The 111,385-nt window shown below is 56.3% G+C and carries 116 protein-coding genes and 1 riboswitch (2 of these 117 running past the window's edge); of the genes, 40 read left to right on the plus strand and 76 right to left on the minus strand.

Translation table 11 applies throughout. The annotated features are described in order from the left end of the window. Together sodB and C2U54_RS15065 are read right to left on the minus strand one after the other, a co-directional pair. On the minus strand, positions 1-425 hold the 5' portion of the coding sequence (gene sodB / locus C2U54_RS15060; protein ID WP_103179359.1) for a superoxide dismutase [Fe]. Its footprint begins 157 nt before the window's first position; only the first 425 of its 582 coding nucleotides appear in the window; its start codon is at positions 423-425; its stop codon lies off the left edge, out of view. Positions 426-547: 122 nt separating this feature from the next. Further along, positions 548-1,372 (minus strand): C40 family peptidase, encoded by an 825-nt coding sequence (locus tag C2U54_RS15065; RefSeq protein WP_103179360.1) that lies wholly within the window; start codon positions 1,370-1,372, stop codon positions 548-550. A 336-nt stretch (positions 1,373-1,708) separates the two neighbouring features. Between C2U54_RS15065 and grxD the strand changes: the two genes are divergently transcribed. Next, entirely contained in the window at positions 1,709-2,056 is a 348-nt protein-coding gene (gene grxD / locus C2U54_RS15070) for a monothiol glutaredoxin 4 (protein ID WP_032617810.1), read from the plus strand. 44 nt (positions 2,057-2,100) lie between these two features. On the opposite strand, the gene rnt is transcribed toward grxD, so the two are convergent. The 5 genes from rnt to eptA all read right to left on the minus strand — a co-directional run bounded on the left by rnt (position 2,101) and on the right by eptA (position 6,756). After that, positions 2,101-2,751 carry a ribonuclease T gene (gene rnt, locus C2U54_RS15075; RefSeq protein ID WP_103179361.1) on the minus strand — a complete coding sequence of 217 codons (651 nt, stop codon included), beginning with the start codon at positions 2,749-2,751 and terminating at the stop codon, positions 2,101-2,103. Between the two features lie 96 nt (positions 2,752-2,847). Then, the gene (gloA, locus tag C2U54_RS15080) at positions 2,848-3,255 is read right to left on the minus strand and encodes a lactoylglutathione lyase (protein ID WP_103179362.1); all 408 of its coding nucleotides are present in this window, start codon (positions 3,253-3,255) and stop codon (positions 2,848-2,850) included. Positions 3,256-3,338: 83 nt separating this feature from the next. Continuing rightward, complete coding sequence (locus tag C2U54_RS15085) at positions 3,339-4,436, minus strand: alkene reductase (protein WP_103179363.1); 1,098 nt, start codon at positions 4,434-4,436, stop codon at positions 3,339-3,341. Positions 4,437-4,489: 53 nt separating this feature from the next. Further along, positions 4,490-5,089: a TetR/AcrR family transcriptional regulator gene (locus C2U54_RS15090; protein ID WP_103179364.1), complete on the minus strand. Its 600-nt coding sequence runs from the start codon at positions 5,087-5,089 to the stop codon at positions 4,490-4,492. A gap of 38 nt (positions 5,090-5,127) precedes the next feature. After that, positions 5,128-6,756 carry a phosphoethanolamine transferase EptA gene (eptA, locus tag C2U54_RS15095; RefSeq protein ID WP_103179365.1) on the minus strand — a complete coding sequence of 543 codons (1,629 nt, stop codon included), beginning with the start codon at positions 6,754-6,756 and terminating at the stop codon, positions 5,128-5,130. 147 nt (positions 6,757-6,903) lie between these two features. Here eptA and C2U54_RS15100 point away from each other — a divergent pair, with 147 nt between their 5' ends. From C2U54_RS15100 to sodC, 3 genes are all read left to right on the plus strand, one after another. Continuing rightward, positions 6,904-7,143 (plus strand): DUF1289 domain-containing protein, encoded by a 240-nt coding sequence (locus C2U54_RS15100; protein ID WP_103179366.1) that lies wholly within the window; start codon positions 6,904-6,906, stop codon positions 7,141-7,143. A gap of 49 nt (positions 7,144-7,192) precedes the next feature. Continuing rightward, positions 7,193-8,089 (plus strand): aldo/keto reductase, encoded by an 897-nt coding sequence (locus tag C2U54_RS15105; RefSeq protein ID WP_103179367.1) that lies wholly within the window; start codon positions 7,193-7,195, stop codon positions 8,087-8,089. A gap of 80 nt (positions 8,090-8,169) precedes the next feature. Then, on the plus strand, positions 8,170-8,688 hold the full coding sequence (gene sodC / locus C2U54_RS15110) for a superoxide dismutase [Cu-Zn] SodC (protein ID WP_103179368.1): 519 nt from the start codon (positions 8,170-8,172) through the stop codon (positions 8,686-8,688). Here sodC and C2U54_RS15115 read toward each other — a convergent pair. From C2U54_RS15115 to C2U54_RS15125, 3 genes are read right to left on the minus strand one after another with little or no spacing between them, the layout of a single operon-like run. After that, positions 8,667-10,700: an FUSC family protein gene (locus C2U54_RS15115; protein WP_103179369.1), complete on the minus strand. Its 2,034-nt coding sequence runs from the start codon at positions 10,698-10,700 to the stop codon at positions 8,667-8,669. The two genes, sodC and C2U54_RS15115, sit on opposite strands and share 22 nt — an antisense overlap. Next, positions 10,697-11,560: an efflux RND transporter periplasmic adaptor subunit gene (locus C2U54_RS15120; protein ID WP_103179370.1), complete on the minus strand. Its 864-nt coding sequence runs from the start codon at positions 11,558-11,560 to the stop codon at positions 10,697-10,699. The genes C2U54_RS15115 and C2U54_RS15120 overlap by 4 nt, the downstream gene beginning before the upstream one ends. Positions 11,561-11,562: 2 nt before the next feature. Further along, on the minus strand, positions 11,563-11,799 hold the full coding sequence (locus C2U54_RS15125; protein ID WP_168192015.1) for a DUF1656 domain-containing protein: 237 nt from the start codon (positions 11,797-11,799) through the stop codon (positions 11,563-11,565). A 187-nt stretch (positions 11,800-11,986) separates the two neighbouring features. On the opposite strand from C2U54_RS15125, the gene slyA reads away from it, so the two are divergent. After that, on the plus strand, positions 11,987-12,427 hold the full coding sequence (gene slyA / locus C2U54_RS15130; protein WP_103179372.1) for a transcriptional regulator SlyA: 441 nt from the start codon (positions 11,987-11,989) through the stop codon (positions 12,425-12,427). Between the two features lie 36 nt (positions 12,428-12,463). Here slyA and C2U54_RS15135 read toward each other — a convergent pair whose 3' ends face one another. Beyond that, positions 12,464-13,822: a sensor domain-containing diguanylate cyclase gene (locus C2U54_RS15135; protein ID WP_103179373.1), complete on the minus strand. Its 1,359-nt coding sequence runs from the start codon at positions 13,820-13,822 to the stop codon at positions 12,464-12,466. Between the two features lie 184 nt (positions 13,823-14,006). Continuing rightward, entirely contained in the window at positions 14,007-14,474 is a 468-nt protein-coding gene (gene slyB / locus C2U54_RS15140; protein ID WP_103179374.1) for an outer membrane lipoprotein SlyB, read from the minus strand. Positions 14,475-14,759: 285 nt separating this feature from the next. On the opposite strand from slyB, the gene anmK reads away from it, so the two are divergent. The 5 genes from anmK to pdxY all read left to right on the plus strand — a co-directional run bounded on the left by anmK (position 14,760) and on the right by pdxY (position 19,343). Beyond that, positions 14,760-15,884, plus strand: coding sequence for an anhydro-N-acetylmuramic acid kinase (gene anmK / locus C2U54_RS15145; protein WP_103179375.1), 1,125 nt, complete (start codon positions 14,760-14,762; stop codon positions 15,882-15,884). Between the two features lie 96 nt (positions 15,885-15,980). Then, complete coding sequence (gene mliC / locus C2U54_RS15150; protein WP_103179376.1) at positions 15,981-16,304, plus strand: C-type lysozyme inhibitor; 324 nt, start codon at positions 15,981-15,983, stop codon at positions 16,302-16,304. Positions 16,305-16,361: 57 nt separating this feature from the next. Next, complete coding sequence (gene pdxH / locus C2U54_RS15155) at positions 16,362-17,018, plus strand: pyridoxamine 5'-phosphate oxidase (protein ID WP_103179377.1); 657 nt, start codon at positions 16,362-16,364, stop codon at positions 17,016-17,018. Positions 17,019-17,144: 126 nt separating this feature from the next. Beyond that, positions 17,145-18,419: a tyrosine--tRNA ligase gene (gene tyrS / locus C2U54_RS15160; RefSeq protein WP_103179378.1), complete on the plus strand. Its 1,275-nt coding sequence runs from the start codon at positions 17,145-17,147 to the stop codon at positions 18,417-18,419. Positions 18,420-18,482: 63 nt separating this feature from the next. Beyond that, positions 18,483-19,343 (plus strand): pyridoxal kinase PdxY, encoded by an 861-nt coding sequence (gene pdxY, locus C2U54_RS15165; RefSeq protein ID WP_103179379.1) that lies wholly within the window; start codon positions 18,483-18,485, stop codon positions 19,341-19,343. 89 nt (positions 19,344-19,432) lie between these two features. On the opposite strand, the gene gstA is transcribed toward pdxY, so the two are convergent. From gstA to blr, 12 genes are all read right to left on the minus strand, one after another. Beyond that, positions 19,433-20,038, minus strand: a complete 606-nt coding sequence (gene gstA / locus C2U54_RS15170) for a glutathione transferase GstA (RefSeq protein WP_103179380.1) — start codon at positions 20,036-20,038, stop codon at positions 19,433-19,435. 108 nt (positions 20,039-20,146) lie between these two features. Next, positions 20,147-21,655: a dipeptide/tripeptide permease DtpA gene (gene dtpA / locus C2U54_RS15175; protein WP_103179381.1), complete on the minus strand. Its 1,509-nt coding sequence runs from the start codon at positions 21,653-21,655 to the stop codon at positions 20,147-20,149. Between the two features lie 615 nt (positions 21,656-22,270). Continuing rightward, the gene (gene nth / locus C2U54_RS15180; RefSeq protein ID WP_103179382.1) at positions 22,271-22,906 is read right to left on the minus strand and encodes an endonuclease III; all 636 of its coding nucleotides are present in this window, start codon (positions 22,904-22,906) and stop codon (positions 22,271-22,273) included. After that, complete coding sequence (locus tag C2U54_RS15185; protein WP_103179383.1) at positions 22,903-23,589, minus strand: electron transport complex subunit E; 687 nt, start codon at positions 23,587-23,589, stop codon at positions 22,903-22,905. The genes nth and C2U54_RS15185 overlap by 4 nt, the downstream gene beginning before the upstream one ends. Next, complete coding sequence (gene rsxG / locus C2U54_RS15190) at positions 23,586-24,212, minus strand: electron transport complex subunit RsxG (protein WP_103179384.1); 627 nt, start codon at positions 24,210-24,212, stop codon at positions 23,586-23,588. The genes C2U54_RS15185 and rsxG overlap by 4 nt, the downstream gene beginning before the upstream one ends. Before the next feature lie 9 nt (positions 24,213-24,221). Then, positions 24,222-25,274 (minus strand): electron transport complex subunit RsxD, encoded by a 1,053-nt coding sequence (gene rsxD / locus C2U54_RS15195; protein WP_103179385.1) that lies wholly within the window; start codon positions 25,272-25,274, stop codon positions 24,222-24,224. Then, positions 25,275-27,488: an electron transport complex subunit RsxC gene (rsxC, locus tag C2U54_RS15200; protein WP_103179386.1), complete on the minus strand. Its 2,214-nt coding sequence runs from the start codon at positions 27,486-27,488 to the stop codon at positions 25,275-25,277. Next, on the minus strand, positions 27,481-28,059 hold the full coding sequence (gene rsxB, locus C2U54_RS15205; RefSeq protein ID WP_103179387.1) for an electron transport complex subunit RsxB: 579 nt from the start codon (positions 28,057-28,059) through the stop codon (positions 27,481-27,483). Before rsxB ends, rsxC begins: the two co-directional genes overlap by 8 nt. Continuing rightward, on the minus strand, positions 28,059-28,640 hold the full coding sequence (gene rsxA, locus C2U54_RS15210; RefSeq protein WP_039029166.1) for an electron transport complex subunit RsxA: 582 nt from the start codon (positions 28,638-28,640) through the stop codon (positions 28,059-28,061). The genes rsxB and rsxA overlap by 1 nt, the downstream gene beginning before the upstream one ends. Before the next feature lie 76 nt (positions 28,641-28,716). Beyond that, on the minus strand, positions 28,717-29,157 hold the full coding sequence (locus tag C2U54_RS15215) for a DUF2569 domain-containing protein (RefSeq protein WP_103179388.1): 441 nt from the start codon (positions 29,155-29,157) through the stop codon (positions 28,717-28,719). An 86-nt stretch (positions 29,158-29,243) separates the two neighbouring features. Then, the gene (gene ydgT, locus C2U54_RS15220) at positions 29,244-29,459 is read right to left on the minus strand and encodes a transcription modulator YdgT (RefSeq protein WP_103179389.1); all 216 of its coding nucleotides are present in this window, start codon (positions 29,457-29,459) and stop codon (positions 29,244-29,246) included. A 202-nt stretch (positions 29,460-29,661) separates the two neighbouring features. Continuing rightward, positions 29,662-29,832, minus strand: a complete 171-nt coding sequence (gene blr / locus C2U54_RS15225; RefSeq protein WP_168192053.1) for a division septum protein Blr — start codon at positions 29,830-29,832, stop codon at positions 29,662-29,664. A 233-nt stretch (positions 29,833-30,065) separates the two neighbouring features. On the opposite strand from blr, the gene C2U54_RS15230 reads away from it, so the two are divergent. Next, on the plus strand, positions 30,066-31,106 hold the full coding sequence (locus tag C2U54_RS15230; RefSeq protein ID WP_103179391.1) for an oxidoreductase: 1,041 nt from the start codon (positions 30,066-30,068) through the stop codon (positions 31,104-31,106). Positions 31,107-31,136: 30 nt separating this feature from the next. Here C2U54_RS15230 and add read toward each other — a convergent pair whose 3' ends face one another. From add to malX, 3 genes are all read right to left on the minus strand, one after another. Then, positions 31,137-32,138: an adenosine deaminase gene (gene add, locus C2U54_RS15235; protein WP_103179392.1), complete on the minus strand. Its 1,002-nt coding sequence runs from the start codon at positions 32,136-32,138 to the stop codon at positions 31,137-31,139. 96 nt (positions 32,139-32,234) lie between these two features. Beyond that, complete coding sequence (locus C2U54_RS15240) at positions 32,235-33,407, minus strand: MalY/PatB family protein (protein WP_103179393.1); 1,173 nt, start codon at positions 33,405-33,407, stop codon at positions 32,235-32,237. Positions 33,408-33,454: 47 nt separating this feature from the next. Then, a complete protein-coding gene (gene malX, locus C2U54_RS15245; protein WP_103179394.1) occupies positions 33,455-35,047 on the minus strand; it encodes a maltose/glucose-specific PTS transporter subunit IIBC in 1,593 nt (530 codons plus the stop codon). A gap of 177 nt (positions 35,048-35,224) precedes the next feature. Between malX and C2U54_RS15250 the strand changes: the two genes are divergently transcribed. Continuing rightward, positions 35,225-36,253 (plus strand): Mal regulon transcriptional regulator MalI, encoded by a 1,029-nt coding sequence (locus tag C2U54_RS15250; protein WP_103179395.1) that lies wholly within the window; start codon positions 35,225-35,227, stop codon positions 36,251-36,253. 2 nt (positions 36,254-36,255) lie between these two features. Here the strand turns inward: C2U54_RS15250 and C2U54_RS15255 are convergent, their stop codons facing one another. Then, positions 36,256-37,152: a LysR family transcriptional regulator gene (locus C2U54_RS15255; RefSeq protein ID WP_103179396.1), complete on the minus strand. Its 897-nt coding sequence runs from the start codon at positions 37,150-37,152 to the stop codon at positions 36,256-36,258. A 150-nt stretch (positions 37,153-37,302) separates the two neighbouring features. Here C2U54_RS15255 and C2U54_RS15260 point away from each other — a divergent pair, with 150 nt between their 5' ends. Beyond that, positions 37,303-38,241 carry an MBL fold metallo-hydrolase gene (locus C2U54_RS15260; protein WP_231736615.1) on the plus strand — a complete coding sequence of 313 codons (939 nt, stop codon included), beginning with the start codon at positions 37,303-37,305 and terminating at the stop codon, positions 38,239-38,241. A gap of 15 nt (positions 38,242-38,256) precedes the next feature. After that, on the plus strand, positions 38,257-39,111 hold the full coding sequence (locus C2U54_RS15265; RefSeq protein ID WP_103179398.1) for an alpha/beta fold hydrolase: 855 nt from the start codon (positions 38,257-38,259) through the stop codon (positions 39,109-39,111). 39 nt (positions 39,112-39,150) lie between these two features. Here C2U54_RS15265 and C2U54_RS15270 read toward each other — a convergent pair whose 3' ends face one another. Beyond that, positions 39,151-40,704, minus strand: a complete 1,554-nt coding sequence (locus C2U54_RS15270) for a YdgA family protein (RefSeq protein WP_103179399.1) — start codon at positions 40,702-40,704, stop codon at positions 39,151-39,153. Positions 40,705-40,802: 98 nt separating this feature from the next. After that, entirely contained in the window at positions 40,803-41,978 is a 1,176-nt protein-coding gene (gene manA, locus C2U54_RS15275) for a mannose-6-phosphate isomerase (protein WP_103179400.1), read from the minus strand. Positions 41,979-42,177: 199 nt separating this feature from the next. Here manA and fumA point away from each other — a divergent pair, with 199 nt between their 5' ends. Together fumA and fumC are read left to right on the plus strand one after the other, a co-directional pair. Next, a complete protein-coding gene (gene fumA / locus C2U54_RS15280) occupies positions 42,178-43,824 on the plus strand; it encodes a class I fumarate hydratase FumA (protein WP_103179401.1) in 1,647 nt (548 codons plus the stop codon). Positions 43,825-43,969: 145 nt separating this feature from the next. Beyond that, positions 43,970-45,364 (plus strand): class II fumarate hydratase, encoded by a 1,395-nt coding sequence (gene fumC / locus C2U54_RS15285; protein WP_103179402.1) that lies wholly within the window; start codon positions 43,970-43,972, stop codon positions 45,362-45,364. Here fumC and tus read toward each other — a convergent pair whose 3' ends face one another. The 6 genes from tus to rstA all read right to left on the minus strand — a co-directional run bounded on the left by tus (position 45,365) and on the right by rstA (position 51,397). After that, the gene (gene tus, locus C2U54_RS15290; RefSeq protein WP_103179403.1) at positions 45,365-46,294 is read right to left on the minus strand and encodes a DNA replication terminus site-binding protein; all 930 of its coding nucleotides are present in this window, start codon (positions 46,292-46,294) and stop codon (positions 45,365-45,367) included. It lies immediately after the preceding gene. Between the two features lie 73 nt (positions 46,295-46,367). Beyond that, positions 46,368-47,666 (minus strand): two-component system sensor histidine kinase RstB, encoded by a 1,299-nt coding sequence (gene rstB / locus C2U54_RS15295; protein ID WP_103179404.1) that lies wholly within the window; start codon positions 47,664-47,666, stop codon positions 46,368-46,370. Positions 47,667-47,745: 79 nt separating this feature from the next. Next, on the minus strand, positions 47,746-48,516 hold the full coding sequence (locus C2U54_RS15300; RefSeq protein ID WP_103179405.1) for an ABC transporter ATP-binding protein: 771 nt from the start codon (positions 48,514-48,516) through the stop codon (positions 47,746-47,748). Continuing rightward, positions 48,513-49,556 carry a FecCD family ABC transporter permease gene (locus C2U54_RS15305; RefSeq protein ID WP_233210489.1) on the minus strand — a complete coding sequence of 348 codons (1,044 nt, stop codon included), beginning with the start codon at positions 49,554-49,556 and terminating at the stop codon, positions 48,513-48,515. Before C2U54_RS15305 ends, C2U54_RS15300 begins: the two co-directional genes overlap by 4 nt. A gap of 5 nt (positions 49,557-49,561) precedes the next feature. Next, complete coding sequence (locus C2U54_RS15310) at positions 49,562-50,578, minus strand: ABC transporter substrate-binding protein (protein ID WP_103179406.1); 1,017 nt, start codon at positions 50,576-50,578, stop codon at positions 49,562-49,564. Positions 50,579-50,680: 102 nt separating this feature from the next. Beyond that, on the minus strand, positions 50,681-51,397 hold the full coding sequence (rstA, locus tag C2U54_RS15315; RefSeq protein WP_103179407.1) for a two-component system response regulator RstA: 717 nt from the start codon (positions 51,395-51,397) through the stop codon (positions 50,681-50,683). Positions 51,398-51,525: 128 nt separating this feature from the next. Between rstA and C2U54_RS15320 the strand changes: the two genes are divergently transcribed. After that, positions 51,526-51,861 carry a GlpM family protein gene (locus tag C2U54_RS15320; protein WP_103179408.1) on the plus strand — a complete coding sequence of 112 codons (336 nt, stop codon included), beginning with the start codon at positions 51,526-51,528 and terminating at the stop codon, positions 51,859-51,861. Here the strand turns inward: C2U54_RS15320 and folM are convergent. From folM to ydgH, 3 genes are all read right to left on the minus strand, one after another. Further along, positions 51,858-52,580, minus strand: coding sequence for a dihydromonapterin reductase (folM, locus tag C2U54_RS15325; RefSeq protein WP_103179409.1), 723 nt, complete (start codon positions 52,578-52,580; stop codon positions 51,858-51,860). The two genes, C2U54_RS15320 and folM, sit on opposite strands and share 4 nt — an antisense overlap. 39 nt (positions 52,581-52,619) lie before the next feature. Next, complete coding sequence (locus tag C2U54_RS15330) at positions 52,620-54,002, minus strand: amino acid permease (RefSeq protein ID WP_103179410.1); 1,383 nt, start codon at positions 54,000-54,002, stop codon at positions 52,620-52,622. Between the two features lie 187 nt (positions 54,003-54,189). Next, positions 54,190-55,143: a DUF1471 family protein YdgH gene (ydgH, locus tag C2U54_RS15335; protein WP_103179411.1), complete on the minus strand. Its 954-nt coding sequence runs from the start codon at positions 55,141-55,143 to the stop codon at positions 54,190-54,192. A gap of 536 nt (positions 55,144-55,679) precedes the next feature. Here ydgH and pntA point away from each other — a divergent pair. The 3 genes from pntA (at position 55,680) to C2U54_RS15355 (ending at position 59,836) form a co-directional block, all read left to right on the plus strand. Beyond that, positions 55,680-57,209 carry a Re/Si-specific NAD(P)(+) transhydrogenase subunit alpha gene (gene pntA, locus C2U54_RS15345; protein ID WP_103179413.1) on the plus strand — a complete coding sequence of 510 codons (1,530 nt, stop codon included), beginning with the start codon at positions 55,680-55,682 and terminating at the stop codon, positions 57,207-57,209. Between the two features lie 10 nt (positions 57,210-57,219). Then, the gene (gene pntB / locus C2U54_RS15350) at positions 57,220-58,608 is read left to right on the plus strand and encodes a Re/Si-specific NAD(P)(+) transhydrogenase subunit beta (RefSeq protein ID WP_103179414.1); all 1,389 of its coding nucleotides are present in this window, start codon (positions 57,220-57,222) and stop codon (positions 58,606-58,608) included. 112 nt (positions 58,609-58,720) lie between these two features. Beyond that, positions 58,721-59,836 (plus strand): mechanosensitive ion channel family protein, encoded by a 1,116-nt coding sequence (locus C2U54_RS15355; RefSeq protein WP_103179415.1) that lies wholly within the window; start codon positions 58,721-58,723, stop codon positions 59,834-59,836. 35 nt (positions 59,837-59,871) lie between these two features. Here the strand turns inward: C2U54_RS15355 and uspE are convergent, their stop codons facing one another. From uspE to C2U54_RS15385, 6 genes are all read right to left on the minus strand, one after another. Beyond that, complete coding sequence (gene uspE / locus C2U54_RS15360; protein ID WP_103179416.1) at positions 59,872-60,822, minus strand: universal stress protein UspE; 951 nt, start codon at positions 60,820-60,822, stop codon at positions 59,872-59,874. 137 nt (positions 60,823-60,959) lie between these two features. After that, positions 60,960-61,712 carry a fumarate/nitrate reduction transcriptional regulator Fnr gene (gene fnr / locus C2U54_RS15365; protein WP_032617879.1) on the minus strand — a complete coding sequence of 251 codons (753 nt, stop codon included), beginning with the start codon at positions 61,710-61,712 and terminating at the stop codon, positions 60,960-60,962. A gap of 182 nt (positions 61,713-61,894) precedes the next feature. Further along, a complete protein-coding gene (gene ogt, locus C2U54_RS15370; RefSeq protein ID WP_103179417.1) occupies positions 61,895-62,410 on the minus strand; it encodes a methylated-DNA--[protein]-cysteine S-methyltransferase in 516 nt (171 codons plus the stop codon). 12 nt (positions 62,411-62,422) lie between these two features. Beyond that, positions 62,423-63,949 (minus strand): p-aminobenzoyl-glutamate transporter, encoded by a 1,527-nt coding sequence (gene abgT, locus C2U54_RS15375; protein ID WP_103179418.1) that lies wholly within the window; start codon positions 63,947-63,949, stop codon positions 62,423-62,425. Positions 63,950-63,985: 36 nt separating this feature from the next. Next, complete coding sequence (locus tag C2U54_RS15380; protein ID WP_103179419.1) at positions 63,986-65,431, minus strand: M20 family metallopeptidase; 1,446 nt, start codon at positions 65,429-65,431, stop codon at positions 63,986-63,988. Beyond that, a complete protein-coding gene (locus C2U54_RS15385; protein WP_103179420.1) occupies positions 65,431-66,741 on the minus strand; it encodes a M20 family metallo-hydrolase in 1,311 nt (436 codons plus the stop codon). The genes C2U54_RS15380 and C2U54_RS15385 overlap by 1 nt, the downstream gene beginning before the upstream one ends. A 174-nt stretch (positions 66,742-66,915) precedes the next feature. On the opposite strand from C2U54_RS15385, the gene C2U54_RS15390 reads away from it, so the two are divergent. From C2U54_RS15390 to C2U54_RS15400, 3 genes are all read left to right on the plus strand, one after another. After that, entirely contained in the window at positions 66,916-67,824 is a 909-nt protein-coding gene (locus C2U54_RS15390) for a LysR family transcriptional regulator (protein ID WP_103179421.1), read from the plus strand. A 358-nt stretch (positions 67,825-68,182) separates the two neighbouring features. Then, the gene (smrA, locus tag C2U54_RS15395; RefSeq protein ID WP_103179422.1) at positions 68,183-68,746 is read left to right on the plus strand and encodes a DNA endonuclease SmrA; all 564 of its coding nucleotides are present in this window, start codon (positions 68,183-68,185) and stop codon (positions 68,744-68,746) included. A gap of 3 nt (positions 68,747-68,749) precedes the next feature. After that, a complete protein-coding gene (locus C2U54_RS15400; protein ID WP_103179423.1) occupies positions 68,750-69,694 on the plus strand; it encodes a zinc-dependent alcohol dehydrogenase family protein in 945 nt (314 codons plus the stop codon). Between the two features lie 3 nt (positions 69,695-69,697). Here C2U54_RS15400 and C2U54_RS15405 read toward each other — a convergent pair whose 3' ends face one another. Continuing rightward, a complete protein-coding gene (locus tag C2U54_RS15405; RefSeq protein WP_103179424.1) occupies positions 69,698-70,735 on the minus strand; it encodes an AI-2E family transporter in 1,038 nt (345 codons plus the stop codon). Positions 70,736-70,869: 134 nt separating this feature from the next. Between C2U54_RS15405 and C2U54_RS28115 the strand changes: the two genes are divergently transcribed. The 4 genes from C2U54_RS28115 to C2U54_RS15420 all read left to right on the plus strand — a co-directional run bounded on the left by C2U54_RS28115 (position 70,870) and on the right by C2U54_RS15420 (position 74,083). Continuing rightward, complete coding sequence (locus tag C2U54_RS28115; protein ID WP_418936628.1) at positions 70,870-71,040, plus strand: protein YdgV; 171 nt, start codon at positions 70,870-70,872, stop codon at positions 71,038-71,040. Between the two features lie 115 nt (positions 71,041-71,155). After that, positions 71,156-71,518, plus strand: coding sequence for a multidrug/spermidine efflux SMR transporter subunit MdtJ (gene mdtJ, locus C2U54_RS15410; RefSeq protein WP_103179425.1), 363 nt, complete (start codon positions 71,156-71,158; stop codon positions 71,516-71,518). Next, on the plus strand, positions 71,505-71,834 hold the full coding sequence (gene mdtI / locus C2U54_RS15415; RefSeq protein WP_103179426.1) for a multidrug/spermidine efflux SMR transporter subunit MdtI: 330 nt from the start codon (positions 71,505-71,507) through the stop codon (positions 71,832-71,834). The genes mdtJ and mdtI overlap by 14 nt, the downstream gene beginning before the upstream one ends. An 86-nt stretch (positions 71,835-71,920) precedes the next feature. Further along, positions 71,921-74,083, plus strand: coding sequence for a bifunctional diguanylate cyclase/phosphodiesterase (locus C2U54_RS15420; RefSeq protein ID WP_103179427.1), 2,163 nt, complete (start codon positions 71,921-71,923; stop codon positions 74,081-74,083). A gap of 1 nt (position 74,084) precedes the next feature. Here C2U54_RS15420 and C2U54_RS15425 read toward each other — a convergent pair whose 3' ends face one another. The 7 genes from C2U54_RS15425 to C2U54_RS15455 all read right to left on the minus strand — a co-directional run bounded on the left by C2U54_RS15425 (position 74,085) and on the right by C2U54_RS15455 (position 80,025). Continuing rightward, positions 74,085-74,906 (minus strand): trypsin-like serine peptidase, encoded by an 822-nt coding sequence (locus tag C2U54_RS15425; RefSeq protein WP_103179428.1) that lies wholly within the window; start codon positions 74,904-74,906, stop codon positions 74,085-74,087. A gap of 279 nt (positions 74,907-75,185) precedes the next feature. Next, positions 75,186-75,500 carry an acid resistance repetitive basic protein Asr gene (gene asr / locus C2U54_RS15430; RefSeq protein ID WP_103179429.1) on the minus strand — a complete coding sequence of 105 codons (315 nt, stop codon included), beginning with the start codon at positions 75,498-75,500 and terminating at the stop codon, positions 75,186-75,188. Positions 75,501-75,649: 149 nt separating this feature from the next. Further along, positions 75,650-77,137 (minus strand): carboxypeptidase M32, encoded by a 1,488-nt coding sequence (locus C2U54_RS15435; RefSeq protein ID WP_103179430.1) that lies wholly within the window; start codon positions 77,135-77,137, stop codon positions 75,650-75,652. A 151-nt stretch (positions 77,138-77,288) separates the two neighbouring features. Continuing rightward, a complete protein-coding gene (locus tag C2U54_RS15440) occupies positions 77,289-77,621 on the minus strand; it encodes a DUF1493 family protein (protein WP_103179431.1) in 333 nt (110 codons plus the stop codon). Continuing rightward, entirely contained in the window at positions 77,615-78,058 is a 444-nt protein-coding gene (locus C2U54_RS15445) for an STM2901 family protein (protein ID WP_103179432.1), read from the minus strand. Before C2U54_RS15445 ends, C2U54_RS15440 begins: the two co-directional genes overlap by 7 nt. A 6-nt stretch (positions 78,059-78,064) precedes the next feature. Further along, positions 78,065-78,550 carry an Hcp family type VI secretion system effector gene (locus C2U54_RS15450; RefSeq protein ID WP_103179433.1) on the minus strand — a complete coding sequence of 162 codons (486 nt, stop codon included), beginning with the start codon at positions 78,548-78,550 and terminating at the stop codon, positions 78,065-78,067. Between the two features lie 221 nt (positions 78,551-78,771). Next, positions 78,772-80,025: an MFS transporter gene (locus C2U54_RS15455; protein ID WP_103179434.1), complete on the minus strand. Its 1,254-nt coding sequence runs from the start codon at positions 80,023-80,025 to the stop codon at positions 78,772-78,774. Between the two features lie 122 nt (positions 80,026-80,147). On the opposite strand from C2U54_RS15455, the gene C2U54_RS15460 reads away from it, so the two are divergent. From C2U54_RS15460 to bioD, 3 genes are all read left to right on the plus strand, one after another. Beyond that, entirely contained in the window at positions 80,148-81,047 is a 900-nt protein-coding gene (locus tag C2U54_RS15460) for a LysR family transcriptional regulator (RefSeq protein ID WP_103179435.1), read from the plus strand. A 127-nt stretch (positions 81,048-81,174) separates the two neighbouring features. Further along, a complete protein-coding gene (mlc, locus tag C2U54_RS15465) occupies positions 81,175-82,395 on the plus strand; it encodes a sugar metabolism global transcriptional regulator Mlc (RefSeq protein ID WP_103179436.1) in 1,221 nt (406 codons plus the stop codon). 125 nt (positions 82,396-82,520) lie between these two features. After that, the gene (bioD, locus tag C2U54_RS15470; RefSeq protein WP_103179437.1) at positions 82,521-83,216 is read left to right on the plus strand and encodes a dethiobiotin synthase; all 696 of its coding nucleotides are present in this window, start codon (positions 82,521-82,523) and stop codon (positions 83,214-83,216) included. Here the strand turns inward: bioD and clcB are convergent. The 8 genes from clcB to C2U54_RS15510 all read right to left on the minus strand — a co-directional run bounded on the left by clcB (position 83,151) and on the right by C2U54_RS15510 (position 90,830). Then, entirely contained in the window at positions 83,151-84,461 is a 1,311-nt protein-coding gene (gene clcB / locus C2U54_RS15475) for a voltage-gated ClC-type chloride channel ClcB (RefSeq protein ID WP_103179438.1), read from the minus strand. The two genes, bioD and clcB, sit on opposite strands and share 66 nt — an antisense overlap. 91 nt (positions 84,462-84,552) lie before the next feature. Then, the gene (gene osmV, locus C2U54_RS15480) at positions 84,553-85,701 is read right to left on the minus strand and encodes an osmoprotectant ABC transporter ATP-binding protein OsmV (RefSeq protein WP_103179439.1); all 1,149 of its coding nucleotides are present in this window, start codon (positions 85,699-85,701) and stop codon (positions 84,553-84,555) included. Next, positions 85,701-86,348 (minus strand): osmoprotectant ABC transporter permease OsmW, encoded by a 648-nt coding sequence (gene osmW, locus C2U54_RS15485; protein ID WP_103179440.1) that lies wholly within the window; start codon positions 86,346-86,348, stop codon positions 85,701-85,703. Before osmW ends, osmV begins: the two co-directional genes overlap by 1 nt. A 9-nt stretch (positions 86,349-86,357) precedes the next feature. Beyond that, complete coding sequence (gene osmX / locus C2U54_RS15490; protein WP_103179441.1) at positions 86,358-87,257, minus strand: osmoprotectant ABC transporter substrate-binding protein OsmX; 900 nt, start codon at positions 87,255-87,257, stop codon at positions 86,358-86,360. A gap of 18 nt (positions 87,258-87,275) precedes the next feature. Next, entirely contained in the window at positions 87,276-87,986 is a 711-nt protein-coding gene (osmY, locus tag C2U54_RS15495; RefSeq protein WP_103179442.1) for an osmoprotectant ABC transporter permease OsmY, read from the minus strand. A gap of 262 nt (positions 87,987-88,248) precedes the next feature. Next, the gene (locus tag C2U54_RS15500) at positions 88,249-88,992 is read right to left on the minus strand and encodes a YoaK family protein (protein ID WP_103179443.1); all 744 of its coding nucleotides are present in this window, start codon (positions 88,990-88,992) and stop codon (positions 88,249-88,251) included. A gap of 168 nt (positions 88,993-89,160) precedes the next feature. Beyond that, complete coding sequence (locus tag C2U54_RS15505) at positions 89,161-89,784, minus strand: glutathione S-transferase family protein (protein WP_103179444.1); 624 nt, start codon at positions 89,782-89,784, stop codon at positions 89,161-89,163. Positions 89,785-89,828: 44 nt separating this feature from the next. Continuing rightward, positions 89,829-90,830, minus strand: coding sequence for a GlxA family transcriptional regulator (locus C2U54_RS15510; protein WP_103179445.1), 1,002 nt, complete (start codon positions 90,828-90,830; stop codon positions 89,829-89,831). A 119-nt stretch (positions 90,831-90,949) separates the two neighbouring features. Here C2U54_RS15510 and C2U54_RS15515 point away from each other — a divergent pair, with 119 nt between their 5' ends. Next, a complete protein-coding gene (locus tag C2U54_RS15515) occupies positions 90,950-91,591 on the plus strand; it encodes an HD domain-containing protein (RefSeq protein WP_103179446.1) in 642 nt (213 codons plus the stop codon). 60 nt (positions 91,592-91,651) lie between these two features. Here the strand turns inward: C2U54_RS15515 and C2U54_RS27255 are convergent, their stop codons facing one another. Beyond that, positions 91,652-91,924, minus strand: a complete 273-nt coding sequence (locus tag C2U54_RS27255) for a hypothetical protein (RefSeq protein WP_139156336.1) — start codon at positions 91,922-91,924, stop codon at positions 91,652-91,654. 18 nt (positions 91,925-91,942) lie between these two features. On the opposite strand from C2U54_RS27255, the gene C2U54_RS15520 reads away from it, so the two are divergent. The 3 genes from C2U54_RS15520 (at position 91,943) to C2U54_RS15530 (ending at position 92,962) form a co-directional block, all read left to right on the plus strand. Then, positions 91,943-92,146 (plus strand): hypothetical protein, encoded by a 204-nt coding sequence (locus C2U54_RS15520; protein WP_231736617.1) that lies wholly within the window; start codon positions 91,943-91,945, stop codon positions 92,144-92,146. 27 nt (positions 92,147-92,173) lie between these two features. Then, positions 92,174-92,470 carry a nitroreductase gene (locus C2U54_RS15525; RefSeq protein WP_103179448.1) on the plus strand — a complete coding sequence of 99 codons (297 nt, stop codon included), beginning with the start codon at positions 92,174-92,176 and terminating at the stop codon, positions 92,468-92,470. A 270-nt stretch (positions 92,471-92,740) separates the two neighbouring features. Beyond that, a complete protein-coding gene (locus C2U54_RS15530; protein WP_103179449.1) occupies positions 92,741-92,962 on the plus strand; it encodes a hypothetical protein in 222 nt (73 codons plus the stop codon). A gap of 119 nt (positions 92,963-93,081) precedes the next feature. Here the strand turns inward: C2U54_RS15530 and C2U54_RS15535 are convergent, their stop codons facing one another. Both C2U54_RS15535 and C2U54_RS15540 read right to left on the minus strand, forming a co-directional pair. Beyond that, positions 93,082-93,276: a hypothetical protein gene (locus C2U54_RS15535; RefSeq protein ID WP_103179450.1), complete on the minus strand. Its 195-nt coding sequence runs from the start codon at positions 93,274-93,276 to the stop codon at positions 93,082-93,084. A 115-nt stretch (positions 93,277-93,391) separates the two neighbouring features. Beyond that, on the minus strand, positions 93,392-94,279 hold the full coding sequence (locus C2U54_RS15540) for a LysR family transcriptional regulator (protein WP_103179451.1): 888 nt from the start codon (positions 94,277-94,279) through the stop codon (positions 93,392-93,394). Between the two features lie 153 nt (positions 94,280-94,432). Between C2U54_RS15540 and C2U54_RS15545 the strand changes: the two genes are divergently transcribed. Beyond that, positions 94,433-95,530 (plus strand): NADH:flavin oxidoreductase, encoded by a 1,098-nt coding sequence (locus C2U54_RS15545; RefSeq protein WP_103179452.1) that lies wholly within the window; start codon positions 94,433-94,435, stop codon positions 95,528-95,530. Positions 95,531-95,571: 41 nt separating this feature from the next. Here C2U54_RS15545 and C2U54_RS15550 read toward each other — a convergent pair whose 3' ends face one another. Together C2U54_RS15550 and C2U54_RS15555 are read right to left on the minus strand one after the other, a co-directional pair. Then, positions 95,572-96,747 carry an MFS transporter gene (locus C2U54_RS15550; RefSeq protein WP_103179453.1) on the minus strand — a complete coding sequence of 392 codons (1,176 nt, stop codon included), beginning with the start codon at positions 96,745-96,747 and terminating at the stop codon, positions 95,572-95,574. Positions 96,748-96,807: 60 nt separating this feature from the next. Continuing rightward, complete coding sequence (locus C2U54_RS15555) at positions 96,808-97,941, minus strand: alpha/beta hydrolase (protein ID WP_103179454.1); 1,134 nt, start codon at positions 97,939-97,941, stop codon at positions 96,808-96,810. Between the two features lie 115 nt (positions 97,942-98,056). On the opposite strand from C2U54_RS15555, the gene C2U54_RS15560 reads away from it, so the two are divergent. Both C2U54_RS15560 and C2U54_RS15565 read left to right on the plus strand, forming a co-directional pair. After that, complete coding sequence (locus tag C2U54_RS15560; protein ID WP_103179455.1) at positions 98,057-98,941, plus strand: LysR family transcriptional regulator; 885 nt, start codon at positions 98,057-98,059, stop codon at positions 98,939-98,941. Between the two features lie 472 nt (positions 98,942-99,413). Then, the gene (locus C2U54_RS15565) at positions 99,414-99,887 is read left to right on the plus strand and encodes a hypothetical protein (RefSeq protein ID WP_103179456.1); all 474 of its coding nucleotides are present in this window, start codon (positions 99,414-99,416) and stop codon (positions 99,885-99,887) included. A 114-nt stretch (positions 99,888-100,001) separates the two neighbouring features. Here the strand turns inward: C2U54_RS15565 and C2U54_RS15570 are convergent, their stop codons facing one another. The 7 genes from C2U54_RS15570 to C2U54_RS15600 all read right to left on the minus strand — a co-directional run bounded on the left by C2U54_RS15570 (position 100,002) and on the right by C2U54_RS15600 (position 107,021). Then, positions 100,002-100,241 (minus strand): DinI family protein, encoded by a 240-nt coding sequence (locus tag C2U54_RS15570; RefSeq protein ID WP_103179457.1) that lies wholly within the window; start codon positions 100,239-100,241, stop codon positions 100,002-100,004. Between the two features lie 85 nt (positions 100,242-100,326). After that, a complete protein-coding gene (locus C2U54_RS15575) occupies positions 100,327-101,115 on the minus strand; it encodes a phosphotransferase family protein (RefSeq protein ID WP_103179458.1) in 789 nt (262 codons plus the stop codon). Between the two features lie 110 nt (positions 101,116-101,225). Beyond that, a complete protein-coding gene (locus tag C2U54_RS15580) occupies positions 101,226-103,415 on the minus strand; it encodes a TonB-dependent siderophore receptor (RefSeq protein WP_103179459.1) in 2,190 nt (729 codons plus the stop codon). Positions 103,416-103,726: 311 nt separating this feature from the next. Next, positions 103,727-104,929, minus strand: a complete 1,203-nt coding sequence (locus tag C2U54_RS15585; protein ID WP_103179460.1) for an MFS transporter — start codon at positions 104,927-104,929, stop codon at positions 103,727-103,729. 44 nt (positions 104,930-104,973) lie between these two features. Then, a complete protein-coding gene (locus C2U54_RS15590; RefSeq protein ID WP_103179461.1) occupies positions 104,974-105,735 on the minus strand; it encodes an SDR family oxidoreductase in 762 nt (253 codons plus the stop codon). 4 nt (positions 105,736-105,739) lie between these two features. After that, complete coding sequence (locus tag C2U54_RS15595) at positions 105,740-105,928, minus strand: hypothetical protein (protein WP_103179462.1); 189 nt, start codon at positions 105,926-105,928, stop codon at positions 105,740-105,742. A gap of 154 nt (positions 105,929-106,082) precedes the next feature. Then, positions 106,083-107,021, minus strand: coding sequence for a GlxA family transcriptional regulator (locus C2U54_RS15600; RefSeq protein WP_103179463.1), 939 nt, complete (start codon positions 107,019-107,021; stop codon positions 106,083-106,085). A 61-nt stretch (positions 107,022-107,082) separates the two neighbouring features. Between C2U54_RS15600 and C2U54_RS27260 the strand changes: the two genes are divergently transcribed. Then, positions 107,083-107,226: a DUF1471 domain-containing protein gene (locus C2U54_RS27260; RefSeq protein ID WP_139156337.1), complete on the plus strand. Its 144-nt coding sequence runs from the start codon at positions 107,083-107,085 to the stop codon at positions 107,224-107,226. Positions 107,227-107,261: 35 nt separating this feature from the next. On the opposite strand, the gene C2U54_RS15605 is transcribed toward C2U54_RS27260, so the two are convergent. From C2U54_RS15605 to C2U54_RS15615, 3 genes are all read right to left on the minus strand, one after another. Next, positions 107,262-108,224 carry a LysR family transcriptional regulator gene (locus C2U54_RS15605; protein WP_103179464.1) on the minus strand — a complete coding sequence of 321 codons (963 nt, stop codon included), beginning with the start codon at positions 108,222-108,224 and terminating at the stop codon, positions 107,262-107,264. A 31-nt stretch (positions 108,225-108,255) separates the two neighbouring features. Further along, a complete protein-coding gene (locus C2U54_RS15610; RefSeq protein ID WP_139156338.1) occupies positions 108,256-108,519 on the minus strand; it encodes a hypothetical protein in 264 nt (87 codons plus the stop codon). A gap of 276 nt (positions 108,520-108,795) precedes the next feature. Continuing rightward, the gene (locus C2U54_RS15615) at positions 108,796-109,332 is read right to left on the minus strand and encodes a carboxymuconolactone decarboxylase family protein (protein ID WP_103179466.1); all 537 of its coding nucleotides are present in this window, start codon (positions 109,330-109,332) and stop codon (positions 108,796-108,798) included. A 396-nt stretch (positions 109,333-109,728) separates the two neighbouring features. Between C2U54_RS15615 and C2U54_RS15620 the strand changes: the two genes are divergently transcribed. Then, positions 109,729-110,310 (plus strand): DUF4142 domain-containing protein, encoded by a 582-nt coding sequence (locus tag C2U54_RS15620; RefSeq protein WP_103179467.1) that lies wholly within the window; start codon positions 109,729-109,731, stop codon positions 110,308-110,310. A gap of 203 nt (positions 110,311-110,513) precedes the next feature. Next, positions 110,514-110,612: riboswitch (guanidine-I (ykkC/yxkD leader) on the plus strand. Positions 110,613-110,668: 56 nt separating this feature from the next. Further along, positions 110,669-111,385, plus strand: the 5' portion of a protein-coding gene (locus C2U54_RS15625; RefSeq protein WP_103179468.1) for a putative urea ABC transporter substrate-binding protein. 342 nt of this gene lie beyond the right edge of the window; the window shows 717 of its 1,059 coding nt (coding positions 1-717); its start codon is at positions 110,669-110,671; its stop codon lies beyond the right edge, outside the window.

Genomic DNA, 111,385 nt, shown 5'->3' on the forward strand with positions numbered 1-111,385 from the left:
GCATTGGACGTGGAAACGATGGCCAGTTTCCCGTCCGCCTCTTTCACCAGCCAGGTCCAGCCCGCGCCAAAGTTTTTCACCGCGGCGTCGGTAAACTTCGCTTTAAATTCCGCAAAGCTACCAAAGGTGGCGATGATGGCGTCAGCCAGATCACCCGTCGGTTCACCACCGGCCTGAGGCGCCAGGCAGTGCCAGTAGAAGGTGTGGTTCCACACCTGCGCGGCGTTATTGAAGATACCGCCCTCAGAACTACGCACGATCTCTTCCAGGGTTTTCCCTTCAAATGGGGTGCCGGCGATCAGGTTATTCAGGTTGGTGACATAGGTCTGGTGATGTTTGCCGTAGTGGTACTCCAGGGTTTCCGCAGAAATATGCGGGGCCAGAGCGTCTTTTGCATACGGTAATGCAGGTAATTCAAACGACATTGCTTCTCTCCTTATTATAGTGAACCATCCAATAACCATATTGAATGTAAGGATAGAGTAGCAAATTGAAAGACCCTACAAAAGAGGAACTTACCCCGCAGGCTTACCCGCGGGGCAGGGGGTTAACGCAGCGTGCTGGGCTTCATCACGCGGCGAGCGCCAACGTAATGGCGCTGCCAGTACTCTTCGCTCAGGGAGGTGAGCTGAATATCCTGGCCGGTACGCGGCGACTGAATAAATTTGCCGTTGCCAACGTAGACACCAACGTGATCGGCGGTGCCGCGACCCTGGGTGCGGAAGAACACCAGATCGCCGCTTTCGAGCTCACCGCGATCCACCGGGGAGGCGTCACGCAGATGGTACATTTCGTTGGCGGTACGCGGAATGCGGAACTTAACCAGATCTTTATAGGCGTAATAGACCAGGCCGCTGCAGTCGAAACCGGTACGCGGTGAGCTGCCGCCCCAGCGATACGGTTTACCAATCTGGCCCATTAGCTTATTTAGCGCCGTTTTCTGCGCTTTTTGCACCCGGACTTTATGCGCTTCGGCAAGGGTCGTGGTCTTGCTGGTTTTCACGCACTGCGCTTTATGGCCTTTACGGGAAGTACATTTTTCTGTCACAACGCGCGAAGCGGTTTGAGTTGTACGGGGCGCGCTGCGGGAGGAATTTTTGCTTTTCTTACTGGAGGTGGCTGGCTGTGTTTTAGCGAGGCTGCTTTTTTTGCTGCTGCTCTTTTTACTGGCGGTGCTTTTTTTGCTGGTGCTCTCTTTCTTCGTGGTTTTGCCGCTGCTGCTTTTTTTCTTCGGTTCGGTGGCTTTTGCCAGATGCGTTTTGTGGGCGGCAGAAGGCCGCGCCTGCTCTGAGGCGTTTGCCACCGGCGTGAAGGTGAGAGATGAAAACAGCAAAGCACAGAGCGTGATCGAGAATTTATTTATTCGCGCCACTGGGCATTCCCCTGGTAATAGCTGGATATAAATTATCCTGCGTCTGATTTACAAAACTTGTCGATTCTAATCTATAAAAAGCCCCTGCGTTAATAAACTTTTTGCATCTAAAACTGCGTTTCGTTAGCAAGTGCAAAAAAACAGAATTTCAACCGGTTGATTTGTACATTCGCTGAGCAAAGACGCAGGGGGGAACGGGATAAGGTAGTTTTATAATGCAACTTTACGTCACGCGCGGTAAAATCCTGTACGTGACGAAAATGTTATTTTCCGTAGTCGGCCTGAAACGCTACAATGTCAGACTATTGCCGTAACAGAAGTAAAAGGAAGCAAGACATGAGCACTACTATTGAAAAAATTCAGCAGCAGATTGCTGAAAACCCGATCCTGCTATACATGAAAGGTTCTCCGAAACTGCCTAGCTGTGGTTTCTCCGCTCAGGCGGTGCAGGCGCTCTCTGCCTGTGGCGAACGTTTTGCTTACGTTGATATTCTGCAGAACCCGGATATCCGCGCTGAGCTGCCAAAATACGCTAACTGGCCGACCTTCCCGCAGCTGTGGGTTGACGGTGAACTGGTTGGCGGTTGCGACATCCTGATTGAGATGTATCAGCGCGGCGAACTGCAGCAGCTGATCAAAGAGACGGCTGCGAAGTACAAATCTGAAGAGCCAGGCGCCGAGTAATCTCGCGCACGGTAAATAAAAAAGCGACCTTCCGGTCGCTTTTTTTATGCGTTGTTGCCAACATCTGGCAGCGGCCAGCCGCCGAGACGCTTCCAGCGGTTAACGATTTCGCAAAACAGTTCCGCCGTGCGTTCGGTATCGTACAGGGCGGAGTGCGCCTGTGTGCCGTCAAAATCGATACCGGCGGTAATACAGGCTTTCGACAGCACGGTTTGCCCCAGCGCCAGCCCGCTTAAGGCCGCGGTATCGAAGGTCACAAACGGGTGGAACGGATTACGTTTCAGCGACGCGCGCTCGGCGGCAGCCATCATAAAGCTGTGATCGAAGGTAGCATTGTGCGCCACCATGATCGCGCGATTACAGTTCTGCTCTTTCATGCCCTTGCGCACCATTTTAAAGATGGCATGCAGCGCGTCATATTCACTCACTGCCCCACGCAGCGGGTTATGCGGATCAATGCCATTAAATGCCAGCGCCTCAGGCTGCAGGTTCGCCCCTTCAAAGGGTTCAACGTGAAAATGCAGCGTGGTATCCGGCAGCAAATTGCCCTGTTCATCCATCTTCAACGTGATGGCGGCAATTTCCAACAGCGCATCGGTTTTGGCGTTAAATCCAGCGGTTTCGACATCAATCACGACAGGATAAAAACCACGAAAACGGTCGCACAGACCGGTAAGTTGAGCGTTATCGGACATCTGGATCTCTTACAAGGGGAAAAAAGCAGTGCGTATTATGGCAAATTTTGAGGCGAGATGCAGTAAAACAACGGGCGCATGGCGCGCCCGTCAGGATCAGTTGCCCAGACCGCGACCGGCGTCTTTGGCTTCGATCAGTTCGATTTTATAACCGTCCGGATCTTCAACGAAGGCGATCACGGTGGTGCCGCCCTTAACCGGACCCGCTTCACGGGTCACGTTGCCGCCGTTGCTGCGGATCCGCTCGCAGGCTTCTGCCGCGTTATCCACCTCCAGGGCGATATGACCATAGGCTGTACCCAGCTCGTAGCTATCCACACCCCAGTTATAGGTGAGTTCGATAACCGCTTCGTCGCTCTCCGGGCCATAACCGACAAAGGCCAGGGAGTATTTGTATTCCGGGTTTTCGCTGGTGCGCAGCAGGGTCATGCCCAGCACGTTAGTGTAAAACTCGATGGAACGTTGCAGATCGCCAACGCGCAGCATGGTGTGAAGTAGGCGCATATTATCCTCTTAGCTTTTATCATCTTGAACAGAAACGATGTTTTAGTATAGCGGCGAAGTGTCGCCGCTATCAATGCGGGGGCTTATAAAGAGGGATAATCGGTGTAACCTTCCGCGCCGCCGCCGTAGAAGCTCTCCGGACGCTGTGGGTTCAGCTCGGCTTTGCGCTGCAGGCGAGCCACCAGGTCCGGGTTGGCGATATAGGCGCGGCCAAAGGCCACGGCATCGATCAGCCCTTTGTTAATCAGATCTTCGGCTTTCTCCGGTGTATAAGCCCCGGCGCCGATGATCACGCCCGGGAAGCGGTCGCGCACTTTCTGACGGAAGGCATCGGTGTATGGCTCGCCGCCAGCCCAGTCTGGCTCGGACATGTGCAGATAAGCGATGCCGCGTTTTGCCAGCTCTTCGATCAGGTACAGCGCGTCGGCTTCTTCGTTCGGGCCGTTATCCACGTTCTGGAAAGAACCGATTGGCGAGACGCGAATACCAATACGATCGGCGCTCCACTCTGCAGAAACCGCATCAATCACCTCAAGCACCAGACGGGCGCGATTCTCAACGCTGCCGCCATACTGGTCAGTACGCTGGTTAGAGGAAGGCGACAGGAACTGGTGCAGCAGATAGCCGTGGGCCCCGTGCAGTTCAACCAGATCGAAACCGGCTTCGCGGGCATTGGCGACGGCCTGGCGGAAATCGTTCACGATCCCCGGGATCTCGTCCAGCTCCAGCGCACGTGGCGTGGTGGTGTCAACGCGAATGGCGTTGCCATTCTCATCGCGCAGTGAGGTGCGGGTCCCCGCATTGATCGCAGAGGCAGATACCGGCGCCTGACCGCCAGGCTGGATGCTGCTGTGGGAGATACGGCCAGTGTGCCACAGCTGAACCGCGATGCGGCCATCTTCAGCATGCACGCCGTCGGTGATTTTCTTCCACGCCGCGATCTGCTCCGGGCTGTGCAGGCCAGGGGCGCCGGCATAACCTTTTGCCTGAGCAGAAATTTGCGTGGCTTCGGAGATGATCAGTCCCGCGCTGACGCGCTGGCGATAGTATTCGCCCATCAGCGGCGTTGGGATATCGCCCGGCTCAATGCTGCGCAGGCGGGTGAGGGGCGCCATAAAGACACGGTTTGGTGCTTCGATTGCGCCCACCTTAAGCGGGGTAAACAATTTTTCAGTTGACATAAAGGCTCCTGAGTAGACCGGTCGTCTAGTAATTTGCGAAATAAAAACGCCTGTTAACTGCCAGGCGTAGCAATGATGGTTTTGACATGATCCAGCGCGCTCTCAAGCGGCAGCGCGCTGCGGGACATTTTGGCCTGCAGATTGGCCCCCAGCCACAGGGAGTAGAGCACCTGCGCCTGGGTGAGCGGTTCCCCGACGAAGGCCAGGGATTTCTCCTCCCGCCCCTTCGCCAGCGCCTGCGCCAGCAGGGTGATAACACCCGTGGCCCCTTTATCCATTGCCGTGCGCATATCTTCCGAGAGATCGCACACTTCAGCAGAGAGTTTTACCGTCAGACAGCCGCTGATAATGCCCTGGGCGCAGAACTGGGCCAGCGTCTCCTGATAATAAGCCAGAACACGATCGCGATAATTGCCCTGACCGCTGGCGAAATGGCTGGCCAGACGCTGATGGTAATCCGCGTAATGCCGCTCCAGCAGCGCCACGCCAAACGCCTCTTTTGAGCGGAAGTAGTGATAAAACGACCCCTTCGGCACATCGGCGGTTTTCAGCAGCTCGCTCAGACCCATCCCGGTGAACCCGCGGTGCATGCAAAGACGCTCGCCGGTCGCAAGGAGATGTTCGCGTGTATCGTGTTCAGTGTGCTTATTCATGTCGACAATGTAATAGACCAATCGGTCTATTGCAAGCCTTACGTTCGACGACAGGCGGTAAGCAGATCCATCTGCGGCTGATAGACGGAGGTGCGAATGTTCATCATCCCCAGCACCGTGGAGAAAAGATTATCCTGCGACACCGCCTCTTTCGCGGCCTGATTACGCAGGCACTGCGCATCCACGCCAAAATTCTTTTTATAGTCCTGCGAGAGCCAGAACATGAACGGAATGTGCGTCTGCTGCGACGGTGCCAGCATGTACGGCGTACCGTGCAGGTAAAGACCGTTTTCCCCCAGCGATTCGCCATGATCGGAGAGATAAACCAGCGCCGTGTGCATCGTCGCCTGACGCGCCTTCAGGGCGTCGATGGTTTTACTCACCACGCTGTCGGTATAGAGGATGGTATTGTCATAAGTGTTCATCAGCGCCTGGTGATCGCAATCCTGGATCTGGTTGGTGTCACAGGTCGGCGTAAATTTGCGGTACTGCTCCGGATAGCGCTGATAGTAGGCCGGGCCGTGACTGCCCATCAGGTGGATCACCAGCACCGTATCCTGTTTAAGCCCATCAAGGGTCTCATTCAGACGATAGAGGTTAACGTCATCAATACAGGATTTATCCTTACAGAACTGATCCAGCTTCCACTGGGTCATGTCGGTATGCGGGATGCGATTACAGGCCCCTTTGCAGCCGCCATCGTTATCACGCCACAGCAGGTTTACCCCGGCGTGGGCCAGCACATCGAGCAACCCTTCCTGATGATGGGCCAGATCGGCATCATATTTTTTGCGCGGCATTCCTGAGAACATGCACGGCACGGAGACGGCAGTTTCAGTGCCGCAGGAGGAGGCCTGCGGGAAGTTAATCATCTCCTGCTTTTCCAGTTCAGGGTTAGTGTCACGCCCGTAACCGTTGAGGGAGTAGTTTTCAGCCCGGGACGCCTCGCCAATCACCAGCACCAGCACGGTTTTTTTCTGCTGCGCCAGCAGCACCGGGCCTTTACGCGCGTCTTCCCCGAGATGGATGAGAGTCTGGTCGCCGGCAAACCAGCGCGCCTTGCTGTACTTAACGATGGCGCTGACGTAGTTCGCTGGCGTCACCATTTTGACGATGCCTTTGTTGTTGCGAAACAGCGAGGCGTAGTCCTTATAAAAGAGTGCGGCCACCAGAAGGATCACCACCAGGCTCGCGAGGATGGCCGCCACGCGCATCAACAGCGTCTGCCACCACTTACCCGGACGAATACGAATCAGCGCCAGCACGGCGGCTGGCACCAGCCCGGCGATCGCCAGCCACAGCACCAGCTGCGGAGTGATAAGCGCCGTGGCCTCCTGAGAGTTGGTCTCGAAGACGTTAACCATCATATTCTGGTCAATCACCGCCCCGTAGGTAAACATGAACCAGGTCGCCGCCGCGCATCCCAGGGTGAGCAACACCAGCAGCGGTTTGCGGATGAGTGGAATATTCAGAATGCTGAAGACGATGACCCAGCCGCAGAAGAGTACCAGCGGCACGGTCAGGGCAAAGACAAAATCATGCAGCCGGGCGGGGGCGATCACCTGCCAGCTGCGGTGAATAAAGAGGGCGTTTAACAGGGTAAACAGGAGCGCGCAGCCCAGCGTAAATTTTGTATCGTTACACTGTAACTTTTTTAACATCTGCATCATCGTCAACCAGCAAGAATAGTGATGAGGCGAGTATAGGGAGCGAAGATTAGTGAAACCTTAATGCCACAATTCTGTGGTTGACCTCTTGCGTAACCCCGGCTTAAGGTCTTCACTTTACTGAATCTTGGGTTTCGGGAGGTGCGTGTGGCTGAACAACTGGAGTTCTTTCCTGTCCAGAGCCCGTGCCGCGGTATTTGCCAGTCGGATGAGCGAGGGTTTTGTCGCGGCTGTATGCGCAGCCGGGAAGAGCGTTTTAACTGGCAGTCGATGAGCGATGCCCAGAAACAGGAGATCCTGCGCCTGTGCCGCCAGCGTCTTTTGCGTAAATTGCGCGCAAACAAGCCCCCTGAAGCTGAAGAACCTCAGCAGCCCTCACTTTTTTAGCGTCACAAACGCGTATACTCTCCCCAGACTTTTTTTAAAGGAAATTGGTATGGTTCAGCGTATTACCCTTGCCCCGCAGGGCCCGGAGTTTTCTCGTTTTGTGATGGGCTACTGGCGTCTGATGGACTGGAACATGTCCGCCCAGGAGCTGGCCAGTTTTATTGAAGAGCATCTGGATCTGGGGATCACCACTGTCGATCACGCCGATATTTATGGCGGCTACGAGTGTGAAGCGGCCTTTGGTGAGGCGATGAAGCTCTCTCCCGCGCTGCGTGAGCGTATGGAGATCGTCACCAAATGCGGTATCGCCACCACGGCGAAAGCGGAGCATGCCCTCGGCCACTACATTACCGACCGCGACCATATTATTCGTAGTGCAGAACAGTCCCTCACGAATCTGGCGACCGATCGCCTTGACCTGCTGCTGATCCACCGTCCCGATCCGCTGATGGACGCCGATGAGGTTGCCGAAGCCCTCCTCGCCCTGCACCAGAGCGGCAAGGTGCGCCATTTTGGCGTCTCTAACTTTACGCCAGCCCAGTTTGCCCTGCTGCAGTCGCGTCTGCCGTTCACCCTGGCGACTAACCAGGTTGAAATTTCGCCGGTTTATCAGCCGCTGCTGCTGGACGGTACCCTCGATCAGCTCCAGCAGCTGCGTATTCGCCCGATGGCCTGGTCCTGCCTCGGCGGTGGTCGCCTGTTTAATGATGATGCCTTCCAGCCGCTGCGCGATGAGCTGGCGAAGGTGGCCCAGGAGCTGAATGCCGAAACTATCGAGCAGGTGGTCTATGCGTGGATTTTACGTCTGCCATCCCAGCCGCTGCCGATCATCGGTTCCGGCAAAATTGAACGTGTACGTTCAGCGCTGGCAGCAGAGCAGCTGAACATGACCCGCCAGCAGTGGTTCCGCATCCGCAAAGCCGCGCTGGGTTACGACGTGCCGTAATTCTCTATTTGTCTGACTTTCCGGTTAAAACGTTGCCCCTGGTATAAACTTAAGGGGCAAAAAATAACCAAGGAGGTCATATGAAGCGATTTACTCTGGCAGCGTTAACGCTGGTGGTTTGTGCAGGTGCGCAGGCTGCCAGCGAAGAAGTAAAGATGAACCTCGTCACCTCTCAGGGGATCGGCCAGTCCATCGGGACAGTCACCATCACTGAAACCGATAAAGGCCTGGAGTTTTCCCCGGATCTCAAAGCCCTCCCTCCGGGCGAACACGGTTATCACGTCCATGCCAAAGGCTCCTGCGAACCGGCCATGAAAGATGGCAAACCGTCCGCCGCTGAGGCCGCGGGTGGACACCTCGATCCCCATAACACCGGCAAACATGAAGGGCCGGAGGGGATGGGCCACTTAGGCGATCTGCCAGCGCTGGTGGTCAACAATGACGGTAAAGCGACCGACCCGGTCGTTGCCCCGCGCCTCAAAAAGCTGGATGAGGTAAAAGGCAAAGCGCTGATGATCCATGTCGGTGGGGATAATATGTCGGATCACCCTAAACCTCTTGGCGGTGGCGGGGAGCGCTACGCCTGCGGGGTGATTTGATCGCTGAGGGTGCCCGGTGCGGGTGCCTGTTCCAGCTGGGATAGCGAGCAGTGCAGTCGCCAGATCAGGGCCGCAAGCTCTTGTCCGGCGGGCTGCGGATGATGCGACAGAGTGTCACAGATACGCTGAAGCTCATCCAGCGTGGCGGCCAGGGGACGCTGCTGTACGCCGCGTTCGCTCATGATGTCACGCAGCAGTGAGACGGCGACGTCGCGCACCCGGGCCAGCGGATCCGAGCGCGTCTCCCAGTCCCGTAACTGCCAGACCACATGGCTGCAGTTCAGCAGCACCACTCCCCAACGCAGCAGCCAGCGTCGCGCCAGCGCATCCTGACTGTTATTGAGCTGGTTAACATGGTGATAGACCAGCGATTCATAGCCATTCTCGCTGAGCCGCGGCCTGCGGCTCAGCTGATCGACAAATCCGCGCCGCAATTCGCGAATGTGACGACGGCTCTTACGCGCATCGGAGCCCGGACGCAGCACCGCAAAGGCCAGCCACGTCAGCCCCACGCCAAGTATTTTTGCCAGGTTGTCATTGAGAAAATCGGCAAAGTCATACACCGGCGGGTTGGTCACTGAAATAAATGAACCCATAAAGACAATAAGCTGCCCCCACAGACCGGCGAGGGCGGGCATCTGCTGCTTCATAAGTTGCATGGTGGTCAGCAGCGGGAAGAGAAACAGCAGGAACAGCCAGAGGTCCGAGATCTGCACCATCAGACCAAACTTGACCACAAAGCTGAAGAGCGAGAGCAGGATCAGGGTGCGCAGCAGCAGCGTGAGCGAATTAAAGGGCGAGGCCGCCACCGAATAGAGCACGCTGCTGATCGCGGCCAGGGTCAGGGCCGCCCCCCCTGCATCCCACTGGGCGGCAATGGTCCAGGCGCCTACCAGGCTAAGGGCGCAAAAGGTGCGAAAGCCGCTCCAGAGCGCTTCCAGATTATCAGTATGCCGGGCCAGCGCCGGGCTGCGGGGAACGATAAATTCTGTTATCGGCGTCGCGGTTTCAACGGCTTTTATCCAGCGGCTGCTCTGTAGATACAGACGGCAGAAATAGCGTAGTCGCAGCCAGAAGGCACGATGGCGGTAATCCGCGTCGGTGCCTGGCCTCAGTGGAGCAAGGATCCGCGCCACGGTATAAAAATCGGCGTCAGGACGGGCAAGGGCGGCGAGGAGTTGATCGATAACCTCCCGGGTGTGGGCGGGCGGATTAGGCCAGTTCAGCAGCATGCGGCGCAGACTGGAGATGGCGCTGGTCATCCGAAGCTGCTGGTGGAGGAGATAATTAAGCAGGGCATTCTGGCGGCGAAAACGGTAGTGGCTCCAGAAAGCCTGGATACGCAGCAGGTTCATGGTCAGGATTTGGGCGATAACCTTCTCGTGGGCCAGGCGAATAGCATCGTTACTGTCGGGCTGCCACAGCAGGCTGGCGTGCTCCAGCAGCCGGGTGTGCATGGTTTTCAGCGCGGTGATGAGGGCTTTGCCGTCGGAGGTGCTGGGCAGGATCATCATCATCACCCCGCCGCTAAGGATGCCAATAATAACTTCGCACACGCGGGCCTGGGCGATATCCCACAACTGGGTGGTGTCGAGAATATCAATGACCGGGAACGCGATGATCGCCGCGGTGTATCCAGCCAGCTGGAAGGCATAGGCGACGTTATTGGTGAAATGGGCGCAGGCCCAGGTGCAAAGCGCCAGCCAGGCCGCCATGCTGAACAGAAATAGCCACGGGTCGTTGAGCGTATGACCGGCAATAATCAGCGCAGCGGTGGCACCGAGCAGGCTGCCCGCCACGCGGCCAAGGCTTGTACTGATCACACCGCCAACGGTCGGGAAGCTGACCACCGCCGCCGAGGTCATCGCCCAGTAGGGTTCGTCGAGGTTAAGACAGTAGGCGACAGTGAGAGCCAGGCACATCGCTATCCCGTTGCGCAGGGCGTAGCGCCACTGCGCCGGGGTCGCCTTTATCCACGGCAGGTTGCGCCATGAAAAAGCGGGGAGGTTCACCGGGCGGTTCCCACAGAGACGGTACAGGTGGTGCCGGAGACCAGCGTCAGGTCAGGCGGTAGCTTGTCGAAACTGATGCGCACCGGGATGCGCTGCGCCAGCCTCACCCAGGGAATATTGGGTTTCACGTCGGGCACCAGCCCTGAATCGGTCTCCACGCTCTGATCGTAGATAGCCCGACCAATACTCGATACGCGACCCTGTAACGTTTGCGCACTGCTGTAGAGTACGATCTGCACCGGCGCACCCTCACGGATATGCCGGAGCTTGGTCTCTTCAAAATAGCCCACCACGTAAAAGGAGTGGCTGTCGACCAGGGCGAACACCGGCTGGCCCGTGGAGGCGTAATCACCCACCCGGGTTGAAAGATTGGTGACCCAGCCGTCCACCGGTGCTTTAACCACCGTCTGGGTCAATTGCCACTGCGCCTGTTTTAGCGTCGCTTCAGCCACCGCTACGTTGGCCTGCATCGCCTTTACGTTAATATTGGCGGTATCCAGATCTTCGGCGGAGATATATTTTTGCGACAGGTGGCGGCGCCGGTTCGCTTCATTATTGGCTTTTGAGAGATCGGACTGAGCTTTTGCCAGCTGCGCCTCGGCGTTAAGCACTGCAATATGGAACGGGGTCTGATCAATTCTGAAGAGCACCTCTCCCGCATGGACAAACTGGTTATCTTTAATGTGCAGGGTGGTAATCGTGCCGGAAACCTGGGGCGTCACGCTGACCTGCTCGGCGCGCACCTTTCCGTCCCGGGTCCAGGGGGACTGCATATAATAATTCCATAGCCACCATCCGGCGATAAGCGCCACGGCCAGAACCAGTAATGATGAAAAATATTTAATTGTTTTCATAAGCATAGTCACCACACAATGAGCAGAACCAGGCCCAGGCAGACTGCAAGGACGAATAACGAAAGATCCATCAGCATGGGGTGCCAGATTTCACCGGAATAGATCCAGTCGCGCAGCAAGCGGTGGGTGACCAGCCAGAGAATAAAACCCAGCATCACCGCTTTGAACAGAGGGGGAAAGTAAACCGAGGCACCTACTATCAGATCCTGAAGCGGTAACCCCGAGGCGTTAAGCGTGAGCGTCACGTGCCGGTTCCTTTGCAAATGGGTCGTGGCCAAAAAGCGCGGCCGCATAACGCGCTGGGGCGTCACAACAAAGTGTAAATCAGACTCTCATCAAGGATGTATGCAGTATTGCATTTGTTTTGGCAATATAAATGCTGCACACTATTCTAAAATCAGTATAATAACTTAGCAAGCTAATTATAAGGAGATGAAATTGGAATCGCCACTAGGTTCTGATCTGGCAAGGTTAGTACGCATCTGGCGTGCTCTGATTGACCATCGCCTGAAACCTCTGGAATTGACACAGACGCATTGGGTCACGCTGCATAACATCCATCAGCTGCCACCCGACCAGTCACAGATCCAACTGGCAAAAGCGATTGGCATCGAGCAGCCATCACTGGTACGAACGCTCGATCAACTGGAAGAGAAGGGGCTGATTTCACGCCAGACCTGCGCCAGCGATCGTCGTGCCAAGCGGATTAAACTCACTGAGAAAGCCACCCCCATCATCACAGAGATGGAGGCGGTGATCAGCAAAACGCGCGGTGAGATCCTCTCCGGGATCACGCCTGCCGAACTGGAACTGCTGATCTCGCTGGTAGCCCGGCTTGAGCACAATATCAATGAGTTACAGTCCCGCGACTAACCTTTAAAAAAGCCTTGCGAACGCAAGGCTTTTTCTTTACTGGAACACGACCACCCGGTTACGTCCGCTCTCTTTTGCCTCGTACATCGCTTTATCTGCACGCCCGACGCACTCTTCCGCGCTGATGTTCTCTATGGCGGTAAACACGCCCATGCTGATGGTGATGGGCTCGGGAAGTTGTCCGTCGGAGCTGGCTTTATCGAAGCTGCTCAGTTTTAAGCGTATCCGCTCCGCAACCTGGCGCGCCGCTTCAGGGGGGGTATGGGTTAACAGCAGAACAAATTCTTCTCCCCCGATACGCGCCGCAACGTCATTTGGCCGGACGGAATCCATCAGCAACTGGGCGACAAACTGCAAAACCTTATCTCCTTGCAGGTGTCCATAGCAGTCGTTGATGCGCTTAAAACGATCGAGATCGCTGACGATAACCGAGACCGGCTCCGTCGGTTTTACCGTATGAAGGGCGTGGTTCAGGGCATCATAGAAATAGCTACGGTTGTAGAGCCGGGTCAGCGGATCGCGAATCGAGTTCTGGTAAGACTGTTGATACTTCAGATGCGATTCGCGATAAAGATTAAATACGTCATACAGCAGGACAAACATAATCAGCAGCGTGGCAACGGCTTCAAATAACCGTGCGCGATACCATGAGATATCTTCTGCGTGTCCGCCTGACAACAGCATGGCAAGCGTGGCGATATAACAGAGGCATAAGAAATTCCCGCCCACCCAGAACAGATTGCGCACCCGCGTCGTACGCAACAATATCGCCAATGCAATAATCCAGAACGCGATGAGCGTAATGTTAATCGGCCGTTTCCACAGCAACAGATATTGCCGGGTGTCGTTGTCGACCAAATCTAATGATAATAAAGCCACGTTGCTGGAGTAGAGCCAGGCGAGGATCACAATCAGGGCCGTAAATATAAACATGCCTGAAATTATCGAAAGATGGAAAATTCGCGACAGTGGTCGGCTGCGGATAGCGTACAGCACAGCCGCAACGATAAAAAGCACGGCCATCAGCAGATGACGGAACGCGAAGTAGATCATGGCGTCGTTATAGTTAACAACGTTGAACTGATACAGATCCAGCCACGCCGGGAAGCTGGATAGCGTTCCCACCATCAACAAAGCCGAACCGACGAAGGCAAAGGCAAAGGACATCAGATATAAACGCATTCTGTCGCACCAGTATTTCATCACCATGAAACAGGCGATAAACAGGTGAAATACCAGTAAAAAAATGGTGAGCATAGGAAAGAGAAACGGGGAAAATGACGCCGTCTTTCCGACCAGGCCAAAAAAAAGAGAGTGTAAAATTCCGATGACAATAAAGCAGCCCACAAAGAACTGCGCATACTTGTTCTTAATATAATGATTTATCGCAAGCATAAATATTTCAAATAAAGAAAAAAGGATTTGCGAATCATCTCATAAGCGCAGGGGGAATACTTTGCGCAGGAACAAGCGGTACGAGAATTAAATATAAATAATGTGAATGTATTAAATTAATATATTTATATTAGTAATGCTTAATGGTGCGGGGCGTGATCGGATGACCACGCCCATAACGTTATTAACGTGGGGAGACGGTGACCTGGCTGCCGTTGCTGGCCAGTACCACACGTTGACCAGCAGCAAACCGCGTATTGCCCTGTTTCTGGACCACCATAATGGTGCTGCCGTCATCCTTGCGGATCTCTAACTCAACGCCCTGGGATTTGTTCATCGCACCCTGGACGCCCTGACCCGCAACGCCACCGGCTACGGCACCTGCCGCGGTTGCCAGTGAACGGCCTGTGCCGCCACCCACGGTGTTACCGAGGAAGCCACCCAGTACCGCACCGCCAAGTGCGCCGATCACGTTGTTCTCATCACCACCCTGAATCTGTACCGGGCGCGCGTTCACGATGGTGCCGTAAGTGACATTCTGAACCTGTTTCGCCTCAGAGGCACTGTAAACGTCCCCGGACAGGGAGTTGTCATTAACACAGCCAGCCAGAGTGAATCCAACCAGCGAAACGGCCAGTACACGTAAAATCATTTGAATCTCCTGTTCACCAAAAACGCTCGTTGAGCATCCGTTATGGCTAAATTATATGGCATCGGGTGCCATAAATCCTATCTTTGCTCAAACACAATCAGAATGGTACTCGATTCTCACTCAACCATAGCTATACAAGCGACGATGTCACCCTGCAGGAGATACGGATTATTCCTGGAATGACGCCCAGCGCCAGCTATTGTTAAAAAGTATGAGTCCATCGTAGCATTGATAATCGGTTTATGGTGGAGTGAGTCATCAGCCCAAACGGATTAAGGAAAACGGATGAAATCGGGTCGCTACATTGGCGTAATGTCAGGAACCAGTCTGGATGGTGTGGATGTCGTCCTGGCGGCAATAGACGAGAATATGGTTGCCCAGCAGGCAAGCCTTAGCTGGCCTATTCCCCAGGAGACGAAACAGGCGATCCTGAATATCTGTCAGGGCCAACAGCTGACGCTGTCGCAGCTGGGGCAGCTTGATACGCAGCTCGGACGCCTGTTTGGTGATGCGGTGCTGGCGCTGATGAACCAGGAGAATCTTCGTCCGCAGGATGTGGTGGCGATCGGCTGTCACGGGCAAACGGTCTGGCATGAGCCGGGCGGCGACGCGCCGCATACGTTGCAGATAGGCGATAACAACCAGATCGTCGCCAAAACCGGCGTGACGGTGGTGGGGGATTTCCGCCGCCGCGACATGGCCCTCGGCGGGCAGGGCGCACCGCTGGTCCCCGCGTTCCACCACGCCCTGCTGGCGCATCCGACGGAGCGCCGCATGGTGCTCAACATCGGCGGCATCGCCAATCTTTCTTTATTGATCCCAGGCCAGCCGGTACGCGGCTTCGACACCGGGCCGGGAAATATGCTGATGGACGCCTGGATCTGGCGTCAGGCGGGTAAAGCCTACGATAAAGACGCCCAGTGGGCATGCAGCGGTAAAGTTATTATCCCGCTGCTGCAAAGCATGCTCAGCGATCCCTATTTTGCCGCACCGGCGCCGAAAAGCACTGGCCGCGAATACTTCAACTACGGCTGGCTTGAGCGTCAGCTGGCGAACTTCCCGGGCCTGGCGCCTGAGGATGTACAGGCCACGCTGGCAGAGCTTACTGCCGTTTCGGTCTCGGAACAGGTGCTGCTGAGCGGGGGCTGCGAGCGTCTGCTGGTGTGCGGCGGCGGCAGCCGTAACCCACTGGTGATGACCCGTCTCGCCGGTCTGCTGCCGGGCACGGAGGTAACCACCACCGACAAAGCAGGGATCAGCGGCGATGACATGGAGGCGCTGGCCTTTGCCTGGCTGGCGTGGCGCACGGTGGCTGGTCTGCCGGGGAACTTACCCTCGGTAACCGGAGCCCGTGAAGCGAGCGTGTTAGGTGCTGTTTTTCCAGCGAATCCGCGGCAAAATCAGAGTTAACCGAATTTCACTTAAGCCTGCTGTGGGTAAGAATAGCCGAAAAAACGGGAGGGCCTACGCGCCCTCCGGGACCAGGAAAGTCATCGGAATTTACCCATGAAAAAACTGCTTCTTGCTTTTACTCCCTTTCTGCTGGCGAGCTGTAGCGTTTACAACCAGTTCGTCGAGCGCATGCAAACCGACACGCTGGCCTATCAGTGCGACGAAAAGCCCCTGACCGTTAAGCTCAATAATCCCCGTCAGGAAGTCAGTTTCGTGTACGACAATAAGCTGCTGACGCTGAAACAGGGGATCTCCGCTTCCGGGACCCGATATAGCGACGGGGTGTATGTCTTCTGGTCGAAAGGCGACAGTGCAACGGTCTACAAGCGCGATCGCATTGTGCTGAACAATTGTCAGATCGAAAATCCGAAGCGTTGAGATTTTGCAGGGGGCGGCGCACAATAGCGTCACCCATTGTCAACGTCAGTTAACGCCATGTCAGATAACGACGAATTGCAGAAAATTGCGCACCTGCGGCGCGAATACACCAAAGGCGGCCTGCGTCGCCAGGATCTCCCCGCCGAGCCGCTGGTGCTGTTTGAGCACTGGCTAAAACAGGCCTGTGAAGCACAACTTGCCGATCCCACCGCGATGGTGGTTGCCACCGTCGATGAAAATGGCCAACCCTGGCAGCGCATCGTGCTGCTCAAACATTACGATGACAAAGGACTGGTGTTCTACACCAACCTTGGCAGCCGTAAGGCGCAGCATCTGGAAAACAACCCGCGTATCAGTTTGCTCTTCCCGTGGCATATGCTGGAGCGCCAGGTGATGGTCACCGGCTCCGTTGAACGTCTCTCAACCCTTGAAGTGGTGAAGTATTTCCACAGCCGTCCGCGGGACAGTCAGATTGGCGCCTGGGTCTCTAAACAGTCAAGCCGTATCTCTGCCCGCGGCGTGCTGGAGAGCAAGTTCCTTGAGCTGAAACAGAAATTCCAGCAGGGCGAAGTGCCGCTGCCGAGTTTCTGGGGCGGCTTCCGCGTCTCCGTTCAGCAGATGGAATTCTGGCAGGGCGGTGAACATCGCCTTCACGACAGGTTTATCTATCAGCGCGATAACGGCGCGTGGAAAATCGATCGGCTGGCACCCTAATCCCCGAAATTTGTTCTCTTAAGCGCTGGCGCTACGTTGGTCAGCGCTTTATTCTATGTACCTTTCGCGTCTGGCGAAAAGTCGTGTACCGGCAAAGGTGCAGTCGTTTTATACATGGAGAATTTGATGGCAAGCAGTAACTTGATTAAACAATTGCAAGAGCGGGGGCTGGTAGCCCAGGTGACGGACGAGGAAGCGTTAGCAGAGCGACTGGCGCAAGGCCCGATCGCGCTCTATTGCGGCTTCGATCCTACCGCTGACAGCTTGCATTTGGGGCATCTGGTTCCTTTGTTATGCCTGAAACGCTTCCAGCTGGCTGGCCATAAGCCTGTGGCTCTGGTCGGTGGCGCAACGGGTCTGATTGGTGACCCAAGCTTCAAAGCCGCTGAGCGTAAACTGAATACGGCGGATACCGTAGAGGAGTGGGTGGCGAAAATCCGCAAACAGGTCGCGCCATTCCTCGACTTTGACTGTGGTGAAAACTCCGCGATCGCTGCGAACAACTACGACTGGTTTGGCAGCATGAACGTGCTGACCTTCCTGCGGGATATCGGTAAACACTTCTCCGTTAACCAGATGATCAACAAAGAAGCGGTGAAGCAGCGTCTGAACCGTGACGATCAGGGCATCTCCTTTACCGAGTTCTCCTACAACCTGCTGCAGGGGTATGACTTTGCCTGTCTGAACAAGCTGCACGGCGTTGCGCTGCAGATTGGCGGCTCCGATCAGTGGGGTAACATCACCTCCGGTATCGATCTGACCCGTCGTCTGCACCAGAATCAGGTCTTCGGTCTGACCGTTCCGCTGATCACCAAAGCGGACGGCACCAAGTTCGGTAAAACTGAAGGCGGCGCGGTATGGCTCGATCCGAAGAAAACCAGCCCGTACAAGTTCTACCAGTTCTGGATCAACACCGCAGATGCTGACGTTTATCGCTTCCTGAAGTTCTTCACCTTTATGGACATTGAAGAGATCAATGCTCTTGAAGAAGAAGACAAAAACAGCGGTAAAGCGCCACGCGCCCAGTACGTGCTGGCCGATGAGGTCACTAAGCTGGTTCACGGCGAAGAGGGCTTAGCGGCGGCCAAGCGCATTACCGCCAGCCTGTTTAACGGTACCCTGAGCGATCTGAGCGAAGCAGACTTCGAACAGCTGGCGCAGGATGGCGTGCCAATGGTGGAGATGGAAAAAGGCGCCGATCTGATGCAGGCCCTGGTCGACTCTGAGCTTCAGCCGTCCCGTGGCCAGGCGCGTAAAACCATCGCCTCTAACGCCATCACCATTAACGGTGAAAAACAGTCTGACGCGGAGTACGTCTTCGCTGACAGCGATCGCCTGTTTGGTCGTTATACCTTGCTGCGTCGCGGTAAAAAGAATTACTGTCTGGTTTGCTGGAAATAATCATAAAAGCACAGGGGCGTGGGAAACCACGCCCCTTTATTTTTTCAGGGTTGTGGTAAGAAAATGAAGAATATCCTCGCCATCCAGTCCCACGTCGTTTTTGGGCATGCTGGCAACAGCGCCGCAGAATTTCCGATGCGCCGTCTCGGGGCCAATGTCTGGCCGTTAAATACCGTTCAGTTTTCCAACCATACGCAATACGGCAAATGGACCGGTTGCGTGATGCCGCCCGCTCATCTTACAGAGATTGTTCAGGGCATCGCTGATATCGACAAACTCAAAACCTGCGATGCCGTGCTGAGCGGTTATCTTGGATCAGCCGAGCAGGGCGAGCATATTCTCGGTATTGTTCGCCAGGTGAAGGCGGCGAACCCGGCGGCGAAATATTTCTGCGATCCGGTGATGGGCCATCCGGAAAAAGGCTGTATCGTGGCGCCAGGCGTGGCGGAGTTTCACGTGCGTCACGCTCTCCCGGCCAGCGACATCATCGCCCCAAACCTCATTGAACTGGAGATCCTCTGTGAACATCCGGTGAACAGCGTGGAGGAGGCCGTTGCGGCGTCCCGTGAACTGATTGCGATGGGGCCGGAAATCGTGCTGGTGAAACATCTGGCCCGCGCCGGAATCAGCCCGGATCGCTTTGAGATGCTGCTGGTGACCAAAGATGAAGCCTGGCACATCAGCCGTCCGCTGGTGGATTTTGGCAGCCGTCAGCCGGTGGGCGTGGGCGATGTGACCAGCGGTCTGCTGCTGGTGAAACTGCTGCAGGGGGCAACGGTGCGTGATGCGCTTGAGCACGTCACGGCGGCGGTGTATGAGATTATGATCGCCACCAAAGCCCTGCAGGAGTACGAGTTGCAGGTGGTGGCCGCACAGGACCGGATTGCGAAGCCGGAACACGTTTTTAGCGCGACCCAGCTTTGACCTCATTGCCCGGCGGCGCTGCGCTTGCCGGGCCTACAGAGCTCGTAGGCCGGGTAAGCGTCAGCGCCACCCGGCAATAAACCGCTCTCTTACTTTAACCCTTCCGCTTCCAGTGCTGCCGCCACGGCAGGCCGCTCCGCCATACGCGCCATATAGGCGTCAATGTGGCTTAATCCTTCCATGTTCAGCTTCACGGCCCGTGCCCAGCGCAGGACGGTAAACAGATACGCATCGGCAATGGTAAAGCGCTGCCCGCAGATCCACTGATCCTCTTTCAGCGACGCGTTCACATACTGCAGTTTCTTCTCCAGCAGGGCGCGAACGATCGGCTTGTACTCTTCCGGGGTGTCCGGGCGGAACAGCGGGGTAAAACCTTTATGCAGTTCGGTGGCGATGTAGTTCATCCATTCAATGGTTTTATAGCGGGCGATAGTGCCGGCTGGCGCCAGTAGCTGGCGATCCGCGACGCTGTCCGCGAGGTACTGCATAATGGCAACACCCTCGGTGAGCAGGGTGCCATCTTCCAGCAGCAGGGCCGGAACCTGGCCTTTAGGATTCACCGCGAAAAAATCATCGCCGTTTTCCAGACGCTTTTGCATCAGATCAACACCGTTGAGGGTGAAGTCTTTACCGCTCTCGCGCAGCGTAATATGGGAGGCAAGAGAGCAGGCGCCTGGTTTATAGAACAGTTTCATCGGTCACTCCTGTTTACGTAGGTTTACCCTATGTTAGTGCGCCCCATAATAAAAAAAAAGCCGCTAACGCACAGTTAGCGGCTTGTAGTCAGTCGTTTCCCGATGACATTACACGGCGGCGGTGTTGCTCGCTTTAGCGGTATTGTCGTCGTCCTGAGTCATGCGGTTCAGTTTTGGTGCAGTCAGCATCATCAGCACAGCGATAACCGCAGTGGCGATACCAATCTGCAGGAACACGTCACCATAGACATGCAGCGACTGCAGCGGATCGGTCACATCAGAAGGCACAGCCATCAGGTTGGCGATCTTACCGGCGATGATGGCAGCACCGGCAGTGGTCAGGAACCAGCTACCCATGATGAAGCCCATCAGACGCTGTGGAACCAGCTGTGCAACCATCGCCAGGCCCAGACCGGAGATCATCAGCTCACCGATAGACTGCAGGGCGTAGCTCAGGATCAGCCAGTTCACGGAAACGATACCCGCGTCGCTGGCGAATTCCGCGCCCAGCGGCAGTACCAGGAAGGCACCCGAGCAGAGCACCATGCCCACCGCGAACTTGTGCGGCATTGGCAGGCGGTCGCCCATCTTGTTGTAGATGGCAGCCAGGATCGGGCTACCTACCATGATCCAGAACGGGTTCAGGGCCTGGAACTGCTCAGGCTCGAACGCGATACCCAGGATAGAGTGCTCAACGTTACGGATCGCGAAGAAGTTCAGAGACGTTGGCATCTGGCTGTACAGCACGAAGAAGACAATCGCTTCAACCATCAGGATAAAGGCAACAATCATCTTACGACGCGCCGCGCCCTGCATGGAGAAGGCTTCTTTTGCAAAGATGCAGATGATACCCAGCGCAACCACGCCCAGCACCGCACGGGCAATACCCTGGTTGTGCAGCAGCCAGGTGGCGATAGCAACCAGCACGACAACACCAACCAGCGTCGCCAGCAATTTACCCATCTGTACCGGCGCAAAGTCAGGTTTTGAACCGTACTCTTTCACCCAGCTGCGGCAGAACAGGAAGTTCACCACGGTGATCAGCATACCGACGAAGCTCAGGGCAAACGCCACGCTCCAGCCGAATTTTGCTGCCAGCCACGGGGTTGCCAGCATGGAGAAGAAGGAGCCAATGTTGATGGACATGTAGTACATGGTGAATGCACCGTCCAGACGCGGGTCATCTTTCTTATAACAGGTAGAAAGCAGGGCAGACGGGTTCGCCTTGAACAGGCCGTTACCCACCGCGATGGTCGCCATACCCAGGTAAACCACGCCGGCATCGTGACCGGACCAGGCTACCAGACCATAACCGATCGCCAGAACGATGGCGCCCAGCAGGATGACACGTTTGGTTCCCAGTACTTTATCGCCCAGCCAGCCACCAATTGCGACCAGACCGTAGACCAGAGCACTGAAAGAAGAGAACAGGGTGATGGAATCGGCTTCGGACATACCCAGTTGTTTCACCAGGTAAACCGCCATGATCCCTTGCAGACCGTAGTAACCAAAACGCTCCCACAGCTCAATAGAGAATATGAGATAGAACGATTTAGGTTGTTTGAAAGCGTTAAGACTTACGCTCTCTTCAGCTGGTTTATTGTTTGCAGTAGACACATATACCTCTTTTTTTACATCCCATATTAACGGGGGTGTTCATAGCGTGATGACCGTAGTCCATCCGCTTTATAGTTATAGTGGGAGGGGAAACGGCGGGTAATGTTCACTATCCTGACCCGTCTGGCAAGACGTTTGTAATAGTCTGTTACATTTAACTCAAGCCCTATAATGCGCCAGAAACCTAAATGTTATTTAGCGTTAAATTTTACCGTTTCGGTGAAACTGGTTTTTTTCACTATTCAGTAGGGGAGAAAATCGCCGTATGGCGATATGTTCTGCTGTAAAAGGTGTTGGGCAGTGATATGGCCTATGTTCTGAAAAATAACCGGACATATCTACGGTTGAGAAGGGGGTATTTCTCGATGCTGTAGGGCTTTAGTAGCCATTTTGACACATAAAATTAACAGCGTGTGAACAGAGTGATCGCCATCACATTTATATAGAAAATTTTGCTGACGAAAAAACAATTAACCTGTTTGATTGTTATATAGCCGCACAATGCGCGAACCGTAAACTTTTGCTCAGACAGAAAAACTGCAAAAGGCGAGCCTGAAAGATACTCGTGCTTAATATAAGGTTTTCAGGTGATAAAAAAACCGTCGAATGACGGTTTCAGTGGTCGGTTTTCTCTTTAAATTCACAGAGATCTTCAATAATACAGGAGCCACAGCGCGGTTTACGCGCAATGCAGGTATAGCGTCCGTGGAGGATCAACCAGTGATGGCAGTCGACCTTGAACTCCGCAGGAACCACTTTCAGCAGCTTATCTTCGACCTGCTCCACGTTTTTGCCCGGAGCGAAGTTCGTTCGGTTGCAGACACGAAAGATATGAGTATCCACGGCAATGGTCGGCCAGCCGAAGGCGGTATTCAGCACCACGTTGGCGGTTTTACGGCCCACGCCAGGCAGTGCTTCCAGCGCCGCGCGATCTTCCGGTACCTCACCGCCGTGCAGCTCTATCAGCATCCGGCAGGTCTTGATCACATTCTCGGCTTTGCTGTTAAACAGGCCGATGGTTTTGATGTACGACTTTACCCCCTCAACGCCCAGCTCCAGCATCGCCTGAGGCGTGTTGGCGACGGGGTAGAGCTTCGCGGTGGCTTTATTGACGCTCACGTCGGTCGCCTGCGCGGAGAGCAACACCGCGATCAACAGTTCAAAGGGCGAGGTAAAATTCAGCTCGGTGGTCGGGTGCGGGTTATTCTCACGCAGGCGCTGCAAAATGGTTAAACGTTTCTCTTTGTTCATGAGGCCTTCTCAGGGATCCCTTCCTCTGCGCTGCGCGTGGCAGCGCGGCGTTTACGTTTCTCGTCAATGAGGTATTTTACTGCCAGCATCATCCCCAGGCCAATAAACGCGCCAGGGGGCAGCATCGCCAGCAGGAACGGCGTATCGGTGTGGAACACCTCAATGCGCAGAACTTTGGCCCAGCTGCCCAGCAGCGCATCTGCGCCATCGAACAGGGTACCGTTGCCAAGGATTTCACGCATGGCGCCCAGGACAAACATCGCCCCGGTCGCCCCCATGCCGATGGCAAAGCCATCAAGGGCCGAAATCAGCGGATCGTTTTTCACCGCAAAGGCTTCGGCGCGGCCCACCACGATACAGTTGGTGACGATCAGCGGGATAAAAATCCCCAGCGACTGATAGAGGCCAAAGGCCCAGGCGTTGATCAGCATCTGCACGACGCTCACCACCGAGGCGATAATCATCACGTAGATCGGAATACGAATCTCTGACGGCGTCCAGCGGCGCAGGGCAGAGATCGACAGGTTGGTCAGGATCAATACCAAGGTGGTGGCAAGGCCAAGGCCCAACGCGTTGGTAACGGTGGAGGTGACGGCCAGCAGCGGACACATCCCCAGCAGCTGTACCAGCGCGGAGTTGTTTTTCCACAGCCCCTGAACAAAAACCTCTTTTACCTGGCTCATGAACGCTCCTCACAGGCGGGCAGATTGTTAAGTTGCGCAGGCAGCGATTGTGCGTAAACCCCCGCACGTTTAACGGCGTTCACTACCGCACGTGGGGTGATGGTCGCACCGGTAAACTGATCGATATCACCACCATCTTTTTTCACCGCGAACGCCGGATCGTCAATACCGTGGATCACTCTACCAGCGAAATGCAAAATCCAGTCGCTTAAGCGGGTTTCAATCTTATCTCCAAGGCCTGGCGTTTCGTGGTGCTCGGTCACGCGCGTACCCAGCACGGTGCCGGAAAAATCGGTGCCCACCAGCAGCCTGATAGCGCCGGAGTATCCATCCGGGGCGGTGGCCTCCATCACCACGCCGGTCGGCGTATCGCCTTTACGGGCGATAAAAATACGGTGGGTGCCTTTGCCAAGCGCTGGCGTCTGGACAAGATAACAGCTCTTCTGCAGATCGTTATCGTAGATATCTGCCGGGATCACCTGGTCAAACAGCGCTTTTTGCTGACGGGCCGCCTGTTCATCAATGGTGGATTTGGTTAAGCCGTTGACCAGCGCGGTCATGCCGGTGAGCACGGCGGCAAAGAGCGCCAGCGTCACGCCGTGTTTTTGCATCGTTCTTAACATGGCAGATCCTTAGCGATGGCCGTACACGCGCGGACGCGTGTAGTAGTCGATGAGCGGAACGGTGATGTTCGCCAGCAGCACGGCAAAGGCCACGCCGTCCGGGTAACCGCCAAAGCTGCGGATCAGCCACACCAGCAAACCGGCCAGCGCGCCAAAAATCAGGCGCCCACGGTTGGTGGTAGAGGCCGTTACCGGGTCGGTCAGAATAAAGAAAGCACCCAGCATGGTCGCGCCGGAGAGCAGATGGATCTGCGGCGACGCCAGCGACGCCGGCGAGAAGAACCAGCCCAGCCCGGAACAGACCGCAAGCGTTACCAGGAAGCTCACCGGGATATGCCAGCGGATCGCTTTCTGCCACAGCAGGAACAGGCCACCGGCCAGGTACGCCAGGTTAACCCACTGCCAGCCCGCGCCTGCCAGCACGCCGCTGTAAATGGGCGACTGGAGGATCTGCTCTACGCTGTGACCCGCGTGCAGAGAGGTTTTGAAGGTATCGAGCGGCGTCGCCTGGCTGATGCCATCCACCCCCAGACGCAGGGTGTTCATATCCGCGCCGCTGGCGGTATGGCCGGAGAAGATCACCTGCACGGCATCCATAAAGCCTGGCACCGTCGCGGCAATCTCATGCGGCGGCAGCCAGCTGGTCATCTGCACCGGGAAGGAGATCAGCAGCACCACATAGCCAATCATCGCCGGGTTAAACGGGTTATGCCCGAGGCCGCCATAGAGCTGCTTGGCGATGATTACCGCAAATACGGTGCCGAGCACCACCATCCACCAGGGGGCGAAGGGCGGAATACTGATGGCCAGCAGCAGGCCGGTGAGCAGGGCGGAATTGTCCGCCAGAATTTTGCCCACCGCGATTTTTCGCAGTTTGAGTACCAGCGCTTCGGCCGCCAGCGCGCTCACACAGCCAAGGATGATCTGCAGCAACGTACCCCAGCCGAAGAACCAGAGCTGTACGGCAATGCCCGGCAGTGCGGCCAGGCAGACCAGCATCATAATGCGCGATGTCTGGCGCTGGTTATGGGTATAAGGGGAGCTTGCGATTCTGAAAACCATTTAATCCTCGTTAACTGCCTGCTGTGCGGCTCTCTTCGCCTGTACCCGCGCGATGGCGGCAGCCACTGCCGCTTTGCGTGGATCGTCATTGGCTGCCGGCTCTTCTTCCTGTTGCGCCGCCTTGCGCGCTTTTGCCCGGGCAATGGCGGCTTCGACCGCGGCTTTACGCGGGTCGACGGGTACGGGTTCTTCCTGTTTTGCTTCCGGCGGCGCGGCTTTACGGGCTTTGGCCCGGGCAATCGCCGCTTCGACGGCCGCTTTACGCGGGTCGACCTGAGCCTGTTCAACCTGAATATCGTCCGGCTGCGCCGCTTTGCGGGCTTTCGCCCGGGCGATGGCCGCTTCGACCGCCGCTTTACGCGGATCGACTGGCGCTGGCTCGCTCTGGTTCTCTTCCAGTGGCGCCGCTTTGCGGGCTTTCGCCCGGGCGATGGCCGCTTCGACCGCGGCTTTACGCGGATCCACCGGAGCAGGCTCGGCCTGAGTCTCTTCCGGTGGCGCCGCTTTGCGGGCTTTTGCGCGGGCGATGGCGGCCTCGACCGCCGCTTTACGCGGATCGGTTTCTGTTGATGCGGCGGCAGCCTGCGCTTTTTCCGCCTGACGGGCGCGGGCCTCTGCTTTGCGCGCTTCGCGGGCGGCAATCATCTCGCTGTTATCCGGGCGCTGACCCGCCGGGATCACCACATCTTCTGTCGCGGTGGCTTTCTTCTCGCGCACACGCGCCAGGGCAGCATTAATGGCATCCTGGTCTTTTGCCGCAGGCTGAACTGCCGCTTTCTTATGGCGCGCTTCTCGGGCGGCTTTCTCGCGTTCAAGGCGCTGCTGGCGCGCTTCAAACCGTGCTTTGGCTTCGGCTGCGCGTTTCTCTTCCTGGGCGATCGCGTAAATTTCGGCTTTCTCGACGCGGAAATATTGCACCAGCGGAATATTGCTCGGGCAGACCCAGGCGCAGGCGCCACACTCAATGCAGTCGGCCAGGTTGTGGGATTTCGCTTTATCGTGGATCTGCCCTTTGCTGTACCAGTAGAGCTGCTGAGGCAGCAGATCCGCCGGGCAGGCATCGGCACAGGCGCTGCAGCGAATGCAGCCTTTCTCTTCCTGCGTTTCGCCCATCTCGCTGACGGACGGCGCCAGCAGGCAGTTGGTGATTTTTACCACCGGGACATCCAGCCAGGGCAGGGTAAAGCCCATCAGCGGCCCGCCCATAATTACCATTTGCTCGGCGCTCGGGCAGAACCCGGCCTGATCCAGCAGATGACGAACCGGCGTGCCCAGACGCGCCCAGACGTTACCGGGACGGCTAACCGATTCCCCGGTAAGGGTAACGACGCGCTCGGTAAGCGGCTCCCCGTCAACAACGGCACGTTTAACGGCATAGGCGGTGCCGACGTTCTGCATCAGGACGCCAATGTCAGAAGAACGACCGCCGTGCGGGACCTGCTTGCCGGTTAAAATCTGGGTCAGCTGCTTTGCGCCACCGGAGGGGTACTTGGTGGGGATAACGCGCAGGCTGATATCATGGCTGCCCGCCAGCACCGCACGCAGCATGGAGATGGCCTGCGGTTTGTTATCTTCAATGCCGATCAGCACCTCCTGCGGCTGCAGAATGTGCGCGAGAATACGAATGCCCTCGACGATCTGCGCGGCGCAGTCCTGCATCAGACGATCGTCCGCGGTGATGTACGGCTCGCACTCGGCGGCGTTGATAATCAGGGTTTTGATCTTGTCGCCGCCGCCCTGCAGTTTGTTACCGGTTGGGAAGCCCGCGCCGCCCAGACCGGCGACGCCAGACTGATGAATGCGCTCGATCAGCGCCTCGCGGCTGTGGTTGCGGTAGTCGCTCCAGCCGTCGCGCTCAATCCAGCGATCTTCGCCATCGGCGTCGATGATGACGCACAGCTCAGAGAGGGCGGAAGGGTGGGCAACGGTATGGGGCGCAATCGCCACCACGGTGCCGGAGGTAGGGGCGTGCACAGGCAGCATACGTCCGCGTCCAAAGGTCAGCGGCTGGCCGCGTAACACGCTGTCGCCAGGTTTAACGCACAGCTCACCCTCAGCACCGATGTGCTGCTTCAGGGGGATAACAAAACGGTTGGCCAGCGGGATCTGGCGCAGCGGCGTACCGCTGGACTGGGTTTTCATCTCTGGCGGATGAATACCGCCATCGAAATCCCAGATCTTCTCTTTTCTGAAGGCAGAAAATAACTTAAGCATGTTGTTCCACAGGAATAATGCGCACCGGAATGGTCTGAAGATCCCATTTCCAGCTATCGGTCGTGGTGGCTACCGGGCGTAACTCAATGCACTGGGTCGGGCAGGGGGCGACACAGAGGTTACAGCCGGTACACAGGTCTTCCATCACGGTATGCATGGCGCGCGTGGCGCCCACAATGGCATCTACCGGGCAGGCCTGAATACATTTGGTGCAGCCGATGCAGTTAGGCTCATCGATCACCGCCAGCATGCGCACCGGCTCCTGCGCGCTTTCATCACCATCGACCGGCTGGGGGTCGACGTTCAGCAGTTCGGCAATCTTCAGCATCACCGCTTCGCCGCCAGGCGCACAGCGGTTAATTTTTTCGCCGCCGCTGCCCACCGCCTCTGCGTAGGGGCGACAGCCAGGGTAGCCGCACTGCCCGCACTGGCTTTGCGGCAGTAGCTCATCAATTTTTTCGACAATCGGGTCATCCTCCACCGCGAAGCGGCGTGAGGCGTAACCGAGAATGATGCCAAACAGCAGCCCCAGAACACTGAGGGCAGCAATGGCAATCCAGATTGCATTCATTACAACTTCACCAGACCACTAAAGCCCATAAAGGCCAGAGACATGAGACCAGCGGTAACCAGCGCGATGGCGTTACCGCGAAACGGTGCCGGGATATCAGCCGCGACCAGGCGTTCGCGGATCGCTGCAAACAGCACCATCACCAGCGAAAAGCCGACCGCGGCGGAAAAACCGTACAGCGCCGACTGCAGGAAATTGTGCCCAAGGTTAATGTTGAGCAGCGCCACGCCGAGCACCGCACAGTTGGTGGTGATCAGCGGCAGGAAGATGCCGAGCAGGCGGTATAACGCCGGGCTGGTTTTACGCACCACCATTTCGGTGAACTGCACCACCACAGCGATAACCAGAATAAAGGCCAGCGTGCGCAGATAGGTCAGGCCAAGGGGGATTAAAATCCAGGTATCTACCCACCAGGCGCAGATCGAGGCGAGGGTCAACACGAAGGTGGTGGCCAACCCCATCCCCATTGCCGTTTCGAGCTTTTTGGATACGCCCATAAATGGGCACAGGCCAAGGAACTTCACGAGAACGAAGTTGTTTACCAGCACCGTGCCGACAAAGAGCAGTAAGTAATCGGTCATTATTCAGCCTGACATAAAAAAGCCGCCTATTATCGGATAAACCGGCGCAGGCGACAACAGGTTAACTGTAAGGTTATTACGGGTTCACAAAGGTGTTCTTTACGCGGGCCGAGCGCTTAAAGTACGGCACGAACAGCGCGGTCACCAGCAGTGGGAAGAGGAGTTGACGCACTGCCAGCGCATCGGAAACCGGCGAAAAGGCGAAGGCTTTCACGGCCAGCAAGACAGAGACCAGCAGCCAGATAATATAGTGCTTAGGCACGCTCCGGCGGCGTTTAAAAAACGCGATGGTCAGCCACAGCGTGTAGTACCACATGGCAATCGCAAAGGCGAAAGAAATAAACCACATGACGATAGCAGAGGTATTTTGCGCGCCCAGCGTTTTAAGCGCGTGCGGCGTAATTAATGCAGTGGAATAAAGTACCAGTGCCAGCGACGCACTTAATAATGCAACCAGCAGCCAGGCGAGCGGAGCAAGTAACCAGCCGCCAATTTTTTCTCCAGCCGTTGTGGTCATGTTCTCTCCCGATAGTCAGCGAAAAGCGCGAACTGCAAATTAGCAGGGGCGAGAGTATATAACATTTCCGGGCAATGAGTACCCTTTTAGAGCACGTAACGCCACACCGACTTAGGCACTTCGCCAATGTTGAACAGGCGTCCGCCAGAAACCAGCTCAGCGCGGCGATGGTCAGCGGCGCGGTACATGCTGATAATGTCCTGGTTGTCACTCAGGGTGTAGTTCAGATGGTCAAAGAGCTTTTCCAGACTTTCAAGGGAATTAATTTTGCGAAATTTTAATAAATAGTCCTGAACTGTCATTTTAATAATTTTCCATATAAGAGTGAGTAATGCCAAAGGAGTAATTCGGTCGAATAATAAACGGTTCAAATAAGACGTAAACGGTTTGCCAAAGCGCACCAGCAAAAATAAGAGTTTTCTTGATTGATGAAATCAGGCGTCGGCCGACGCCTGGCGAAGAAGGTTAACGCTGTTCATGACGGCTGGCAATAAGCAACTGACATCATATGTCACTATTTTTGGTGAGCGTATGGGGCTTGGCTTGATTGAGTGTATTCACCGGCTCGGGTGGCTGGTAGTTATCAATATGACTGGCAACGGCGAGCAGTATCACCGACACGCCCAGCACGATCCATCCCGCTAACTCGATAATTCGATTAATTATTGTCGTCATGATTCTTGGTGATGTTTTATCCATAAATACAGATCCAGAATTTTACAGTGCGATATGCCTTCGGGCAAGCGCTTTACAAGGATGTTTTGCGATTGTATTCAGCGAGTTATAAATGTTAATCAGAAATTACTGATTGCTTCTGTTGCTATAGGGCAAGGTACGCCAGATTAATCTATTGTGACGGGAGAGGAGATAGTGTGAAATATGCAGGTCAAAAGATGAGAGGCGATTTCATGAGCGACAAAATCCGTGTTGGATTAATAGGTTATGGTTATGCGAGTAAAACATTTCATGCCCCGCTGATTGATGGCACCCCGGGGATGGCGCTGGCAGCCATTTCCAGCAGCGATGCGACGAAAGTTCATGCCGACTGGCCAACCGTGCCGGTGGTTTCTGAGCCGAAGCATCTGTTTAACGATCCCAATATCGACCTGATTGTTATCCCGACACCAAACGACACCCATTTCCCGCTGGCGAAAGCGGCCCTTGAAGCGGGCAAGCATGTGGTGGTGGATAAACCCTTTACCGTGACACTGTCACAGGCTCGCGAACTGGACGCGCTGGCAAAAAGCCTGGGTAAACTGCTCTCCGTCTTCCACAACCGCCGCTGGGACAGCGACTTCCTCACCGTTAAAGCCCTCATTGCCGACGGCTCTCTGGGGGAAGTGGCATTCTTCGAATCACATTTCGACCGCTTCCGTCCGCAGGTGCGTAATCGCTGGCGTGAGCAGGCGGGTCCGGGCAGCGGCATCTGGTACGATCTGGCCCCGCATCTGCTTGACCAGGCCGTTAACCTGTTTGGTCTGCCGGTGAGCCTGAACGTCGATCTGGCCCAGCTGCGCCCTGGCGCGCAGGCCACGGACTACTTCCATGCGGTGTTGAGCTATCCGCAGCGTCGCGTGGTACTGCATGGCACGATGATGGCGGCGGCGGAATCTGCACGTTACATCGTGCATGGCTCCCGCGGCAGCTATGTGAAGTTCGGTCTCGATCCGCAGGAAGAACGTCTGAAAAACGGGGAACGCCTGCCGCAGGAAGACTGGGGCTATGACATGCGTGACGGCGTGCTGACCCGCGTGGAAGGGGAAGAGCGTGTGGAGGAGACCTGGCTGACGCTGCCGGGCAACTACCCGGCCTATTATGCCGGTATTCGCGATGCGCTGAACGGCCAGGGTGAAAACCCGGTCCCGGCAAGCCAGGCGATTCAGATTATGGAACTGATTGAGCTGGGTATCGAGTCCGCGAAACATCGCGCGACCCTCTGTCTGGCCTGAAAACAAAGCCCGGCAATGCCGGGCTTTTTCTTACCCGCGTGCGACCTTGTCGCGCAGCGCCTGCTTCTCGGCAGATGTTAAGAATGCCATCTCCAGACCATTGATCTGCGCCTGGCGAATCTGCTCGCGGCTCAGCCCGGCCTGCGGGGCGGCCACCGTGTATTCGTGAATAATATCGACCCCCTGAACCGCCGGATCGTCAGTATTCAGCGAGGCTATCACGCCATGCTCAAGGAAAGTTTTCAGCGGGTGGTGCGCCAGCGTCGCCACGGTACTGGTCTGAATGTTGGAACTCAGACAGGATTCGATTCCGATGCGTTGCGCCGCCAGGAAGTCCATCAGGACGCGGTCTTCCACCGCCTTCACCCCATGACCAATACGCTCGGCGCCCAGCTCGCGGATCGCCTGCCAGATGCTCTCCGGGCCTGCCGCTTCACCGGCATGGACGGTGATGTGCCAGCCTGCGTCGCGGGCGCGATTGAAGTGGGAGAGGAACAGACTGCCCGGGAAGCCCAGCTCGTCGCCCGCCAGATCGACCGCAGTGATATGTTCCCGGTGAGCCAGCAGGGCTTCGAGTTCCTGAAGGCAGGCGGCTTCGCCAAAGGTACGGCTCATGATCCCAATCAGGCGGGCTTCAACATCAAAGGCTTTACAGCCTTCGCGAACGCCAGCGATCACCGCCTCTACCACACCGTCAACCGGCAGGTTGTGGGACATGGCCATATAGCCCGGCGAGAAACGCAGCTCAACGTAATGCAGACCGTTGCGCGCGGCGTCCTCAATATTCTCGAAGGCAACGCGACGGCAGGCTTCCAGCGAGGCGAGGACTTTTACCCCCCAGTCGAGTTTGCTTAAAAAGCTCACCAGATCCGGTTCGTTTTCTGTTACCTGCACATGCGGGATCAGCGACTCAAGGTTTTGTGCGGGCAGAGCCAAATTATACTGGCGACCAAGATCCAGAATGGTCTGGGCACGGATGTTGCCATCAAGGTGGCGATGAACGTCAGTTAGCGGGAGGGTGGTATCAATCATGGTCGCACTCTTTATTAGGTAAAGTGCGACGTATTATAAAAATAAAACGGGGCAAAAAGCTATTTGCGCAAGGTAAATATCCATTGCGCAACGCTATTACCGCAGGGCGTGAATCCCGGCAATAAGTCGTTCCACCCCTTGCTCCAGTTTACTGCACGGGCAACCGGCATTGAGGCGGATAAAGCCGTTACCCTCTTCGCCATAGGTATATCCCGGCATAATCGCCACTTTTTCCTGCTCAATCAGCACCTTTTGCAGCTTCCGGTCGTCGATATTTAGCGGTTGTAGATCGATCCACGCCAGATAGGTCGCCTCTGGCGGTTGCCAGTTCAACGCCGGAAAGGCACCATTGAGCCTGTCGGCTACATAGTGCAGGTTGGCCTCCAGATAACTGCGCAGCGCATCCAGCCAGGCCTCTCCCTGCTGATAGGCGGCAATGTGGGCTACCAGGGCCAGCACCGAGGGCGAAGAGAGGCCATCGCGCCCTTTCAGCGCCTGCAAATAGTCCGTGCGGCTGGCTTCATCACCGATCAAACCGTATGCGCCGGTAAGGGCAGGAATATTAAAGCTCTTGGAGCCGGAGGTCAGAAGCGCCCATTTTCCCTGCGCCACTTCGCACCAGGGGGTGTGCTGATGGTTGCCCCAGACCATATCCATATGAATTTCATCGCTGATGACCGCCACGTCGTGCCGCGCACAGAGTTCAGCCATGGTCGCTAACTCGTCCCGGGTCCAGACCTTGCCCGTCGGGTTGTGCGGGCTACAGAGCAGCAGGATCTTGTTCTGCGGCTGTGCCAATACCGCTTCCAGTTCGGCCATATCGCACTGCCAGCCCGCCGCCGTCTTATGCAGGCCAACAGGCACCACCTGACGGTTATTGCCCGCAATGGCATTGTAAAACGCGTCGTAGGCCGGGGTGTGGATCACCACCCCGTCGCCTGCGTTGGACCACTGGCGAATCAGCTCCGACACCATATAGATCACCGAGGGGCCATAGACGATGGCGCTGGGATCGATGGAACTGTTGAAGCGCTGCCGGAACCAGTGCCCTACCGCCCCAAGGAACTCGTCGTTTTTCCAGCGGCTGTAGCCAAACACTCCGTGGCTGATGCGAGCTTGCAGAGCCTCGATGATGCAGGGGGCAGTGGCAAAATCCATGTCCGAGATAGTAAACGGCAGCAGATCGGCGGCGCCGAAGCGGTCGGCAACATAGTCCCATTGGGTACACCAGGTGCCGTGACGATCCACGACGGCAGAAAAATCAAACATAACGTCTCCTTAAAAGAGAACCCCCTCTTGGGGAGGGGGCTGGGGCATCAGGCTTCTACTGTTCGCATCAGGGTCGCCAGCTCATCTTTCACTGACTGTACCTGCGGGCCGATGACCACCTGCAAATTGTGCTGGTTGAGCTGAACCACGCCGATGGCGCGATTGGCCTTCAGGGCGTTGGTGTCCACTTTGGACATATCTGCCACCGACAGGCGCAGACGGGTAATGCAGTTGTCCAGAGAGGTGATGTTATCCGCACCGCCCAGCGCCGCGAGGATCGCCGGCGTATTGTAGCCGGATTTGCCAGTTACGCCCGCCACTGCCTGCTCCACGCTCGCCGCGCTCTCAATATCGCGACCCGGCGTTTTCAGGTTGAAGCGGGTGATGGCGAAGCGGAAGATGCCGTAGTAAACCGCAAACCAGATCGCGGCCACCACCGGAACCAGATACCACTTGGTCGACAGGCCGTGCAGAATGCCGAACACCACAAAGTCAATCACGTTGCCGTCGGTATTACCGATGGTGACACCCAGCACCGCCATGGTGGTAAAGCCCAGGCCGGTCAGCACGGCGTGAATAAGGTACAGTACCGGTGCCACGAACAGGAACAGGAACTCGATCGGTTCAGTGGTACCGCCGACCACGCAGGCGATAACGCCGGAGATCAACAGGCCCTTAATCTTATGACGGTTTTCCGGACGGGCGCAGTGGTACATCGCCAGCGCCGCACCCGGCAGGCCGCCGAGGAAGGCTGGCATTTTCCCCTGGGAGAGGAAGCGGGTGGCACTCTCCGAGAAGCCGTGGGTGGTCGGGCAGCTTAACTGCGCCTGGAAGATGGTCAGTGCGCCGCTTACCGAGTGGCCGCAGACCTCCATGGTGCCACCGGCTTCGGTGAAGCGGATCAGCGCCACCAGGATATGTTGTAAGCCGAAAGGCAGCAGCAGACGCTCACCGGTGCCGAAAATCATCGGGCCAAAATCGCCCGCGCTGTTGATGATATGCCCGATACCGGTAATACCCAGGGCGAAAATCGGCCACACCAGCGGGATCACCAGGCCAAACAGGCCCATGGCGACGGTGGTAATAATCGGCACAAAGCGCGTACCGCCGAAGAAGGCCAGCGCATCCGGCAGGCGGATATTGTGAAAACGCTCATGCAGCAGCCAGATGATCACCCCTGCGATCACCGCGCCGAGGATCCCGGTGTCGATCGACTGGATCCCCAGTACGCTCTGGATGTTATTGGCTTTGAGCACCGCCGCGTCGGTAGTGGGCAGGATCCCCTTCGCAGTCAGCCAGAAGTTGACCGCCAGGTTCATTACCGCGTACCCCACAAACCCGGCAAATGCCGCCACGCCTTTGTTTTCGCGGGCCAGGCCCAGCGGAATGGCGATACAGAACATCACTGGCAGGAAGCTAAAGGCGAAGGAGCCGACCTTACTCATCCAGATAAAAATTGCCTGCAAGACCGGGTTGCCCAGAAAAGGGATCAGGGTAATGACATCGTTACTGCTGAGCGAGCTGCCGATGCCCAGCATGATCCCACAGAAGGAGAGCAGTGCCACGGGCAGCATAAAAGTTTTACCCAGTTGCTGGAAAAACTCCCACAGCGAGATTTTTTGTGCTGCTTTCGCCGTCATAAAACGACTCCTTTATTGTTAAAATAGATTTACCTGCCTCAGTGCTGCGAGAAGATAAAACGTTTTATCAAAGTTTAGTGCGCGCTAAATCACATTCTCAGGCTTTGGCAGAGGGTATAAAGATAACGTATTGATAAAACGTTTTACCGATCTCATTATCAGGGAGACACCCCACACATGGCTGTAGCGAAAAAAATTACTATCAACGACGTTGCGCTGGCGGCGGGTGTCTCTGTGAGCACGGTTTCACTGGTTCTGAGCGGGAAAGGGCGCATCTCCCCAGCGACGGGCCAGCGCGTCAACGAGGCGGTGGAGCAACTGGGGTTCGTTCGCAACCGCCAGGCATCGGCGCTGAGGGGTGGGCAAAGCGGGGTGATTGGCCTGATCGTCCGCGACCTGACGTCGCCGTTCTATGCCGAACTGACGGCGGGCCTGACGGAGGCGCTGGAAGCCCAGGGGAGGATGGTCTTTTTACTCCATGGCGGCCGGGAAGCGGATCAGCTGCTCCAGCGCCTCGATATGCTGCTGACGCAGGGGGTGGATGGGGTGATCGTTGCCGGGGCCTCCGGGGTAAGCAATGAGCTGTGCGAGCGGGCGGCAGCCAAAGGGGTTCCGCTGGTGTTTGCCTCCCGCGCCAGCTATCTCGACGAAGCGGATACCCTGCGCCCGGACAACATGCAGGCAGCACAAATGCTGACCGAACATCTTATTCGCCGCGGCCATCAGCGAATTGCCTGGCTGGGCGGTAAAAGCTCCTCCCTGACGCGCGCCGAACGGGTGGGTGGCTACTGCGCGACGCTGATCAAATATGGCCTGCCGTTCCACAGCGAGTGGGTGGTGGAGTGTGAATCCCGCCACAAGCAGGCGGCGGAGGCGATCGGTAGCTTGCTGCGCGCCAGCCCCACCATCAGCGCCGTGATTTGCTATAACGACGTTATCGCCATGGGCGCCTGGTTCGGCTTAATCCGTGCCGGGCGCCAGAGCGGGGAAGGTGGGGTTGAAACCTTCTTTGGTCATCAGGTGGCGCTGGGCGCCTTTGCGGATGTGTCAGAGAACGCGCTGGACGATCTGCCGATTGTCTGGGCCACCACCCCGGCGCGGGAAATGGGCTATACCCTGGCCGAGAGAATTATGCAGCGGATCGATAAAGCCGACGTGCAGGCGGGGCATCAGATTGTGTCGGCCCGCCTGGTGACGGTGAAATAACATTATCCATGCGGCGTGAGCGGGTTACGTTCCAGCCGCGCCTCCAGAGCCTCGACAAACTTGCGCACCTTAACCGGAATCAACCGCGACGTCGGGTAAACGGCCCAGACAGCCAGCGCTTCCGGCCTGGCATCCTCCAGCGCGATCCGCTCCACCAGGCCTTGTGCAAAGGCGGGCTCAAGGTACCAGCGGGACAGGTTGGCAATGCCCATGCCGCCCAGGCAGGCCTCAAAGATCGCCTCGATAGAATTCGCCGAAAACCGCCCCGATACTTTCTGTTTGCTTCGCTGTCCCCCCTGGTCGAACGTCCAGTGGGTGGTATCAGAGGTGGTTAAGCAGCTGTGCGCCGCAAGATCGCTGAGCGTTTTTGGATAGCCATGCTCCGTCAGATACGCTGCGCTGGCGCAGAGGTCTCGGGGGTTATCACAGAGGCGATGCGCCACCAGACGGTTGTCCCGCAGCGGGGCGATACGTAACGCCACGTCTATTCCTCTGCCGACAATATCAACCTGCTCATCGGTGGCGAGTAAATCGACCTGCAGGGCGGGATGCTGGCGCATAAAGTCGGGCAGCATCGGGGCGATGATTTTACGGCCAAACGCCGCCGAGGCGGTGATGCGAAGCCGCCCGGAAAGGGAGGCGCCATCAGGAAAAAGGTCGGCCAGGGCGTTGGTCTTATCTTCCAGCAGCGCCTGGGCATGGGGTAAAAAGATGGTGCCGTCGCTGGTGGGTGAAAGGGAGCGCGTGGTGCGGTGTACCAGCCGGACCCCCAGCTCCGCTTCCAGATTATTCAGGCATCGCGACGCCGCCATGGCGCTCATAGAGAGCCGACGCGCGGCACCCGCGAGACTTCCCGCTTTGATGGCTTCCACGAATACTTCCACATCTTCCAGTTTCATTATCTCGATTCTCGTTATACTGGCCTATCAAATTACATATCTACACTAATTAGCGTTATAGCGCCATAGTCACTCCACATCCTGATAAAGAGTGAATTCGGAGTGAAGATGAAAAAGAGGACAACGGTTTTAGCGCTCAGCGGCCTGTTTTTGGCAGGATCCGTTTGGGCTGACGCACCCGCGCAGATTAAACAGCAGGTGCCGGGTTACTATCGCCTGGCGGTGGGGCAATATGAGGTGACGGCGCTTTTTGATGGCTACAACGATCTCTCGCCGTCGCTGTTAAAAGGGCTCTCGGCCGACAAAATTCGCGACCTGCTGGCGCAGCATAAGATTGATGCCGAGCGCATGCCCACCTCCTTTAACGCCTTTCTGGTGAATACCGGAAAACATCTGGTGATGATAGACAGCGGCGCGGGCCACTGCGTGCCGCAAACCGCAGGGCAATTAATTCCCAACATGCAAGCCTCCGGGTATCGTCCTGAGCAGGTTGATACCCTCTTCCTGACCCACCTCCACCTGGACCACGTCTGCGGCCTGAGCGATGCCGCGGGTAAGGCGCTATTCCCTAATGCCACGGTTTACGTGCCGCAGGCGGAAGCTGACTACTGGCTGGATCCGGCGAAAGAGGCCAGCGCCCCCGCCAATGCAAAAGAGTATTTCGCTATCGCCCAACACGCTCTGGCCTCCTATAAAGCGGCGGGACGCCTGAAAACCTTCGTGCCGCCCGCCTCGCCGATCCCTGAAGTCCAGACGGCCTACGCTCCCGGCCATACGCCCGGCAGCACGGTCTATCGTTTTGCCTCTGAGGGGAAAGGCATCAACTTTATCGGCGACCTGATCCACGCCCCTGCGGTGCAGTTCCCCCACCCGGAAGTGTCGATTCGCTTTGACGTGGATGCGAAAAAAGCCACCTCATCGCGTGGGCAAGAGTTCAATGCCCTGGCAAAAGAGGGCGAATGGCTGGCGGCAGCGCACCTGGCGTTCCCGGGCATCGGGCACATTACCGCCAACGCTCAGGGTTACAACTGGAACCCGGCGATTTACGGCCCGTATCAACGTGCGGCCGACGTGCCATTGCTGAAATAAGACGAGGCGATCGCAATGAAAAGTTACACCGTAACAGCGAATGGTATCCGTCAGTTTGTGGTGGAGGAGGGGGAAGGGGCACCGCTGATCCTGCTCCATGGCTTTCCGGAAACGAACTATGCCTGGCGCTATCAAATTCCGGTTCTGTCGAAGCATTACCGGGTGATTGCTCCGGACTTGCGCGGGTATGGAGAAACGGATAAGCCGGCCTCCGGCTACGATAAACGCACTATGGCGCGGGATATCCTGGAACTGATGAATGCCCTGGGCCTGAAGAAAGTGGTGCTGGTGGGGCACGACCGCGGCGCGCGTGTCGCCACCCGCTTTGCGAAAGATTATCCGGAACGGGTGGATCGTCTGGTGGTGATGGATAATGTCCCGACGCGTATCGTGGCGCGGGATTTGAACGCCTCTATTGCCCGGGCGTACTGGTTCTTTCTGTTCCACCTGGTGCCCGATCTGCCGGAAGCCCTGATTGCCGGACGGGAGCATATCTGGCTACGCCACTTCTTCTCGGACTGGACTTACGATCCTTCTACCATCAGCGGCGAGGCGTTTGATACCTACGTCCGGGCCTATCAGGCACCCGGTGCCGTGCGGGGGGCGATGGCCGATTATCGCGCCAATGCAGAGGATGTGGCGCAAGATCTGGCGGACGCGGCGATCAAAATTGCCTGCCCGGTGATGTCGCTGTGGGGCAATGATTTTCACGCCGTCGGTAAGCTGTTCGATATGCAGAGCGTCTGGGCGGAAATGGCGGACGATCTCAGGGCGTATGGTATTGAAGAGTGCGGGCATCTGCCCCAGGAAGAGCAACCGGAGAAAGTGAACGCCCTGCTGATGGATTTCCTGACCGGCTGGAAAGGATGACTGGCAATAAAAAACCCCTCCGCAGAGGGGTTTTGCTGTTTACTGCTGAGGAACCGCAGGCGCTGGCGGAGCAGCCGGTGCTGGCGGAGCCGCAGGTTCATCCGGTACCGCCAGGTTCAGGGCCGGTACGCCAAACATGCCGACGAACTCCTCCAGCGGCATCTTCTGACCATTCAGGGTCACCTGACCATTGCTGTACTGCAGGCTGGTGCCGATCACGTTATCTTCCACGGTGGTGATGCGGAACATCTGTCCCATCGCCGCCAGGCCTTTCACCTGCTGGCTGGCCAGCTTGCCGGCGTCATCTTCGTTATACCCTTCCAGCTTGGCAATCTGGGTCATGAACTCGGTCGCCATGTCCATCGGGATGGTCAGCTTGCTCTCCAGCGATTTCACGCTGCGATCCACTTCCTGCGCCAGGGTCTGCGCTTCACCGGTGGCGGTGGCGGGATCCTTCATGAACAACGACAGGTTGAAGTTGGTTTCGCCTTTGCTGTTTTTCCAGCTCAGCGGCGCGATAGTGACCACCGGCTCGCCTTTGAGCAGGATCGGCAGATTACCGAAGAAGGCTTCCGCCGCTTTCTGCTGATAGAGCGCCGGATTGTTGGTCATCAGCTCTTTATCCGCCAGCAGGGCCTGGCTTTGAGCGCGATACTGCTGGCTGAACTGGTGCCATGCCTGACCGTCAATATTGCCGATCTTCAGGGTCAGCTTGCCGGTACCCAGATCCTGATTCTGCACTTTCAGGCTCTTCAGGTTGTAATCCAGCTGGCTGTTGATGCTCTTGCCATCTTTGGAGAGATCCGCGGTGGCTTTCAGATCTGTGCCTTCCAGCACCGCCATCTCTTTGCCTTCAATGGCGATAGCCATTTTTTCGAGGGTCAGTTTCTGATCGCCGATGCGCTCGTCAAAACTGGTCAGACGGCTGTTGCCATCAATGTTCAGGTTATTGAAGGTCAGCTGGACTTTCTGATCGTACTCGTTCACCGCGTTGACCCGGCCGCTTGCCGCTTCACCTTTGAGCGAGACGTTTTTGCCGTCGCGATCGGCATCAAGCTGGAAGTTACCGCCGCTGAACGCTACCTGCTCGTCGCCATTCTCGTAATTCAGGGCTTTCAGGGCGATATCGGAACGGGTATCACCGGCATAGCTGATGCGCGTATTGACCTCAAAAGGTGACTCATTCTTCGCCAGATCGAACAGCGGCTTAGAGGCTTCGTTATTGACCAGGGTCGATTTGACCGAGGCCATAGAGGGGATGAGGTTGAAGGATTTCAGCTGGGCCAGCGGGAACGGACCGTGGTCGACATCTTCGTTCAGCACCAGGCTTTGTCCCGGTTGCAGCCACGGATTAGTGGTTCCTGCTACCGGCTTAACGACCATCTGCAGATGGCTGCTAAACACGCCGCGCTGATAATCCTGATAGCTCAGCTCCAGCCCGGCTTCCGGCGCGGTACGCTTAAGTTCACTGTTCGCCTGGGCCACCATCTCGCCCAGACGGCTCTCCAGCTGTTTCCCGGTGTACCAGGCCGCGCCAGTCCAGACCAGCCCTAATGCAACAATAACGCCTGCAGCTATAACCGATTTTTTCATCGTGATTATCCATAAAATGAAACCGAGCGGTGAAAACCGCCCGGTGAGGTCATAAGGTTAGCAATAGCTTAGCAAAAATTGTTAAAAAATTCAGCAAGTCACTGGAGCTTGTTGAATACCCGCGCCAGACGCCCGACGCCGCTGACGCTAACCGGGGAATCATTCGCGGCAATAAAGGCCGACTCACCAGGCTTCAGCACCAGGCGCTCCTCGCCCTTGCTCAGTACCGCTTCACCCTCAACGCAGAAGAGAATAGCCGCGCTCTGCTGGGCAATACGGGTCTCTTCGCTGCTGAGATCGTGCAGGGAAAACGCAAAATCCTCCACCGGGATGGGGAAGTCCAGCTCTGCGCCGTTTTTCACTGGCTGGGTGAGCAGCTCAGCCGCCGGTTTCGCGACGAATTTGACGTTGGCCACCAGTTCAGGGATGTCGATGTATTTCGGCGTCAGCCCCGCACGAAGTACGTTATCGGAGTTAGCCATTACCTCCAGCGCCACCCCTTGCAGGTAAGCATGCGGCGTTTCGGCAAACAGGAACATCGCTTCGCCCGGCTCCAGTTTCACCACGTTCAGCAGCAGCGGGGAGAAGAGGCCGCTGTCGTCCGGGTAAAATTCTGAAATGACGCGGATGGTCTGCCAGGGTTCGCCTTTCTGGCTGTTCAGGGCCGCTTTCAGTACCGCCAGCGCACGGGATTTTTCGTCCCCCTGCATATTCAGCAGGCTGGCGAAGAGGTGGCTCAGGCGATCGGCTTCCGGTTTTTCAAGGAAGTGGGCAATGGCGCTGTGCGCCCCGGCAACCGGCTGAAGCAGCGAAACGATCTCAGAGAACTCGCGGAAGGCGTTCATCGCCAGGAACGGCGTCAGGGCGAAGACCAGTTCCGGTTTGTGGTTCGGATCTTTATAGTTACGCTCGGCGGCATCCAGCGGAATGCCTGCTGCGTTCTCTTTCGCAAAACCCGCTTCGGAGGCCTGCTTGTTCGGGTGAACCTGAATGGAGAGCGGCTGATCGGCGCAAAGTACCTTGAAGAGGAAAGGCAGTTCGCCAAAGCGTTCGGCGACGGCGCTGCCCAACAGCGTGGCTTTATCACCCTCGATAACGTCACGCAGGGAACGTTCGCCCTGGGCATCGGTAATTTTTGAGCTGCTCTTCGGGTGTGCCCCCATCCACAACTCTGCCATCGGCAGATTGTCCGGGTTGGCGATACCGTAGAGATCCGTTAACGCAGTTTTACTTCCCCAGGCATAGTGCTGCACTGAGTTGATGAGTTTTTGCATTATCAAGCCCTGTTTCATATGTGGAATTATCTGCCTGTATTAAAGCAATAAACCGGGCGGATGTAACCTGCGCGCGGAAAAAGTCGTACTAGTCTCAGTTTTTGTTAAAAAATTGTGTAGGATAGGCTGACTCGCTTTTAAGCAGGGCAGCGGAACATCTGCTCTAAATAAACAGACCGAAGCAGTAAGTGAGAGATCAATGTCGAATAAACCCTTTCATTACCAGGATCCTTTCCCGCTGGCCAAGGATCAGACCGAATATTACCTGTTAACCCGCGACCACGTTTCTGTCTCTGAATTTGAAGGACAGGAGATCCTGAAAGTTGACCCGCAGGCCCTGACCTTACTGGCGCAACAGGCGTTCCACGATGCCTCGTTCATGCTTCGCCCGGCGCATCAGCAGCAGGTTGCCGATATCCTCAGCGACCCGCAGGCCAGCGAAAACGACAAGTACGTCGCCCTGCAGTTCCTGCGTAACTCCGATATCGCGGCAAAAGGCATTCTGCCAACCTGTCAGGACACCGGCACCGCCATCATCATGGGTAAAAAAGGCCAGCGTGTCTGGACCGGTGGCGGCGACGAAGCGGCCCTGGCGCACGGCGTGTATAACACCTATATCGAAGACAACCTGCGCTATTCACAAAACGCCCCGCTGGATATGTATAAAGAGGTCAATACCGGCACCAACCTGCCAGCGCAAATTGACCTCTACAGCGTGGATGGCGACGAATACAAATTCCTCTGCATCGCCAAAGGCGGCGGTTCAGCGAACAAAACGTATCTCTATCAGGAGACCAAAGCGCTGCTCACGCCGGGCAAGCTGAAAAACTACCTGGTGGAGAAGATGCGTACTCTCGGCACCGCGGCGTGTCCGCCGTACCACATCGCCTTTGTGATCGGTGGCACCTCGGCGGAAAGCACCCTGAAAACCGTCAAGCTGGCCTCGACCAAATACTACGACAATCTGCCGACCGAAGGTAACGAGCACGGCCAGGCATTCCGCGACGTCCAGCTTGAGCAGGAATTGCTGGTGGAAGCCCAGAACCTCGGCCTCGGCGCCCAGTTTGGCGGCAAATATTTCGCCCACGATATCCGCGTGATCCGCCTGCCGCGCCACGGCGCATCCTGCCCGGTGGGGATGGGCGTCTCCTGTTCGGCGGACCGCAACATTAAAGCTAAGATTAACCGCGACGGCATCTGGATTGAGAAACTGGAAAACAACCCAGGTAAGTACATTCCGGAAGCGCTGCGGAAAGCGGGCGAGGGCGAGGCGGTACGCGTTGACCTGAACCGTCCGATGAGTGAGATCCTGGCCCAGCTTTCTCAATACCCGGTCTCCACCCGTCTGTCGCTGAACGGCACCATTATCGTGGGCCGCGATATCGCCCACGCGAAGCTGAAAGAGCGTCTGGATAATGGCGAAGGGCTGCCGCAGTACATTAAAGATCACCCGATCTACTATGCGGGCCCGGCAAAAACCCCGACCGGCTATGCCTCCGGCTCCTTAGGGCCAACCACTGCCGGGCGTATGGACTCCTACGTCGATCAGCTCCAGGCCAACGGCGGCAGCATGATCATGCTGGCGAAGGGCAACCGCAGCCAGCAGGTGACGGACGCCTGCCACAAGCACGGCGGCTTCTACCTCGGCAGCATCGGCGGCCCGGCCGCGGTACTGGCGCAGGGCAGCATCAAGAGCCTCGAGTGCGTGGAGTACCCGGAGCTGGGTATGGAAGCGATCTGGAAAATCGAAGTGGAAGACTTCCCGGCGTTTATCCTCGTGGATGACAAAGGCAACGACTTCTTCAAACAGATCCAGTCCTCCCAGTGTTCGGCCTGTGTGAAGTAGTTTGAAAACCCTGCCGGGTGGCGCAGCGCCACCCGGCAAGCCCGGCAAAAAGAGCGCACAAAGCGCCATACCCTTTTTCTTATCTCATCAATACTTGTTTCTTTGAGCTGTGAGCAATCCACTTCAGTGTTATCAAGGAGAAAGTATGACCACCTCACGCAGTGAGAAAGATTCGATGGGTGCCATCGACGTTCCTGAGGACAAACTCTGGGGCGCACAAACCCAGCGTTCACTGGAACATTTCCGTATCTCCACTGAAAAGATGCCGGTCTCGTTGATCCAGGCCCTGGCGCTGACCAAACGCGCCGCGGCGAAGGTCAACCAGGATTTAGGCCTGCTCTCCGGGGAGAAAGCTAACGCCATTATCGCCGCCGCCGATGAAGTGCTGGCGGGGAAACATCCCGATGAATTCCCGCTCGCCATCTGGCAGACCGGCTCCGGTACCCAGAGCAACATGAACATGAACGAGGTACTGGCGAACCGCGGCAGCGAACTGCTCGGCGGGGTGCTCGGCATGGAGCGCAAGATCCATCCCAACGACGACGTCAACAAAAGCCAGAGCTCCAACGATGTCTTCCCGACGGCGATGCATGTGGCGGCGCTCATCGCCCTGCGCGAACAGCTCATCCCGCAGCTGAACGTGCTGAAGCAGACCCTCAATGACAAAGCCCTGGCCTTTGCCGATATCGTCAAAATTGGTCGTACCCATCTGCAGGACGCCACGCCCCTGACCCTGGGCCAGGAGATCTCCGGCTGGGTGGCGATGCTTGACCACAACCTGCGCCATATCGAACACAGCCTGCCGCACCTGGCGGAGCTGGCGCTGGGTGGCACCGCAGTGGGTACCGGCCTCAATACCCATCCGGAATATGCGGTGCGGGTGGCGGAAGAGCTGGCAAACATCACCGGACAGCCGTTTGTCACCGCGCCGAACAAGTTCGAGGCGCTGGCGACCTGTGATGCGCTGGTGCATGCCCACGGGGCGCTGAAAGGGCTGGCGGCCTCGCTGATGAAAATCGCCAACGACGTGCGCTGGCTGGCTTCCGGGCCGCGCTGCGGCATCGGCGAAATCAGCATCCCGGAGAACGAGCCGGGCAGCTCCATCATGCCGGGTAAAGTCAACCCGACCCAGTGCGAAGCCATGACCATGCTCTGCTGTCAGGTGATGGGCAATGACGTGGCGGTGAACATGGGCGGGGCCTCGGGCAACTTTGAGCTGAACGTCTACCGTCCGATGGTGATCCATAACTTCCTCCAGTCGGTGCGTCTGCTGGCGGACGGGATGGAGAGCTTTAACGAGCACTGCGCGGTAGGCATTGAGCCGAATCGCGAGCGCATCAGCCAGCTGCTCAACGAGTCGTTAATGCTGGTGACGGCGCTCAATACCCATATCGGCTATGACAAGGCGGCGGAAATCGCCAAAAAAGCGCACAAGGAGGGGCTGACCCTGAAAGCCTCCGCCCTGGCGCTGGGGTATCTCACCGAGGCCGAGTTCGACAGCTGGGTCCGCCCGGAAGAGATGGTCGGCAGCCTGAAATAGTTACTCCGCCACGTAGAGGTGCAGCCGCGGGATAATCAAGCGCAGCGGCTGTGCCTGCGGCTTATAACGGTGCTGAACGTTATCCGCATCGTAATTGAGCAGCTCACCAATATCGGGTATCACCGCCCCCTGATCGGCATCGTAAAGGGCGATCAGCGGCGTCGGGCAGGCGTATTGCACCTGCTTTTGCTGCCCGGCATACCAGACGCGGGCGATTGGCTGCACTTTTACCGGCCGCTTGATCTTCAGCCGCGCCTCTGCAGGCAGAGAGTGAATGGCCGTATATTCTGCCTCCAGCCGCTCCACCCACTGATCCCGTGACCAGGGCGCTACGGCGCGCGGCGACTTGAGGCTTTTCTCCAGCATCGCCAGCACCTCATCGCGGGTGAAATTTTTGATGATGTGCTTATTGGCCCAGCCGAAGCGCAGGGTGGCGGGATGGTTAATCACCGTTAACGTGCGATAGGCGTTGAGGGTGATCAAACCCGGCAGTTGGTGATGCACCCACTCAAAACGGGCGGCGGGGGCCAGACCTGACTCCTCGGTGACGATTTTTTCAAATTCCGCCTTTAAGGCATTAATATTCGCAATGCGGGCGGTGATTTGTTCCCGGTGCGCGGCGTCGCTCTGCAGGCAGATCACCCCCGGCAGGCGCACGGCGGCCTTGCTGCTGCGATTCTCGGATTGCTGCTGGATAAAGAGGTGACGATAGTGTTGCAGCGCCATCGTCAGCGCCTCCTGGCCGAGGTGCTGCTTCACCGTAATGGCGTTGAGCGGATCGTGTTCGGCGCCTTTGGCGACGTCCGGCAGGGAGAAGACGCGCCCGGCCAGCAGGCGACAGGCCTGGAGTTCGGGGGTTAACTGCGCCAGCTCGTGCTCCATCTGGCGAAAGGTTGAGTTTAAGCGTTCGATAAGATCGTAAGTTGCCATAGCACACCACATTAGTTACAACATACTATATGTATAGCACAGCACGCCGGGTCAGGCCAGCGTGCGGTTTAGGTCAGTCAGGGATGGGCAGGGCGATATGATGCCAGACGGGCCAGTTGAAGCAGAAACGGGCGCCGCCGAGGTCGCTGGCTTCGCAGCTGACGTCCCCCCCCAGCGCCTGGGCGATAGAGTGGACGATCGCCAGCCCCAGGCCGCAGCCGCCGGTGGCGCGGTCCCGGCTCGGGTCGAGTCGGACAAAAGGCTCAAACACTCGCTGGCGGGCCTCTGGCGCAATGCCCGGGCCATCATCTTCCACCGACAAACTGGCGCGGCTGCCGTTTAGGGTCAATGCGATCCGCAGCTGGTTATCGCTGTAGCGCAGGGCGTTGTTGACCAGGTTATCCAGCACCCGCTCCATCAAACGCATATCCAGCGCGCCGTAATCGCCGTCCACGCTGCTGATCAGCAACGTGCGCTGCGGGTTGACGCTCTGCACATCCTCCACGTAGCTGCGCAGCCATGCAGGCAGATCCGGGGTGGTGAGCTTAAGTTCGTTCTGCGGTCGGTCGAGGCGGGCATAGGTCAGCAGCTCCTCAATCAGCGCCTCGAGCTGGCTGATATCGCGATTCAGCGCCTGCGACTCTGTTTCGGTCAGGTTTTCGCTCATCTCCAGCCGGTAGCGCAACCGTACCAGGGGGGTGCGCAGCTCGTGGGCGATACCGTCGATCAGCTGTTTTTTGCTGGCGATGAGGGCGTTGATATTGTCAGCCATCTGGTTAAAGGCCACCCCCAGCCGCTCAAAGCTGGAGCCGCTGTCGAAGTGGATCCGCTCGGTCAGATGCCCGTCGCCGAAACGCTGGGCGGCGGCCTCGAGGCGCAGCATGTCCTGCCAGTGGGGGCGCATCCAGATAAACACCGGGAAGGCGAGCGAAATGGCGATAAAAGCCAGCAGGGCGATATCCAGCAGGCGCATCTGATGCAGGAAGTAGAGATACGGCACCGGGCCGACCGCCAGGACGTAATGGCTGCGCGGAATACGCTGAATAAAGGTGTACTGATCGTCCAGCGCCACGATATCGCCTTCGCGCAGCCGCTGCATGGTCGGGGCATCCAGGGTGTATTTCTTCAGTGGCTCGATGCGCAGTTTGAATGACAGGTTCAGATCCAGCTCTTTGATGGTGCGCGCCCAGTCGTGAGGGGGGATCTCACGCAGTTCACTGCGCATCAGATAGAGCGAGCTTTTCATCAAATCATCCAGCGACTGTCTGCCTGCCCGCTCGGCGGTGAACTTATAGACCAGCCCAACCAGCATGGTCATCACCAGGAAGCAGACAAACAGCAGAAGGTAAAACTGCACAAACAGTTTTTTCATGAAATATCACCCAGCTACAACGCGTTAAAGAGGCTGCCCGAACGTAAGATTGACTCGCTAAGAGCGGGCATCACCTACTTTACGCAATGGGCTGCCGCATGGCATAGCGAATGTTGAAGGTTTTGCCTTGTTTCATGACGTCCGCTTGCACATGCCAGGCACGCTCGATCAGTTCCGGGGTCAGCACCGCATCAGGCGGGCCGCTGGCTATCACGCTGCCGGATTTCAGCAGTACCAGCCGGTGGCAGTAGTTGGCGGCGAGATTCAAATCGTGCAGGGCCACCACCACCGTAATAGGCAGCTGCGTAATCAGCGTCATCAGCTCCAGCTGATACTCAATATCCAGATGGTTGGTCGGCTCATCGAGGATCAGCAGCCGTGGCTGCTGGGCCAGGGCGCGGGCGATCTGGCAGCGCTGTCTCTCTCCGCCGGAAAGCTGCCGCCACAGCCGGTGACGCAGCCCGGCAAGTTTCATCAGGCGGATAGCGTGCTCAGCCGCCTGGTCGTCCTTTTCACTCCAGCCAAAAAGCCCCCTGCGGTGCGGCGTGCGCCCCAGCCGGACAATCTGCTCCACGCAGAGATCGCCATCCACTCCGGCATGCTGGGGAACAAAGGCCAGCTGTTTGGCCCGATCTCTCACGGAGATTTTATTGAGCGGGGTGCCGTTCAACTGAATATGGTGCGCATGACGGGGGAGTAACCCGGCCAGACAGCGCAGCAGCGTCGATTTTCCCGAGCCGTTCGGGCCTAACAGACCGACAATTTCACCCGCCTCCAGGTGCAGATTGATGTTGTTCAGCACCTGGCGGGACTGGAAGGTGACCTGCAATCCGCTTAATGAAAGGGTCATACGTTTTTCTCCCGGCTGCGATAGAGCAGAACCACAAAGGCAGGCGCGCCGACTAACGCGGTGACCACGCCAATGGGCAGGACCTGATGGGTGATAAGCGTGCGGGAAACCACATCGGCGAGGATCATGAAATGACTCCCGATCAGGAAGGTCAGGGGAATTGAGCGGCGATGCCCGGGGCCGCACAGCATCCGGGTAACGTGCGGGATCACCAGCCCGACAAACCCCACCGCGCCAATGATACTGACCATTACCGCCGTCACCAGCGCGCAGGTGAGCAGCAGGATAATGCGCACCAGGGTGACCGGCACGCCGAGGGTAGTGGAGACTTCATCGCCAAAGGTGAAGGTATCCAGCGCTCGTGAAAAGGCGAAGATCACCATAGATCCGGCCAGCACGACCACCAGAGCCAGGATAGCATCCGGCCAGCGAACCCCGCTCAGGCTGCCCAGCAGCCAGAACATCACGCTGCGCGACTGCTCGGCATTGGCGGAGGTGCTGACAATGTAGGCGGTCAGGGCGTTAAAGAGCTGCGTCCCGGCGATGCCCGCCAGCAATATCCGTGGCGGGCTGTCGGTCATGCCGTGGGTGATGAGCATGATAAGCCCGAACGCGCAGCAGGCGCCGATAAAGGCGCCGCCGCTGATGCCCAGCGAGCTGCCGCCAATACCCAGCAACATCACACAGACGGCCCCCAGCGACGCACCGGAGGAGATCCCCAGCAGATAGGGCTCCGCCAGTGGGTTTCGCAGGATGGCCTGCATTACCAGGCCGCAAAGCGCCAGACCCCCTCCGCTGCAGGCGGCCATCAGGGCCCGGCTCATGCGGTACTGCCAGACAATGCCCTCCTCAACCTGGGGCAGCAGATAGCTACCAAGCCCCAGACCGTTGAGAATGGCTTTACCTGCGTTCGCATACGACACAGGCATATCCCCGACGGTGGCAGCGAAAACCAGCATCAACGGCAGCGTCACTATCCCGACGGCCATCAGGCTATGCTGCCGCCAGCGCGGCAGGGTAAAGGGAGCGCGGAGAATCATGATACTCATTGTTCAGCCTGGAACGTTGCCAGTTTCTCGCCGATCGCCTCAACGGCATCGACATTACGCAGGGAGGGGTTAAGTGACATTGCGGGCACCACCACGATCTGCCCCTTTTTCACGGCGGGGATGTTTCGGGTCACCGGATCGTCGTTTAAAAAGGCCTTTTTAACCGCCACATCATCCGCAGGGTAGAGACGGCGGGACATCTCAGCGATGACGATCACGTCAGGCTGCGCCTGGGCGATATGCTCCCAGGTCACGGCAGGCCATTCGTCATGGGAATCAATGATGTTTTTCAGCCCAAGCGTGTGGCTTATCCACCCCGGCGCGCCGTAATCGCCAGCCACCCAGGGATCGCCTTTCAGACGGCTGCTGGAGAACCAGAACACCACTTTCAGGGGACGAGTCTGTTTCGCGGCAGCACGGGCCTGCGCCTGCTGAATACGCTGTTTCAGCGCCTCGTTAAGCGCATTACCCTGCGGCTGGACGTCGAAAATGGTCGCCAGTTCATCGATTTCGCGTTCGATTTCGGTGATGGAAAACGGTGTGCTCCGCGCCCCGTCACCGTTCGAGCTGTCGGTGACGCTTTTGCCGATGCAGTCGGCAGGGGAGATCCAGGTCGGGATCCCCAGTGTGGCGAACTGTTCCCGGGTGCCCGTTTCCCCCTGCGGCCCGATATGCCAGTGATACTGGGCCAGCACCAGATCAGGACGCTCCGCGGTGACCGCTTCAAAGGAGGGGGCGTTATCCGCCAGCTTTTTCAGCCCGTTACCCTGTTTTGCCAGCGCATCTGGCAGAGGGCCAAACCAGACCGAGGTCGCGCCGATCTTCTTTTCGAGCCCCAGCGCCAGGAGCAATTCCGTCTCGTGTTGCCCCACCGTCACTACCCGCTGCGGGGCCTGAGTAAAGGTCTCCTTAATGCCGCAGTTCTCTACCGTCAGCGGATAAACCGTGGCGGCGACTACCGGCTGCACGAATAAAGTTAGGACAAAAGCCAGCGCCCTGTTTTGATTAAACACGTTCTCACCCTCATAAGTGTTATGTTATAACATAATACATATTATGCGGGCGGGCGCAAAAGGTTAATCATCAGGGGTAAAAATGGGCGGCTGTCGCCCCTGTTATACGTCCCAGGCATGGGGCGCGAAAAGGTAGCCTTTGTTACGCACGGTTTTAATGCGGAACGGTTCGGTAGCGTTATCCAGCAGCTTCTTGCGCAGGCGGGAGATGGCCACGTCCACGCTGCGGTCCAGGCCATCGTAGCTGACGCCGCGCAGGTTTTTCAGCAGCGCGTCCCGATCCATAATCTGCCCGGCATGGGTTGCCAGCTCCCACAGCAGGTCGAAATCGGCCGTCGACAGCGCCACCTGCTCGCCGGAAAGCAGCACCTGGCGATTGACCGGATCGATGGAGAGTGTGCCAAAACGCAGCGCCTTGTGCGGGGTGAGCTGCGGGGCCGGGGTGTCGCTGGATGCAGCAACGTGCTGGCGCAGATGCAGGCGCACGCGTGCCAGGAGTACAGCCGGAGGGGTGGTTTTGAGGATGTAGTCGTTTGCCCCCATCTCCAGGGACAATATGTGGTTCATGTCGCTGTCGAGGGAAGTAAGCAGCACAATCGGCCCGTTCCAGCGGGCGCGCAGATCCCGGCACAGGGTCATGCCATCTTTACCCGGTAGCATAATATCCAGCAGCACCAGATCGGGTTTTTCCCGCGCCACCACCTCTTCTGCGCGGTCGCCGCGTGGTTCGACGATGACCTCAATATCATGTTTACCCAGATAAGCGGCGATCAACTGACCGACTTCGGGTTCATCCTCAACGTATACGATCTTATTCATAGCAAGGCTGTGTCTGCGGAAAACGCCAACATACACCGCGCAACCTTAACCTTCCATTAATCATTCGCAAAATGTTGCCGTTCCGTTATGCTGCCCGACATTGTTATTGTCTTGTTAAGGGGAAATGGATGGGGCTGGTAATAAAAGCGGCGTTGGGTGCGCTGGTGGTGTTACTGATTGGGGTACTGGCGAAAAGCAAAAATTATTACATTGCCGGGTTGATTCCGCTGTTTCCCACCTTTGCCCTCATTGCCCACTATATCGTCGCCTCGGAGCGCGGGATCGAGGCGCTGCGGGCGACCATCGTGTTTGGCATGTGGTCGATTATTCCCTATTTTCTCTATCTGCTTTCGCTCTGGTACTTCACCGGCATGATGCGTTTGCCCCTGGCGCTGGGCGGGGCGGTACTCTGCTGGAGCCTCAGCGCCTGGGTGTTAATTTTCTGCTGGAGCCGCTTTCACTAACGTAAAGGACGCCCGCCATCCACGCCAAAGGATCGGCCCGTGACGTAGCAGCTGGTCAGAATATAGTCGATTAAATCAATCACCTCTTTTTCTCCCGGGGCGATTTTCATCAGGGACTTATTCAGCGCCTTCTGACGATAGTCGGCATCGTCATGTTCATTAAACATAATCAGCGACGGGGCGATGGCGTTGACTTTCACCTCCGGGGCCAGCTTGCGGGCAAACGAGCGGGTCATGTTATCCAGCGCGGCTTTGCTGGCGGCGTAAGCAATGTGCTTATCGCTGCCGCGCTCAACCACGTAGTCGGTAAAGTGGATGATGTCGCTGGCGGCATGGCCGTGGCCGCGCAACAGCCCTTGTAGAGCGTGGTTGAGCAGGTAAGGGGCATGGACGTGGATCTGCAACATGCAGGAGAGCGTGTCGCTTAGCGAGTGTTCCGGGGATTCCGCCATCCATGCGCTGGCATTATGAATAATGGCGCGTAACCCGGTGGTTTCCGCTTTTACCTGGTCGGCAAAGGCCAGAATGCCCTCGTCAGAGGAAAAATCCGCCTGAATACAGGTTGCACCCGCCTCGCACAGGGTCTCGATCGCCGGGTATTTTGTGCGATAGCTGACAATGACAGGCTGGTGAAGATTCAAGAAATGGTGGGCAAGCGCGAGGCCGATACGACGACCTCCGCCAGTAATCAGGATCGGGAGCGGTTTTGCCTGTCCCATCGTGTTCTCCTTATCCGTTCGACGATGGGACGCGGTTGCTTATCCCATCAACATCCACGTTGCCGGTAATGCGGCAACCAGTAATAAGCCAATCAGCACGATTTCACGGCGCTTCAGCGCGTGCTGGAGCTGGTGCGTGCGACGGGCATAAATAAACACCAGCAGTCCCGGCGCATAGAGCACGACGGAGAGCAGCAGATGCATCGGTCCGGAGGCATACAGCAGCCATAAGCCGTAAATACAGGCGCCCATCCCCACGACGGTATGCATCGGTCGGGTAGCTATTTTTAACAAATATGCGCCCACCAGGAAATAGGGTACCAGAATCATCTCGGAGGCGATGGTTAACAACGTGTTATAGTCTGAACCTGTGAGCCAGATCAGCACCAGACAGATCTGCACGCTGATGTTGGTCAACCATAGCGACGCGGACGGCGCATTGTTTTTGTTCTGCTGCGCAAACAGACGCGGGAAGGCTTTATGGGTTGCGGCCAGGAACGGCACTTCTGCCGCCATAATGGTCCAGCTCAGATAGGCGCCGCATACAGAGACGATCAGACCGGCGGCAATCACTACCTCGCCCCAGGAACCCATCATTTTCACCATCAGGCCCGCCATCGAGGGGTTACGCATCTCCGCCAGCTCCGGACGCGCCACCACGCCCAGCGAGAGCAGGGTGACCAGCAGATAGACCCCTAATGCGGCCAGTACGGCCAGCAGCGTGGCGCGGCCAACATCGTGCTTATTGCGCGCCCTGGCCGAGACAACCACCGCGCCTTCCACCCCGATAAAGACCCACAGGGTGATCAGCATGGTGTTTTTCACCTGCTCCCAGACCGGGACACCCAGCGCCACGCCGGAAAAGTCCATGCTGAAGAGATCGAGACGAAACGCAATAAACGCCAGCACGATAAAGAGCCCCAGCGGCACCAGCTTCGCAAGCGTTGCGACCAGGTTGATGCTGGCCGCGGTCTGGACGCCGCGCAGTACCAGGAAATGCACGATCCACAGCAGCACCGAGGAGCCGACAATGGACTGCCAGGTATTGCCATCGCCAAAGAGCCGAAGTTCAGGGGAGTCGGTAAAGAAACTCAGCGCAGAGAAGACGATCACCAGATAAGAGACGTTAGCGATCACCGCGCACAGCCAGTAGCCCCAGGCGGAACAGAAACCCACCAGCTCACCAAAGCCTTCACGGGCGTAGGTAAAAATACCGCCGTCGAGGTCGGGACGAATGCGCGTCAGCAGCAGCATGGCGAAGGCCAGCAGCAGGATCCCGATGCCGGTGATCCCCCAGCCGATAAGCAGCGCAGACGGGCTGGCGACGGCCGCCATATTCTGCGGCAGACTGAATACACCCGCACCGAGCATGGAGCTTAAAACAAGCGCAGTCAAAGCGCTCAGGCCAAGTTTCTTTTCCATTGGCATCCTGTTTAAAAAGGGGTCGGTTCCAGAATAATTATTTCGTCGAAGCGCATAAAAATGGTGAATAACGCTAAGGCGCGGGATTTTACGGAGTGTTACGAACGCATGCAATGAGGAAGGGCCGAATTGTGGCGGTAAAGCGAAAAAAAAGGCGGCATAACGCCGCCTGAGTGAAACAGGTTACTTATTTGTACAGGTCAGCGCTGATGGTCATGTTATTACCGCGCTCCTGCCACTGGCGGGTGATGTGGTAATACTTGGCCCCTTTCTTCGCCGCACGCTTCGCCACCTGGTAAGAAATTTCGGTCATGTTGCCGTAGTTACCGGTGAATTTGATGCTGTCGAACGGAATCATCTGCGCGGCAGTGGCGTTGTTCAGCTCTTCAATTTTGGTGCCGTCGTTGAGAGTAACGCTGTAACGACCGCCTTTGGTGGTTTGGGTTTCAAAGAAACGACCCACACCAGCAACGCTGGCGCCTGGTGCAGCGCTGGTTGCCACGCCCGGGATTTCAACTTTCTTCGCTTCTTCGCCGCCTTTGGCAATGGCTGCGCGACCGGCATCAGAGTCAGCCGGGATAGCATCCGGACTCTGCAGGACACGTTTTTTCGCGTCTTTTTTATAGATGTAAGCAGTGATGCGCTGGTTACCGCCCTGGTTAGCATCGATCTGGCGAACGATGTAGTAGGCGTCAGCCCCTTTCGCTTTAGCGGCTTTGGTGATGGCGTCGTTCACTTCCGGCTGGCTGCGGTAGAAGCCCTGAATGGTGACGGTATCATACGGCTCAAGCAGAACGGCCTGATCTTTAGGCAGTTCCATCACACCGTTAATGACACGGTTTTTCACCTCTTCCGCTTTCGGGGCATCGGCTTTATAGAGCGCAACGGTGACGCGCTGGTTGCCGCTGCTGCCGTATTCGGAGTTATCCACGACGTAGAATGCGGCGGCGCCCTCTTTATCGGCACGTTTGGAGGCGGCATTAACTGCATCGCCAATTGCGTTAAAACGACCTACGATCGTAACGTGATCGTAAGGTTTCGTTGCAGCCGCTTGCTCCGGCGTTAACTCTGTCGCGGCATTGGCAGACAGAGCGGTCGCAGCAAGGAGTGCGGACGCCAGGAGAGTGTTCTTAAGCTTCATAAAAATAATCCTTCGCCTTACGCAAACCAGGTACTGGTGTAGTTGTTAATATGAAAACGTTGACGATTATTGCATTTAACACCCTCTGCTGTCTGCGCCATTTTTTGCGGTACCCGGCAAGGTGACGATCAATTTCCATAACCTTTAGAGATATGTTGAAAAAATACCCGTTTGACCACTAAAACTAATAAAGCATATAACTTTCACAAGTTGATTTAATGTTAATAAGTTGTTTCTGGCTGGCGCTATATCGTGTTTTTACCGCTTCGACTGAGCTAAACATCGGCCCTGACGAAGAAATAAAGGCAGATATGCCTGTCAGAGATGCAGATCACTTATTTTTGACAGTTAAAGACATAAAAAGTGTTTTCTTGCTGTGGATCACAGGCGGTATTTTCAGTAGGTTATAGAAAGTTTGTTACTGTTTTATTTTCTGCGGATATGCGTGAGTAACAGGTTAACGCCTGTTACCGTCGTTATATATCCGTGATGAATATTCGACAAACCATCATCAAAAACCGATGGAAGGGATTACTATGCGTATTGGGGTACCAAGAGAACGGTTTGCCAATGAAACCCGTGTAGCAGCGACACCAAAAACGGTGGAACAGCTGCTGAAACTGGGTTTTACCGTCGCGGTTGAAAGCGGCGCAGGCAAGCTGGCAAGTTTCGATGACGAGGCGTTTGTTCAGGCGGGCGCAGAGATTGTAGACGGCGCAAACGTCTGGCATTCGGACGTCATTCTGAAGGTCAATGCACCAGAAGAGGATGAAATTGCGCTGCTCAATCCGGGCACCACGCTGGTGAGCTTCGTCTGGCCAGCCCAGAATCCGGAGCTAATGGAGAAGCTGGCGGCGCGCGGCGTCACCGTCATGGCGATGGACTCTGTGCCGCGTATCTCGCGTGCGCAGTCGCTGGATGCCCTGAGCTCAATGGCGAACATCGCCGGCTACCGCGCCATCGTCGAGGCGGCGCATGAGTTTGGTCGCTTCTTTACCGGCCAGATCACCGCTGCGGGTAAAGTCCCACCCGCGAAAGTCATGGTGATTGGCGCAGGCGTTGCCGGTCTGGCCGCCATTGGTGCGGCGAACAGCCTCGGCGCAATCGTTCGTGCTTTTGATACCCGTCCGGAAGTAAAAGAACAGGTGCAGAGTATGGGCGCCGAGTTCCTGGAACTGGACTTCAAAGAAGAGGCGGGCAGCGGCGACGGCTACGCCAAAGTGATGTCCGAAGCCTTTATTAAAGCCGAGATGGCGCTGTTCGCTGCCCAGGCGAAAGAGGTGGACATCATTGTCACCACTGCGCTCATTCCGGGCAAACCGGCACCGAAACTGATCACCCGCGAAATGGTCGACTCCATGAAGGCCGGTAGCGTGATCGTCGATCTGGCCGCGCAAAACGGCGGCAACTGCGAATACACCGTTCCGGGTGTGGTCACCACCACCGCTAACGGCGTGAAGGTGATCGGCTATACCGATCTGCCGGGCCGTCTGCCAACCCAGTCCTCCCAGCTCTACGGCACCAACCTGGTGAACCTGCTGAAGCTGCTCTGCAAAGAGAAAGACGGCACGATCACCGTTGATTTCGAGGACGTCGTCGTGCGTGGCGTCACCGTGGTCCGCGAGGGTGAGATCACCTGGCCGGCACCGCCGATTCAGGTTTCCGCGCAGCCGCAGGCCGCCGCCAAGGCTGCTCCAGCCCCGAAAGAGCCTGAAAAACCTGCTTCGCCGTGGCGTAAGTACGCCTTGATGGCGCTGGCCATTATCCTCTTTGGCTGGCTGGCAGACGTTGCGCCGAAAGAGTTCCTCGGCCACTTCACCGTCTTTGCGCTCTCCTGCGTGGTAGGTTACTACGTGGTGTGGAACGTTTCCCATGCGCTGCATACGCCGCTGATGTCGGTTACCAACGCCATCTCCGGGATCATCGTGGTCGGAGCATTATTGCAGATTGGTCACGGCGGCTGGGTCAGTTTCCTGAGCTTTATCGCGGTACTGATCGCCAGTATCAATATTTTCGGTGGTTTCACCGTGACTCAGCGCATGCTGAAAATGTTTCGCAAGGGATAAGGGGTAACCTATGTCTGGAGGATTAGTTACCGCTGCATACATTGTTGCCGCGGTCCTGTTTATTTTCAGCCTCGCGGGGCTTTCAAAACATGAAACGTCGCAGCAGGGCAACAACTTTGGTATCGCCGGGATGGCGATTGCGCTGATTGCCACGATTTTCGGACCGGACACCGGCAACGTCGCGTGGATCCTGGTGGCGATGATCATCGGTGGTGCGATTGGTATTCGTCTTGCCAAACGCGTTGAAATGACCGAGATGCCGGAACTGGTGGCGATCCTGCACAGTTTCGTCGGTCTGGCCGCGGTGCTGGTTGGCTTTAACAGCTACCTCTATCACGAACCGGGTATGGAGCCGATTCTGGTTAATATCCACCTGACTGAAGTGTTCCTTGGCATCTTCATCGGGGCGGTGACCTTTACCGGTTCTATCGTGGCGTTCGGTAAGCTGCGCGGCAAGATCTCCTCTAAACCGCTGATGCTGCCAAACCGTCATAAGCTGAACCTCGCCGCGCTGGTGGTGTCGTTTCTGCTGATGGTGGTCTTCGTGCGCACCGACAGCGTGGGCTTGCAGGTACTGGCGCTGCTGGTGATGACCATCATCGCGCTGGCATTTGGCTGGCACCTGGTGGCCTCTATCGGGGGGGCCGATATGCCGGTGGTGGTTTCCATGCTGAACTCCTACTCCGGTTGGGCGGCGGCGGCGGCGGGCTTTATGCTGAGCAACGACCTGCTGATCGTCACCGGCGCGTTGGTGGGTTCAAGCGGTGCGATCCTCTCCTACATCATGTGTAAGGCGATGAACCGCTCGTTCATCAGCGTGATCGCCGGGGGCTTTGGTACCGACGGACAGACCTCCGGCGGTGACGAAGAGGTGGGTGAGCATCGTGAAATCAGCGCCGAAGAGACTGCCGACATGCTGAAAAACTCGCATACGGTCATCATCACCCCAGGCTACGGCATGGCGGTGGCGCAGGCGCAGTATCCGGTTGCGGAAATCACCGAACGTCTGCGTGCTCGCGGCATTAAGGTGCGCTTCGGTATTCACCCGGTTGCCGGGCGTCTGCCGGGCCACATGAACGTGCTGCTGGCAGAGGCGAAAGTGCCTTACGATATCGTGCTGGAGATGGATGAGATCAACGACGACTTCTCCGACACCGATACCGTGTTGGTTATCGGCGCCAACGATACCGTCAATCCGGCGGCACAGGACGATCCGAAGAGCCCGATCGCCGGTATGCCGGTTCTGGAAGTGTGGAAGGCGCAGAATGTTATCGTCTTCAAGCGCTCCATGAACACCGGTTACGCTGGTGTACAGAACCCGCTGTTCTTTAAAGAGAACACCCACATGCTGTTTGGCGATGCCAAAGCCAGCGTGGATGCGATCTTAAAAGCGCTCTAAGCCTCTCTTATCCACAGTGAATAAACCGCCCAACAGGGCGGTTTTCTTATTTCTGCCGCCAACGTATTCCATCTGTCTATACTTTTAACTTTGTGTAAAGGGAGGAGAGATAATGCGGTTTTTGTCCCACTTCGATTTTCTGGCGCTCATGATGACCCCCACGTTCTGGATTGGCTTCGGTACCGTGGTGGTGGTGACGCTTCTGGTTTACTGGCTGTTAAAGCGCATCATCACCTTTGTACACAAGGGGATCACCAACTGGGGCGATAAACATCCCACCACACGCCGGATGCAGCTGATCCTCACCGAGATGCTGAACAGAACCAGCCGGGTCATGCTCTTTGTGGTCGCTTTTCTTATCAGCCTGCGCTTCGTGGAACTTCCTGACCGCCTCTCCGGCACCCTTAGCCACGCCTGGTTCCTGGTGCTGGCGATTCAGGTGGCGCTGTGGATGGATCAGGGGGTGGTCTCCTGGCTGCGGCACGTCATGCTGGCACCGGGAAACCATAAAAACCCGGTGACTCTGGTGATCACCGGCCTGATCCTGCGGGCGATTGTCTGGTCAGTGATGCTGCTCTCTATTCTTGCCAACGCCGGCGTCAACATCACGGCGCTGGTTGCCAGCCTGGGGGTCGGGGGTATCGCCATTGCCCTGGCGGTGCAAACCATCCTGAGCGACGTCTTCGCTTCGCTCTCAATTGGGTTCGATAAACCCTTCGAAATTGGCGATTTCGTGGTGTTTAACGACGTGGCCGGGACGGTGGAGCATATCGGTCTTAAAACGACGCGTATTCGCAGCCTGAGCGGGGAGCAGATTGTCTGCGGTAATGCGATCCTGCTTCAGCAAACGCTGCACAACTATAAGCGTATGCAGACGCGCCGAATCGTCTTTACCTTCGGCGTTGCCAGCGACACGCCGCCTGAGAAGCTGCGCATCATTGGCGATAACGTGAAAAAAATCATCACCGATATCGGCGAAACGCGTTTTGACCGTGCCCATCTGCTCGGTTTTGACAAAGACCGTCTCACCTTTGAGGTGGTGCATATCGTCAACACCGCGGATTACAACAAATACATGGATATCCAGCAGGAGATCAATATCCGTATCCTGGAGAGCCTGAATGATGAAGGGGTAAAACTGGCTCTGCCAAGCATGGTGCTGCATGCACCGTGGATGAAAGAGGGCGAGAGGGCACAGCCTTCGACACAGCCTGTCACCGAGAGCTAGAAAAAAAGCCCGCCAATTGGCGGGCTTTTTTATGTTTAGTCGTCTTCGTCGTCGTCGAGCTCAACCGGGGTTTGATACTGATCGGGCTTGATGACCAGCAGATCACAGCGCAGATGGTCGATCACCTGTTCGGCGGTGTTGCCGAGGAAGGCGGCTGAAATACCGGTGCGGCCAATAGTGCCTAACACCACGATACCGGCCTGCAGATGCTCGGACAGATCGGGGATCACCTCTTCTGGCAGCCCTTTTTCGACATGGGTCAGTTTTTCATCGATACCAAATTTTTGCCGCAGGGATTTCATCGCCAGCAGATGCTGGCCGCGGATGGCGTCGTTATAAACGGTCGGGTCAAATTCCGGGAGTTCAATGGCTATGTTGATGGGCGTAACCGGATAGGCACCCACAAGGTGGACTTCGGTATGGTTGACCTTCTCGGCGAGATAGAGCGTCTCTTTGATCAGCTTCTCGTTGAGGGCGTTGTGGTAGTTCTCTTCGCTGGCGAGATTGACCGCCACCACCGCTTTACCGCCTTCCGGCCACGGCTGGTCTTTAACCATCCACACCGGGCACGGGCATTTGCGCAGCAGGTGCCAGTCGGTCGGCGTGAAAATCACCGCCTCGAGCTTGTCGTGCTGATGGGCCATTTTCAGGAGCAGATCGTGTTCGCCGCTCACCACTTCCTGGATGATGGCTTCAAACGGACGGTTATGCCACACCACCTTAATCTCAATGGGTACACCGGCATCAAGATAGAATTTTGCCTGTTCGCGGATCCAGGCCGTACGCTGGCTGATCACGCCCTGACGCATGGCGGTGCGTTCGTCAGGCGACAGAAGGGTGGTCATTTCGTAAGAAAAGTCATATATCGGCAGAAACGCTTTGATTCTGCCACCAATCCGTTGATGTAAATAGACAGCTCGTCGTAACGCCGGTTGATCGTCCTGATTAGGATCGATGGCCACCAGCATGTTTTGATACTTTGCCATACAGGTCTCCTTACTACTGTCACCACAGTCTGTAAGTAAAAGAGTAACCTATATATCTGAAATGAAACAGAGGTGAAGTTTTGCCAGATCAATAAATCAGTAAAATTACCGATCTGGCAAACAGAAGTCAGATGAATTTATGCGACGTTACGCGAGTGGCCCGCCAGCACTGCCAGCGCTTCACCATTCTCAATGGTGATGTATTTCCCTTTTACCGCCAGCATACCGCTTTTCTGGAAACGCCCCAGCAGACGGCTGATGGTCTCAACGGTCAGGCCCAGGTAGTTACCGATATCGCCACGGGTCATGGTCAGACGGAACTCACGAGGAGAGAAGCCGCGCTCGGCGAAACGACGGGAGAGGTTGTAGATAAACGCGGCCAGGCGTTCTTCTGCATTCTTTTTGGAAAGCAGCAGAATCATATCCTGATCGCCTTTGATCTCACCGCTCATCAGACGCATCATCTGCTGGCGCAGGTTAGGCATTTTGCCTGACAGATCGTCCAGTGTTTCAAACGGGATTTCGCAAACCATTGAGGTTTCCAGCGCCTGGGCGAAGCTCGGGTGGTTACCGGTGCCGATGGCGTCAAAGCCGACCAGGTCGCCCGCCAGGTGGAAGCCGGTGATTTGCTCGTCGCCCTGTTCGGTGATGGTATAGCTTTTAATAGTGCCAGAGCGGATAGCGTACAGCGACTTCAGTTCGTCTCCCGCTTTAAACAGCGTCTGCCCTTTCTGAATCGGCTTTTTACGCTCGATAATATTATCAAGCTGATCAAGCTCGTGCTCATTCAGGGTAAACGGGATACAGAGCTGGCTGATGCTACAGTCCTGACAATGGATAGCACAACCGCCAGACTGAATGCGTCGAATAATTCGCTTTTCCGGGATCATAGGTATGCTCAAGCCTTAATTGATATTGGTCAATTTTAACATCTTTTTTGACCCTGCGTAAGCCTGCTAAACCATCAATAAGGTCAAGAAGCGTGAATGTGTCAGCATCTTCTTGAAATTCCACAACTTGGTTGCGGATATTTCAATTAACTTAAGGAATATTAAGCACTAAAAGCCTGGAACTACAGGAGTAAATAGCCTTCATGACGCAGTAACCACTCTTTGCGCTGCACCCCGCCAGCATACCCGGTGAGGGTGCCGTTACGTCCGATAACGCGATGGCAGGGCACCACAATACTGACCGGATTGGAGCCGTTAGCTGCCCCGACGGCACGCGCCGCACCCGGGCGGCCAAGCTGTGCTGCCAGCTGCCCGTAGTGCATCACCTGGCCGCAGGGAATGGAACGCAACGCCTGCCACACCTCACGCTGAAAAGGGGTACCCGCGGTGGCGGTTGGCAGGGTATCGATAATGCTGAGATCGCCCTCGAACCAGGCGGTGAGCTTTTCGCTCAGCCCGCCCGGATTGCTGGTGCTGATGCGCTCGTAGCCCTGCGCCCGGTAGTGGATATTCAGCAGCTCCACCATCCGGTTGCTGTGCTCCTCCCACTCAACAGCCCGCAGGTTGAATTGCTCATCGGCAATGACCCACAGCGGCCCAAGGGGCGTAGCAATTTTGTCTTCGAGTAATCTCAGCATCTGGCACATTCCTTAGTTCAGTCGCGGGTAGACCCCTGGCCCGATAGGCAGGCCGACAAGATACCACGCCACCAGCATCAGCAACCATACCCCTAAAAAGATAAGCGGATAAGGCAGCACCAGCGAATAGTAGGTACCCAGTTTCGCCTCGGGCTTGTAGCGCTGCAGGAAGCCTAAAAACAGCGGCACAAAGGGGGAGACCGGCGCCAGCGGGATGACCGATGAATCCGCCACGCGAAAGAGGATCTGCGCAAACGCCGGATGGAAACCCAGCAGCATGAACATCGGCACGAAAATAGGGGCCAGGATCGACCAGATGGCCGAGCCGCTGGCGATAAACATGCAGAGCAGGGACGACAGCAGCGCCAGGCCCACAAACGCCGGCACGCCGCTCAGCCCGGCACTCTCCAGAATATCGGTCAGCCCCACCGCCATAAATTTGCCCATGTTGCTCCAGTTAAACATGGCGACAAACTGCGCCAGCGGGAACACCATCACGATAAACCCGGCCATCTCCTTCATCGGCTCGATCATCAGCTGCGGCAGATCGCCCTGACGACGCACCTTGCCCGTGGCGATGCCGTATGCCAGCGAGACGACAAAGAAGAAGAGGATGATCAGCGGCACGATGCCTTTGATAAACGGCGAAGGCAGAACGGTATGTTTCACCGGATCGCGCAGGATACCGCTCTCCGGCACCACCATTAGCGCAATGGCGGCGATAAAGAGCAGCGACACCACCCCAGCCACCCGCAGCCCCCGGCGCTGCTCTGGCGTTAATGCATCCAGCTTTTCATCGCTGTTGCCTTGCCACTTGCCCAGACGCGGCTCCACGATCTTATCGGTGATCAGCCCCCCGACAAGGGTCAGCACAATCACCGAGCTGGCCATAAAGTACCAGTTGTCGATCACGCTGACGTGCATCGCAGCATCGATGGATTTTGCCGCTTCGGTGCTGATACCGGAAAGCAACACGTCGGTGGTGACGATCAGCAGATTGGCGGTAAAGCCACAGCCGACCCCGGCGATGGCCGCCAGCAGACCCGCCACCGGGTGCCTTCCCACCGCAAGGAAGATCAGCGCTCCCATCGGGGGCATAATCACCAGCGCGGCATCCGATGAGATATGGCTAAAGAAAGCAATAAACAGCACCATATAGCTGGCGTAACGCGCGCTGACGTGGGAGGCCATCTTGACCATCAGCGCAGGCAGCAGGCCGGAACGTTCAGCCAGACCCGCTCCCAGCACCAGCGCCAGGATGGCCCCCAACGGCGCGAAGCCGCTGAAGTTTTTAACCACGTTCGGTAAAAACCAGTGCAGACCTTCAACGCTGAGCAGATTCTTTACCGCCACCATGCTGCCGTCAGCCGGATTACGGGCGCTGACGTCAAAGGCCGATAATATCGCGGTAGCGACCATCAGAATCACAATCAAATAGATAAAAAGCAGGAAAGGATGGGGCACTTTATTACCGATCCTTTCAACCCAACCATAGAGCTTGCCGGATGGGGAATGCGAAGGTATGGATGACATACTCATGGGCGTTCCTCGGGAGTGTTGTGTTGTTGTGTTTTATTATTTTAAAGGTGACGGTGTCACGTTTTCTGGAATCGGGCAAACGTACGGTTTTTCAGTGATTTGTTGAGTAAACTCCTCGCGGCAGGCGGCGAGCAGCGCCGGATCCTGAAGAAGCGCCAGGGCTGTTGCGCCCATCACTTTGCCCGCCTGGAGCATGCCTTTATGGGCGATGGAGGTGCGGCCCTGGGCAACCAGCTGCCAGGTATGTAGCGGCGTGCCCACGGTAAAGCAGGGGCTGAAGCACTGGGCAACCGGCATTTTCCAGCTCACATCACCCACGTCGGTGGAGCCCGCCAGTACGTTATCGGTGATGGCATAAGGGGCTACCTCGTCAATCAGCAGGGTCTGCTGATGGCGACGGGCAAATGCTTTACCCGCTTCACCCCCGGTGGCGGCGATATTTTTCAGGCTGTTCTGCAGATCGTTGTCGCTCAGCGTGGCGCGGATCTCCGCCGCGAAGGCGCGCTCCTCGTCGCTCCACTCTGGCGTACCGTAATGCTGAACGGCGCGGTACATGGCGGCCTCCAGGGTGCGGTTAGGCAGGTAGCTGGAACAGGCCTTTTCAAAGCGTCGCTCCACGGTGGTTTCGGTCATCAGCGCCGCGCCCTGGGCTATTTTTTCGATACGCTCATAGATCTGCTGCGCGTCAGCCATCTCCGGGGCGCGGATCAGATAGAGGACTTCCGCCTGGGCCTGCACCACGTTCGGGGAGATGCCGCCGGTATCGGTGATGGCGTAATGGACCCGGGCTTTTTCAATAATATGTTCATTGAGAAAATTGGTGCCGGTGGTCATCAGGGTGACGGCATCCAGCGCGCTACGGCCAAGATGCGGGGAGTTCGCTGCATGGGCCGCGGTGCCGTGAAAACGCCATGCCACCTGGATGTTGGCCAGGGTGCTGACGTTAAACATCCCGGCGAACGCTTCGGGGTGCCAGGTAACGGCGGCATCCACATCGTCGAACAGCCCCTCGCGCACCATAAAGGTCTTTCCCGATCCGCCTTCTTCGCCGGGGCAGCCGTAAAAGCGCACAGTACCGCTGCCACCCTGCTGCTCCAGCCAGCTTTTTACCGCCACCGCGGCTGCCAGCCCGGCGGTGCCGAGCAGGTTATGCCCGCAGCCGTGGCCGTTGGCTCCCGGGGTATCGCTTTGCGGGGTGGCGCAGTGCGCCTGCTGGCTTAATCCTGCCAGGGCGTCATACTCCCCCAGAACGGCGATAACCGGTTTCCCCTCGCCGTAGCTGGCAATAAAGGCGTTCGGTATGCCACCGGCCTCCCGGGTCAGGGTAAAGCCCGTCTCTTCCAGGGCGCTGGCAAGCCGTTCGGCAGACCAGAACTCTTCGAAACGGGTTTCGGGGTGATCCCAGATCGCATCGGCAATGGCGGTAAACTGCTGCGCGCGGGTGTCGATGGCATCCTCAACAAAACGGTAAATTGACTGCATTACACACCTCGCGTCCACGGGAAGTTAAGCGCGGTACGCGCCAGGGTTTCGATGGCAATCAACATCACCGTCTCATCGAAGTCGAATTTTTCGTTGTGGTGTCCGGCGCTGAGGGTGGTGCCAAATACCATATAGGAGGCAAGCCCGCCGTTTTGCTGGACCCGGGCCATCATCAGGGTGGCATCTTCGGAGCCGGCAGGGGCTTTCACCTTATCGATGGCCTGCTCAACGCCTGCCACCTGTTGCGCCTGTTCGCGTAAGTAGTTGACCCACGCCGGGGACGGCGTACTGGAGGTGGCTGCACCCATCAGGCGCAACTCGCTGCTGACGCCATGCATCGCCGCCGCACCGTCAATCACCGCTTTGGCGCGCGCAAAGACGTAGTTGTTAATCGCTTCGCTCTCGCCGCGGGTCTCCACTTTCAGCAGGGCGCTGGCGGGCACGACGTTACGGCCGCTGCCCGCCTGCATCACGCCGACGTTAACCCGCGACGCACCTTCGCTGTGCGGGGCGATGCTGTGCAGGCCGATCGCCGCCTGGGCAGCGGCCAGCAGGGCGTTGCGTCCCTCTTCAGGCTTGCCGCCCGCATGCGCCGCCACGCCGGTAAAGCGCACGTCGAATTTGGTGGTGGCCATAAAATTATCGCTGCCGCAGATGACGGTGCCCGCAGGCACGCCGGTGCCAATGTGGATGGCGGTGAAATAGTCCACGCCGTCGAGCGCGCCTGCCGCCACCATCGCCCGTGCGCCGCGGGTACCCTCTTCGGCAGGCTGGAAGATCAGTTTGATGGTGCCGTTGAGCTGCTCGCGGTACTGCATCAGCAGATGCGCCAGTCCAAGACCAATGGTGGTATGCCCATCGTGGGCGCAGGCGTGCATCATGCCGCCGTTACAGGAGGCAAAACCTTCCCGGAAGGGAAGATGGTCGTTGTCGCGGGCTTCATCAAGATCCAGCGCGTCCATGTCCACGCGAAACGCCAGCGTCGGCCCGGGGCGGCCCGTTTGCAGCGTGGCGACAATACCGGTAAAACCGCCTTCAAAGGCGCTAAGCCATTTTTCAGGCGCGCCTTGCTGACGCGCGCGGGCAAAGGCCTCTGCCAGGGTGGCGTCGTCTGGCAGGCCCATCCGGGTGTCGGCATCGACCACATCCCGGCCCATCGCCAGGTCATAGCCTAGCTGATCCAGTATCTCTGCGACCTTTGCCGCGGTGCGGAACTCGACCCATCCGGATTCAGCAAAATGGTGAAAATCGCGTCGCCACGCGGTGAGTTGGGGGAAGAGGGCCTTCAGGTCCTGCGCCAGTCTCTGCATTTCGTTTCCTCTATCATAAGAATGTGTGAACTGCTTCACACTGTGATAGTTTTTACTTATCACTAACCGTTTTTTCACAGATTTAACCGTTCGTGGCTTACCCTCGCACAATCAATTCCATTACAGTAGATGACAGTTTCTTTTCTCTGATAAACAACGGTTATCGGTGCCGACATGACATTTCAGGTAAAATTTCACCAGCTGCGGGCGTTCGTGGAAGTGGCAAAACAGGGAAGCATTCGGGGAGCCAGCCGGGTACTGAACCTGTCGCAACCGGCGCTGACCAAATCGATTAAAGAGCTGGAGGAGGGCATCGCGGCGCAGCTGTTCATCCGCCGCAGTAAAGGGGTGACTCTCACCGAGTGCGGAGAGAGTTTTTATCAGCATGCCAGCCTGATCCTCGAAGAGTTACGCAGCGCCCAGGATGATATTCGTCAGCGACAAGGCCAGCAGGCGGGGCAAATTAATATTGGCATGGGCGCCAGTATTGCTCGTTTGTTAATGCCCGCGGTTATCAAACGCTTCCATCAGCAGCATCCGCAGGTGAAGGTGCGGATTATGGAAGGGCAATTAGTGTCGATGATTAATGAATTACGCCAGGGCGAACTCGATTTCACCATAAATACCTATTATCAGGGCCCTTATGATCATGAGTTCACGTTTGAAAAATTGTTTGAGAAACCGTTTGCGATATTTTGTCGTGAAGGTCATCCGGCGACTGGCGCTAAATCAATTAATGAGTTACTGAAATACAGCTGGACAATGCCAACGCCGCGCGGCAGTTATTATAAGCAGCTGGAAGAGATGTTTTCTCATCGCCAACAAATCCCGCATATTGGCGTGGTATGCGAAACGTTTTCATCAAGTATTAGCCTGGTGGCCCACAGTGATTTTCTCAGCATTTTGCCGCAGGAGTTGGGCTGCGACCCGCTGCTGGCACAGCGTCTGGTCATGATCCCGGTAAAAGAACCTTTACCAAAAGCCACCTATTACCTGATTCAAAGAAGAGATTCCCGACAGACGCCGTTGACCGATTCATTAATCACACAATTCAGGCGCCATGCCCGGCAGGTTATTTCTTAACCACATTCACCTTAAAAAAATGGAGCCTGTCGACATCCAACAGACCCCACAGTACACACAGCATTGCTCCACATGCGACTCTGCTTATTGTTTCCATAGTGCAGATACCTTTGTATATATCATTTTTTTGACAATAATACAGATAAGAAAGCGCCTGGTTTTTAAAAGTTTTACCTAAGTCATAAAGTTTATCATTAATAAAAATAAACTTAAGTGCGCTTTAATTATTAATTAAAATAACTGTATTTATTATTATTTTCTTACTGGTTGTTTTTTGGCCGTGCAGACAGGGTAACGCCGCATTGAGCCAGGGTGAGGGGGCAGGTATAGTAGCCTGTCAGCTAAGCAGGAGGATGCCATGAACCCAGAAGATAAATCGCTTTTTCTTGATGCGATGGAGGATGTCCAGCCCCTCAAGCGCTGTACCGAGGTCCACTGGCAGCCAACGCGCGCCTCGCGTACCCGCCAGCCCGTGGATATCACCCAGCTCGATAACTTTCTGACCACCGGCTTTCTGGATGTCATCCCCCTTGCGGAGCAGTTGGCTTTCCAGCGTGAAGGGGTACAACAGGGGGTTATCGACAAGCTGCGCTCGGGCAAATATCCGCGTCAGGCGAGCCTTACTTTGCTGCGTCAGCCCGTTGAGCAGTGCCGCCAGCAGCTGTATACCTTTATTCGTCAGGCGGAGCGTGACGGCCTGCGTAACCTGATTATCATTCATGGTAAAGGGCGCGACGACAATTCTCACGCCAACATCGTGCGCAGCTATCTGGCGCGCTGGTTGACCGAGTTTGAGGCGGTGCAGGCCTTTTGCGTCGCCCAGCCGCACCACGGCGGCAGTGGCGCCTGTTACGTCGCGCTGCGTAAATCAGGTGAGGCGAAGCAGGAAAACTTTGAGCGTCACGCCAAGCGCAGCCGTTAGAGTATGGAAAACACCGTATTATGCTACCGCCAGTTTGGTGAGCCTGAGTCTGTTCTGCGGCGGGAAACGGCGATAAAAGCGCCGCTGAAATCGGGAGATATTCGGGTGCAGATGCTGATGGCGCCGATCAACGCTTCGGATCTTATCCCCATTACGGGCGCTTACCGCCATCGCATTACCCTGCCTGCCGTCGCCGGATACGAAGGCGTAGGGCGAGTGCTTGCCGCGCCGGACAGCGCGGCGGCGCTTATCGGCACGCGGGTTCTGCCCCTGCGTGGGGAAGGCACCTGGCAGCAGTATGTGGATTGCCCGGCGACGCTTGCGATCCCGGTTCCGGATACCATTCCTGACTCGCTGGCGGCGCGGGCGTTCATCAATCCACTGGCGGCCTGGCTGATGCTCAGCCTCTATCCCCCACAGGGGAAACGGGTGCTGTTGACTGCCGCCGGTTCGGACTGCGCCATTTTGCTGGGGCAGTGGGCGCTGCGGCAGGACGCAACCGAGGTTTACGGCATTCACCGCTCGCCGGTACATGCCGACCGGCTGCGGGCGATGGGGATTATCCCCGTTGCCCAGCAAGACATTGACAGCGTGCGTGCCCTCGCTGCGGCCAGCGATATCGTCTATGACGCCACCGGCGGCGAGCTGGCGCTGGCGATCCTGGGGGCGATGGACAAAAGCGCCGTCTTTGTCTGCTACGGTTTGCTCTCCGGTCAGCCCTTTGCATTACAGCGTCACTTTCCGGCGGTGCACTGGTTTCATATCCGCAACTATCTGGATGCGCTCACACCTGAGGCGTGGCAGGCGGCATTTTGCGATATCTGGTCATGGCTTGCCGCCAGCCACTACAGTGACACGACGCTGTTGCCCTTTACCGACTGGCAATCAGCGCTTGCCCATTACCGCCAGGCGGGACGAACCCGCAAGCCGCTGCTGGAGATTGGCTAACCGTCACGTTTCCCGGCTCATATCGCTGAGCAGCAGGGCAATGCTTTTGCCGCCCTGGGTCTGCTCCAGCGCAATCTTCGCAATAATGGTCAGGGGCACCGACAGCAGCATGCCAACCGGACCCAACAGCCAGCCCCAGAAGATCAGCGACAAAAAGACCACCAGGGTGGAGAGACCCAGCCCGCGGCCCATCACGCGGGGCTCGAGGATATTGCCGAAGATCAGGTTCACCAGCAGATAACCTGCCAGCAGCACCAGCGCAGCGTAAAAGCCGCTGAAGACCAGCACCTGGGCAATCGGGGGAACGGCGGCCAGCACCGAACCGATGTTGGGGATATAGTTCAGCGCAAAGGCCAGCAGCGCCCAGACGAAGGCAAACCGTACCTCCAGCACCGCCAGCATCCCCCACACCACCAGCCCGGTCACCAGACTAATGGCGGTCTTCAGCACCAGATAGTGCGACACGCTGTCAAGGGCGCGCTGGATGGCAGCCATGCCTTCCACCGGGCGGGTCATCAGAGGCTGGAGTTTCGCCGGCAGCTGCGGCACCTCCAGCAGCATAAAGACCACGGTCAGCAGTAAAAGAAAAATGGAGGTCATGGCGCTGGAGAGCTGGGCCAGCAGGGCGGTCACCAGCGTCATGGCGGCATTGGGGTCAATATATTTCAGCAGCTCTTCCATCGACACCTCAATTCCGGCCCGCTGCAGCCAGGGCTCAAGATGCAGCAGCGGAACGGCCAGCGAGGTGCGATAGTGCGGCAGGGTGCGGGCCAGTTCATTCAGCGAGGTGCCGAGATAAGCCACCAGCAAAGCCATCAGCACCACGATAAGCACAATCGGCAGGGTGATAGCCAGCACGCGTGGCAGACGAAGCCGCACCAGTCTTCGCACAACAGGCTGAAGCACCACGGCGATAAACAGCGCCAGGATAAAGGGCACGATAATATCTGCCGCGAAACGGATCCCGGTAAGTACAATCACCAGCATGCCAAGCATAATGACTATTTTTAATCCGTTGAGGGTAATAATGGGTTTCGCCATGCTGGCTCCTGATAATGTCCTTTATATTTATTCTAGCGGCGCAGCACGCTTAATAAATTAACCAAACGCAAACGATGAGGGTAAAGAAATGAAAATGCTTTGAGTAAAATCCTGGCTTATGGTAGAAATCAGCTGTGTTTAACTACTGGAGACAATTTTCATCTGCACTGACGAGAAGCAACACCGCAGATAATTGTAATTTTATGGACAATCTGTTCAGCACCGCTTTATCAAAAATCACTCCCGCTCTGTTCTCCTCTTTTTGCCTTACGTCTGGCGAGCAACACTGGCGCAACGCGCTGTAGACCCTCTCTCTGCCTGAGCTGGCGCATTGCGTCCGGCTAATCTGTTACGTTTTTTTTATCCGGCTGCCGTTACTGGCTAGCCGCGAAGGATTATATTCTCAAGCAGGAGAAAAACATGTTTTACTGGATCCTCTTAGGTCTTGCTATCGTTGCTGAAATAACCGGCACCCTCTCCATGAAATGGGCCAGCGTCACCGGCAGTCACAGCGGCTATATTTTAATGCTGTCGATGATTGCGCTGTCCTATATTTTCCTCAGTTTTGCGGTTAAAAAAATCGCACTGGGCGTGGCCTACGCGTTATGGGAAGGTATTGGTATTTTGTTAATTACGCTGTTCAGCGTGCTGCTGTTTGATGAGTCGCTTTCCCTGATGAAAATTGCCGGGCTGACGACGCTGGTGGCAGGCATCATATTAATTAAATCCGGCACCCGAAAACCGGCAAAATCGCGTGCGGAGGTGACCCATGCAGCAGTTTGAGTGGATCCATGCCGCCTGGTTAGCCCTGGCTATCGCGCTCGAAATTATTGCCAACGTTCTGCTGAAATTCTCAGACGGTTTTCGCCGCAAAACCTACGGCCTGCTGTCGATTGCCGCGGTACTGGGCGCCTTCAGCGCCCTGTCACAGGCGGTAAAGGGGATTGATCTGTCGGTCGCCTATGCCCTGTGGGGCGGGTTTGGTATTGCGGCAACGCTTGCCGCAGGCTGGATCCTGTTTGGGCAGCGGTTGAATCAAAAAGGGTGGATTGGCCTGGTGCTGCTCCTCGCCGGAATGATCATGATAAAACTGGCCTGATAACGTCGCTGCCTGTCATTACGGGCAGCGAAATTTATCTCCTGTATTACGCTTAGACGGAGGGCATAAAAAAGGACGGTGACTGAATGCGTAACCCTTTAAGCTGGCATAAAATTCCTTCTGCCAGGACCTTGTTTGCCATGATCTTCATGGCAGGGGTCGGCTTAATTTTCTCTGTGGTCGCCTTGCTCTACCTCTCCCTCAACCTTATCAGCAGTAAAGCCAACGAAATCGACGAGCAGCGCACCGCGCTCTCGGTAGAGGGCGCTATTCAGACATCGGTGAACCGGGTCTGGTCGCTGGTGATTGATAACGCGGTCTGGGACGATGCCGTGCGGGAGGCCTATCGCCCGGCGCTCGACATCGACTGGCTCTACAACACCTGGGGCGCAGGCTACAAGGTGAATAACCTCTATGACGGCACCTTTGTACTCGACGAACGGTTTCGGGTGCTGTGGGGATCGTTCAAAGGCCAGCCTTTTGCCGAAAAAAACCTCGACTTCTTTGGCGACGGTTTGAAATCGCTGATCCTGATGCATACCAACGCCCTGCGCTCGGATAAAAACATCTACGCCGGGATCACCCGTACCCGGGCGGGGATTGCTTTTGTTGGCGTTGGCCTGATACGCCCGACGATTGGCAGCCTGCGGGTGGGGGACAATACCCGTCGTTTTCTGGTGATTACCCGCCATATCAACCCGCAAATCCTGCGCGATCTCGGGAATACGTTTCAGATCGACAACCTGACCTTTACGCCAGAGCGGGTGAGCGACGTCAGTGTGCCGCTAAAAAGCTCCTCCGGCGAAGTGCTGGGCTATCTCTCGTGGCAGCCGCGCCTACCGGGGGCCGCAGCGGCGAAAGCGGCCTCCCTCGACATCACGCAGATCGTCTTGCTCACCGCGACGCTGATTTTGCTGTTTATCCTCTTCAGCTGCGTGGGTCTGTATAAACTGGCGCGGGGGGAGACGCTGGCACGGTCGGTGGCGCGTACCGACTGGCTGAGTCATCTACCCAATCGCCGGGCGCTGATTGAAGAGCTGGAGCGGGTGAGCCAGCGCGGCGATACCGATCGCAAAAGCGTGGTGTTTATCGATCTCGACGGCTTTAAGGACGTCAATGATATCTACGGCCATGAGGTGGGCGATGCGCTGATCGTCATCATCGCGGGCGCGCTGCGTGACAATGTGCCCAAAGACGGCATGCTGGCCCGGATGGGCGGCGATGAGTTTGCCATGACCATCGGGGGCGACAACGCCGAAGCGCTGGCCTCGGCGTTTGCCGGCTTTGTGCTTGATTATCTCCACTCGCCCATCATTGTTGGTGAGCGTTCCATCCACATTGGCGCCAGTATCGGCATCGCCAGCGGCACGCTGGTGGAGTGCACCAGCACCGAGCTGTTCCGTCGCGCCGATATTGCTATGTACCACTCGAAAATTACCGGCAAGGGGCGGGTGACGCACTATGATGCCGAGCTGAACAACGTTCGCGAGCGTCGGCTGGCGATTGAGGGGCAGATCCGTCATGGTCTGGAACACAATGAGTTTGACGTCTGGTATCAGCCGATCATTGATGCCCGCAGCCAGAAAATGGTCGGCGTGGAAGCGCTGGTGCGCTGGCCGCGGCGTCCCCAGGGGCCGCTGGCGCCGGATGAGTTTATTACCGTCGCCGAAACCAGCGGTCTGATTTACGGCCTGGGGCAGTTTGTCCTCAGCCGGGCCTGTCAGGATCTGGAGCCATACACGGATTTAAAACTCTCGGTCAACATCTCCCCGGCGCAGTTTCGTGATCCCGAATTTGAAGCCAAAGTGGAAGGCGCGCTGGCCCTCAGCCACTTTCCCCCTACGCGCCTGCAGCTGGAAGTAACCGAAACCTACGTGCTGGAAAATCCCGAGCGGGCACGCTCAGCCATCAATAATCTCAAGGCGCAGGGTATCGCGGTGGCACTGGACGATTTCGGTACCGGCTACTCCAGTATCGGCTATTTGCGCCGCTTTAACTTCAATACCATCAAGATAGATAAATCCCTGGCCGGGCTGGTGGATCACGATGAACAGGCCTCAGCGCTGGTGAGCGGTACGGTGCGCATTGCCACCGCGCTGGGGATGACGGTGGTCGCAGAAGGGGTGGAGAACGAAAAACAGATGAAGCTGCTGCGTCTGGCGGGCTGCGATCAGCTGCAGGGTTACTGGTACAGTCAGCCGATGCCGATAGAGGCGATTATGGCGCTACGGCAGCAGCGCCAGTGTTAAGTCACTGCTGGGCCAGCTCTGCCAGCTTGTCGCGAAAACCGGTGATCGACAGGGCGCGGTTATCGGCCCGCCAGCGATCTTTTGCCGCCGGGGCCGAACTCTGAACGCCAATAAGCTGCCAGCCTGCGGCGGTATTCAGCATCAGCGGCGAACCGCTGTCGCCGGGCAGGGTATCACACTGATGGGACAGCACGCTGTTTTGCGCCCAGCCGGTGACGATACAGTCCTGATGGGTGTACAGCACATCCAGATGATCTTCCGGGTATCCCGCCTGGCTCACCTTGCGATCGGCCTCTTTCAGGGCGGCGGTCAGCTCCGCTTTATCCCCGGCAAACAGCGGTAGCGGGGTGATCCCCGACGGCGGGTTGCGCAACACCACCAGACCAAAATCCCACGAGGCGGCAGAGGGCGGCACAATCCAGCCATCGCCATCGGCTTTCAGCCGTCTGCCTAATGAGGCATCGACGCGGCCTTCAATGCCGTGGATCTCATAACGCCAGCTCCCCTTTTGCGAGATGAAGCGCAGGGCAACGGCCCTATCCGGTTTACCTTTCGGCGGCACCAGCAGACAGTGTCCGGCGGTCAGCGCCAGTCGAGGGGTGATGAGGGTGGCGGTACAGAGGTTTCCGCTGGCCGTCTCCAGCTGGCCAATAGCCTCCCACGGCGCGCGGGACGGATCGGCGACACGCGTGCGATCGTCATGACCAAAAAAGAGCGTTTGAATCTCTTTGGCGTTCGCGGCCTCGTTGTCGCCATCGTCCGCATGACTTAATCCAGAAAAGAGAAAAAATGTTCCCAGCACAATCGCAACAGATTTACGCATATCACACTCTAAAGGGATTAATTATGATTATTAAATATGAACCCTGGTAATTAACTATAGACGGGACAGCGCGAAAGTGGGAGTAAAATCAGCGTACTACAGTCAGGAAATATAAAACACACCCGCGACAAGTGCGCATAAAATAAGCGTGACAAGAATTACCTCAAACCGATAGCGCTGCAACATAACGCCCTCCGGATAAAAAAACGGCGCTGCCACCTTGCCGGTACAGCGCCGATGACCAACGTGCCCGTCGCGGACACGTTAAGCTAAGCGGGCTTATGCAGCCGGTTTTGCGGTTGGAGCAGCAGCTTCGTGTTTCACTGCTTTTTTATGGTGTTTTTTTGCTGCCTGCGCTTTCTGGGCTACAGGTGCGGCCTCTTCTTTTTTCACAGCTTTTTTATGGTGCTTTTTAGCCGCCTGCGCTTTCTGTACTGCGACTTTTTTGTGTTTTTTATGCTGCACGGTTTTCGCAGCCGGTGCCGCGGTAGAGGTGGCAGCCGGAGCCGCGGTGTTGGCAACAGCGTCAGCGGCGAATGCAGCAGAAGAGAGACCCATAGCAGCGGCAACAACCAGAGCTAATACTTTTTTCATCATCTTACCCTCGAATTGGTTTTTTCATTTAACCCCACTGCGGGGCCGTTGAAAGAACTATATCCCTGAAATTTCGGGGCTTCCGTGAGTGTTTGGTATCGGCGTGTAACGGTATGTACAACGCCGGGTCGATGACCCGGCGAGGAAGGTTACAGATAGCGGGAGGTAAGATGTTCGCGGAAATAACGGACGTTGAGATCTTCCCCGGTCGCCTGCTCAATCAGCTGGGCGGTGGTGAAACGGCTGCCGTGCTGCCAGATGTTCTGGCGCAGCCAGTCGAACAGGGCGCTGAAATCCCCGGCGGCGATGGATGCGTCCAGTCCCGGTAGCGCGGTTTTGGCCGCACTGAACAACTGAGCGGCGTACATAGCGCCTAAGGTGTATGACGGGAAGTAGCCAAAGCCACCGTCGGTCCAGTGGATATCCTGCATACAGCCGTTGCGGTAATTATCTTTTGTTGATAAGCCCAGCCAGGCCTGCATTTTCTCATCCCACAGCGCCGGAATGTCCTCCACCTCGATTTCGCCGTTAATCAGCGCCCGCTCAATTTCATAGCGCAGCACGACGTGTGCCGGATAGCTCACTTCATCGGCATCCACGCGGATATAGCCAGGCTTCACCCGCTGGTTCCAGGCGACAAAATTCTCAGGCGTAAAGGCCGCCTGGGTGCCGAAACGTTCATGGACGGCCGGGAGCAGGTGGTTGAGGAATGCCTTGCTGCGTCCGAGCTGCATTTCAAAGAACAGGCTCTGGGATTCGTGGATAGCGGTAGAACGCGCCAGGGCGATAGGCTGACCGAGCCAGTTGCGCGGCAGGTTCTGTTCATAGCGCGCATGGCCGGTTTCGTGGATCACGCCAAACAGGGCGCTTAACAGTTCGTCTTCGTTGTAGCGGGTGGTGATGCGCACATCTTCCGGCACGCCGCCACAGAATGGGTGAGCGCTGACGTCCAGACGGCCCGCATTAAAGTCGAACCCAAGGCTCTTCATCGCCTCCAGCCCCAGCTCACGCTGAATGGCGGTGGGGAATGGGCCCTGCGGCGGCACGAAGGCGTGGTGCGCCTGCTTCTCGACCACCTGCGCCAGCAGATCCGGCAGCCAGGTTTTGAGATCGCCAAACAGCTCATCCAGCCGGGCGCTGGTCATATCCGGCTCGAAGATATCCAGCAGCGCGTCGTAAGGGGTGCAGCCTTTGGCTTCGGCACGCAGACGGGCCTCTTCCCGGCTCAGTTTCACCACCTCTTTCAGGTTGACGGCAAAACCCTGCCAGTCGTTCGCCGGACGCTGGGTGCGCCAGGCATGCTCGCATTTGCTGCCCGCCAGCGATTTTGCTTCAACCAGCGATTCCGGCAGCAGCGCAGCCTGCTGATAGTGGCGTTTCATCTCCCGCAGGTTGGCCTGTTCAACGTCGTTAAGATCTTCGCTTTCGGCGTTACGCAGCCAGTCGGCCACGTTTTTATCGGTCAGGATTTGATGTTGCAGGACGCTCAGCTCCGCCAGGGCTTCACCTCGTGCGGCGCTGCCGCCGGGAGGCATCATGGTGAACATGTCCCAACTGGCGATGGAGGAGAGGTGCGAGAAGCGGGAGAGACGCTGGAAGGTGCGGGTGAGTTGCTGATAAGAATCGTTTTTCTGCATAGTTGTTGTTCTCGTTCAGTAGGAAGTATTCAGGGGAGTGTAACGCGATTCATGCGCTTGTCATGCATTCAACTTATGCACGTCAAAGAAGGGGGCCAGGCAATAGCGGAGAGCGAATATGACAAAGGAGAATAAATAGCCCTTTAGCTTGTCAGTCATATAACCATCTGCCTGCCTTTGCAGACTCAGAAAGCATACGAAGTGTTAACGGTTCGGGTTCATCGTCGTCCTTTCCACTAGTGAATAAAGAGTAAAGGATAAATGTCTCCTCAGGCCAGTATCGGTAAAAGTCGAAGTTTGCAGGGTCCACATCAAAACGTTGAAAATATTCCCTCATGATGTCTGCCCCTGTTTCACTCGCCCAAACGTAATCACCTGTGGAGAGGCTGGTATCAAGAGTTACGGGCCATGACTTCCTGGTGAACAAGGCAGGCTTGTTGAACTTTTCACAGTACCAAGTAATCACATCTTCATTTGTCACCATAACTTGTCGTTTCCTCTGGCTATGGTGTTGTATTTCATTGTCGCCTTATAAGCAATGGCTGAGATATCGGCAGCAATAACGACAATCCCAAGGACTGGAATCCATCTTCCTACAAATGCCCCGAGATTAGTAACATAGGCAAACTTCATTCTTCTGATACTTGAGTTAGTCAGGGTGGGTAAGCGTCTGGTTTCAATATTTAGCCAATGACGTAACTGTGAACTGAGTAGTGATGTTCCTGGGGTTGTCCCTCCAGGTTTGCCTCTTGTCACTATTTCAGGCTGACCAAGCAAAATTAGCCCAACTGTTAAAAGATCGCTTGTTCCGAACTGTTCAGCCGCTTCATCAAGGAAAATCCAAAAGAGCAACTCTCCGGCAGAAAGGTTGGAGTATCCCTTATAGAAATACGTCCCGTTAAGTTCTTCAACACTATCCATGCATAGTTACCCGGTTACACGTTCTGCCCATGCGTCGGAATACTGAATATTTCCGTCCTTGAACGTCCACGTGATTTTAGCGTAGCGTAAATGTACCTGCTCAAGGTGACCTGCATTTATCACAGTTTTTGTGTCATGCATCATTGGTGTGACTGATACAATCTTCACCCCTTCCAGGAACATGTTGTAATACTCAACTTCCTGGCCTGCATCATTGATGCGATACCATTTAAATTCGGCACTCTGAAGAGTTTGCCCGGTGGCTACAGCTTTCATGAGATAAGGGGATGAACTATCAAACTCCTTTTCGAACATCAGGGCACCGTGTACGCGTGTCCCTGTAAGTTTTCCCGTATTGCTATCGGTCGGGATATACAGATTATGGCTGAATGATGTGATTTCTATAGATTGCTCACGGTGCCTTACATCTACAGACCCTTTGATGAGAGCGCCGCCATCGTCTTTTAGCCAAAGATAAGCCGGTATTGCCATAATTGATTTTCCTTATCATGTATATGGGTAATCCATTGGAAGCCTAACTTATAAGCAATGATGAGTAAATGAACAACATGCTTTAAGGCATTGTTTATTAATGCTTGATATAGAATTTAGAATGATTAAAAACGAAAAACCCCGAACTTGTTTCGCACCAGGACGGGGTTGCCACTAACGGCAAGATTAGATTTGCTCCTGGTATTAACCAGATTGTGATCTTATTTCAAACGGCAATGAAGACGCCTGCCCACCATCAGCGCCGCACACAACATCAGCGCAATAAACCCGCCCACGCCGTTCCAGCCATACTGGTGCCAGAACACGCCGCCGAGCGTCCCGGCGATGCTGGAGCCCAGATAGTAGCTGAACAGATACAGCGACGAGGCCTGGCCCTTGGCACGACGGGCGCGCGGGCCGATCCAGCTGCTGGCAACCGAGTGAGCGGCGAAGAAACCGGCGGAGAAGAGCAACATCCCGGCGAAAATCACCCACAGGTTAGCGAGCAACGTCAGCAGAACCCCGGCCAGCATCACGCCGGTGGAAACGATCATTACCGGCCCACGCCCGAAGCGGGTGGTCATCGCCCCGGCTTTCGGTGAGCTCCATGTGCCGGTCAGGTAGGCCACCGAAAGCAGGCCCACCAGCGCCTGGCTCAGATGCCACGGCGAGAGCATCAGCCGGTAGCCGATGTAGTTAAAGAGGGTGACAAACGAGCCCATCAGCAGAAAACCGGTGAGAAACAGCAGGGGCAGACCCCGATCGCGCCAGTGCAGGCGGAAGTTAATCAGCAGCGTTTTGGGCCGCAGCGCGGTGGGGCGAAAATGGCGCGACTCCGGCAGAATTTTCCAGAACATCAGCGCGGAGGCCAGGGCAAAGCAGCCGATCGCCGCCAGCGCTACCCGCCAGCTGAAGAAATCGGTAAAGACCCCGCTCAGCAACCGCCCGCTCATGCCGCCGATGGAGTTACCGCTGATGTAGAGCCCCATCGAGAAGGCGACAAAGCTGGGGTGGATCTCCTCGCTGAGGTAGGTCATACCCACCGCGGCCACGCCGCTGAGCGAAAGCCCAATCAGCGCGCGCATGATTAAAATCCCGTGCCAGCTGGTCATCATCGTCGACAACAAGGTACAGACCGACGCCAGCAGCAGTGCGGTGACCATCACCGGCTTACGTCCGATAGCGTCCGAAAGCGGGCCGGTAAAGAGCAGGCCGACCGCCAGCATCCCGGTCGAGATTGAGAGGGAAATACTGCTGCTGGCCGGGGAGACGCCAAACTCCTGGGATAGCACCGGCAGGATCGGCTGCACGCAGTAGAGCAGGGCAAAGGTGGCTAGCCCCGCGGAGAAAAGTGCCAGCGTGACGCGCATAAACTGCGGGGTGCCGCGTTTGATAAACCGAACCGGTTGCGCGTTGTTGGGGAGGAGATCGATATCATTGTTCGGGGCGATATCAGCCGTTGTAGTCCGACTCACGTAAGTTCCTTGCTTCAACATCCCCGTGATTTCTGGTGACGGGTATGACCACAAGGATCAGGGTAGGAAATTGTAAATATTCTGTCTAATATATTAATAATCTCAAATGATACATTTAAAATATGAATATCGAACTGCGTCATCTGCGCTATTTTGTCGCCGTCGCGGAGGAGCTCCATTTTGGGCGCGCGGCGGCGCGGCTCAATATCTCCCAACCGCCCCTCAGCCAGCAAATCCAGGTTCTTGAGCAGCAGGTAGGCGCTCGCCTGCTGGCGCGCACCAACCGCAGCGTCGGGCTGACCCCCGCAGGGCGACAATTTCTGGCGGACAGCCGCCAGATTCTGAGCATGGTGGAGGAAGCGGCCGCCCGGGCAGAACGCCTTCACCATGGCGAAACCGGCGAGCTACGCATCGGGTTTACCTCTTCCGCGCCCTTTATTAGCGCCATCTCACATACCCTTTCGTCGTTTCGCCGCCTGTCGCCGGATGTGCATATCCAGACCCGGGAGATCAACACCCGGGAGCAGATTGTTCCCCTCAGCGAAGGCTCGCTCGATCTTGGCCTGATGCGCAATACCCGTCTGCCGGAGACGCTGGCCTGGCAGCGGGTGCTGCGGGAGCCGCTGCTGGCGATGGTCCACCGCGGTCACCCTCTGGCGGCAAGAGCTGAAATCTCGGTGACGGAGCTGGCGCAGGAGCCGTTTGTCTTTTTTGACCCGCACGTTGGCACCGGTCTGTACGACGATATTCTGGGATTACTGCGGCGCTATGGGGTAAACCCGATGATTACCCAGGAGGTGGGCGAGGCGATGACCATTATCGGACTGGTGGCGGCGGGGTTGGGGGTCTCGATCCTGCCTGCCTCGTTCAGGCGGCTTCAGCTCCATGAGATGCGCTGGGTGGCGCTCGCCGAACCGGACGCGGTTTCAGAGATGTGGCTGGTATGGTCAAAACACCATGAACTCAGCGCGGCGGCACAGCGGTTCAAAGATCTGCTGATCGCTGCCTCGTCAGGGCGCTGACCGGCAAAAAATGCAGGTAAAAATGTGCTGTAAATCACAAGGCTAAGTAAAAATTTGACGATTACTGTAGAAGTGCTTCACCATAGCCCACAGTTTATTTCGAAGCGCGAAAATAAGGGAGTACGTGGTGGTTGCTGATAGTCAGCCAGGGCATATTGATCAGATTAAGCAGACCAATGCAGGTGCAGTATATCGCCTGATTGATCAGCTTGGGCCGGTCTCGCGCATCGATCTTTCTCGTCTTGCGCAACTGGCACCCGCCAGTATCACCAAGATTGTGCGTGAGATGCTCGAAGCTCACCTGGTACAGGAAACAGAAATTCAGGAGCCGGGCAGTCGTGGCCGTCCGGCCGTTGGGCTGGTGGTGGAAACCGAAGCCTGGCACTACCTCTCATTGCGCATCAGCCGCGGTGAAATTTACCTTGCGCTGCGCGATCTCAGCAGCAAGCTGGTGGTGGAAGACCGGCTGCCGCTTGAACTGCACGCTGCCGAGCCGCTGGAGGTGCGGATCACCGCCCTGATCGATCAGTTCTTCATTCATCATCAGCAGAAGCTGGAGCGCCTCACCGCCATTGCCATCACCATGCCCGGTATCATTGATACGGAAAATGGGATTGTCCACCGGATGCCATTTTACGACGACGTCAAAGAGATGCCGCTGGGCGAGGTGCTGAAAAATCACACCGGCGTGCCGGTCTATATTCAGCATGATATCAGCGCCTGGACGATGGCCGAGGCACTGTTCGGTGCCTCTCGCGGCGCGCGCGACGTGATTCAGGTGGTGATCGACCACAACGTGGGAGCCGGGGTGATCACCGATGGGCGCCTGCTGCATGCGGGCAGCAGCAGCCTGGTGGAGATTGGTCACACCCAGGTCGATCCTTATGGCAAGCGCTGTTATTGCGGTAACCACGGCTGTCTGGAGACTATCGCCAGCGTTGACAGCGTGCTGGAGCTGGCCCAGCTCCGGCTCGGCCAGTCGATGAGCTCGGCGCTCCACGGCCAGCCTCTGACGGTGGAGTCGCTCTGCGCCGCCGCGCAGCAGGGCGATCTGCTGGCAAAAGATATCATCACTGGCGTCGGCACTAACGTCGGGCGGATTATTGCCATTATGGTTAACCTCTTTAACCCGCAGAAAATCCTGATTGGCTCGCCCCTGAGCCAGGCGTCGGATGTGCTCTTCCCGGCAATCGCCGACTCCATTCGCCAGCAGTCCTTGCCGGCCTACAGCCAACACATCGTGGTGGAAAGTACTCAGTTCACCAATCAGGGGACGATGGCCGGTGCGGCGCTGGTGAAGGATGCGATGTATAACGGTTCACTATTGATTCGTCTGTTGCAGGGTTAACTGTTTTTTACAGTCTTACCAAAAATTGCGCTATCTCAAACCGGGCGGATAGCGCATACCTTAGACTTCCTCCACTGAATTATTTCCTTCATTTATATTTTCAGAGCATAACGGTGGAGTCAGTGATGCTTAAGCGTTTCTTTGTAACGGGTACTGATACCTCTGTCGGCAAGACGGTGGTGTCCCGCGCCTTGCTGCAAGCCATGATGGCCAGCGGAAAGCGTGTTGCAGGGTACAAGCCGGTAGCCAAAGGGAGTAAAGAGACGCCAGAGGGATTGCGCAATAAAGATGCGCTGGTGCTACAAAGTGTCTCCTCTTTAGAACTGCCTTATCATGCCATTAACCCCATTGCGCTTAGCGAAGATGAGAGCAGCGTGGCGCACAGTGGGCTGGTGAATTACACCCTGTTATCGAACGGGCTTGCCAGCCTGGGCGAGCAAGTGGATCACGTGGTCGTTGAAGGGACCGGCGGATGGCGCAGCCTGATGAACGATCTGCGTCCGCTGTCCGAATGGGTGGTACAAGAGCAATTACCGGTGCTGTTGGTGGTCGGCATTCAGGAGGGCTGTATCAACCACGCCCTGCTGACCGCCCAGGCCATCGCCAATGATGGCCTGCCGCTGGTGGGGTGGGTGGCGAACCGCATCAATCCGGGCCTGGCGCACTACGCCGAAATTATCGATGTGTTAAGCAAAAAGCTGCCGGCGCCACTGGTGGGTGAACTGCCGTACCTGCCGCGCGCCGAGCAGCGCGACTTAGCGCACTATATCGACCTCTCTGCCTTCGGCGGGGTGATGGCCGTAGATCGAGTCGTGGCGTAACGTTCGCGATAAAACCGACGCCACCACACAGGCGATCAGCAAACCGGGCAGCAGAACGTACTGCCCGGTCATTTCACAAACCATCAGCGCCGACATGATTGGCGCGTGCGTCGTGGCGGCGAGCAGCGTCGCCATTCCTGCCAGCCCCAGTAAAATCGCGGTCTCATCACCGGGCAACCACAGCATAAACAACTGGGCAAACAGCATACCGGTCGCCATGCCGACAAACAGCGTTGGGGTGAAAACCCCACCTGGTGCGCCAGAGCCGCTGCTGGCAAGCACTGCCAGCAACTTGCAGATAAATATCCCCACAATGACCGACAGCAGCGGCGGCGCCAGCAGGAACCCCTGCACCACGCTGTAGCCATTTCCCCAGACCTTAGGGGTCAGCAGCGACAGCAGGCCGACGATGAGACCACCCAGCGAAAGCTGCCAGGGCGGAGAGAGCTTAAGGCGGAGAAACAGGGAATGGCTGAAGGCCATGAGCCACATTAGCGCCGGGCCGCAGATGCCAGCCAGCAGGCCCATTCCCACGATCAGTGAGTAATCCATTCCGGTGAGGGTGTCGCTGAGGTGTACCTCATAGAGCGTATTCGCGCCGGGGCTGAGTAGGCGTGTAGTGAGCAGGGCGACCACGGCGGCAATCACCACCGGGCCGAGCGAGGCCAGCATCAGGGTGCCAAACAGGATCTCAGCAATAAACAGGCTTCCGGCTAACGGGGCATGGTAGGCGCTGGCCATCCCGGCGGCGGCACCGCAGGCAATCCACAGTTTCCATTCCGTTTTGGGGGTAAAGCGCTGGGCAAAAAAGGAGGCGGCGAGGGCGGCCAGCAGGATCATTGCCCCTTCCCGGCCAATGGCGCTGCCGCTGGCGACGACCAGCAGCGACGCCAGGGATTTGACCAGGCTGGCGGCGTAGTCAAACTGTCCGTCACCCGTTTCCAGCGCCTCCATATAGTCGGTGGGCGCATGGGGCCGCTGCGCGGTCTTTTTTTGCCATCCCCACAGCAGCAGCCCGGCAGCCAGCCCGCCGAGGGCAGGGGTCAGTGCGCGTCGCCAGGGCGACAGGGCGCTGGCGGCATTCACCAGACTGCCGCTTTCGTTACTCAGAAACAGCCACTCCAGTAAATAGAGAGCATGGCGGAACAGGGCCACGGCCAGGGCCGCCAGCACGCCAATCACGCTGGCGATCAGCAACCGGCGAAACATCGCGCGGATGTCAGGGTAAGCATGGAGTCGATGCATGGGTTACGCGTATATGAGGAAGATACAATATTTTGACGGGAATACGCGGGGTTAGCAATGCGAAGAGCCGGGCAAGGCCCGGCTTACAATATCAACTGTCGCTGTGAATATTCAGTGCCCGGCGCGTGCGGCCGGAGCTTAAGTATTCCGCAATATAGTCCTGAGAAATTTCGCCGTTATAGCGCCCCTCTTCATCAACAATCGGCATCCAGCTGGTGTTGCTCTCATACAGCCGTGACAGCACCACACGCAGGTTGTCCTCCGCTTTGCCGGTCATGCGGAACGGGTGGAGCAGATCGGCGCAGGTGCCGGTGGCATTGCGCGCTTCCCGGCGCTTCACAAAGCCCAGCGGTTTGCCGTTTTCATCCACCACGGTGACGGCGCGAATGTCGTTGTCGTCCATGATGGCGAAGGCTTCCGGCAGCGGCGTGACCGGGCGCACGGTCAGAGTTGGCTGTTGATCCGTGACATCGCCCGCGGAGACCAGCAGCAGACGCTTCAGGGTGCGGTCCTGGCCAACGAACGAGCCGACAAATTCATTGGCCGGTTTCGCCAGCAGTTCGTCCGGGCTGGCGCACTGGACAATGCGCCCCTGGCGGAAGACGGCGATACGATCCCCCAGCTTCAGCGCCTCGTCGATGTCGTGGCTCACCAGCATCACCGTTTTTTTCAGCTTGCGCTGCATCTCGAGGAACTGGTTCTGGATCACCTCGCGGTTAATCGGGTCCACCGCACCGAAAGGTTCATCCATCAGCAGTACCGGAGGATCCGCCGCCAGGGCGCGAATCACGCCGATACGCTGCTGCTGACCACCGGACATCTCCCGCGGATAGCGGTTGAGGAACTTATGCGGATCCATCGCTACCATATCCATCAGCTCTTCGGCGCGGGTTTTACAGCGGGCTTTATCCCAGCCCAGCATGCGCGGTACGACGGTGATGTTCTCTTCGATGGTCATGTTCGGGAAGAGACCAATCTGCTGGATCACGTAGCCGATGTTGCGGCGCAGGGTCACGGTATCCATCTCGCTGGTGTCCTGGCCGTTTATCTGGATGGTGCCGCTGCTCGGAGTAATCAGCCGGTTAATCATCTTCAGGGTGGTGGTTTTGCCGCAGCCGGATGGGCCGAGCAGGACGCACATCTCCCCTTCGGGCACGTTCAGGTTGACGTTATCTACGGCCTTAAATGTCTGGCCGTGCTTCTGTGAAAATTGTTTGGTGAGGTTTTCCAGTTTTATCATTATCGAATCCCCTTTGGAGTCAGAACGATCTGCAGACGGTGCAGTAACCAGTCGAGCACAATCGCTAAAAGACAAATCATCAGCGCGCCGGCAATCAGCATACGAATATCACTCCCGCCAATGCCGTTTAGCAGCAACAGGCCAAGCCCGCCCGCGCCGATGACGGCGGCAATGGCCATCACGCCGATATTCATTACGACCGCGGTACGGATGCCGCCGAAAATCACCGGCAGCGCCATCGGAATTTCTACCCAGCGCAGGCGTTGCCAGAAGGTCATGCCGATGCCGCGACCCGCTTCGCGCAGGCCGGGCGGCAGGCTGTCCAGCGCCGTATGGGTGTTACGCACAATCGGCAGCAGCGAGTAGAGAAACACGGCGGTAATGGCGGGCAGGGCGCCAATACCCTGACCGATCATGGAAAAGAGGGGGATCATCAGGCCGAACAGAGCAATGGACGGGATGGTCAGCACGATGGTGGCAATCCCCAGCACCGGCGTCGCCAGCCATTTGTGACGCACGATCAGAATGCCCAGCGGCACGCCGATAATAATGGCTAAGCCCACCGCCAGCGCCACCAGCCACAGGTGCTGGAAGGTCAGGGTCATGATGTAACCCCAGTTATCAAGAATGTAGTGAACGGTATCCATAGCGCCTCCTTACAGCAGCTGCTTACTACGCAGGAAATCACGGGCGACCTGCTGCGGTGACTGATGATCGATATCCACCTTCTTGTTCAGCTCGGTGATGATGTCGTTATTGAGCTGGGCAGAGAGAGTGTTCAGCGCCTCTTCCAGCCCCGGGTTGGCTTCCAGCGTATCCTTGCGCACTACCGGGGTCACCGCGTAGCTCGGGAAGAAACCTTTGTCATCTTCCAGCACCTTCAGATCGAAGCCTTTAACGCGTCCGTCGGTGGTGTAAACCAGCCCGGCATCGACAAAGCCGTCGCGCACCGCGTTATAGACCAGACCTGGGTCCATCTGGCGAATTTGCGGGCGATCGAGCTCCATGTTGTAGGCCGCCTGCAGCGGCTTCATGCCATCGCTGCGCCCGGAAAACTCCAGATCCAGACCCAGCATCCAGTTGTTATCCGGATCGGTTTTGCGCACCTGCTCAATCTTCGCCACCAGCTCAGACATGGTGTTGATATTTTCTGCCTCGGCGCGCTTACGCTGCATGGCAAAGGCGTAGGTGTTGTTCATGTCAGCAGGTTTGAGCCACACCAGGCCGTGCTTCGCATCCAGGCGTTTCACCGTCTCGTAAGACTCCTCTGGCGACATGCGTTTGTTGATGTGGTTAAAGATGATCAGCGAGGTGCCGGTATACTCCCAGGTCATATCGATCTGCTTATTGATCATCGCATTACGGGAAATGACGGTGGCAATGTTGGTCTGAGGCTTAACTTCAAACCCTTTCTTTTGCAGATACTGCACGGTCATCGCCGAGAGAATATGCTGTTCGGTAAAACTCTTGGTCGCCAGGATCAACGGCGCCGCGAGCGCCTGGCTGGTAAAGAGCGCGGCGGTACAGAGCGCCGCCAGGCCGGTAAATAGTCTCATAGAAGCTCCTTATTATTGTTATCGCGCGAGATGCGGGCTCATCAGACGGCCCAGCGCCGCCAGCAACGTATCCAGAATCAGGGCGAACAGGGCGGTGGCCGCCGCGCCCATGATCAGCGTCGGGAAATCATTCAGGTAGATGCCGGGGAAAATCAGCTCGCCGTAGCTGCTGGCGCCAATCAGGAAGGCCAGCGGTGCGGTACCGACGTTAATGGCGGTGGCAATACGAATACCGGAGAGCATTACCGGCCAGGCGTTAGGCAGCTCCACCTGGCGCAGACGCTGCCATTTGGTCATCCCGATGCCGTTTGCCGCTTCCAGTAACGATGCCGGAACCGAGCACAGACCAGCGTAGGTGTTACGCACTATCGGCAGCAGCGAGGCGAGGAACAGGGCGATAATGGCGGGCGTATCGCCGATGCCAATCACCACCATCGCCAGGGCCAGAACTGCGAGCGGTGGCAGGGTGTTGCCGACGTTAAAAATCTGCATAACGTATTCGGCGATACCTCGTGCGGCCGGACGGCTCAGCAAGATACCGCTGGGGATACCGACCAGCAGGGCGAAGAACATGGATGAGAAGACTAAAATCAGATGCTGTCGCCCGAGATAAACCAGGTCAACCTGGCGCGCTTTGATCGTCTCCAGCCCAATTCCCCAGACGAGGAGGGCGACGACCACAATAATGGCGCCGACAAAAAGCAGCGAGCGTTTTAATAAAGTATGCATTGCGGTGTGTCTCCCTGTGCGCATGCGTTCGTTATAGCAACCATCGATTGCCTGTTGTTATGCCATGTTTTGGCAGGGGTATTTGAGCTATAGCAAGGGTTTGGGAAGGGTTCCAGCGAAGCGGTATTATTCCTAACCTTATGAATACTGCGGAAATATGAGGTTAAGCCTTACGGGGTAAGGGCTGGATACCGGCAGGCAGAATAGTCTTAAAGATAATTTCATTAAGTGACACCGTCACTTAATGAAGAAGTAGAGATTGTTATTTGCTGAGTGCAGCGCGAACCTTTCGCACCCGCAGCGAGGTGCTAATGATAGAGAAGGTGGCGACGAAAACCAGCATTAAGCCCAGGGCCAGCATCGCATTAAACCCAAACCACCTGAACAGGACCAGCCCGGCAATCCCTCCCGTGATAAACGAGAAAAGGGTGGTGAGGTGGGTTGTAAGCTGGCTGGTTTGTGCGGCGGTATCTTTGGAGTAATCCCGGCGTAGCATCGCCACCACCACAGAGGCCAGCGAAATGCCTGCGTCGGTTAACGTGCCAGTAATATGGGTGGAGCGTACCCGTCCACCGGAAAGTTGGGTGGAGGTGGAATTATGGATCCCCATCAGCCCGCAGAGAAAAACAATAATTTCCCTGTTAGTCGTGAAGGTATGAAAATAGATTTCATGCAGAGAGACGCCGGCCAGTAATAACCCTTCAATCAACAAAACCTGACAAAAAATGAGCCGCACATTGTGCATGATGCCCCATAAAACAATGATCCGCGCAATAATTGCCCCGGTCACAAAAGACAGAATAATGGTGGCGAAGAAAATAATATCGTTCAGATCCGTTGAGGAAACTTCGCTGGAAAATTGTGAGGTATTGCCTGTCATATGGGAAGGAAAGAAGCCAAAAGCACCCAGCGCAATGGCATTCAGCAATCCTGCGGAGGTCGCCAGCCAGAGGGCAAGACGACGATCCTCCTGATGGGTTCGTTCTTTCTTAAGTTTAATCAGCAAAGAATACCTCCGGTTTGAGCTTTGCCTGAATAATCAGGCTAGCAAAGCCTGGTCATGGATTGTCCAGGATAGTACTTAATTATTAAGGCACCGGAGGTGGGCGAGAATTAAGTAATTAAATAAAATAACCTTGATAACAAAGTGTTTATTTACCTCGGCGCATTATGCTCAAAGCATGCCATTATTTCCGTGGCGCAAAAACGCCGGGCGCAGATTTAAGCGTTCAAACCAGGCCTCGATAGCGGGCACCGGTGGATGCTCAAAAGGGGTCATCTTCCAGCGGTTCACCGACAGCCCCAGCACCACATCGGCCAGGGTAAAAGTGTCGCCCGCCACCCATGCCCCGGTGCGTTGCAGCTGCTGCTCAAGGATCGCGATATGGTGGTTCCACTCCTTAATCCCGGCTGCAATTCGCGCCGGATCGTTAAAGTCCGGGTTTTTACGCCCCAGGGCCGGAAAGACATAGCGCCAGGCGTTATTAAATTCCGTCGCCTGCCAGTCCATCCAGCGTTCGACGTTGGCGCAGGCTTGTGGATCTGTCGGGAGAAGGTCGTCCCGCCCGGTTTTGCGAACCAGATAGCGGCAAATGGCGTTGGATTCCCAGATCACGAAATCATTGTCGATCAGCACCGGCACCATCGCATTCGGGTTCAGCGCGCGAAAGGCATCGGTTTCTGTAGAGGCAAAGCCGCTGCCGTAATCTTCCTGCAGATAGTCCAGACCCACTTCTTCACAGGTCCAGAGCACTTTGCGCACGTTAATGGAGGTGGTTTTGCCGAGGATTTTTAGCATGGTGCAGGTGTCCTTTGTCGGGTGAGTTAACAACAACAGAGCCGTTATTCAGTGAGTTTAGGGCAAACTTGGGTGGGGAAGTCTTCCTGTTGGCCTACCATCTTCCGATAGGCGGCAGGCGTCATGCCTGTGAGTCGACTGAACACACGCCGCATGACATCCGGACCTGAGAAACCGCATTCTGCGGCTATTTTTTTCGCGGGCAGCTTCTCTTTTTCAATCAGCAAGCGCGCTTTTGACACGCGCTCACGCTCCAGCCATTGAGCCGGGGTCAAACCGATCTCCTGGCGAAAAATACGCGTAAGGTGCCTCTCACTAAGGTTGATGTGTTGCGCCAACATGGCAACCGAGCCAATCTCTTTAATATTCTGAATTGCCCAACGCTGAAGATCCTGGAGCGCTGAGCGCCCGTTCAGGGAAAGTTGGCTTCGTCTGACAAAGTGAGACTGATTAACAGGCCGACGAAAGAACATCACTAACTGATCCGCAACCTCGGCCGCAATTTCCCGCCCCAGATCTTCTTCCACCAACCTCAATGCCAGATCGAGGCCGGATGTCACACCGGCGGCAGTACGCACCCTGCCATCGGCGATAAACAGCGCATCGCTTTCCACGACTATTTCAGGATGTCTGATAGAAAGCAGTTCCGCACAATTCCAGTGGGTGGTGACCTGCTTACCGCTGAGTTTTCCGGTAAGCGCCAGCAGCAGCGCGCCAGTACATACGGATCCAAACCGCTCACTTTTTTCGCATAAGGCGGTAATACCCGCCAGGACATTGCTCTCTGGCGTATAACCAGACATACCTGGTGCGCCCGCAATGAGAAACGTATCAGGAACGAGTTCTGAAATATCCGCGAGTGAAAAATCTGCCGCCAGCCTGACGCCGGACGAGGCCTGCACAGCAGAGCCACTGACGGAAACGACATACAGACGATAAAATTGACGTCCCAGGATTCTGTTAGCCTCAGCAAAAACATCTATAGGCCCGCCTACATCAAGCAACTGCACGCCCGGCACCGCCAGTATGGCTATGGTATGACTCATTTTCTCCTCCCGGCGTCTGAATAAATCCAGATGTCCTTATTCGTCGTAAAAGTACGGTGGCAGACATGAATGATAAACCCTAATTTAGAGGCACACCATAGCCATCTAAGGAGTTATTCATGCGTTCTGCAATTAAAGGTATCAGCGTTCCGGACAGCCGTATGGCCAGAGAAGCCACGGAATTTATCAGGGACACCGAAACAGAGCTGCTGTTTAATCATTCAAGCCGGGTTTATTACTGGGCGGCCCTGGCAGGGCAGGAAAGAGGCCTGAAAGTAGACAGTGAGCTGCTGTACATTGGCTGTATGTTTCATGACATTGGACTCACCCATGAGCATTGCAGCTGTGACAAACGTTTTGAAGTAGATGGCGCCAATGCGGCACGTACCTTTCTGGAGGGATATGGTATCGCTCCTGCCGACATTGATAAGGTATGGACAGCCATTGCACTCCATACCACACCAGGCATACCTGAGTTTATGGCACCAGAAATAGCCCTGGTTACCGCAGGCGTGGAAATGGATGTGCTGGGAATCGATTATGAAAAATTCGCAGAAGCAGATATTAAAGCGGTTACGCAGCAGTATCCCCGTACGCCAACATTTAAAGAGGATATTATTCAGGCATTCTATGACGGTATAAAACACAAGCCGCAAACGACATTCGGTAACGTAAAGGCTGACGTTATTAAGGATAAGGAACCCGGTTTCTCTCCTTTTAACTTCTGCAATATTATCCGGCAGTCACGCTGGCAAGGGTGAGCCGCCGCAACGCAATAATCGAATGAGGGCAGCAGTTAAATATCAGGGATGATCTTCAGCTTATAATATGGATGATGTCTTCACAGGTGGCGCATGACGTTTAGCTGAAGACGTCATGTGCCTTTTTGCGGAAGTTAACGGTTGGCGCATAGATAGATTGAGCCAGACCAATGCTGCTGTTTTTTGCGTGTGAAGATCTCTCCGTTGCTCTGCCATGTACCGTAACAGATATAATTCTACTTCGGCCCGTTCAGGTTGAATATCCAGCGCCAGTGAAGCGAGGATTAAAAGGGTCTCCGACTCACCTTTGGCCGCCTCGTTATCGCCTTCCACAACGCCGGGATCCAGAATGTGCTGGCAGAGATCGCGGACGCAACAGCAGAGGATTTCGACCGCGTCACGGCGGTAAACCTGCGCGGCGTCAGGGGTTGCATGAAGTATGAACTGCAACAGATGCGTAAGCAGGCTCTGACCGTTTTAAACTTAAGAATGTCTTACTATTTAAGTGGTGCTGTATTCATTTATTATATTTGTTGCAATATGACCGATTTTTAGAGTTTCTAACCTTCTCGAGGGACAATAATGGAAAAAAATTTCACGCCAGAACAGATAGAAATGATCAATCGTATTGTCTTTGCACACATTGATCGGATGAACGAGAAAGCTGCTGAAATTGTTGAAGAAACAGAGAGGGCAGCACACCATGAACTCCAGGAGAGCGGGATCGATATGACTGATTTCTCTCCTGCTAACAAAAGTTTTTTGATGGTTACGCTCATCCAGAACCTGATAGATCGTGTTCACGGCGGCGATATGACGGTTGCCCAAAAGTTAATAACGATGGAAGCTAAAAGGCTGAACGTCAGCGTAAATGAATAATGTCCACTTCAGGTAGATAGAGAGAGATGGCATGCCGGGCATGCCTGTTTCATTTAAAAAGGCATTCAATTATTCCTCTGACACCCACATGAGTAAAGTGAGCACGATAGGTACTGCATCCCAGCGCACTGAGTAGCACCACATCTGCCAGAGCGGCTTGCCGGATTTATAGCGTCATAAGCTGCCGTCCTGATGAAATTCACGATTCAGGCGCTATACCTTAACAGCCAGTGATAAAGTGGCAGGCAAACATATTAAGGGATTATAAATATGCAGATTGTTTTTGTGCCCGCCTTAATCGTCGTCCTGATTGATAAAGAGCAGGAGCTGGGGCGGGCGTTAACACAGGAAGAGGTAGAGGCAATCCGCGATGATGCTACGGCCATCCGGCTGCCGGACGAGGCGGCCAACGATATGATCAGAGAGCGCGGCTACCGCGATATTGACCCAGAAAATGTCTGGCAAGAGTGGGTGGCGTATAAAGCAGGCTGACGCAACCACGTCAGGTCAGCCTGTCTGAGATATAGCGCCTATTTCACCAGAGCAAACAGATCGTTCAGCGATTCGCTCATGGTACAGCCGATATTAATGCAGGTGCCGCAATCCATGGCTTACCATTCAACTGTGATTTTCCCGAAGTGCTTTCCGCCCGCAAGGAGGCTGAATGCTTCGCTGACAGAGGCCAGCCCTTCAAACCTGTCGGAAATGGCGGGGCTGATCCCGGTCTGATTCTGCGCTCTGACAACGTCCTGCCGCATACGATTGCTGCCGACCACCAGCCCCTGGAGACGGGCTTGTTTCGCCATCAGCCCGGCGGTCGGAACAACGCCTTACATACCCGTCAGGACGTCAATCAAGGCAATATGGCATTGAGCGGGGTCCATCTCCGGACTAAAAAAGAGAGATCTGTCGTGACATATTTCAGCCCGTAGCGGTTGAGATCAGCGATGACTTCAATTTATCGATAAACATACTGACCCGCAGAGGAAGATAACGTGTTGTTGGCAGTACGGCCCAGACCGATAACGCCTGCGGCCTGACATCAGAAAAATTAATCTCAACAAGCGTGCCTTCGTGGAGCTCTTTCATGACATCCCAGCGGGTAAGCTGCGCAATGCCCAGTCCGTGAGAACAGAGTTCTCTTATTCCTTCGACGTTATCGGAGCTGAAACGCCCATCAACACCGATCCTGATAACGTCACCATCACGTTCAAACAGCCATTGAGGCACGCTGCTGAGTCTGAGGCAACTGTGCTGCAGTAAATCTTCAACAAAATGAGGTACGCCATTCGCCTTCAGGTAATCGGGTGAAGCGCAGACGATCCGCGGATTATCAGTAATTTTGCGGGCAATGAGCGTGGAGTCTTTTAATGGCGCGATGCGGATGGCGACATCGAATCCTTTCCCAACAATATCAACTACATTCTCGCTGAGTTGAAGGTCAATATTCAGCTTTGAATTGTCCGCTAACAGTTCAGAAACCAGAGGCAAAATATTTCGTCTTCCAAAGCCTGATGGGGCAGTGATCCTCAGTAATCCGGACGCGCCCTGGGTTGAGGGAGAGAATAGCGCACGGGCACCTGCCTCTGCATCAATAAGCGCCCGTGCGTAAGGCAGAAATTCCATTCCTTCCTGAGTTAAAGAGACAGAGCGCGTCGTTCTCTGTAAAAGGCGCGTTCCCAGCTCGTGTTCAAGGGAGGCGAGGCGTCTTGAAACGGCCATGGCGGAAAGACCCTGTCGTTTCGCTGCCTGCGTCAGACTGCGCGTTTCGGTGATAACGAGAAAGAGTGAAACATCCTGCAAATTCATAGCGGCTCCGGTATCAGAATCAGCGCAAAAGTTATCTAACGGCCATCGTGATTATAACGATAAACGTTATACAGCCTTATCATTTTGCCCCATTTAAGCCTGATTAAACAATGATTATAGTGCGTTTACGATTTAATTAATCAGGAGTAACGTATGAACAAATCATCCCTTTTTACCCTGGGGCATATTGGAAAGGTTGTCTTAAAAAACCGTCTGGTGGTGGCGCCCATGACCCGTGTCACCGCCTCAGTGGAGGGCATCGCCAGCGATCGTATGACGATTTACTACGAAGACTTCGCCCGGGGTGGATTCGGCCTGGTGATATCAGAAGGTATTTACATTGATAAGGAATGGTCACAGACCTATGCTTTTCAGGCTGGCTTAACCAGCCCGGAACAGATTGCGGGATGGCGCAACGTCACCGACGCAGTCCACAAGCATAACGGCCACATTTTTGCCCAAATCCAGCACGCTGGCGCATTGTCGCAGGGGAACTATTTCAGGACGGGAACAGTGGCACCAGGCGCCGTTCGTCCAGTGGGCCAACAGATGTCATTTTATCGTGGAAAAGGTGAGTATCCTGTACCACGTGAACTCAGTGAAGAGGAGATCCAGAAGATTATCACAAGCTTTGCCGATGCGGCTGCGGCTGCCGTTTTCGACGCTGGCTTTGATGGTGTGGAGATCCATGGTGCCAATGGCTATCTTCTCGATCAGTTCTTCACGGATTACACCAACCCGCGATCTGACCGCTGGGGCGGGGACATCGCTGGCCGCCTTCAACTCAGCCTTGACGTCATTCAGTCTGTCAGACAGCGAGTAGGTCATGATATTCCGGTAGGGATCCGTATCTCGCAGGGGAAAGTGAACGACTTCTTCCATAAATGGGCTAATGGGGAAGACGATGCCCGGGTGGTATTTTCGCTGCTTGCGCAATCCGGTATCGATTATCTGCACCTGACGGAGTATGAAGCCTGGCAGCCAGCATTTGCTGATAACCCGCTCTCACTTGTCGAACTGGCCCGTAAATATGCGCCACAGCTGACGATTATGGCTAATGGCAGTCTCCACGATGAGGCGCGGGCAATACAGGTCATGGAGAAGGGAGCCGATTTCATTGCACTTGGGCGCGGCGCGCTGGCAAATCACGACTGGCCTGAGCGTGTTGCCGCAGGCCGAACCTTACGCGAATTTGACAGCTCAATCCTGGGCCCCATTGCCAATATTAAAGATTCTGAGCTTTCTCTCTGATCCTCCTGCCCCGGCGCGTGCTCCGGGGTATTTTCTTGATTCTACTGGTTTTTAGATGCCGTCAAAAATGTCAGCGCCCCCGCGCTCAGCAGCAAAATAGCACTCACGCCAAAGGTGCTTTGCCAGCCAAGGTTATCGAACACCATGCCGCCCGCCGTGGAACCCAGGGCGATAGAGAGCTGAATCACCGCCACCATCAGTCCGCCACCGGCCTCTGCATCCTCGGGCAGAGTACGGGCGAGCCACGTCCACCATCCCGTGGGTGCTGCGGTTGCCAGCAGACCCCAGAGTCCCAACAGCAGGGCGACGATCCAGACGCTGTGTCCGGTCAGGATCAACATTCCAGCAATGATGGCCATCAGCAGGGGAATCGCCATTAACGCCTGATAAAAACGCGCATTTAAAAAGGCGGCGATAATCAGCGTGCCAACAAATCCCGCGATACCGATGGTAAGCAGGATCAGCGACAAGCCGGAGGCGCTGACGTGGGTGACGGTTTCCAGGAATGGGCGCACGTAGGTGAATAACGCGAACTGTCCCATAAAGAACAGACCGCAGTCTAACAGGCCCACGCGCACCACAGGCTGGCGGAAAAGGCGCAATACCGTACCCTGTGCCGCCCGGTCATTCTCCATCTTCGGCAGGCTAAAGCACTGCCAGATGAACGCGATGATTGCCACCGGAACCAGGCACAGAAAGGCTCCGCGCCAGCCGATGGTGGCTCCGAGATAGCTGCCGAGCGGGGCGGCTACCACCGTTGCCAGGGCATTACCGCCGTTGAAAATCGCCAGCGCACGGGAGACCTGATGTTGCGGCACCAGGCGGATGGCCGTTGCGGCAGACATGGACCAGAAGCCACCGATGGCGATCCCAATCAGGGCGCGTCCGACCATATAGACCAGGTAGCTGGACGCAAAGGCAATAAGCAGCCCGGACGCCGCCATCAGCGCCGTCATACCCAGCAGAAGCGTTTTACGGTTCATATTCCCGGCAATATGGGTCAGGCTCAGGCTGGTCAGGACCGCCAGCGCGCCGGAGATGGCAATCCCCTGGCCGGCCAGACCCTCGGTGACCCCTAAATCGCGGGCAATGGGCGTCAGCAGGCTGACCGGCATAAACTCCGAGGCAATCAGGACAAATACGCACAGGGTCATGGCAAAAATAGCGCCCCAGTACGCGCGTTCGTTACTCTGTGTGGTTTGGCTCAGTGTTGACATAATCAGATTTCACGAAGGGGGAAAACAACGCCACCTGCCAGGGACAGGTGACGGAGAGGATTACTTCAGGCTGGTTTTGAAGAACTGCTCGAACTGCGCAAACGGGATCTTACCGGCGACGTTGTCGTAGAGATCGACATGGTTAGCGCCCGGGACAACCACCAGCTCTTTCTGCTTGCTGCCGACAGCTTTGTAGGCATCTTCAGCAAAGTAGCGCGAGTGCGCCTTTTCACCGGTGACGATCAGCGTCGGGATGGCGATCTCTTTGGCATAGCTCAAAAGCGGCATGTTCATGAACGACAGCGGCATGGTCGCGGTCCATGCGCCGGTGGAGTTTACGGCGCGCTCGTGTAAACCACGCGGCACCCGGTAGTAATCAAAGAACTCTTTCAGTACCGGATGCGGATCGGCAGGTAACGCTTCCGGCAGAATACGTTCAGCGGCGGTCGCTTTGCCGTTTTCGACATAAATATCATGTCCGGCATGGGCAAAGGTGCCGCTCTCTGCATCTTTCCAGCGCTGCTCGTTCAGATACTCGAGCACAGCATGGCGATCGGCTGCCGAGTAGCGGTCTTTACCGTCACCCACGCCGTGGCCCATCGCCCGGCTCATGTCGTACATCACGCTGGTGGCGACCGCTTTCACGCGGGTATCCATCGAGGCCGCATTCAGCGCCATACCGCCCCAGCCGCAGATGCCAAGGATACCGATGCGGTTGCGATCCACCTCTTTTTGTAGTCCAAGGAAGTCCACCGCCGCACTGAAATCTTCGGTGTTGATGTCGGGAGAAGCGACATTGCGCGGCTGCCCGCCGCTTTCACCGGTGTAAGAGGGATCGAATGCCAGGGTGACAAAGCCCTTCTCCGCCAGGGTCTGGGCATAGAGACCGCTGGACTGCTCTTTCACTGCGCCGAACGGTCCGCTGACCGCGATGGCCGCCAGCTTGCGATCGCCCCGGTCTTTCGGCAGATAGAGATCGCCCACGAGCGTAATGCCGTAGCGGGTCTGGAAGGTGACTTTACGGTGATCGACCTTTTTGTTTTCAGCAAATGTCTTGTCCCATGTGGTGACCATCGACACCGGGGCGTTCGGATTGGTTGTCTCTGCATAACTCATGGTTGTTACTCCACTTAAAGAGGCGCATAGCAGCATTGCAGGCATGGCTGCCGTCAGTTTTTGGGTGAATGTTTTCATAAGAGGTACCGGGCTGTGTTGTGATGTTGAGGCCAGTATAGTTAGCAGTAATAGTGATGATTAGAGGGGGAAGGATGCTAAGATTCATATCATATTGTTATGAATTGGTGGCGTTATGGCGAAGCGGGAAAATTACAACGAGCTCTATCTCTTTATGCAGGTGGCGCGGGAGGGGAGCTTTACCGCCGCAGCCCGGCGGCTTGGGTTGGCCCAGTCGGGGATCAGCCGTTCTGTTCGCGAGCTGGAAGAGCGGCTGGGCGTGCAGCTACTGGTGCGCACCACGCGCAGGCTATCCCTGACCCAGGCGGGGGAGCAACTTTATCAGGCGACAGAATCCGCCTTCGATGCTCTGGATAGCGGGCTTGCCACGCTGGCGCACTACCGTGAAACGCCTTCCGGTACGGTGCGCATTAACGCCAGTCAGCATGCCATTGATAAATGTCTGTTGCCGAAGCTGGCGATATTTAAACAGCGCTACCCGGATATCCGGCTGGAGCTGATGAATGAGAGCCGGTTTGTGAACATCATTACCGAACGCTTCGACGCAGGTGTCAGACTGGGGCCGGAGGTGGGTCAGGGGATGGTCGCGGTGCGCATTACGCCTGACATGGAGATGGCCGTGGTCGGTACACCTGAACATTTGCGCCGCTACGGCTTTCCCCAGACGCCTGCGGATTTAGTTGCCCACCCCTGTATTGGCTATCAGTTTGCCGATGGGGGCCTTTATCAGTGGGAGCTCATTCAGGACGGTAAAAGCGTCACCCATCGCCCCGAGGGGCAGTGGGCATTTTCTGACAGCTATATGGAAGCCGAAGCCGCCCGGCTGGGCCTGGGGCTGGCTTATGTGCCGGTCGAGCTGGTGGCGAACGATCTGGAGCGTGGGACGCTAATCCGGGTGTTGCAGCGCTTCAGCCTGCGCATGGACGGGTTGTTCCTCTATTATCCTCACCGCAACGTCTCACCGGCCCTGAGAGCGGTGATCGATACGCTGAAAATCTGAGCGGACGTTTTGTTAGCCGGGCAAGGGCCGCGCTTATCTCATTACTATCACGGTGGCGCTGGCGGAGCAGCCGACAGGCTGGCCGTTTTCTATGTGGGCCCAGTACCGTTATCCGATGCCGGGCATGGAGCCAATGCTGAGCATAATGCTCTGGCACAGGGCTTCTGTTGCAGCCTTCACGAGTCAGACTTCAATCAGATCTGATATCTCCAGGTCATCAGCTATATCAGGCTATTCATCTATAATGACTATTGCAGTTGAAATTGCACAGGAAGCTGCACCCTGGTCAACGTTTTCATTCTGCCGACACAGTAAGACAGGCTTAGGGCAGTGCAGGATGCAACTGATTACTCAGATGAAAGCGCTTAAAAAACGTGGCCATACACATGCGTGAATCAGGCCGGGAGTGACTGTCTTGCCCCCTAATAACACTTAATAATTAATAAAATTCTGTTTATCCGGGAGATTAATTATGAAAATAATCAGATTTGTATATTCCGCTCTAATTGGTGTTGTCGCCAGCTGCCGTTCTATGACGCCGATGGCGGCCCTCGCAGCAGCACGCCTTGCCAGACGCGACACTCCGGGGAGTCTCATGCTGCTGGACCGTCCGTTATTCAAATTTGGCGCATTAGCGATGGGGGCAGGTGAGCTATTTGGCGACAAGATGAAGTCTGCGCCAGACCGCACCGTGTTTTTAGGCTTGTCAGCGCGTGTGGCCAGTGCAGGAATTGCGGGCGCCGCATTGGCACCCAAGGGAGAAGAAAAAACCGGGGCAGCAATCGCTATCTCTGCCGCTGTGCCACTTGCCTATGCCACACTTGCGGCACGCAAAAAAGCCATAGCAGAAATTGGGCAGACCAGAAGCGGCATAATTGAAGATACGCTCATCGTCGCTATCGGCGCAGCGGTTGTCTACTTCGCCACACGGCCAAAACGTCTTTAAACGTTCTCACTCTTAAAAGGTTTATCCCGGCAGGTCATAATGAAGGGGTCAGTAACGGCTTCTGGTACGAAGCGGTCTGCGGCACCTACTATGATTATGCGCGGCTTTCTGAGCTTAATCCGCAACCAGCCACATATCGGCTTCTTCAAACATCTCTTCAAGCATACGGTTCAGCTTTTCCCGATCGCTTTTACTGGCATCGCTATTCAGGCCGTTCGCCTGCATCGGCTTAACCTTCACCTCGGCATCCGGAAAGATCCGATGCACTCGCTTCGTCAGTTCAGCCAGGATGATCTCTCTGGCGCCCGGAAGCCCGGCAACATTTCGTTTGTCGTACACCAGTTCAACGAACATTACATACCCCTTATAAATACTGTTTTAATGTACAGCATTTTCACCGGGGTAATGATGCCTGTCAAGGTCGCCCGTATGACTGTATTCATAATCGTCGTGCGGTGTCCTCTAACCAGTCAGGGAGGTGTGATTGATACCAGGTTTGATACAAGGAGAACGCGCTCTTTTGCCGCTCGTAAAGTAACACAATGACTTCGGTGACAATCCATGCCTTAGCGATGGCAATTTCTCTCGTTAATTCATTGACACTATGGTGATAAGTTAACGTGCAGTAGCGTTCAGCGAGGTCCGTATACGCTCGCATCGTCCCCATTCCCTTTATAAGTGGGGCAAGGTCGATAGCAGGACTCCCTTTTCCAAACCGTTCCCAGTCGAACAGCACGACCTCACCGTTTTCTCTTCTTCCCCAGTTACCCGCATTGCTGTCCCCTGAAATCAGACGGTGGCCGCTAAACAGCACATCACTACGCTGCTGAAATTGCTGAAGCTGCCGTGCGCTTTTTTCAGGTAACGCCAGCAGGATGAGCGCTTTTTCGAGCGCCCTCTCTGACCATGAGTGCGGGTGGTAATGCCATGCGGTATTCACCGGATAACGGTGCAGACGTGCCAGCATCGTGAGAACCTCATCACTGGCGACATCAGACTGTTCAACCGGGTAAGGAATATACTCCATGCATAATTTGCGCAGGGTGGCATCGGCGGAAAAGAGCGCCGGAGTCGCAATGCCCGCCTCGTTAAGCGACGTCGCAGCGTTCTGATAAAAACCAAACTCCACCGCGCCAACAGGAGACTTTTCAATAACGGCCTGACCGCTATGACTGACCGTTAGCGCCACATTGGCGGCACCCATTCTGGATAAATCCCGTGCAGGCATAGACGATCCTCTCAGCAGTAGCGGGTGGGTTGCTCAGGATCCAGAGTGTAACGTAAATGGGCCGTTGCGCTAAAAACTGCCGCCCGCGTTGCAGGCGGCAGTGGAGACGATCAGAATAAGACCGAGTAGTTCAGGCCGAAGGTACGACCGCGGCCTTTGTAGGTATAGAGGTTTTCAGCACCGTAGGTTGGGCTGTAGAGACCCGGTGCGCGCTGGCCCCATGCGGTGGTGTAGTCTTCATCCAGCAGGTTTTCGACGCTGAAGCTCAGCTTACCGACCGGCAGAAGATAACTGCCTAAGAAGTCCACGGTGTTATAGCCATCGATCTTCTTACCGGCTTCATCAGAGAGGTCGAACGTCTGGGTGCTTTGCATACGCAACGTCCAGTCGCCCGGCGCCCAGGTAACCCATGCGCTCATTTTAGACGGGCTGGCGCTGTCTACCGTCAGCTTTTCCCACTTTCCGTCGACGCGGGTTTCCGATTTGATGACGTTGAAGTTTGTACCGGTGCTCCACTCGCTGTCAGTGAAGAAATAGTCGATTTGGCCTTCAACACCGTAGATACGACGTTCGTCATCTTCAACGTTGATGGTCATGTCGCTTTTATTAATGTTGATGGTTTTGTCAGACAGAGAGTAATACCCGGCAATCTGCGTGCGCAGGTTATCCCCGGTGTAACGCCAGCCCAGCTCGTAGGCATCAACTTTGATCCCGTCGAGTTTTGAGTCGTTCACGTTCACGCTGTTGACCAGGCGATAATGGCCGTTCACCAGCTGATAGGTGCCGGAGCCATAATATTTCGCCAGATCCGGGATCTCAAAGCCCTGGGAGAAGTTAAACCACAGCTGCTGGCGTTCGGTCAGATGACCCAGAATACCGGCGTTAAACAGCAGGTTGTTGTAATCCGTCTTTCCGCCCGGCACGGCGTCTGCGGAGGTCGCTCTGCCCGTGGCAATGGCCTGCTGCTGCGTATAGCCAATAAAATCATCGACCTTGTTTTCCGTGTACTGATAGCGCACGCCGCCGCTCAGGGTGATCGCGGAGAAGTCGTAGCTACTTTGCAGGAACGGGGCGAGGTTAGTAATGCTGTAGCCCGGATAGCGTCCAACGTTATAGGCATTATCCAGCTTCATCCCCCCGCTGGCCGCCGCCTTGCTGAGGTCGAAAAATTGCTGGTTGGCGTCGAAGGTTTCATGCTCGGCATCCACACCCCATGTCAGCGTCAATGCCTCCACCGGCTTGCTGTTGATGGTGAGCTTGCCGCCGTAGAAATCGGTTTTTTGCTGCGATGCGCCAATGCTGGTGACCCGACCGCCGGAAAGCGTAGGGAAGGGGTAATAGGTCAGGCTCTCATCGCGGTAGTAAATCTGGGCGAGCAGATCCTGGCCCCAGAAATCGGTGTTGGAATATTGCAGGTTAATCAGGTGACGTTCGGTGCCGGGGATACGGTCGGAGTCGAGATTGTTTTTGTTATAGGCGTTGCCCGCGCCCGTTACTGCCGAGAAGTTCTCGCCCAGATAAAGGCCGTGCTTACCGTCAGATTCACTTTTGTAATACTGCGTGGTGAGCTGCAACTGCTGATGATCGTCGATATTCAGCGTGCCGGTGCCCATCACGTCCAGACGGTCAGAGTATTGCAAACCGGTCTGGGTGTTATCGATGATCACCTCATCGCCATTGCCATCGTACCAGCCGCCAAAGCGCTGATAGGCCACTGACAGGCGCCCGGAAGCGTTATCGTTGCCACCGCTCACCGCCGCTGCGACGTTCTCGTCATTATCGTTATGGCTGTTGAAGCCGGTTTTCAGGCCGGTCTGGAACTCGACTTCCGTTTCCGGCTGGCCCTTTTTGGTGACGATATTGATTAAGCCGCCGGTACTGCCGCCGCCGTAGAGGGAGGTGGCGCCGGAGATGACCTCAATGCGGGAAATATTAAACGGATCGATTGAGTCCAGCTGGCGGCTGTCGCTGCGCGAGGAGTTTAAACGCACGCCGTCCACCATCACCATCATGGATCGACCACGCATATTCATCCCGTAGTTGGTGCGCCCCTGGCTGCTAACGTCCATGCCGGGAATTAATTGCGCCAGCACCTCTTTCAGCTCCTTACCCCCCTGAACCTGCTGTTCAATTTCAGCCTGTTCCACAACCCAGGTGGTCTGCGCCATGTCGGTGATGCTGTGATTGGTACGGCTGGCAGCGACCACCAGCGTCTCATCTTTTTGTACTTCGGCAGAGGCATTGGCGGCTAATGTCATGAATAAACAAGAGCTTAGCGCGCGATAACTGTGCGATTTCATTATTGTGATCATCCTGATTTTTCAACGAGCCGGAGGCATGGACGCCCCGTAGCGCAAAAACATCACCGCAGAGGTGATAGTGATTATCAAGATGATATGAATAATCATTTCAATGTAAACAGGTAATGTTAAAAATTGTTTCTACAATGGCATGATATTTATGTGGTTTTGGGGGCCGCCGCCGCTTAAGTGGGGAAATACCAGAGGTTGCCCCACGTGCGTCGCTGTCGTCACGACAGTAATCGCTTACTATGGTGATGAATCATCCCCGCCATTATCTGGCAGGGATCTCAGCATCGCTGATACAGCGCTCAGGCTTCATTTTTACAGGGCTCAGCGATTACCACAGGTTTTCTGAGCTTTTCTGACAGCAGCAGACTGATCAGCGCCAGCAAAATAAAGGTCACCGATATGCCGGCCAGCCCGTAAAATCCCGCCAGGGGATAAACCCACGAGGCTACCGCCGAGCCAAATCCGATGCCGCCGAACATAAAGGCGCTGGTCAGCGCCAGAGCGATACCACGGTGCCGGACAGACGACAGTTCAACGATCCTGCGTTGCTGACTGGGCCAGAGCAGATCGGTGGCAAAGGCCCAGACAACGAGCATCACCAGCAACACGCCCAACATTTTCGGCAGCAGGGCAATCAGCGCGGTGTCGATGATCAGCAGCGTCATGCCCGCCATCAGCAACCTTTCAGACGTAAAGCGCGCGGCGGCTCGGGTGACCCAGAGGTTGCCCAGCACCCCAGCGATGCCCAGTACGGCAAGCGCCGCGGAGAGAGCCTGTGTCCCGCCGGTGTAGGTATCGCGTATGAGCGGGGCGATGAACGAATAAAAGCTGTAAACGCCGGAGGTAATGAAAAACACTACCAGGAATGCCGTCAGGTATTTTCCTTGTGACAGGACGCTGACCATCTCAGTGAGCCGGATGTGCGACCCTGTGCGCTCATCCGGCACCGTCAGGAGGATGTTCAGCCCGCTCAAAAGGCTTACGCCGCCCACCAGGGCAAAAAGCGCTTTTGCTCCCCACAGGCTGGCAATCCACGCGGCGAGGGGAATACCGGCGAGGCTCGCCATCGATACCCCCAGGAGTACCATGCCGATAGCGCGACCGCGTTGCTCTTCATGAACCAGCTCTGAACCCAGCGCAACCAGCACCGGGCCGATAAATCCTGCCCCTGCGCCCATCAGTATGCGGGAGGCGAGTAGCGCATCGTAGGAGGGTGACAGCGCAAACGCGAAGGCGCCAGAGCCAAAAAGCCCGATGCCCGTGAGCACCAGCTGGCGACGGCGCCAGTGACCAAACATCACCTGAACCAGTGGGGCGGCCAGGGCAAAGGTCAGGCCGAAAATACTTAGCAAGCGTGCGCTCTGTGCATCGGTCAGCTGCCAGGCGGCGGAAATAGCGGGCAGGCTACCCGCGACAGAGAGCGCACCGGTCGCCTGGACAAAATAGGCGATGCTCAGCGCGCGCAGGGCACGGCGCTGGGAAGCGGTGATAACAGCGTTCATGATCCATCTCCGGAAAGAACAGGGGCGCGAGGCCCCTGCAGAGCTTACTGAACAGGGATTGGGTTATCCGCGACCGACTGGTTGAACTGGTTTACCAGGGTATGCTCGTTTGCCCCCGGGTTATCGCGCACAGGCAGCACGCGATCGACGATAGCTTCAATGGTGTCTGTACCGAGCTTGTCAAACGTCTCGCTGATGAACGCCTCCAGCGGCATGGCGCGCGGGTCACCGCTCTTGTAAATCAGATCCGTATCCACCCACGGCGGGGAAATTTCGATGACCTGCACGCTGGTGTCGCGCAGCAGGAAGCGCTGGGAAAGGGTGTAGGAGTGAATCGCGGCTTTCGTCGCCGAATAGAGCGCGTTGGTGGCCAGCGGCAGGAAGGCCAGCACCGAGCTGTTGTTGATCAGTACGGCGTCTGGCTGCTGTTTGAGGTGCTCAATAAACGCCGCGCTGACGCGCACCGGCCCCAGAATATTGGTGTTCAGCAGCGTAACCGCCTGGGCGTCATCCAGCTCGCCTGCCGCGTTGTCAAACGGCATGATACCGGCGTTATTGATGACCACATTCAGGGCCGGATAGCGCTTCAGCACCTGCTCTGCGGCGGCCTGAATGCTGTCGGCGCGGGTCACATCCAGCACCACATAATCCATGCCCGGACTGGCGGCGGTGACATCCTTCAGCAGCGCCTCCCGGCGCCCGGAAATGATCACCTGGTTACCCAGCTGATGGAATTTTTCTGCCATTGCGCGGCCGATGCCAGAGGTGCCGCCAGTGATAAAGATGGTGTTATTGGTCAGTTTCATGGTCTTACTCCTTCGCAGAATCGTTAAGGGACGGAATGGTAATACGTGGGTCGCGAGCAAATCCGATGAGCACCGCGTCAACCCTCTCCCGTGCGCTCATGACGATAGTTGGATCGCGCGGGTCAACCGACAGACCGTCATTGTCACAGCACGGCGTGGCGGTGGCGCGGACCAGGTGGGTATGCTGCGTCATGTTGTTCACCTTGTCAGTTATCGGGTCGGTGAATACATAGTACGCAGTCAGGTGCCGGCGCGGCTGACGAGAAAGGTCGTGATTTCGGACATCATGATGGCCGGATGCCGGTCATCATGAGTCAGGAGGGTGAGGAGCCAGAAAAAGAGGAGGGTCAGGCTTTGCCGGTGCGCAGCGACTGGGGGGGAATGCCGTAACCCCGGATAAAGACCTCGCGCATATGACGGCGATCGCGGAAGCCGGATTCACGGGCAATGACCTCCATCGACAGCTTGCTCTGCTCGATCAGCAGCCGGGCATTTTCCAGCCGCAGTCCTTCAATCGCTTTGGCTGGCGATTTTCCCGTTTCAGTGCGGAACAGGCGGCTGAGCTGCCGCGCGCTGACGTGGACCGCATCCGCAATGCTCTCGATGGTCAGGGGTTTGCTGAGGTTGTTGCGCGCATACTCCAGGGCTGACTGCAGGCGGTCGCTGCGGGGAGCGAGCATCAGCATCTCAGAGTGCTGCGTCTGCCCGCCGGAGCGACGGTGGTGCATCACCAGCAGATGGGCCACGGAGCGGGCCACTTCGGCACCGAGATCTTTCTCAACCATGCCCAGCGCCATATCCAGCCCGGCGGTAAGCCCCGCTGATGTCCAGATTGCGTCGTCAATAATAAAGATGCGATCTTCTTCTACCCGGGTAGTGGGATGCAGGGACTTGAGACTCTGCGCATGCATCCAGTGGGTAGTGGCGCGACGGTCAGATAACAGGCCCGCCTGACCCAGCACGAATGCCCCGGTACAGATCCCTGCCACCCGACGCGCCTGGGGCGCGTGCGTCTGCAGAAAATCAACAATGCCCTGCGATGCGGGCAGCTCCAGGGGCGTCAACACGCCCGCCACCAGCCAGGTATCGATCTCCATATTTGCAGCAACAGGCTGGCTGTCAACGCCGAAGCCGTAAGAGGTTTTCACAGAACCGCCGCGCTCTGAATAAACGTTACAGTCATAAAAAGGTTCGCCAGCCACCTGATTCGCAAACTCAAAGATACTCAGCGTGGACAACCCCAGAACCTGAAAATGATCGGAAATCAGTAAGCCTACCCGGTGCATCATTGTCTCCTGATACTTCTTTGACCAATACGCATCTGCGGTCAGTCTGGACGAAACCAGGATGAACACAGACGTTGACTGCGTGTTTCTGGATGATGCGGAAGCACACATTGCCCGCCAGGCACAGCAGGCGGGGGCAGAATATAAAATCACCGCAAGCGCTAGCGGCAATCAGGTTGATATGACCGCAACGCTGTCAAAATAAGCCCGGTAAGGCCATTCCCCTGAAATGGCCTTTTATCAGGCGCTGTCCGCGGGTTGCGCATCCTGAGCACCTGGCAAAAAAGCAGGATGAGTGTGCATCAGCGCCGTGACAGCTTTGAGTTTTTCACGCAGCTGCGCATGTAGCTCGCGTATCGCAGGCGAGAACTGTTTACGGTGAGGGCAGATAAGGTTAAGTGGCACCCCCTCCCCAGGCTGTTCCGGCAGCAACACCTCAAGCCGGCCTGCCAGCACGTCTGCGCTAACATCGATCCATGATTTATAGGCAATACCCATTCCCGCCACGGCCCAGCGACGGGCAAGATCCGCATCGTCACACAGCATCCGGCTGCTCACCGTCAGCTGGCGTCTGCCGCCCTTTTCCGGGAAGGTCCATTTGTCATAAACATGACCGTTCAGCGTATAAAGCAGACAGTGATGCAGAGCCAGCTCGTCGAGCTGTCGTGGGCGGCCCTTCTTATTCAGATAGGCGGGAGAGGCGACCAGTACACGCCGGTTATCTTCCGCCAGAGGCAAAGCAACGTAGCTGCTGTTTTCCAGAACGCCGTAGCGGATAGCCACGTCCACCGGATCGCGAAACACATCGCTGACGTTATCGGATATGAAGATACGCAGCGATACTCCGGGATGCTTCTCGCAGAACGCAGTGATTACGGGCAGTAAAACGTTGCGCCCGAGATCTGAGGGGACGGAAATTTTTAGCTCACCCTGGATTTCATTTTCTCCGCTCTGAAGTCGCTCCGCGCCCGCTTGCAGAATATTCAGCATCTCCTGCGCATAGGGCAGCCAGGCTTCCCCTTCGGCGGTGAGACGCAGGCTGCGGGTTGAGCGGGCAAACAGCCGTTTATTCAGATCCCGCTCAAGGCGATTGACCGCCGCGCTGACCTGGCCGGGGAGAATATCGGCTTCGCGCGCGGCGCTGGAAAAACTGCCCAGCGCGGCGGAACGGACGAACAAGGTCACATCTTCAAGACGTATCATGCAGGCTCCAGAGTACGAAATGCTTTCTGTTTCACGCTGACAGCGGGCTTATCGTTAGCGGGCAGGTTTCAGCCAGGGTAGACCAGATAATGTCAGCCATCACGTCGCGATTCTCTCCGGCGTCCTCTTCAGGAATGTTCAGCCCTGGCTGTGCCACAACTGCGCTGCGGAAGTTGCGCACAAGGGTCAGCGCTTCGACAGGCTCGCGGCAAGCGTTAACCAGAAAACAGCCGTCAAAGGCGGGGGTTGTTGAAGGGCGCAGCCAGAAGGAAGGCCTCAATGTTGTCCCAGCCATGCGGTTGTTTTTCCAGCAAAAACCAATCGTTTTAATATGCGTTCTGCGCGCCAAAAAAGCCAGACTGCGGAAAATAAAAAAACCGATCGGTTTAAAATTCCTTGCTTGTTGAGCAAGGCCGCGCCGGGCCTGGCAAAACCTGTTGCAGGGGGCGCACCCGCCACATCTTCGTTAACGAAAAAAGGCCCGGCGCTTCACGCACCGGGCCCGTTAAAAAGTAAAAAATCAGGAGAGGCGTAGGGTTACGCTCTCCTGCGTCGCTGACGTTATGAAACCTCAGCTCACTTTGGGAAAATCGACAACGGTGTCGTTCACGCGGTTCACCATATTGGTAAACAGGATGGCGCTAACGGCACCGATAGTTTCCACGACCTGCTGGTCGCTGAACCCCGCCTGACGGAAGGTCTCGACATGCTCAGCCGCCACGGTACCGCGGGATGAAACCAGGTACTGAACGAACTTCACCAGCGCATCAATGTGCGCATCCTCGCTGAAGCGGGCTTCACGTAATTCACGCGTCTGATCGTCAGTGTATCCGGCCTTTTTTGCCATCAGCGTATGTGCCGCCAGGCAGTAGTCACAGCCAGACTCTTCGCTTACCGCAAGGTTAATGGCTTCCAGTTCGCGCGCACTGAGACTCCCCTTATGCAGTGCGGCGTTCAGTTGCAACATCTGGCCCAGTATTTCCGGGGATTGCGTGCCAATGGTCAGATAGGCGTTCGGCACTTTACCCATGCTGCCTTTGATGGCGCTGAACAGCTGTGCGGTTTTACCGGTGGCTTCGCCTTCGGTGATGGTATGTAAGCGGCTCATCATTTGCTCCTGATTTTATTGCGGTAATTGTCAGGTGACAGAACGTAATGGTTTTGTCACGTCGGGTTCAGGAGCACAGTACTGCGCCAGAAGAAGAGGAAAAAGTGATCAGCCGAATTAAGACTTTCTCTCCAAGAGGTTAAATGGAGCTGATTACAGCGGCATAAGTATTACGTTGCACCTTATCGTACACCGTCAGTAAGGCCGGAAGCAGCTTGAGCCAGTAGCGTAATCGTTGCTATACACCCGTAAACCCGGCTGCGGTAAATATTCCCATTAAATCAGGGGGAGGAGAATCATCCCCTATACTGACAACTGCGGTTGTCATTTCCACAGGAGGCGACGCGCGGTTAATGACCTGACATCAATTTTACCTATGACCATCAGGAGAACTCTATGCAGAAACGTAATAACCTGAAAATGCTGCTGACCGCATCGGCAGTAGCCGCGATGTTCTGCACCGTCGGTGTGCAGGCCCAGTCGACAAGCGCCGCCCAGAGCAGCGCCACAAGCCAGACTGCAGCGGGCGAAAAGCTCAGCTCGGGTGACGAAAAAGCGTTGAAGGATATGGCCCAGGCCAATATCAATGAGGTTGCCGCCGCTAAAATCGCGCTGAGCAAGGCGCAGAGCAGCGACGTTAAAGCCTTCGCCCAGAAGATGGTCGACGACCACGGTAATGCCCTGACTAAAGTACAGGCGGTCGCCGAGAAAAAAGGGGTGACCCTGCCGACCGAGCCGGACGCGCAGCATAAGGCGATGGCGGATAAGCTGGAAAAAGCGAGCGGCGACGACTTTGACAAGATGTATATGGAAAATGCCGGCACCAGGGATCACAAGATGGTGCTCTCTAAGCTGCAAAGTGATGCCAAAAACATCAAGGATCCCGATGTGAAGGCCCTGGCCGACGAGCACACCCCGGTGGTGGAGCAGCACCTCAAGTCAGCCGAGCAAATGAAGATGGACTCAGACAAGAAATAAAACATGTAACCCGATTGTCCGGTGGGCGCGGGATTCCCCCGCCCACCATGGCACCATCGCGGTGCACCCTCCCTGTGCTCTCTCCCCAAATCGGTGAATCCTGACGCTGTTAAAACATCAACCTCATGATAAACCTCATAAATAATTTCTGGCACATCCTTTGCTTTAACCAATGTGAAAGGGCAGTGCACCACACAATCTGAAAAATAGCTGGCTAGGGTTCCGGTTCACGTATGTGGATGACTGGTCCAAGAGCTGGCGACCTCTGAGAGGTTACACGGCGGGACAAAAGCCCGGGAGACAGCAGCACCCACGGTGTCGCGCTGCCCCTTAATTTTGTGCCACTCAGAGGTCAAGCATGAAGAAAACGCCATTACTCCGCACCCTCGTATTGACGCTGGCGATGCTGGTCAGTCTCCCCACCTTTGCCGCCGTCAAAAAAGAGTTCAACGTCTGCTGGACCATCTACGCCGGGTGGATGCCCTGGGGCACTATCAGCACCAGCAAAATCATCGATAAATGGGCCGATAAATACGGCATCAGGATCAACGTCGTACAGCTCAACGACTACATCGAGTCCATCAACCAGTACACCGCCGGCCAGTTTGACGGCTGCACCATGACCAACATGGACGCCCTGACCATTCCGGCGGCGGGCGGCGTGGACACCACGGCACTGATCCTCGGCAGCTACTCGGAAGGCAACGACGGCGTGGTGATGAAGGGCGAGGGCAAAACCCTTAATGACCTGAAAGGGATGAAAATCTACCTGCCGGAGCTCTCCGTTTCCCACTATCTGCTGGTGCGCGGGCTGGAGAAGGCCGGTCTGGCAGAGAAAGATGTCACCGTGGTCAACACCTCGGATGCGGATATCGTCTCCGCCTTCGGCACCGACAGCGTGCAGGCCGCCGTCGCCTGGAATCCGCAGCTCTCCGTTATTAGAGGCACGCCAAAAACCACCGAGGTGTTCAGCTCCTCCCAGGTGCCGGGTGAGCTGATTGACATGATGGTGGTTAACAGCGAAACCCTGAAGGATAACCCGGCGCTGGGCAAAGCCCTTACCGGGGCATGGTAC

Source organism: Leclercia sp. LSNIH1 (assembly GCF_002902985.1).
Classification (GTDB): Bacteria; Pseudomonadota; Gammaproteobacteria; order Enterobacterales; family Enterobacteriaceae; genus Enterobacter.

What these genes read in the sequence shown, in the direction of transcription:
- C2U54_RS15600 (WP_103179463.1), bottom strand. Translation starts at nt 107,021, where the DNA reads ATGCACCGGGTAGGCTTACTGATTTCCGATCATTTTCAGGTTCTGGGG.
- C2U54_RS15505 (WP_103179444.1), bottom strand. Translation starts at nt 89,784, where the DNA reads ATGCTAAAAATCCTCGGCAAAACCACCTCCATTAACGTGCGCAAAGTG.
- tyrS (WP_103179378.1), top strand. Translation starts at nt 17,145, where the DNA reads ATGGCAAGCAGTAACTTGATTAAACAATTGCAAGAGCGGGGGCTGGTA.
- slyA (WP_103179372.1), top strand. Translation starts at nt 11,987, where the DNA reads ATGAAATTGGAATCGCCACTAGGTTCTGATCTGGCAAGGTTAGTACGC.
- C2U54_RS15570 (WP_103179457.1), bottom strand. Translation starts at nt 100,241, where the DNA reads ATGTTCGTTGAACTGGTGTACGACAAACGAAATGTTGCCGGGCTTCCG.
- C2U54_RS15535 (WP_103179450.1), bottom strand. Translation starts at nt 93,276, where the DNA reads ATGGCGAAACAAGCCCGTCTCCAGGGGCTGGTGGTCGGCAGCAATCGT.
- rsxD (WP_103179385.1), bottom strand. Translation starts at nt 25,274, where the DNA reads ATGGTTTTCAGAATCGCAAGCTCCCCTTATACCCATAACCAGCGCCAG.
- ydgH (WP_103179411.1), bottom strand. Translation starts at nt 55,143, where the DNA reads ATGAAGCTTAAGAACACTCTCCTGGCGTCCGCACTCCTTGCTGCGACC.
- slyB (WP_103179374.1), bottom strand. Translation starts at nt 14,474, where the DNA reads ATGATTTTACGTGTACTGGCCGTTTCGCTGGTTGGATTCACTCTGGCT.
- mdtI (WP_103179426.1), top strand. Translation starts at nt 71,505, where the DNA reads ATGCAGCAGTTTGAGTGGATCCATGCCGCCTGGTTAGCCCTGGCTATC.
- mliC (WP_103179376.1), top strand. Translation starts at nt 15,981, where the DNA reads ATGAAAAAACTGCTTCTTGCTTTTACTCCCTTTCTGCTGGCGAGCTGT.
- C2U54_RS15385 (WP_103179420.1), bottom strand. Translation starts at nt 66,741, where the DNA reads ATGCAGAGACTGGCGCAGGACCTGAAGGCCCTCTTCCCCCAACTCACC.
- C2U54_RS15355 (WP_103179415.1), top strand. Translation starts at nt 58,721, where the DNA reads ATGCGGTTTTTGTCCCACTTCGATTTTCTGGCGCTCATGATGACCCCC.
- C2U54_RS15605 (WP_103179464.1), bottom strand. Translation starts at nt 108,224, where the DNA reads ATGATACGTCTTGAAGATGTGACCTTGTTCGTCCGTTCCGCCGCGCTG.
- C2U54_RS15595 (WP_103179462.1), bottom strand. Translation starts at nt 105,928, where the DNA reads ATGACGCAGCATACCCACCTGGTCCGCGCCACCGCCACGCCGTGCTGT.
- C2U54_RS15380 (WP_103179419.1), bottom strand. Translation starts at nt 65,431, where the DNA reads ATGCAGTCAATTTACCGTTTTGTTGAGGATGCCATCGACACCCGCGCG.
- anmK (WP_103179375.1), top strand. Translation starts at nt 14,760, where the DNA reads ATGAAATCGGGTCGCTACATTGGCGTAATGTCAGGAACCAGTCTGGAT.
- C2U54_RS15575 (WP_103179458.1), bottom strand. Translation starts at nt 101,115, where the DNA reads ATGCCTGCACGGGATTTATCCAGAATGGGTGCCGCCAATGTGGCGCTA.
- C2U54_RS15525 (WP_103179448.1), top strand. Translation starts at nt 92,174, where the DNA reads ATGGAAAAAAATTTCACGCCAGAACAGATAGAAATGATCAATCGTATT.
- pdxY (WP_103179379.1), top strand. Translation starts at nt 18,483, where the DNA reads ATGAAGAATATCCTCGCCATCCAGTCCCACGTCGTTTTTGGGCATGCT.
- C2U54_RS15560 (WP_103179455.1), top strand. Translation starts at nt 98,057, where the DNA reads ATGGCGAAGCGGGAAAATTACAACGAGCTCTATCTCTTTATGCAGGTG.
- C2U54_RS15305 (WP_233210489.1), bottom strand. Translation starts at nt 49,556, where the DNA reads ATGATTCTCCGCGCTCCCTTTACCCTGCCGCGCTGGCGGCAGCATAGC.
- C2U54_RS15555 (WP_103179454.1), bottom strand. Translation starts at nt 97,941, where the DNA reads ATGAAAACATTCACCCAAAAACTGACGGCAGCCATGCCTGCAATGCTG.
- pdxH (WP_103179377.1), top strand. Translation starts at nt 16,362, where the DNA reads ATGTCAGATAACGACGAATTGCAGAAAATTGCGCACCTGCGGCGCGAA.
- C2U54_RS15300 (WP_103179405.1), bottom strand. Translation starts at nt 48,516, where the DNA reads ATGACCCTTTCATTAAGCGGATTGCAGGTCACCTTCCAGTCCCGCCAG.
- C2U54_RS15085 (WP_103179363.1), bottom strand. Translation starts at nt 4,436, where the DNA reads ATGTCAACTGAAAAATTGTTTACCCCGCTTAAGGTGGGCGCAATCGAA.
- sodC (WP_103179368.1), top strand. Translation starts at nt 8,170, where the DNA reads ATGAAGCGATTTACTCTGGCAGCGTTAACGCTGGTGGTTTGTGCAGGT.
- fumA (WP_103179401.1), top strand. Translation starts at nt 42,178, where the DNA reads ATGTCGAATAAACCCTTTCATTACCAGGATCCTTTCCCGCTGGCCAAG.
- blr (WP_168192053.1), bottom strand. Translation starts at nt 29,832, where the DNA reads ATGACGACAATAATTAATCGAATTATCGAGTTAGCGGGATGGATCGTG.
- C2U54_RS15400 (WP_103179423.1), top strand. Translation starts at nt 68,750, where the DNA reads ATGGAAAACACCGTATTATGCTACCGCCAGTTTGGTGAGCCTGAGTCT.
- C2U54_RS15580 (WP_103179459.1), bottom strand. Translation starts at nt 103,415, where the DNA reads ATGAAATCGCACAGTTATCGCGCGCTAAGCTCTTGTTTATTCATGACA.
- add (WP_103179392.1), bottom strand. Translation starts at nt 32,138, where the DNA reads ATGATTGATACCACCCTCCCGCTAACTGACGTTCATCGCCACCTTGAT.
- osmV (WP_103179439.1), bottom strand. Translation starts at nt 85,701, where the DNA reads ATGATAAAACTGGAAAACCTCACCAAACAATTTTCACAGAAGCACGGC.
- C2U54_RS15545 (WP_103179452.1), top strand. Translation starts at nt 94,433, where the DNA reads ATGAACAAATCATCCCTTTTTACCCTGGGGCATATTGGAAAGGTTGTC.
- C2U54_RS15585 (WP_103179460.1), bottom strand. Translation starts at nt 104,929, where the DNA reads ATGAACGCTGTTATCACCGCTTCCCAGCGCCGTGCCCTGCGCGCGCTG.
- C2U54_RS15450 (WP_103179433.1), bottom strand. Translation starts at nt 78,550, where the DNA reads ATGGCAATACCGGCTTATCTTTGGCTAAAAGACGATGGCGGCGCTCTC.
- C2U54_RS15090 (WP_103179364.1), bottom strand. Translation starts at nt 5,089, where the DNA reads ATGAATAAGCACACTGAACACGATACACGCGAACATCTCCTTGCGACC.
- asr (WP_103179429.1), bottom strand. Translation starts at nt 75,500, where the DNA reads ATGAAAAAAGTATTAGCTCTGGTTGTTGCCGCTGCTATGGGTCTCTCT.
- C2U54_RS15460 (WP_103179435.1), top strand. Translation starts at nt 80,148, where the DNA reads ATGAATATCGAACTGCGTCATCTGCGCTATTTTGTCGCCGTCGCGGAG.
- C2U54_RS15620 (WP_103179467.1), top strand. Translation starts at nt 109,729, where the DNA reads ATGCAGAAACGTAATAACCTGAAAATGCTGCTGACCGCATCGGCAGTA.
- C2U54_RS15565 (WP_103179456.1), top strand. Translation starts at nt 99,414, where the DNA reads ATGAAAATAATCAGATTTGTATATTCCGCTCTAATTGGTGTTGTCGCC.
- C2U54_RS15420 (WP_103179427.1), top strand. Translation starts at nt 71,921, where the DNA reads ATGCGTAACCCTTTAAGCTGGCATAAAATTCCTTCTGCCAGGACCTTG.
- C2U54_RS15320 (WP_103179408.1), top strand. Translation starts at nt 51,526, where the DNA reads ATGGGGCTGGTAATAAAAGCGGCGTTGGGTGCGCTGGTGGTGTTACTG.
- C2U54_RS15250 (WP_103179395.1), top strand. Translation starts at nt 35,225, where the DNA reads ATGGCTGTAGCGAAAAAAATTACTATCAACGACGTTGCGCTGGCGGCG.
- grxD (WP_032617810.1), top strand. Translation starts at nt 1,709, where the DNA reads ATGAGCACTACTATTGAAAAAATTCAGCAGCAGATTGCTGAAAACCCG.
- C2U54_RS15590 (WP_103179461.1), bottom strand. Translation starts at nt 105,735, where the DNA reads ATGAAACTGACCAATAACACCATCTTTATCACTGGCGGCACCTCTGGC.
- C2U54_RS15405 (WP_103179424.1), bottom strand. Translation starts at nt 70,735, where the DNA reads ATGGCGAAACCCATTATTACCCTCAACGGATTAAAAATAGTCATTATG.
- C2U54_RS15330 (WP_103179410.1), bottom strand. Translation starts at nt 54,002, where the DNA reads ATGGAAAAGAAACTTGGCCTGAGCGCTTTGACTGCGCTTGTTTTAAGC.
- osmW (WP_103179440.1), bottom strand. Translation starts at nt 86,348, where the DNA reads ATGGATACCGTTCACTACATTCTTGATAACTGGGGTTACATCATGACC.
- C2U54_RS15390 (WP_103179421.1), top strand. Translation starts at nt 66,916, where the DNA reads ATGACATTTCAGGTAAAATTTCACCAGCTGCGGGCGTTCGTGGAAGTG.
- gstA (WP_103179380.1), bottom strand. Translation starts at nt 20,038, where the DNA reads ATGAAACTGTTCTATAAACCAGGCGCCTGCTCTCTTGCCTCCCATATT.
- osmX (WP_103179441.1), bottom strand. Translation starts at nt 87,257, where the DNA reads ATGAGACTATTTACCGGCCTGGCGGCGCTCTGTACCGCCGCGCTCTTT.
- rstA (WP_103179407.1), bottom strand. Translation starts at nt 51,397, where the DNA reads ATGAATAAGATCGTATACGTTGAGGATGAACCCGAAGTCGGTCAGTTG.
- ogt (WP_103179417.1), bottom strand. Translation starts at nt 62,410, where the DNA reads ATGCTGAGATTACTCGAAGACAAAATTGCTACGCCCCTTGGGCCGCTG.
- uspE (WP_103179416.1), bottom strand. Translation starts at nt 60,822, where the DNA reads ATGGCAAAGTATCAAAACATGCTGGTGGCCATCGATCCTAATCAGGAC.
- rsxG (WP_103179384.1), bottom strand. Translation starts at nt 24,212, where the DNA reads ATGTTAAGAACGATGCAAAAACACGGCGTGACGCTGGCGCTCTTTGCC.
- rsxA (WP_039029166.1), bottom strand. Translation starts at nt 28,640, where the DNA reads ATGACCGATTACTTACTGCTCTTTGTCGGCACGGTGCTGGTAAACAAC.
- osmY (WP_103179442.1), bottom strand. Translation starts at nt 87,986, where the DNA reads ATGCATACTTTATTAAAACGCTCGCTGCTTTTTGTCGGCGCCATTATT.
- C2U54_RS15135 (WP_103179373.1), bottom strand. Translation starts at nt 13,822, where the DNA reads ATGCTTGCGATAAATCATTATATTAAGAACAAGTATGCGCAGTTCTTT.
- rstB (WP_103179404.1), bottom strand. Translation starts at nt 47,666, where the DNA reads ATGAAAAAACTGTTTGTGCAGTTTTACCTTCTGCTGTTTGTCTGCTTC.
- smrA (WP_103179422.1), top strand. Translation starts at nt 68,183, where the DNA reads ATGAACCCAGAAGATAAATCGCTTTTTCTTGATGCGATGGAGGATGTC.
- C2U54_RS27260 (WP_139156337.1), top strand. Translation starts at nt 107,083, where the DNA reads ATGAACACAGACGTTGACTGCGTGTTTCTGGATGATGCGGAAGCACAC.
- C2U54_RS15265 (WP_103179398.1), top strand. Translation starts at nt 38,257, where the DNA reads ATGAAAAGTTACACCGTAACAGCGAATGGTATCCGTCAGTTTGTGGTG.
- mdtJ (WP_103179425.1), top strand. Translation starts at nt 71,156, where the DNA reads ATGTTTTACTGGATCCTCTTAGGTCTTGCTATCGTTGCTGAAATAACC.
- folM (WP_103179409.1), bottom strand. Translation starts at nt 52,580, where the DNA reads ATGGGACAGGCAAAACCGCTCCCGATCCTGATTACTGGCGGAGGTCGT.
- C2U54_RS15425 (WP_103179428.1), bottom strand. Translation starts at nt 74,906, where the DNA reads ATGCGTAAATCTGTTGCGATTGTGCTGGGAACATTTTTTCTCTTTTCT.
- C2U54_RS15445 (WP_103179432.1), bottom strand. Translation starts at nt 78,058, where the DNA reads ATGGATAGTGTTGAAGAACTTAACGGGACGTATTTCTATAAGGGATAC.
- gloA (WP_103179362.1), bottom strand. Translation starts at nt 3,255, where the DNA reads ATGCGCCTACTTCACACCATGCTGCGCGTTGGCGATCTGCAACGTTCC.
- C2U54_RS15550 (WP_103179453.1), bottom strand. Translation starts at nt 96,747, where the DNA reads ATGTCAACACTGAGCCAAACCACACAGAGTAACGAACGCGCGTACTGG.
- tus (WP_103179403.1), bottom strand. Translation starts at nt 46,294, where the DNA reads ATGGCAACTTACGATCTTATCGAACGCTTAAACTCAACCTTTCGCCAG.
- C2U54_RS15255 (WP_103179396.1), bottom strand. Translation starts at nt 37,152, where the DNA reads ATGAAACTGGAAGATGTGGAAGTATTCGTGGAAGCCATCAAAGCGGGA.
- ydgT (WP_103179389.1), bottom strand. Translation starts at nt 29,459, where the DNA reads ATGACAGTTCAGGACTATTTATTAAAATTTCGCAAAATTAATTCCCTT.
- eptA (WP_103179365.1), bottom strand. Translation starts at nt 6,756, where the DNA reads ATGCAGATGTTAAAAAAGTTACAGTGTAACGATACAAAATTTACGCTG.
- fumC (WP_103179402.1), top strand. Translation starts at nt 43,970, where the DNA reads ATGACCACCTCACGCAGTGAGAAAGATTCGATGGGTGCCATCGACGTT.
- manA (WP_103179400.1), bottom strand. Translation starts at nt 41,978, where the DNA reads ATGCAAAAACTCATCAACTCAGTGCAGCACTATGCCTGGGGAAGTAAA.
- fnr (WP_032617879.1), bottom strand. Translation starts at nt 61,712, where the DNA reads ATGATCCCGGAAAAGCGAATTATTCGACGCATTCAGTCTGGCGGTTGT.
- C2U54_RS15530 (WP_103179449.1), top strand. Translation starts at nt 92,741, where the DNA reads ATGCAGATTGTTTTTGTGCCCGCCTTAATCGTCGTCCTGATTGATAAA.
- C2U54_RS15615 (WP_103179466.1), bottom strand. Translation starts at nt 109,332, where the DNA reads ATGAGCCGCTTACATACCATCACCGAAGGCGAAGCCACCGGTAAAACC.
- C2U54_RS15105 (WP_103179367.1), top strand. Translation starts at nt 7,193, where the DNA reads ATGGTTCAGCGTATTACCCTTGCCCCGCAGGGCCCGGAGTTTTCTCGT.
- C2U54_RS15540 (WP_103179451.1), bottom strand. Translation starts at nt 94,279, where the DNA reads ATGAATTTGCAGGATGTTTCACTCTTTCTCGTTATCACCGAAACGCGC.
- C2U54_RS15610 (WP_139156338.1), bottom strand. Translation starts at nt 108,519, where the DNA reads ATGGCTGGGACAACATTGAGGCCTTCCTTCTGGCTGCGCCCTTCAACA.
- pntA (WP_103179413.1), top strand. Translation starts at nt 55,680, where the DNA reads ATGCGTATTGGGGTACCAAGAGAACGGTTTGCCAATGAAACCCGTGTA.
- clcB (WP_103179438.1), bottom strand. Translation starts at nt 84,461, where the DNA reads ATGCATCGACTCCATGCTTACCCTGACATCCGCGCGATGTTTCGCCGG.
- rsxB (WP_103179387.1), bottom strand. Translation starts at nt 28,059, where the DNA reads ATGAATGCAATCTGGATTGCCATTGCTGCCCTCAGTGTTCTGGGGCTG.
- abgT (WP_103179418.1), bottom strand. Translation starts at nt 63,949, where the DNA reads ATGAGTATGTCATCCATACCTTCGCATTCCCCATCCGGCAAGCTCTAT.
- C2U54_RS15215 (WP_103179388.1), bottom strand. Translation starts at nt 29,157, where the DNA reads ATGACCACAACGGCTGGAGAAAAAATTGGCGGCTGGTTACTTGCTCCG.
- nth (WP_103179382.1), bottom strand. Translation starts at nt 22,906, where the DNA reads ATGAACAAAGAGAAACGTTTAACCATTTTGCAGCGCCTGCGTGAGAAT.
- pntB (WP_103179414.1), top strand. Translation starts at nt 57,220, where the DNA reads ATGTCTGGAGGATTAGTTACCGCTGCATACATTGTTGCCGCGGTCCTG.
- C2U54_RS15185 (WP_103179383.1), bottom strand. Translation starts at nt 23,589, where the DNA reads ATGAGCCAGGTAAAAGAGGTTTTTGTTCAGGGGCTGTGGAAAAACAAC.
- C2U54_RS15240 (WP_103179393.1), bottom strand. Translation starts at nt 33,407, where the DNA reads ATGTTTGATTTTTCTGCCGTCGTGGATCGTCACGGCACCTGGTGTACC.
- C2U54_RS15510 (WP_103179445.1), bottom strand. Translation starts at nt 90,830, where the DNA reads ATGAGTCATACCATAGCCATACTGGCGGTGCCGGGCGTGCAGTTGCTT.
- rnt (WP_103179361.1), bottom strand. Translation starts at nt 2,751, where the DNA reads ATGTCCGATAACGCTCAACTTACCGGTCTGTGCGACCGTTTTCGTGGT.
- C2U54_RS15435 (WP_103179430.1), bottom strand. Translation starts at nt 77,137, where the DNA reads ATGCAGAAAAACGATTCTTATCAGCAACTCACCCGCACCTTCCAGCGT.
- C2U54_RS15270 (WP_103179399.1), bottom strand. Translation starts at nt 40,704, where the DNA reads ATGAAAAAATCGGTTATAGCTGCAGGCGTTATTGTTGCATTAGGGCTG.
- malX (WP_103179394.1), bottom strand. Translation starts at nt 35,047, where the DNA reads ATGACGGCGAAAGCAGCACAAAAAATCTCGCTGTGGGAGTTTTTCCAG.
- C2U54_RS15120 (WP_103179370.1), bottom strand. Translation starts at nt 11,560, where the DNA reads ATGCTTATGAAAACAATTAAATATTTTTCATCATTACTGGTTCTGGCC.
- rsxC (WP_103179386.1), bottom strand. Translation starts at nt 27,488, where the DNA reads ATGCTTAAGTTATTTTCTGCCTTCAGAAAAGAGAAGATCTGGGATTTC.
- C2U54_RS15230 (WP_103179391.1), top strand. Translation starts at nt 30,066, where the DNA reads ATGAGCGACAAAATCCGTGTTGGATTAATAGGTTATGGTTATGCGAGT.
- bioD (WP_103179437.1), top strand. Translation starts at nt 82,521, where the DNA reads ATGCTTAAGCGTTTCTTTGTAACGGGTACTGATACCTCTGTCGGCAAG.
- C2U54_RS15515 (WP_103179446.1), top strand. Translation starts at nt 90,950, where the DNA reads ATGCGTTCTGCAATTAAAGGTATCAGCGTTCCGGACAGCCGTATGGCC.
- C2U54_RS15440 (WP_103179431.1), bottom strand. Translation starts at nt 77,621, where the DNA reads ATGGTGACAAATGAAGATGTGATTACTTGGTACTGTGAAAAGTTCAAC.